Source organism: Novosphingobium mississippiense (assembly GCF_044029535.1).
Taxonomy (GTDB): Bacteria; Pseudomonadota; Alphaproteobacteria; order Sphingomonadales; family Sphingomonadaceae; genus Novosphingobium.
This window is the reverse complement of record NZ_CP147003.1, coordinates 1,392,501-1,507,843: the sequence shown is the minus strand read 5'-3', so window position 1 is coordinate 1,507,843 and position 115,343 is coordinate 1,392,501. Positions and strand designations below refer to the sequence as shown.

92 protein-coding genes (1 of these 92 only partly in view) are annotated in these 115,343 nt (G+C 64.9%); 60 read left to right on the top strand and 32 right to left on the bottom strand.

From position 1 onward, the window contains the following. Nucleotides 1–174, top strand: partial view of a sacsin N-terminal ATP-binding-like domain-containing protein gene (locus tag WBP06_RS25085; RefSeq protein ID WP_395335089.1) — the end only. The gene continues 4,089 nt to the left of window position 1, outside the view; the window shows 174 of its 4,263 coding nt (coding positions 4,090–4,263); the start codon falls outside the window, past its left edge; the stop codon is at nucleotides 172–174. A gap of 249 nt (nucleotides 175–423) precedes the next feature. On the opposite strand, the gene WBP06_RS25080 is transcribed toward WBP06_RS25085, so the two are convergent. From WBP06_RS25080 to WBP06_RS25065, 4 genes are all read right to left on the bottom strand, one after another. Then, on the bottom strand, nucleotides 424–963 hold the full coding sequence (locus tag WBP06_RS25080) for a hypothetical protein (protein WP_395335087.1): 540 nt from the start codon (nucleotides 961–963) through the stop codon (nucleotides 424–426). A 131-nt stretch (nucleotides 964–1,094) separates the two neighbouring features. Further along, nucleotides 1,095–1,364 carry a hypothetical protein gene (locus WBP06_RS25075; protein WP_395335085.1) on the bottom strand — a complete coding sequence of 90 codons (270 nt, stop codon included), beginning with the start codon at nucleotides 1,362–1,364 and terminating at the stop codon, nucleotides 1,095–1,097. A 22-nt stretch (nucleotides 1,365–1,386) separates the two neighbouring features. Then, entirely contained in the window at nucleotides 1,387–2,133 is a 747-nt protein-coding gene (locus WBP06_RS25070) for a reverse transcriptase domain-containing protein (protein WP_395335082.1), read from the bottom strand. Next, a complete protein-coding gene (locus tag WBP06_RS25065) occupies nucleotides 2,108–2,245 on the bottom strand; it encodes a hypothetical protein (protein WP_395335080.1) in 138 nt (45 codons plus the stop codon). Before WBP06_RS25065 ends, WBP06_RS25070 begins: the two co-directional genes overlap by 26 nt. 447 nt (nucleotides 2,246–2,692) lie before the next feature. Between WBP06_RS25065 and WBP06_RS25060 the strand changes: the two genes are divergently transcribed. The 15 genes from WBP06_RS25060 (at nucleotide 2,693) to WBP06_RS24990 (ending at nucleotide 18,923) form a co-directional block, all read left to right on the top strand. Continuing rightward, nucleotides 2,693–3,598, top strand: a complete 906-nt coding sequence (locus WBP06_RS25060; protein ID WP_395335078.1) for a HEPN domain-containing protein — start codon at nucleotides 2,693–2,695, stop codon at nucleotides 3,596–3,598. Between the two features lie 144 nt (nucleotides 3,599–3,742). After that, nucleotides 3,743–5,764 (top strand): conjugal transfer protein TraG, encoded by a 2,022-nt coding sequence (locus tag WBP06_RS25055; RefSeq protein WP_395335076.1) that lies wholly within the window; start codon nucleotides 3,743–3,745, stop codon nucleotides 5,762–5,764. Nucleotides 5,765–5,772: 8 nt separating this feature from the next. After that, complete coding sequence (locus WBP06_RS25050; protein WP_395335073.1) at nucleotides 5,773–6,174, top strand: CopG family transcriptional regulator; 402 nt, start codon at nucleotides 5,773–5,775, stop codon at nucleotides 6,172–6,174. Further along, nucleotides 6,171–7,196, top strand: a complete 1,026-nt coding sequence (gene trbB / locus WBP06_RS25045; protein WP_395335070.1) for a P-type conjugative transfer ATPase TrbB — start codon at nucleotides 6,171–6,173, stop codon at nucleotides 7,194–7,196. Before WBP06_RS25050 ends, trbB begins: the two co-directional genes overlap by 4 nt. Then, entirely contained in the window at nucleotides 7,184–7,513 is a 330-nt protein-coding gene (locus tag WBP06_RS25040; protein ID WP_395335067.1) for a TrbC/VirB2 family protein, read from the top strand. The genes trbB and WBP06_RS25040 overlap by 13 nt, the downstream gene beginning before the upstream one ends. Nucleotides 7,514–7,569: 56 nt before the next feature. Beyond that, nucleotides 7,570–7,770: a conjugal transfer protein gene (locus WBP06_RS25035; RefSeq protein WP_395337580.1), complete on the top strand. Its 201-nt coding sequence runs from the start codon at nucleotides 7,570–7,572 to the stop codon at nucleotides 7,768–7,770. Beyond that, nucleotides 7,764–10,208 carry a conjugal transfer protein TrbE gene (gene trbE / locus WBP06_RS25030; RefSeq protein ID WP_395335065.1) on the top strand — a complete coding sequence of 815 codons (2,445 nt, stop codon included), beginning with the start codon at nucleotides 7,764–7,766 and terminating at the stop codon, nucleotides 10,206–10,208. The genes WBP06_RS25035 and trbE overlap by 7 nt, the downstream gene beginning before the upstream one ends. 26 nt (nucleotides 10,209–10,234) lie before the next feature. Then, nucleotides 10,235–10,978: a P-type conjugative transfer protein TrbJ gene (gene trbJ / locus WBP06_RS25025; protein ID WP_395335063.1), complete on the top strand. Its 744-nt coding sequence runs from the start codon at nucleotides 10,235–10,237 to the stop codon at nucleotides 10,976–10,978. A 174-nt stretch (nucleotides 10,979–11,152) separates the two neighbouring features. Beyond that, nucleotides 11,153–12,466, top strand: a complete 1,314-nt coding sequence (gene trbL, locus WBP06_RS25020; RefSeq protein WP_395335061.1) for a P-type conjugative transfer protein TrbL — start codon at nucleotides 11,153–11,155, stop codon at nucleotides 12,464–12,466. A 3-nt stretch (nucleotides 12,467–12,469) separates the two neighbouring features. Continuing rightward, the gene (gene trbF / locus WBP06_RS25015; protein WP_395335059.1) at nucleotides 12,470–13,240 is read left to right on the top strand and encodes a conjugal transfer protein TrbF; all 771 of its coding nucleotides are present in this window, start codon (nucleotides 12,470–12,472) and stop codon (nucleotides 13,238–13,240) included. Then, complete coding sequence (trbG, locus tag WBP06_RS25010) at nucleotides 13,237–14,094, top strand: P-type conjugative transfer protein TrbG (RefSeq protein ID WP_395335057.1); 858 nt, start codon at nucleotides 13,237–13,239, stop codon at nucleotides 14,092–14,094. Before trbF ends, trbG begins: the two co-directional genes overlap by 4 nt. Further along, nucleotides 14,091–15,392 carry a TrbI/VirB10 family protein gene (locus tag WBP06_RS25005; RefSeq protein WP_395335054.1) on the top strand — a complete coding sequence of 434 codons (1,302 nt, stop codon included), beginning with the start codon at nucleotides 14,091–14,093 and terminating at the stop codon, nucleotides 15,390–15,392. The genes trbG and WBP06_RS25005 overlap by 4 nt, the downstream gene beginning before the upstream one ends. Next, nucleotides 15,389–15,598 carry a DUF2274 domain-containing protein gene (locus tag WBP06_RS25000; protein WP_395335052.1) on the top strand — a complete coding sequence of 70 codons (210 nt, stop codon included), beginning with the start codon at nucleotides 15,389–15,391 and terminating at the stop codon, nucleotides 15,596–15,598. Before WBP06_RS25005 ends, WBP06_RS25000 begins: the two co-directional genes overlap by 4 nt. A gap of 536 nt (nucleotides 15,599–16,134) precedes the next feature. Beyond that, nucleotides 16,135–17,760, top strand: coding sequence for an alpha-N-arabinofuranosidase (locus WBP06_RS24995; RefSeq protein WP_395335049.1), 1,626 nt, complete (start codon nucleotides 16,135–16,137; stop codon nucleotides 17,758–17,760). Between the two features lie 35 nt (nucleotides 17,761–17,795). Then, the gene (locus WBP06_RS24990) at nucleotides 17,796–18,923 is read left to right on the top strand and encodes a glycoside hydrolase family 43 protein (RefSeq protein ID WP_395335047.1); all 1,128 of its coding nucleotides are present in this window, start codon (nucleotides 17,796–17,798) and stop codon (nucleotides 18,921–18,923) included. A gap of 86 nt (nucleotides 18,924–19,009) precedes the next feature. Here the strand turns inward: WBP06_RS24990 and WBP06_RS24985 are convergent, their stop codons facing one another. Then, nucleotides 19,010–20,260: a tyrosine-type recombinase/integrase gene (locus WBP06_RS24985; protein ID WP_395335045.1), complete on the bottom strand. Its 1,251-nt coding sequence runs from the start codon at nucleotides 20,258–20,260 to the stop codon at nucleotides 19,010–19,012. Nucleotides 20,261–20,463: 203 nt separating this feature from the next. Beyond that, nucleotides 20,464–20,622: a hypothetical protein gene (locus WBP06_RS24980; RefSeq protein WP_395335042.1), complete on the bottom strand. Its 159-nt coding sequence runs from the start codon at nucleotides 20,620–20,622 to the stop codon at nucleotides 20,464–20,466. A gap of 89 nt (nucleotides 20,623–20,711) precedes the next feature. On the opposite strand from WBP06_RS24980, the gene WBP06_RS24975 reads away from it, so the two are divergent. Continuing rightward, on the top strand, nucleotides 20,712–21,704 hold the full coding sequence (locus tag WBP06_RS24975) for an alpha/beta hydrolase (protein WP_395335040.1): 993 nt from the start codon (nucleotides 20,712–20,714) through the stop codon (nucleotides 21,702–21,704). A 156-nt stretch (nucleotides 21,705–21,860) separates the two neighbouring features. On the opposite strand, the gene WBP06_RS24970 is transcribed toward WBP06_RS24975, so the two are convergent. Both WBP06_RS24970 and WBP06_RS24965 read right to left on the bottom strand, forming a co-directional pair. Continuing rightward, nucleotides 21,861–22,538: a DUF6250 domain-containing protein gene (locus WBP06_RS24970; RefSeq protein WP_395335038.1), complete on the bottom strand. Its 678-nt coding sequence runs from the start codon at nucleotides 22,536–22,538 to the stop codon at nucleotides 21,861–21,863. After that, nucleotides 22,535–25,333 carry a Tat pathway signal sequence domain protein gene (locus WBP06_RS24965; RefSeq protein ID WP_395335036.1) on the bottom strand — a complete coding sequence of 933 codons (2,799 nt, stop codon included), beginning with the start codon at nucleotides 25,331–25,333 and terminating at the stop codon, nucleotides 22,535–22,537. Before WBP06_RS24965 ends, WBP06_RS24970 begins: the two co-directional genes overlap by 4 nt. 245 nt (nucleotides 25,334–25,578) lie before the next feature. Between WBP06_RS24965 and WBP06_RS24960 the strand changes: the two genes are divergently transcribed. Beyond that, entirely contained in the window at nucleotides 25,579–26,757 is a 1,179-nt protein-coding gene (locus tag WBP06_RS24960) for a CynX/NimT family MFS transporter (RefSeq protein ID WP_395335034.1), read from the top strand. Between the two features lie 175 nt (nucleotides 26,758–26,932). Here WBP06_RS24960 and WBP06_RS24955 read toward each other — a convergent pair whose 3' ends face one another. Next, nucleotides 26,933–28,846, bottom strand: a complete 1,914-nt coding sequence (locus WBP06_RS24955) for a rhamnogalacturonan lyase (protein WP_395335032.1) — start codon at nucleotides 28,844–28,846, stop codon at nucleotides 26,933–26,935. A gap of 212 nt (nucleotides 28,847–29,058) precedes the next feature. Between WBP06_RS24955 and WBP06_RS24950 the strand changes: the two genes are divergently transcribed. Continuing rightward, the gene (locus WBP06_RS24950; RefSeq protein ID WP_395335030.1) at nucleotides 29,059–32,187 is read left to right on the top strand and encodes a TonB-dependent receptor; all 3,129 of its coding nucleotides are present in this window, start codon (nucleotides 29,059–29,061) and stop codon (nucleotides 32,185–32,187) included. A gap of 72 nt (nucleotides 32,188–32,259) precedes the next feature. On the opposite strand, the gene WBP06_RS24945 is transcribed toward WBP06_RS24950, so the two are convergent. From WBP06_RS24945 to WBP06_RS24925, 5 genes are all read right to left on the bottom strand, one after another. After that, nucleotides 32,260–33,840 (bottom strand): tryptophan halogenase family protein, encoded by a 1,581-nt coding sequence (locus WBP06_RS24945; RefSeq protein WP_395335028.1) that lies wholly within the window; start codon nucleotides 33,838–33,840, stop codon nucleotides 32,260–32,262. Between the two features lie 61 nt (nucleotides 33,841–33,901). Next, a complete protein-coding gene (locus WBP06_RS24940; RefSeq protein WP_395335026.1) occupies nucleotides 33,902–36,838 on the bottom strand; it encodes a TonB-dependent receptor in 2,937 nt (978 codons plus the stop codon). A 237-nt stretch (nucleotides 36,839–37,075) separates the two neighbouring features. Beyond that, nucleotides 37,076–37,870: a GDSL-type esterase/lipase family protein gene (locus WBP06_RS24935; protein WP_395335024.1), complete on the bottom strand. Its 795-nt coding sequence runs from the start codon at nucleotides 37,868–37,870 to the stop codon at nucleotides 37,076–37,078. Next, on the bottom strand, nucleotides 37,867–38,805 hold the full coding sequence (locus tag WBP06_RS24930) for an alpha/beta hydrolase (RefSeq protein WP_395337579.1): 939 nt from the start codon (nucleotides 38,803–38,805) through the stop codon (nucleotides 37,867–37,869). The genes WBP06_RS24935 and WBP06_RS24930 overlap by 4 nt, the downstream gene beginning before the upstream one ends. Before the next feature lie 127 nt (nucleotides 38,806–38,932). Further along, a complete protein-coding gene (locus WBP06_RS24925) occupies nucleotides 38,933–41,365 on the bottom strand; it encodes a glycoside hydrolase family 3 N-terminal domain-containing protein (protein WP_395335022.1) in 2,433 nt (810 codons plus the stop codon). Nucleotides 41,366–41,502: 137 nt separating this feature from the next. Here WBP06_RS24925 and WBP06_RS24920 point away from each other — a divergent pair, with 137 nt between their 5' ends. Next, complete coding sequence (locus tag WBP06_RS24920) at nucleotides 41,503–42,603, top strand: LacI family DNA-binding transcriptional regulator (protein ID WP_395335020.1); 1,101 nt, start codon at nucleotides 41,503–41,505, stop codon at nucleotides 42,601–42,603. A gap of 19 nt (nucleotides 42,604–42,622) precedes the next feature. On the opposite strand, the gene WBP06_RS24915 is transcribed toward WBP06_RS24920, so the two are convergent. The 5 genes from WBP06_RS24915 to WBP06_RS24895 are packed head-to-tail and all read right to left on the bottom strand — an operon-like array spanning nucleotide 42,623 to nucleotide 47,750. Further along, nucleotides 42,623–43,486, bottom strand: coding sequence for an aldose 1-epimerase (locus tag WBP06_RS24915; RefSeq protein WP_395335018.1), 864 nt, complete (start codon nucleotides 43,484–43,486; stop codon nucleotides 42,623–42,625). Beyond that, the gene (locus WBP06_RS24910) at nucleotides 43,483–44,886 is read right to left on the bottom strand and encodes a sugar porter family MFS transporter (protein ID WP_395335015.1); all 1,404 of its coding nucleotides are present in this window, start codon (nucleotides 44,884–44,886) and stop codon (nucleotides 43,483–43,485) included. The genes WBP06_RS24915 and WBP06_RS24910 overlap by 4 nt, the downstream gene beginning before the upstream one ends. Nucleotides 44,887–44,944: 58 nt before the next feature. Then, nucleotides 44,945–45,817, bottom strand: coding sequence for an SMP-30/gluconolactonase/LRE family protein (locus WBP06_RS24905; RefSeq protein ID WP_395335012.1), 873 nt, complete (start codon nucleotides 45,815–45,817; stop codon nucleotides 44,945–44,947). A gap of 5 nt (nucleotides 45,818–45,822) precedes the next feature. Beyond that, the gene (locus WBP06_RS24900) at nucleotides 45,823–46,608 is read right to left on the bottom strand and encodes an SDR family NAD(P)-dependent oxidoreductase (protein ID WP_395335009.1); all 786 of its coding nucleotides are present in this window, start codon (nucleotides 46,606–46,608) and stop codon (nucleotides 45,823–45,825) included. 17 nt (nucleotides 46,609–46,625) lie between these two features. Further along, nucleotides 46,626–47,750, bottom strand: coding sequence for a fumarylacetoacetate hydrolase family protein (locus WBP06_RS24895; RefSeq protein ID WP_395335007.1), 1,125 nt, complete (start codon nucleotides 47,748–47,750; stop codon nucleotides 46,626–46,628). Nucleotides 47,751–47,908: 158 nt separating this feature from the next. Here WBP06_RS24895 and WBP06_RS24890 point away from each other — a divergent pair, with 158 nt between their 5' ends. The 6 genes from WBP06_RS24890 to WBP06_RS24865 all read left to right on the top strand — a co-directional run bounded on the left by WBP06_RS24890 (nucleotide 47,909) and on the right by WBP06_RS24865 (nucleotide 58,922). Then, nucleotides 47,909–50,173: a WD40/YVTN/BNR-like repeat-containing protein gene (locus tag WBP06_RS24890; RefSeq protein WP_395335005.1), complete on the top strand. Its 2,265-nt coding sequence runs from the start codon at nucleotides 47,909–47,911 to the stop codon at nucleotides 50,171–50,173. Then, nucleotides 50,170–51,804, top strand: coding sequence for a DUF5597 domain-containing protein (locus WBP06_RS24885; protein WP_395335003.1), 1,635 nt, complete (start codon nucleotides 50,170–50,172; stop codon nucleotides 51,802–51,804). The genes WBP06_RS24890 and WBP06_RS24885 overlap by 4 nt, the downstream gene beginning before the upstream one ends. Before the next feature lie 27 nt (nucleotides 51,805–51,831). After that, nucleotides 51,832–54,729 carry a TIM-barrel domain-containing protein gene (locus WBP06_RS24880; protein WP_395335001.1) on the top strand — a complete coding sequence of 966 codons (2,898 nt, stop codon included), beginning with the start codon at nucleotides 51,832–51,834 and terminating at the stop codon, nucleotides 54,727–54,729. A 145-nt stretch (nucleotides 54,730–54,874) separates the two neighbouring features. Next, a complete protein-coding gene (locus tag WBP06_RS24875) occupies nucleotides 54,875–56,542 on the top strand; it encodes an alpha-L-fucosidase (protein ID WP_395337578.1) in 1,668 nt (555 codons plus the stop codon). Between the two features lie 42 nt (nucleotides 56,543–56,584). Continuing rightward, nucleotides 56,585–58,243 (top strand): DUF5597 domain-containing protein, encoded by a 1,659-nt coding sequence (locus WBP06_RS24870; protein ID WP_395334999.1) that lies wholly within the window; start codon nucleotides 56,585–56,587, stop codon nucleotides 58,241–58,243. A gap of 205 nt (nucleotides 58,244–58,448) precedes the next feature. Next, nucleotides 58,449–58,922: a YcxB family protein gene (locus WBP06_RS24865; RefSeq protein WP_395334997.1), complete on the top strand. Its 474-nt coding sequence runs from the start codon at nucleotides 58,449–58,451 to the stop codon at nucleotides 58,920–58,922. 259 nt (nucleotides 58,923–59,181) lie between these two features. On the opposite strand, the gene WBP06_RS24860 is transcribed toward WBP06_RS24865, so the two are convergent. After that, nucleotides 59,182–59,820 carry a GNAT family N-acetyltransferase gene (locus tag WBP06_RS24860; protein WP_395334994.1) on the bottom strand — a complete coding sequence of 213 codons (639 nt, stop codon included), beginning with the start codon at nucleotides 59,818–59,820 and terminating at the stop codon, nucleotides 59,182–59,184. 84 nt (nucleotides 59,821–59,904) lie between these two features. Between WBP06_RS24860 and WBP06_RS24855 the strand changes: the two genes are divergently transcribed. Together WBP06_RS24855 and tenA are read left to right on the top strand one after the other, a co-directional pair. Next, nucleotides 59,905–60,345 carry a hypothetical protein gene (locus WBP06_RS24855; RefSeq protein WP_395334992.1) on the top strand — a complete coding sequence of 147 codons (441 nt, stop codon included), beginning with the start codon at nucleotides 59,905–59,907 and terminating at the stop codon, nucleotides 60,343–60,345. Between the two features lie 42 nt (nucleotides 60,346–60,387). Next, nucleotides 60,388–61,050, top strand: a complete 663-nt coding sequence (gene tenA, locus WBP06_RS24850) for a thiaminase II (RefSeq protein WP_395334990.1) — start codon at nucleotides 60,388–60,390, stop codon at nucleotides 61,048–61,050. Nucleotides 61,051–61,121: 71 nt separating this feature from the next. On the opposite strand, the gene WBP06_RS24845 is transcribed toward tenA, so the two are convergent. Next, a complete protein-coding gene (locus tag WBP06_RS24845) occupies nucleotides 61,122–64,535 on the bottom strand; it encodes a glycosyltransferase (protein ID WP_395334988.1) in 3,414 nt (1,137 codons plus the stop codon). 955 nt (nucleotides 64,536–65,490) lie between these two features. On the opposite strand from WBP06_RS24845, the gene WBP06_RS24840 reads away from it, so the two are divergent. From WBP06_RS24840 to WBP06_RS24825, 4 genes are all read left to right on the top strand, one after another. Beyond that, the gene (locus WBP06_RS24840; RefSeq protein WP_395334986.1) at nucleotides 65,491–67,755 is read left to right on the top strand and encodes a DPP IV N-terminal domain-containing protein; all 2,265 of its coding nucleotides are present in this window, start codon (nucleotides 65,491–65,493) and stop codon (nucleotides 67,753–67,755) included. A gap of 153 nt (nucleotides 67,756–67,908) precedes the next feature. Continuing rightward, nucleotides 67,909–69,504, top strand: coding sequence for a toll/interleukin-1 receptor domain-containing protein (locus WBP06_RS24835; protein ID WP_395334983.1), 1,596 nt, complete (start codon nucleotides 67,909–67,911; stop codon nucleotides 69,502–69,504). A 19-nt stretch (nucleotides 69,505–69,523) separates the two neighbouring features. Beyond that, the gene (locus WBP06_RS24830; RefSeq protein ID WP_395334981.1) at nucleotides 69,524–70,009 is read left to right on the top strand and encodes a nucleotide synthetase; all 486 of its coding nucleotides are present in this window, start codon (nucleotides 69,524–69,526) and stop codon (nucleotides 70,007–70,009) included. A 30-nt stretch (nucleotides 70,010–70,039) separates the two neighbouring features. After that, complete coding sequence (locus WBP06_RS24825) at nucleotides 70,040–71,515, top strand: TRAFs-binding domain-containing protein (protein ID WP_395334979.1); 1,476 nt, start codon at nucleotides 70,040–70,042, stop codon at nucleotides 71,513–71,515. A 119-nt stretch (nucleotides 71,516–71,634) separates the two neighbouring features. On the opposite strand, the gene WBP06_RS24820 is transcribed toward WBP06_RS24825, so the two are convergent. The 3 genes from WBP06_RS24820 to WBP06_RS24810 all read right to left on the bottom strand — a co-directional run bounded on the left by WBP06_RS24820 (nucleotide 71,635) and on the right by WBP06_RS24810 (nucleotide 74,858). Beyond that, the gene (locus tag WBP06_RS24820) at nucleotides 71,635–72,288 is read right to left on the bottom strand and encodes a Crp/Fnr family transcriptional regulator (RefSeq protein WP_395334976.1); all 654 of its coding nucleotides are present in this window, start codon (nucleotides 72,286–72,288) and stop codon (nucleotides 71,635–71,637) included. 337 nt (nucleotides 72,289–72,625) lie between these two features. Beyond that, nucleotides 72,626–73,852 (bottom strand): NAD(P)/FAD-dependent oxidoreductase, encoded by a 1,227-nt coding sequence (locus WBP06_RS24815; protein WP_395334973.1) that lies wholly within the window; start codon nucleotides 73,850–73,852, stop codon nucleotides 72,626–72,628. Between the two features lie 61 nt (nucleotides 73,853–73,913). Next, nucleotides 73,914–74,858 carry a LysR family transcriptional regulator gene (locus WBP06_RS24810; protein WP_395334970.1) on the bottom strand — a complete coding sequence of 315 codons (945 nt, stop codon included), beginning with the start codon at nucleotides 74,856–74,858 and terminating at the stop codon, nucleotides 73,914–73,916. A gap of 108 nt (nucleotides 74,859–74,966) precedes the next feature. On the opposite strand from WBP06_RS24810, the gene WBP06_RS24805 reads away from it, so the two are divergent. The 13 genes from WBP06_RS24805 (at nucleotide 74,967) to WBP06_RS24745 (ending at nucleotide 89,602) form a co-directional block, all read left to right on the top strand. Next, nucleotides 74,967–76,124, top strand: coding sequence for a muconate/chloromuconate family cycloisomerase (locus WBP06_RS24805; RefSeq protein WP_395334967.1), 1,158 nt, complete (start codon nucleotides 74,967–74,969; stop codon nucleotides 76,122–76,124). A 3-nt stretch (nucleotides 76,125–76,127) separates the two neighbouring features. After that, nucleotides 76,128–76,418: a muconolactone Delta-isomerase gene (gene catC, locus WBP06_RS24800; RefSeq protein WP_395334964.1), complete on the top strand. Its 291-nt coding sequence runs from the start codon at nucleotides 76,128–76,130 to the stop codon at nucleotides 76,416–76,418. A 40-nt stretch (nucleotides 76,419–76,458) separates the two neighbouring features. After that, nucleotides 76,459–77,379 carry a dioxygenase gene (locus WBP06_RS24795; protein ID WP_395334962.1) on the top strand — a complete coding sequence of 307 codons (921 nt, stop codon included), beginning with the start codon at nucleotides 76,459–76,461 and terminating at the stop codon, nucleotides 77,377–77,379. A gap of 24 nt (nucleotides 77,380–77,403) precedes the next feature. Further along, complete coding sequence (locus WBP06_RS24790; RefSeq protein ID WP_395334959.1) at nucleotides 77,404–78,762, top strand: SRPBCC family protein; 1,359 nt, start codon at nucleotides 77,404–77,406, stop codon at nucleotides 78,760–78,762. Beyond that, nucleotides 78,759–79,283, top strand: a complete 525-nt coding sequence (gene benB / locus WBP06_RS24785; protein ID WP_395334956.1) for a benzoate 1,2-dioxygenase small subunit — start codon at nucleotides 78,759–78,761, stop codon at nucleotides 79,281–79,283. The genes WBP06_RS24790 and benB overlap by 4 nt, the downstream gene beginning before the upstream one ends. A gap of 10 nt (nucleotides 79,284–79,293) precedes the next feature. Beyond that, complete coding sequence (gene benD / locus WBP06_RS24780) at nucleotides 79,294–80,094, top strand: benzoate diol dehydrogenase BenD (protein WP_395334954.1); 801 nt, start codon at nucleotides 79,294–79,296, stop codon at nucleotides 80,092–80,094. A gap of 14 nt (nucleotides 80,095–80,108) precedes the next feature. Next, nucleotides 80,109–80,831, top strand: coding sequence for a CoA transferase subunit A (locus WBP06_RS24775; protein ID WP_395334952.1), 723 nt, complete (start codon nucleotides 80,109–80,111; stop codon nucleotides 80,829–80,831). Then, nucleotides 80,831–81,484 carry a 3-oxoacid CoA-transferase subunit B gene (locus tag WBP06_RS24770; RefSeq protein WP_395334950.1) on the top strand — a complete coding sequence of 218 codons (654 nt, stop codon included), beginning with the start codon at nucleotides 80,831–80,833 and terminating at the stop codon, nucleotides 81,482–81,484. The genes WBP06_RS24775 and WBP06_RS24770 overlap by 1 nt, the downstream gene beginning before the upstream one ends. Further along, the gene (gene pcaD, locus WBP06_RS24765; protein ID WP_395334948.1) at nucleotides 81,484–82,260 is read left to right on the top strand and encodes a 3-oxoadipate enol-lactonase; all 777 of its coding nucleotides are present in this window, start codon (nucleotides 81,484–81,486) and stop codon (nucleotides 82,258–82,260) included. The genes WBP06_RS24770 and pcaD overlap by 1 nt, the downstream gene beginning before the upstream one ends. Before the next feature lie 6 nt (nucleotides 82,261–82,266). Further along, nucleotides 82,267–83,472: a 3-oxoadipyl-CoA thiolase gene (pcaF, locus tag WBP06_RS24760; RefSeq protein WP_395334946.1), complete on the top strand. Its 1,206-nt coding sequence runs from the start codon at nucleotides 82,267–82,269 to the stop codon at nucleotides 83,470–83,472. 296 nt (nucleotides 83,473–83,768) lie between these two features. Then, the gene (locus WBP06_RS24755) at nucleotides 83,769–86,963 is read left to right on the top strand and encodes an efflux RND transporter permease subunit (protein WP_395334944.1); all 3,195 of its coding nucleotides are present in this window, start codon (nucleotides 83,769–83,771) and stop codon (nucleotides 86,961–86,963) included. Continuing rightward, complete coding sequence (locus tag WBP06_RS24750) at nucleotides 86,956–88,185, top strand: efflux RND transporter periplasmic adaptor subunit (protein ID WP_395334942.1); 1,230 nt, start codon at nucleotides 86,956–86,958, stop codon at nucleotides 88,183–88,185. Before WBP06_RS24755 ends, WBP06_RS24750 begins: the two co-directional genes overlap by 8 nt. Continuing rightward, nucleotides 88,178–89,602: an efflux transporter outer membrane subunit gene (locus WBP06_RS24745; RefSeq protein WP_395334940.1), complete on the top strand. Its 1,425-nt coding sequence runs from the start codon at nucleotides 88,178–88,180 to the stop codon at nucleotides 89,600–89,602. Before WBP06_RS24750 ends, WBP06_RS24745 begins: the two co-directional genes overlap by 8 nt. A gap of 45 nt (nucleotides 89,603–89,647) precedes the next feature. On the opposite strand, the gene WBP06_RS24740 is transcribed toward WBP06_RS24745, so the two are convergent. Beyond that, nucleotides 89,648–90,310 carry a TetR family transcriptional regulator gene (locus WBP06_RS24740; RefSeq protein ID WP_395334937.1) on the bottom strand — a complete coding sequence of 221 codons (663 nt, stop codon included), beginning with the start codon at nucleotides 90,308–90,310 and terminating at the stop codon, nucleotides 89,648–89,650. Nucleotides 90,311–90,395: 85 nt separating this feature from the next. Here WBP06_RS24740 and WBP06_RS24735 point away from each other — a divergent pair, with 85 nt between their 5' ends. Further along, nucleotides 90,396–91,058, top strand: a complete 663-nt coding sequence (locus WBP06_RS24735) for an O-methyltransferase (protein WP_395334934.1) — start codon at nucleotides 90,396–90,398, stop codon at nucleotides 91,056–91,058. 38 nt (nucleotides 91,059–91,096) lie between these two features. Here WBP06_RS24735 and fumC read toward each other — a convergent pair whose 3' ends face one another. Next, the gene (gene fumC, locus WBP06_RS24730; protein WP_395334932.1) at nucleotides 91,097–92,476 is read right to left on the bottom strand and encodes a class II fumarate hydratase; all 1,380 of its coding nucleotides are present in this window, start codon (nucleotides 92,474–92,476) and stop codon (nucleotides 91,097–91,099) included. A 152-nt stretch (nucleotides 92,477–92,628) separates the two neighbouring features. Further along, complete coding sequence (locus WBP06_RS24725; protein ID WP_395334930.1) at nucleotides 92,629–93,147, bottom strand: hypothetical protein; 519 nt, start codon at nucleotides 93,145–93,147, stop codon at nucleotides 92,629–92,631. A gap of 241 nt (nucleotides 93,148–93,388) precedes the next feature. On the opposite strand from WBP06_RS24725, the gene WBP06_RS24720 reads away from it, so the two are divergent. Both WBP06_RS24720 and WBP06_RS24715 read left to right on the top strand, forming a co-directional pair. After that, nucleotides 93,389–94,489 carry a lactonase family protein gene (locus WBP06_RS24720; protein WP_395334927.1) on the top strand — a complete coding sequence of 367 codons (1,101 nt, stop codon included), beginning with the start codon at nucleotides 93,389–93,391 and terminating at the stop codon, nucleotides 94,487–94,489. An 18-nt stretch (nucleotides 94,490–94,507) separates the two neighbouring features. Next, entirely contained in the window at nucleotides 94,508–94,873 is a 366-nt protein-coding gene (locus WBP06_RS24715; protein ID WP_395334925.1) for a glutathione S-transferase N-terminal domain-containing protein, read from the top strand. Nucleotides 94,874–95,171: 298 nt separating this feature from the next. On the opposite strand, the gene WBP06_RS24710 is transcribed toward WBP06_RS24715, so the two are convergent. From WBP06_RS24710 to WBP06_RS24695, 4 genes are all read right to left on the bottom strand, one after another. Next, on the bottom strand, nucleotides 95,172–95,849 hold the full coding sequence (locus WBP06_RS24710) for a cytochrome b/b6 domain-containing protein (protein ID WP_395334923.1): 678 nt from the start codon (nucleotides 95,847–95,849) through the stop codon (nucleotides 95,172–95,174). After that, on the bottom strand, nucleotides 95,846–96,355 hold the full coding sequence (locus tag WBP06_RS24705) for a c-type cytochrome (protein WP_395334921.1): 510 nt from the start codon (nucleotides 96,353–96,355) through the stop codon (nucleotides 95,846–95,848). Before WBP06_RS24705 ends, WBP06_RS24710 begins: the two co-directional genes overlap by 4 nt. A gap of 171 nt (nucleotides 96,356–96,526) precedes the next feature. Continuing rightward, a complete protein-coding gene (locus WBP06_RS24700) occupies nucleotides 96,527–97,600 on the bottom strand; it encodes a 4-oxalomesaconate tautomerase (RefSeq protein ID WP_395334919.1) in 1,074 nt (357 codons plus the stop codon). 244 nt (nucleotides 97,601–97,844) lie between these two features. Beyond that, a complete protein-coding gene (locus WBP06_RS24695) occupies nucleotides 97,845–98,009 on the bottom strand; it encodes a hypothetical protein (RefSeq protein ID WP_395334917.1) in 165 nt (54 codons plus the stop codon). A 59-nt stretch (nucleotides 98,010–98,068) separates the two neighbouring features. Here WBP06_RS24695 and WBP06_RS24690 point away from each other — a divergent pair, with 59 nt between their 5' ends. The 9 genes from WBP06_RS24690 to WBP06_RS24650 all read left to right on the top strand — a co-directional run bounded on the left by WBP06_RS24690 (nucleotide 98,069) and on the right by WBP06_RS24650 (nucleotide 111,084). Further along, a complete protein-coding gene (locus tag WBP06_RS24690) occupies nucleotides 98,069–100,549 on the top strand; it encodes an alkaline phosphatase PhoX (protein ID WP_395334915.1) in 2,481 nt (826 codons plus the stop codon). A 467-nt stretch (nucleotides 100,550–101,016) separates the two neighbouring features. Then, nucleotides 101,017–101,898, top strand: coding sequence for an OmpA family protein (locus WBP06_RS24685; protein ID WP_395334913.1), 882 nt, complete (start codon nucleotides 101,017–101,019; stop codon nucleotides 101,896–101,898). Nucleotides 101,899–102,098: 200 nt separating this feature from the next. Then, nucleotides 102,099–103,616 (top strand): hypothetical protein, encoded by a 1,518-nt coding sequence (locus tag WBP06_RS24680; RefSeq protein ID WP_395334910.1) that lies wholly within the window; start codon nucleotides 102,099–102,101, stop codon nucleotides 103,614–103,616. Nucleotides 103,617–103,687: 71 nt separating this feature from the next. After that, nucleotides 103,688–104,152 carry a hypothetical protein gene (locus tag WBP06_RS24675; protein ID WP_395334908.1) on the top strand — a complete coding sequence of 155 codons (465 nt, stop codon included), beginning with the start codon at nucleotides 103,688–103,690 and terminating at the stop codon, nucleotides 104,150–104,152. Between the two features lie 155 nt (nucleotides 104,153–104,307). Next, nucleotides 104,308–105,678 carry an SRPBCC family protein gene (locus WBP06_RS24670; RefSeq protein ID WP_395337577.1) on the top strand — a complete coding sequence of 457 codons (1,371 nt, stop codon included), beginning with the start codon at nucleotides 104,308–104,310 and terminating at the stop codon, nucleotides 105,676–105,678. A gap of 224 nt (nucleotides 105,679–105,902) precedes the next feature. Beyond that, entirely contained in the window at nucleotides 105,903–106,208 is a 306-nt protein-coding gene (locus WBP06_RS24665) for a hypothetical protein (RefSeq protein ID WP_395334906.1), read from the top strand. 348 nt (nucleotides 106,209–106,556) lie between these two features. Beyond that, the gene (locus tag WBP06_RS24660) at nucleotides 106,557–108,701 is read left to right on the top strand and encodes an acyltransferase family protein (protein WP_395334904.1); all 2,145 of its coding nucleotides are present in this window, start codon (nucleotides 106,557–106,559) and stop codon (nucleotides 108,699–108,701) included. Further along, the gene (locus WBP06_RS24655) at nucleotides 108,698–110,278 is read left to right on the top strand and encodes a GMC oxidoreductase (protein ID WP_395334902.1); all 1,581 of its coding nucleotides are present in this window, start codon (nucleotides 108,698–108,700) and stop codon (nucleotides 110,276–110,278) included. Before WBP06_RS24660 ends, WBP06_RS24655 begins: the two co-directional genes overlap by 4 nt. Further along, nucleotides 110,275–111,084: an SDR family NAD(P)-dependent oxidoreductase gene (locus tag WBP06_RS24650; protein WP_395334900.1), complete on the top strand. Its 810-nt coding sequence runs from the start codon at nucleotides 110,275–110,277 to the stop codon at nucleotides 111,082–111,084. Before WBP06_RS24655 ends, WBP06_RS24650 begins: the two co-directional genes overlap by 4 nt. A gap of 57 nt (nucleotides 111,085–111,141) precedes the next feature. Here the strand turns inward: WBP06_RS24650 and WBP06_RS24645 are convergent, their stop codons facing one another. Beyond that, a complete protein-coding gene (locus WBP06_RS24645; RefSeq protein ID WP_395337576.1) occupies nucleotides 111,142–113,205 on the bottom strand; it encodes a prolyl oligopeptidase family protein in 2,064 nt (687 codons plus the stop codon). 211 nt (nucleotides 113,206–113,416) lie between these two features. Between WBP06_RS24645 and WBP06_RS24640 the strand changes: the two genes are divergently transcribed. The 3 genes from WBP06_RS24640 (at nucleotide 113,417) to WBP06_RS24630 (ending at nucleotide 115,172) form a co-directional block, all read left to right on the top strand. Beyond that, nucleotides 113,417–113,734 carry a DUF1905 domain-containing protein gene (locus WBP06_RS24640; protein WP_395334898.1) on the top strand — a complete coding sequence of 106 codons (318 nt, stop codon included), beginning with the start codon at nucleotides 113,417–113,419 and terminating at the stop codon, nucleotides 113,732–113,734. A gap of 71 nt (nucleotides 113,735–113,805) precedes the next feature. Continuing rightward, the gene (gene yaaA / locus WBP06_RS24635) at nucleotides 113,806–114,558 is read left to right on the top strand and encodes a peroxide stress protein YaaA (RefSeq protein WP_395334896.1); all 753 of its coding nucleotides are present in this window, start codon (nucleotides 113,806–113,808) and stop codon (nucleotides 114,556–114,558) included. An 83-nt stretch (nucleotides 114,559–114,641) separates the two neighbouring features. Beyond that, a complete protein-coding gene (locus WBP06_RS24630; protein WP_395334894.1) occupies nucleotides 114,642–115,172 on the top strand; it encodes a nuclear transport factor 2 family protein in 531 nt (176 codons plus the stop codon). Nucleotides 115,173–115,343: the final 171 nt, after the last annotated feature.

Genomic DNA, 115,343 nt, shown 5'->3' with positions numbered 1-115,343 from the left:
GGACGCTACTTCATCTATCAGATTCAGTTCGATGCGCAGGGCCGGACCACGGCGCATCTCGACATCGTAGCCGATCCTCTCAGCCACCGGGCTGCCTTGGTCCGTCAATGCGAGGTCAGGATTGATCAGATTGCAAACCGTCGGCGTCACAAGCTCAGTGCGGTCGCTCCGTGACGAACGCTCGCTGGGCCGAACGTCGATCATGGCGAATCTCGTGAGCGAATATATCGATCCACCGCGACTGCCATGTGCGGCGTCAATCTGCTGTTTCAACATTCTGTCGATTGATGCGAGTCCGACAAGTGCTTGACCTATATGGCAGTTGAGCAATCAGATAGCGCAGAACCGATTTTCTGGGCACGAGAGACCAACCCGCCCGCTCACTCGCCGAGTGGGGCCGATCCTCTTTTGCCAAAAATGTTGTCAAGGTTTTCCATGAGAAGGAGCCGAAGTCATGGATCTTGCGGTTTGAGATTCGGGCTTGGCATCTGAGGGTTTAACCGGTGTCGCGATGGTTTTCGGCTTGGGCTTAGGTGCGGATTGAGGGGCAGAAGTTGGTTTGAGCCTTTCAGCATCCGCGTCAGTTTGCGGACGGCATTTCAGCGCTTGAAAAACATCAGGACCATTTGTCATTTTGGGGTGCGCCGACAGCATATCCATTTCAATCTTCGCGCAGCGCGCATCATTCCGTCCCGCAACTGCCATCGCTCCGATGAGCGAATAAGTTACAGACAGTGCGCCTAACACTCCAACAAAGGCAAGTAGCCTGTCGAAATTGGAAGTGCTTCCCCGAAAAATTCGACTGAGGACAATCACTCCTAGCGCGAGTGCGCCAGATGACATTAAGAACAGTCCGGGATCAATAAAATCTAAGATCGGCTGAATTGAGAATGCAATGATAGCAACAAACGCAACCAAGCGTCCGAAAAAGTCGTTATAGTATCTATCTGCATCTTCAGGCATTTCTAGTTCCACTAAAGTATTTGACTTGGTTTCGTCCGTTCGGAGCGGGTCGACGCAATCAACTGATTTTCCCTAGTTCGGCTACGTCGAGGATGGTCAGTGCGGGAGTCACGCTGCACCATTCTCGCTACTCATTGGGCTGCATGGCTTTGAATGAAGTCGTGGAGCGACACTGATTTCACTCTCGAGAAAATTGAATGCCTTGTTGCGATGAAGCGATAGGCGGAAGGCGCAGGCCCGCGATAGCTGTGGCTGATCCCGTGGTGTTGCACGGTGACGGTATGGAACTGCTGGGTGCTCGAGCAATTGCGCGCGCACTCTGCCGTTCGAGCGTTTAGCGGATTGGTGAGGGCGGTGGATGGCACTGTGTCTGCGGTCTCGATTTCTGCCTTACGGTTCATTATACTCTCATGCTCGATGAGATTAGGGTACGTTCCCATCAGCAACTCGGTCCACGTACTCTTCAAAACCGGCTACGGACAGCGCAGACCGCGGCTCAGAATAGAACTCATCCTTCCGATCCTGCCGGACCAAGGATTTGCCGCTTACCAAATCACAGTTGAAGATATCCATTGAAACTGACGGCTCACGCACTTTGCCCTCGCTTATTAGGAAATTCGCTTCAACGACCGTTTCTTTCAAAAGCGCGAAAGCATCGTCCAGGCAAGTTTTGTCATTGGATGAGATTGATATGTCATCAACATACATGGACACTGCGATTTGGCCCGCTTGGTCAAGGCTGCGGAGGTAGTTTCCCACGTTAGACTTCATCAGCACAAGCGATGAAAGGATGGGAGATTGTACAAAGCCGTAAGGCAGTGCGTAGCCGGGGTCGCCGCAAGGGTTTTTGACACAAGACCACTTCGCATAGTGCCTGGCCCGCCTGATGCCGATCTCTGTAAGGGCTCGCTGAACTCGATTGCGTCCAACTGAATAAAAGAAATTCGCCAAGTCGACGCGTGCGAAAAATTGATGCTGTCGATGTGTGTGTAGAGCGGCGACGTGACCGCCACTTTTCTTAAGATGATATACAAAATCATCAAATGAGAAGGCTGATTCGACTTGGCTTTTTATATCCTCGCCAATTTTGCGGCCTAACGCGCTTGGTGCAAAAACGGGTTTGCCTTTGCGGGAATAACAATATTCAAAATTTTTGAACTGAACGCCCATGATAGTTCACGACCTTGCTGAACAAATAAAAGAAACCAATAGCAGTCACAAGGATTGCTAAAAGAATCTCCACGCGTCCAGCAAGGTCGGTGCGGGAAGGATTCTCATCCATAAGCACCTCCATAGCTATAACACACTAGCAACCTACAACTCCGAAGCATGGAGCCGTGAACCAAGAGTCGCCCGGATTTACCCGGATTTCCCGAAGCCGTTCGAACGGGATGCACGTCAAGTCCGTCCAGTCGAATAGCCGATGTGAGTGGCAGGTTATCGCCAGTGCTTCCGCGCAAATACAATATGGTCAAGGCATAAGCAAGATATTGGATTCCGATTATAATGAGTGTCTCCAGATGTCTCTTACAGGCCGGCGGTCAGGGCGGCGGTTCGCTTCATCATGAAGCAAGAAGGGTAAAAACTTGTTGGCCGGAGGGGGCCGGACCTCTCGCTCTTACTCTTCGATGCGGCGTTGGAAGCGGATGCCAGTGTGGAAGGTCTCTCAACTGCCGCGCGCGGCAGGAGGGCTTGCAAATATCGTGCTAAGTCTTCAGAATCCACGGCAATGCGTAAGGATATCGATCACCTTCCGGCCGTCCAGCAAGCAGAGTTGGAGCGAGCAAAGCACGTATTGCTGGCGGAATTCGAGACCGCCACATCACTCGCGACCCAGCCTTGGAAGAAGAATGGCCGAGTTCTCAAAATCGTTCTGTTCGGGAGCTACGCGCGCACTGACTGGGTCGACGAGCCCCAAAACGGATACCAATCCGATTTCGATTTGCTGATCATCGTCAGCCACCCCAAGCTCACGGACAAGGCCGAGTACTGGTACGCGGCGGAAGATAAAATGGATCGCGACCCCGCCATCGGTCGACAGGTCAACATCATCGTTCATACGCTGGACGAGGTGAACCAATCGCTGAAGCGCGGCGAATATTTTTGGGTCGACATAGCTCGTGATGGAATCGCGCTGCATGAAATGCCTGGCAGCTCGCTTTCAGCTCCGCAGCCCCTAACGCCGACCGATGCATATGAAATGGCGGCGGCCTATTTCTCCACTTGGAAGGCGAAGGTGGCGAGCGCGCTGACGCTTTCGGGGCACGCCGTGGCCGAAGGGGAGCTTAACGACGCTGCATTCATGCTCCATCAGGCGACAGAGCGAGCCTATATTTGTTTTTTGCTTGTCCGGACGCTCTATTTCCCGCGCTCCCACAACATCAAGTTCCTTCGGTCGCTCGCCGAAGGGAAGGAGCCGCGCTTGATTGATGCGTGGCCTCGCGAAAGCAAAGTCGATCGCCGGCGCTTCGAATTACTCAAGCGATCTTATGTCGAAGCCCGGTACTCAGACGCCTATGAGATCAGCATTGAGGATCTCGCAGCACTCAGGACTAGAGTAGAGGCGTTGCGGGACCTCGTTGACGTCGTTTGCCAAGAACGACTCGGGAAGTTGAACGAGAAGGCCTGTCACTGAATTTGGGCTTCGATGGCGTCAAGTCGGTCGACAGATATGCGACAATATCAAATTAGCGTAAATTAGCGCGGTTTAGTTTTCTTTCGCGATCACGGATTCTTCTCCAGCCCGTTCGGCTTCGAGCCACGGGACTGGAGGAAGACCGTGACCCCTACCAAACTTCTCGTCGGCCAGATACTCGTCGTCTTCGCGATCATGCTCGCAGGGCTGTGGGCATCGACGCAGTGGGCCGCCGCCATGCTGGCGTACCAACCAGAGCTTGGAGCGGGCTGGTGGCGGCTGTTCGGTGTCCCTGTCTACCGGCCCTGGGCGTTGTTTGGATGGTGGTATCATTTCGACGCCTACGCGCCGGAAGTGTTCGACAAGGCAGGGATGCTTGCTGGAGCGAGCGGCTTCCTGGGTTGCGGCTCGGCTGTGGCAGGGTCGCTCTGGCGCGCTCGCCAGAAGGGCCGGGTTACGACTTACGGCTCGGCGCGCTGGGCCAACCGCCGGGAAATCTCGCTCGCAGGCCTTTGCGGCGACGCTGGTGTCATGCTCGGAAAGCTCGGCGGCAGCTACCTCCGCCATGATGGGCCTGAGCACGTCCTGGCCTTCGCGCCGACGCGCTCGGGGAAGGGCGTCGGCCTGGTCGTCCCGACGCTCCTGACGTGGACCGGATCTGCCGTCATCCACGACATCAAGGGCGAGAACTGGAGCCTGACTGCCGGATGGCGCGCACGCTTCTCGCATTGCTTGCTCTTCAATCCCACCGACGCGGCGTCGGCCCGCTACAATCCGCTGCTCGAAGTGCGGCGCGGCGCGAACGAAGTGCGCGACGTCCAGAACATCGCCGACATTCTTGTCGATCCCGAAGGCGCGCTCGAACGCCGCAATCACTGGGAAAAGACCAGCCATTCGCTGCTGGTCGGAGCGATCCTTCATGTCCTCTACGCCGAAGAAGAAAAGACGCTCGCCCGTGTAGCCAGCTTCCTCTCCGACCCCCAGCGCTCGTTCATCGCAACCCTGCGGGCCATGCTGACGACCAACCACCTCGGCGACGATGCAGCGCCGCGCGTGCATCCGGTCGTGGCGTCGGCGGCGCGCGAGCTCCTGAACAAGAGCGAGAACGAACGTTCCGGCGTGTTGTCGACGGCCATGTCCTTTCTCGGGCTCTATCGGGATCCGACCATCGCGGCAGTGACATCGCGGTGCGACTGGCGAATTGCCGATCTCGTCGATGCGGAGCAGCCATGCTCGCTCTATCTGGTCATTCCACCCTCGGACATCAGCCGGACCAAGCCGCTGGTCCGTCTGGTGCTCAACCAGATCGGTCGCCGCCTGACAGAGCAGCTGGATCGCCCCGGATCAAATGGTCGCAAGCACCAGCTCCTGATGATGCTCGACGAGTTCCCTGCGCTTGGCCGACTGGACTTCTTCGAAACCAGCCTCGCGTTCATGGCGGGGTACGGCATCCGGGCATTCCTCATTGCCCAGAGCCTCAACCAGATCGAGAAGGCCTACGGCGACCACAACTCGATCCTCGACAACTGCCATGTCCGCGTTGCTTTCGCGACCAACGACGAGCGGACAGCCAAGCGCATCTCCGACGCGCTCGGCACGGCCACCGAGCAGCGCGCTATGCGCAACTATGCAGGACACCGTCTCGCGCCCTGGCTGGCCCACGTCATGGTCAGCCGCCAGGAGACCCCGCGCCAGCTGCTGACGCCCGGCGAGGTCATGCAGCTTTCCGCCGACGAGGAACTGGTGCTGCTCTCGGGCATGGCGCCGATCCGCGCGCGCAAGCTGCGCTATTATCGCGATGCCAATTTCGCGGATCGGCGGCTGCCGGCACCGGTGATCGCTGGCAACTGCTATCCGGATCGTCCATCGCCGCGACCGGATGATTGGAAGGGCGTCGCAGGCCGACGCGATGATCGTCTCCTGGATCAGATCGAGGCCGAGAGCCTCGAAGATGAAAGCGGTCCGCAGCAGGCGCGCCATCCGGGGCAGGCGACCGGTCAGCCAATCGTCCGCGAAGAGCCCGATGTCGCGGAAGCTCCTGTCGCAAACGACGATGATGACCTCGCGGCCGACAAGCGAGCGATGGAGCAGGCGCAGGCATTGACGCCCGTCGCGCGCGGCTTCGCGTTCGATGAAAGCCAGCACACCCGCGATCTCGGCATGTGAGGGACCCCATGAAAATCCGCCAGAACCTCTACCTCGACCGGGACGTGACCGTGGCGCTCGACCGCCTCGCTGCCGGAACCCGCGGAAACAAGAGCCGGCTCGTCAACGATGCGCTCAAGGCCTGGATCGCCCGGAAAGGGGCCAAGGAGATCGACGATCTCCTGAAAATCCGCCTCGACCGGCTGTCACGCGAGATCGAGGCCAGTCGCCGGGATATCGATGTCGTGCTCGAGAGCCTGGCGCTTTTCATCCGCTATCAGCTTTCGGTGACGGCGCCGCTGCCCGAAGCCGATGCGGCTGCGCGCGCCGTGGGGCGCGATCGCTTCGAAGCCTTCATCGCCCAGGTCGGCCGTCAGATCGCCACCGGCAAGCGCACGCTGCCTCAGCGCGGTTCGGGAGATGCGTCATGACCGATGCTCCGAATGCCGTCTCGGCCGAGCGCCGCCGCGCCATGCTGCGGACCGCCATGGGCCCGGCCATCCGCGCCGCGCTCGAGGACCCGCGCGTGATCGAGATCATGGTGAACCCCGACGGGGCGCTGCGTGTCGATGTGCTCGGTGAGGGCAGGGTCGATACCGATATCCGCTTCGAGCCGGCCCAAGTCGAACGCATCGTCCGCCTTGTCGCCTCACACATTCGTGCGGAAGTCCATGCCGATGCGCCGATCGTTTCGGCCGAACTCCCGGCCCACGGTTCAGGCGCCGGGGAACGTTTTGAGGGGCTTTTGCCGCCCGTTGCCACGGCGCCGTGCTTCTCCATCCGCAAACCTGCCGCCCGGATACACACGCTCGGCGACTATGTGCGCGACGGGATCATGACGCTCGAGCAGGCAGGTTTCCTGTCGCGTGCGGTTGTCGAACGCGCGAACATCCTGGTCGCCGGCGGCACCAGCTCGGGCAAGACGACGCTAGCCAATGCGCTGCTCGCGGAAATGGCGAGCCTCGATGAGCGCGTGATCCTGATCGAGGATACCCGCGAACTGCAATCGCCGGCGGCCGACACCGTTGCGCTGCGAACGCGAGCGGGCAGGGTGTCGATGAGCGATCTCGTCCGCTCGACGCTCCGCCTACGTCCCGACCGGATCATCGTCGGCGAAGTCCGCGGACCCGAAGCGCTCGACATGCTGAAAGCCTGGAACACAGGGCACCCTGGCGGGATCGCAACCGTCCACGCCAACAATGCACGAGCGGCCCTCTATCGCATCGACGGCCTGGTCCAGGAGGCGGTCACGACCGTCCCGCGCCGGTTGATCGCCGAAGCCATCGACCTTGTCGTCTTCATTGCGGGGCGCGGTGCCGCGCGCCGCATCGAGACGATCGCCCGCGTCTCCGGCCTCGACGAGCGCGGCGAGTACCGCGTCATCGACGCCTTTCGAACTCCCAACACCGCCAATGACCCTCAACGTGAAGGAGAAGACCCATGCGTACCATGAAAGTTGCCAGCCGGGATCTGAACGGCCTCATCGTTTTCGGAATGTTGACCATGCTTGGCTCGCCGCTGCTCGCGAGCGGATCGGGCATGCCCTGGGAAGATCCACTCGAGAAGGTGCTGGAATCCGTCCAGGGGCCTGTCGCGAAGATCGTGGCGGTGCTGATCATCATCACCACCGGCCTCGCACTGGCCTTTGGCGAAACCGCCGGCGGCTTCCGCAAGCTGATCCAGATCTTCTTCGGCCTCTCGATCGCCTTTGCCGCCTCGTCGTTCTTCCTCTCGTTCTTCAGCTTTGGCGGAGGAGCGCTGGTCTCGTGAGCCACATCGAAGGCTTCGAAACACCGATCCACGCGAGCCTCGTCCAACCCATCCTGATGGGCGGGGCTCCGCGCGGGATCGCGATCGTCAACGGGACGCTCGCCGCAGCGCTCGGGCTCGGCCTGCAGCAATGGCCGATTGGGATCGCGCTCTGGGCCATCGGGCACAGTCTGGCCGTCTTTGCCGCCCGGCGTGATCCCGACTTCGCAAACGTCCTGATCCGCCACCTCCGGCAAAAAGGATATCTGGCATGCTGAACCTCGCCGAATATCGCACCCGCTTCGATCACCTTGCCGATCATCTACCCTGGGCCGCGCTCGTTGCGCCGGGCGTTGTCCTCAATAAGGACGGGAGCTTCCAGCGCAGCTTCGCCTTCCGGGGGCCCGACCTCGAAAGTTCGACTGAGGCGGAACTCGTCGGCACCTGCGCGCGCGCCAACAATGTTCTGCGCCGGCTCGGCTCGGGGTGGGCGATATTCTTCGAGGCCAATCGCCGCGAGATTTTCCAGTATCCGACAAGCCACTTCCCGGATCCAGCGTCGTGGCTGATCGACGAGGAGCGCCGGGCGGCGTTCGAGGCTGAAGGCGAACACTTCGAGAGCGTGTTCACCGGAACGCTGCTCTGGCTGCCCCCGGCCGACGCAAGCGATGCTGCCGGCCGCTCCCTTGTTGAACGCCCGGCAGACAGCGGGAAGGGCAGTGAGCGCGATTGGCGCTCGGCGCTTGCCGGCTTCATCGCCGAAACCGACCGGGTCCTCGATCTCTTTGCCGGCTTCATGCCCGAGGTCCGTGCGCTCACCGATGCTGGCACGCTATCCTACCTGCACGATACCGTCTCGGACCGGCGGGTGAGCATGGCAGTCCCGGAAACGCCTGCCTACCTCGATGCCATCCTGACCGACACACCGTTCATCGGCGGTCTGGAGCCCAAGCTCGGCCATCAGCACATCCGGACGCTGACCCTCCCGGGCTTTCCCAATGTCAGCCGGCCCGGGCTGCTCGATGCGCTCAACCACCAGGGCTTCGGCTACCGCTGGATGACCCGCTTCATTGCGATGGATCGGGCGGATGCCACCAAGGTTCTGACCAAGCTGCGGCGGCAGTGGTTCAACAAGCGCAAGTCGATCACGGCTCTGCTGCGCGAAGTCATGTACAACCAGCCGACCCAGCTGGTCGACAGCGATGCCGACAACAAGGTGGTCGATGCCGACACCGCGCTGCAGGCGCTGGGCGGCGAGCACGTGGCGTTCGGCTATATCACTGCAACCATCACCGTAGCCGACGAAGACCGCGCGCGGGTGGAAGAAAAGGTCCGCGCGGTCGAACGCGTGGTCAACGGCCTCGGCTTCACCTGCATCCGGGAAGGCGTGAATGCCGTGGAAGCCTGGCTCTCCTCGCTGCCTGGGCAGGTCTATGCGAATGTCCGCCAGCCCTTGGTCCATACGCTGAACCTCGCGCACCTGATGCCGCTATCGGCGGTATGGGCAGGGCAGGAGAGCAATGCACACTTGGGAGGGCCACCGCTGTTCCATGCGCGCACGCAGGGTTCGACGCCGTTCCGCTTCTCGACCCATGTCGGCGACGTCGGCCACATGCTGGTCGTTGGCCCAACCGGCGCCGGCAAGTCAGTACTTCTCTCGTTGATCGCCTGCCAGTTCCGCCGCTACGAGGGCGCGCGGGTGATCATCTTCGACATGGGACTGTCGGCGCGGGCCGCAGTTCTCGCCATGGGCGGCAATCACAATGCGCTAGGCCACGGTAGCGATGCCCTGAACGGCCTGAGCTTCCAGCCGCTCAAGGACATCGACGATCCAGTCGAGCGGGGCTGGGCGGCGGACTGGATCCTCGATCTCCTGTCCCACCTGCTGATCCTGCCCACGCCGGAAATGCGCGAACATGTCTGGTCGGCGCTGACCAATCTGGCAGGCGCGCCAGAAAGCGAGCGGACGCTGACGGGGCTTTCGCTGCTCCTGCAGTCGAACGAACTGCGCACCGCGCTGGCGCCCTATACGCTCGAAGGGACATTCGGCGGCCTGCTCGATGCCGCCGAGGAGCGGCTGGCGGACGCCGACGTCCAGTGTTTCGAGACCGAGGCGCTGATGGGACGGTCGGGGCTGGTTGCGCCGGTGCTCACCTATCTCTTCCACCGCCTGGAGCAACGCTTCGACGGGCGTCCGACCTTGCTGGTGCTCGACGAGGCCTGGAGCCTGCTGGACGATCCGATCTTTGCCGCGCGCATCCGCGAATGGCTGAAAACGCTGCGGAAGAAGAACGTTTCGGTCCTGTTCGCGACGCAGAGTCTGGCCGATGTAGCGCAGAGCTCCATTGCACCAGCAATCATCGAGAGCTGCCCGCAGCGGATATTCCTCCCCAACGACCGCGCGATCGAGCCGCAGTCACGCGCTGCCTACGAGAGCTTCGGCCTCAACGACCGGCAGATCGAGATCATCGCGCGGGCCACGCCCAAGCACCACTATTACCTGCAATCGTCCCGCGGAAACCGCCTGTTTGAGCTCGGGCTCGGACCGGTCTCCCTGGCGCTTTGCGGAGCATCCGGGCCCGACGCGCAGAAGCGGATCGACCGGCTCCTTGCCGAGACTGGCGATCTTCAATTCCTGCACCGGTTCCTCGCCGGATCGACGGTCCCATGGGCCGCAGATCTCGCGGACTCGTTCTGGACGCGCAGCCCCTTCTGACCCCGCTTCATCAAAGGAGAAGACCCATGTTCGTGAAATCGCGTTCCCGCTCCTCGCTCATGATCGCCGGATGCCTGGTGCTGGCCGGCGGCACGGCTGCGGCAGTCATCTATCCACCCGCGCCCGCACACGCCCTCATCGTCTACGATCCGACCAACTACAGCCAGAACCTGCTGACGGCGGCGCGCACGCTTCAGCAGGTCAACAACCAGATCAAGTCATTGCAGAACGAAGCGCAGAGCCTGCTCAATCAGGGCAAGAACCTCTCGACCATCAGCTTTCCGGAACTTCAGGCGCTCACGCAAACGCTCCAGCAGATCGACGTGCTAATGGGGCAGGCGCAAGGTATCCAGTTTCAAGTCTCGACGCTCAGTCAGCAGTTCAGCAAACTCTATCCCGCCAGCAACGGGTCGCTCTCGCTGAGCAGTCAGGTCTCGGCGGCAAAGACCCGTCTCGATACCGAGATGACCGCGTACCAGCACACGATGACCGTGCAGGCGCAGGTCGTCGAGAATATCCAGAGCGATGCCTCCGCGCTCTCGGCGATGGTCGAGCGGAGCCAGAGCGCCGAAGGTGCGCTGCAGGCGAGCCAGGCCACCAACCAATTGCTCGCGCTCACGGCGAAGCAGCAATTCCAGATCCAGCAGCTGCTCGCCGCGCAGTACCGCGCCGACGCGCTCGAGCGCGCCAATCGTACGCAGGCGACGAGCGACGCGCAGGCGGTCACGACCAAATTCCTCGGTAGCGGCACCGCCTACACGCCGAACTAGCCGCGCACCGGGGTGCCGGGCCGCGCGGCTCCGGCTCCAGACCCAACATCGTTTGCGGCGACGGTCCTACCTCTCCTGTCGCCGCGTCGCGGGACGCGGTTTTCCGCGCCCCTGGCCGCGTCCCGCGACACCACCTGATCGGTGATCCTGGCTCAAAACGGAAAGTGCAGCGCCATGAATGACCTCAACGTGATCGATCGCTTCTTGACGAGCTTTATCGCCTACATCGACAGCGGCTTCGGTCTGCTTGGCGGCGATGTGCATTTCTTGACCGCGACGCTGATCGGCATCGACATGACGCTGGCGGGCCTGTTCTGGACGATGGGCGGCGAGGACAACATCCTCGGGCGCTTCATCCGCAAGATCCTCTACATCGGCGCCTTCGCCTTCATCATCGGCAATTTTTCGGCGCTCGGCGACATCGTGTTCCGTTCGTTCGCGCAAGCTGGCCTTACCGCCGGTGGCGGAGCGTTGACGGCTGCCGACCTGCTGAAGCCCGGGCGCTTGGCTGGGATCGGCTTTTCCGCCGCGTGGCCGCTGCTCGATCAGGTGAAGCAGCTGCTCGGGTTCACGACGTTTTTCGACAATTTCCTGACGATCGTGATCCTGCTGCTCGCCTGGCTGCTGGTGATCCTCGCCTTCTTCATCCTCGCCGTGCAGATGTTCGTCACGATCCTTGAGTTCAAGCTGACCAGTCTTGCCGGCTTCATTCTCGTGCCGTTTGCACTGTGGAACCGAACCGCCTTTCTCGCGGAGCGCGTGCTCGGCAATGTCGTCAGCTCAGGGATCAAGGTCATGGTGTTGGCGGTGATCGTGGGCATCGGCTCCAGCTATTTCGACGAGTTCACCTCAGCGCTGCAGGGGCAGGAGCCCGACATTGGCCAAACCCTGAGTCTGGTCCTGGCGAGCCTTGCTCTGTTTGGTCTTGGCATCTTCGGCCCATCCATCGCCTCGGGACTTGTCGCCGGTGCACCGCAGCTCGGTGCAGGTGCGGCGCTCGGCACCGGCGTCGGAGCGGCTGGCATCATCGCCATGGGCGCGGGCGGTGCAGTCGGCGCCGCCAAGGTAGCCGGTGCCACAGCGCTTGGCGCGGTTCGTGCTGGCACCAGCATGGGTGCTGCCGCCTCGACGTCATGGAGCATGGGGCAGTCCGCTGCGGGGGCGCAGAGCATGCGTGCCGGGCTGGGCGGCATGGCAAAGGCCGCAGGCGGCGCGGCGCGCCAGAAAGCGAGCCAGGCATTCGGCATCGGCGAAGCCGCAGAGCGCGGCCGGTCGGCAGCTCGCGCCGCCTTCGAAGGCGCGGAAGGCGTCGCCGAAGCAAACGCGGCTTCAGGCCCGACTCCAACCAGTTCCGCTCCGGGCTGGGCGCGCGATTTGCGGCGCCAGCAGGACGCCCGTCATCACCGCCAGATTGCGCTTTCCACCATCAAGGAAGGCGATCGCGGCGGTGCATCCGCCACGCCTGACATCAAGGAAAAGGAGGACTGAACGATGATCTTCAAACGCGCCGTCCAGCGATATGGGCAAACTCCGCAGCCCGAGACCCCGTACCAGCGGGCCGGGCAAGTCTGGGATGACCGCATCGGCTCCGCGCGGGTCCAGGCACGTAACTGGCGCCTCATGGCCTTCGGTACGCTCGGCATGGCCGGCGTCATGGGTACCGCGCTTGTCTGGCAGTCGCTCCAGAGCCGAGTCGTCCCCTACGTCGTCGAAGTCGACCGGCTCGGCGAGTCGAGGGCGGTGAGCGAGGCGGACGTCGCCGCTACACCCAGCGATCCTCAGATCGCCTGGCACTTGGCCCGTTTCATCGAGTGCGTGCGCGGCGTCTCGCTCGATCCGGTGCTGATGCGCCGCGACTGGCTCTCGGCCTACGATTTCGCGAGCCAGCGCGGTGCCCGGTTCCTCGATGGCTATGCTCGCGAGGCCGATCCATTCGCGAACCTCGGGCAGCGCAGCGTTTCGGTCGAAGTCACCAGCGTCGTGCGCGCTTCCGACCAGTCGTTCCAGGTCAAATGGATCGAGACGGTCTACGAGCGCGGCACCAAGGCCGGTTCGTCGCACTGGACGGCGATTCTCACCGTCCTGACCCGCCCGCCACGCAGTGCGGACATTCTGCGGAGGAACCCGCTCGGGATCTATGTCGAGGCGATCGATTGGAGCCGTGAGCTCGAACCCGCGAGCCCCGCCAGTTCCGCCGCGACAATCCCTCAGCCCGCGCCGACAGAAACTGCAAACCCGTCAGTCTCGGAGATCGTACCATGAGAAAGCAATCGTACAGGCTCGTCGTATTGGTGGGCGTCGTCATTGTTCCAGCTGCAAGCCATCCGGCACTCGCGACGCCCGCTGCCATCGTGCATGCCGCTGTCGTCGAGCGGGCTAACCGGGCGGCGACGATCGAGCCGCAGGCCAGCCGGTTTGTGCAGGCAGTGCAGCTCCAGGCCTTTTCTGAAGGGGCGATCTATCATGTGATGACCGCGCCTGACCGGGTTACCGACATTGGACTTCAGGCTGGCGAGGCACTTGTCGCCGTAGCAAGCGGTGACACCGCGCGCTGGGTGATCGGCGATACGACAAGCGGGCAAGGCGATACCAAGCGTACCCATGTACTGGTCAAACCCTATTCGCCAGGCCTCTCCACCAATCTCGTTATCACCACCGATCGCCGGACCTACCACCTCATGCTGTCGAGCAGTGGCGGCGTCGCCATGTCGGCGCTTTCCTGGACGTACCCTGCCGACGAACTGGTTGCCATCAAGCGGGCCGCAGCGGCGGCCGAGGCGGCGCGGCCAATTGCGGACGGCCTCTCGCCGGAGAGCCTCCATTTCAATTACGAGATATCCGGCGACAAGCCGACCTGGCGGCCGCTTCGAGCCTTCGACGATGGCCGGCAGACCTTTATCCAGCTGCCGGAAACCATTGGTGTCGACGAAGCGCCGCCGCTGTTCCTGGTCGACGAGAGGGGCGCTGCCCAACTGGTCAACTACCGGATGGCGGGCCGGTTCTACATCGTCGACCGCATCTTCACAGCCGCCGAACTGCGGCTCGGGACGAAGAACCAGCAGGTCGTCCGCATCCAGCGTGTCGCTGAAGGTGCAGTTCAGGGGAGGGCACGATGAGCGACGACCCCGTCCACGATCGTATTCCCGATCGTTCTGCCCCGCAGGCCGGCACAGGGGAGGCCAGCCCAGAAGGTGGTGGCCGCGCTGCAACCACGCCTCCGCCGAAAGTCGATCCGGAATCGCTGGCGCTGCGATCGAGGCCGCCACGGGCAATCCGCTTCAAACGCAAGGCTGTGATCGGTATGGCGGCGACCTTCGCGCTGATCGTCGCTGGAACATCGTGGTATGCGCTTGGCCCGATCAAGCTTCGCCTTGGGCAGAGCGGTGACGGTGCGGCGGCCCCGGCCAAGGCGCCGACCGACGCACTCAATGGGCTGCCAGCAAGCTATGATCAGGTGCCCAAGCTCGGGCCGCCGCTTCCAGGAGATCTGGGGCGGGCCATCGTCGAGAAGCAGCGTACTTCGACCACGCCTGGTTCGATGATTATGCCTTCAACGGAACCGGTAAAGTCGCAGCCTCCGGTCGATCACACCGCAGACGATCGACGGTCGGCGCGTCAGTCTGGCCTCTTCTTCGAGAGCGCCAAGTCCGGGGCGACCCTGCCTGCGGCGTCGGTTTCCGCGTCACCTGCCCAGCAAGCTGGACCGCAGGCAAACGGTGCGGATACGAAACTCGCGATCGACTTTACGGCCGACCCCAATGCCCAGCAGCGAAAAGCTGACTTCGTCGCCGGCAAGGACACGGCGGGTGATATCGAGCCGCACGCTCTGACCCCGCCGGCCTCAGCGGACATGCTGTCGGCAGGCAGCGTCATTTCCGGGAGCCTGATCACCGGTCTTCGCTCGGACCTGCCGGGGCTGGTGATCGCCCAAGTGACACAGCGGGTCTACGACAGCGCGACCGGCCGGACTTTGCTCATTCCGCAAGGCGCTCGGCTGATCGGCAGCTACGATAGCCTCGTGGCCTTTGGGCAGAAGCGTGCGCTGATCGTGTGGCAGCGGATCGTCCTGCCCGATGGAAGTTCGGTCCGTCTCGATAACGTGCCGGCCACCGACATGTCCGGATATGCGGGCCTTGAGGATCAGGTCGACGCCCACACCTGGCAGGTCATCAAGGGGGCGGCGATCTCGACGCTGCTTGGGGTCGGCAGCGAACTCACCTTCACGGGTGAGAGCGATCTCGTGCAGGCGATCCGGCAGTCCACGCAGCAGAGCGTGTCGCGCGCCGGGGATCAGCTGGTTTCGCGCAGTTTGCAGATACAGCCCACGATCACAATCCGGCCTGGAGCGCCCGTGCGCCTCGTCGTGCACCGTGATCTTGTCCTCCCACCCTGGAATGGGGAGCCACGCCGATGACGAACGTCAGGTTGTCGAAGTTGCCCGATCGCACACCCGTTAAGGTGTCGATCCATTTGATGCCAGATCTGTTGCGGCGGCTGGAGGCCTATGCGGCGGCTTACGAGCAGAGCTATGGGCAAAAGGCCACGGTGGCTGAACTGGCGCCAGCAATGCTTGAAGCATACCTGGAAAGTGATCGCTTGTTCGCGCGGCGTGGAAAATGAAAAGGCTTTTTCCGTCGCCGTCGGGCATTGGGGACCAGCCAGCGCCTGATCAGGATAGACTGCTGACGGTTGTCGAATTCGCGCAGATTGCCCGTCTCTCCAGGAGACAAATCGATCGCCTCAGAGCCCGACGACCCAAAGGCTTTCCTCGAGAGTATGAATTAGGAAACGGGCGAAGCAAGCATCGCCGATGCCCACGTTTTCGGCTGAATGAGGTAATGCGATGGATCGAAAGTCGCGCGCTCTGGTGAGAGTTCTCTCTACTTGTCAGAACCCTTGGAGAAGCCGGCCAATGTTGCGCAACCAGAACGGTTCACTGGCCAAGAAGTGCGCGGCTGGGCCCGGACGAAAACCCCCATATTGAGAGAGTCGACCGGTCCAGTCTGTTGGCAGCGGCTTGAATGCCGGGGTTCGGCGACCGACTGAGCCATAACAAACTTCGAGGCCGGCCCTTTATGTGACCGCGTGTCCCAAAATGTGGTTGACGCGTGCAAGTTCAGGCATCATCACTACTCCGACAATTGAGGGGAGCTGAGATGGCGCATTCATGCGGGAGGCTGGCCAGCGGCCTCGCCTTGGTCCTGATCGCGGTAAGCGTGACGGGGCCGGCTAAGGCCGATGCCGGCATCGACGACACCCCGCTCCACTCGGATGCGACTGTTTCCGCGAGTGCTGACGGCCCAACTATCGATCCCAACATTTACGGCCAGTTCGTCGAACATCTCGGGCGAGGGGTATACGAGGGTATCTGGGTAGGCCCGGATTCCGCCATCCCGAATGTGAGGGGCATCCGCTCCGACGTGGTTGCCGCGCTGCGCCGTATCAAGGTTCCGGTCATTCGCTGGCCTGGCGGATGCTTCGCAGATGGCTACCATTGGCGTGACGGCATTGGCTCCTCCGAGGGGAGGCCCCGCGGGCTTAATGCTGCCTGGAGCAAGTCTCCTGAAACCAATGCCTTCGGCACGCATGAATTCATGGACTTCCTGGATCAGATCGGTGCCAAGCCGTTTGTTTCCGTGAACGTAGGCAGCGGCAGCGTGCGAGAGGCCGACGACTGGCTTCGTTACATGACCGCGCCTCAAGACAGTGCGCCGGGTGAGGAGAGGGCGGCCAACGGTCGCGCTCAGCCCTGGGAAGTGCCGTTCATCGGTGTTGGCAACGAAAGCTGGGGCTGCGGTGGAAACATGACCGCGGATACTTATGCTGCGGCCTTCCGGCACTATGCGGCTTTCTTGCGGACTTATTCGGGCGAGCGTGCCAGGCTGATCGCGGTGGGCGCCGATACGGACGACTACGCGTGGACGGACCGCGTGATGGCGCTGGCGATGAACTGGCGGCAGCAGCCTACGCCGCTGGCGCTAACCAGCGATCGGCCGTTGATGTGGGGCCTGTCGCTGCACTTCTACACTTTCGCGGGCAACGATTGGCACGCAAAGGGCCGGAACGTCGATTTCGACGAGAATGGGTGGGCGGCCGCCCTGGCGCGGGCCGATCTGACCGACGAACTCATTCGTCGCCATTCGGAGATCATGGATAGGTACGATCCCGAAAAGCGCGTCGCGCTCGCAGTCGACGAATGGGGCGGCTGGTTCCAGAGCGAGAAGGATGCGCCTTCGCAGCTCTACTTGGAAAGTACTCTGCGCGACGCGCTGATTGCGGCAAAGAGCCTGAATATCTTCAACCGTCATGCCGACCGGGTGCGAATGGCGAACCTGGCGCAGATGGTGAACGTCATCCAGTCGCTGGTGCTGACGCGGGGCGCCGCAATGGTTGTGACGCCCACATACCATGTCTTCGATATGTACAAGCCTCATCAAGGTGCCAAGGCCTTGCCCGTCAGGGTTGAGACGCCGGACTACGTTCGTGGGAATGTTCGCTTGCCGAGCATCGACCTGTCGGCCTCCCGCGATGCGAGTGGCAAGGTGCATGTCACCATCGCCAATCTCGATCCGGCCCGGCCCAACCGGTTAAGCATACATCTGAATGGCGGCCACTGGCGCCGTGCAACCGCGCAGACGCTCACGGCCGATCGTATCGATACCCGCATCACCTTCGACAAAGCAGACCCCTTCGTGCCGCGTCCATTGCCGGTGCGCCTGGCGGGCAGCGATGTGGAAATCGTCGTGCCTTCCAAGTCCGTGACAGTGCTCGAAGTCGAATGAAATGCCTTAAACTGCCTACCAAGCGGAGAGATAAAATGAAGGCGAAGGGTGTAGGCCTGGTTGTTGCCGGGCTTGCCGCATTCTGTGTTTCGGCCACGCCGGGCATCGCGCTGTCCGGTGAGGCGGGCTTGGAAAAGCAGCTTGAAATCGTGCCGAGCCTTGCGGGCCAGAAGGCGTTGCCGGTTCCAGCCGATCGCGCACTCACGGCCTATCTGCTGGTCTACTTTCGGGACGAGACCCACTCGCTTCATATCGCCGTTTCCCGGGATGGTTACACGTTCAGGGACGTGAATGGCGGCAAGCCGGTCCTGAAGGGGAGGGACATTGCCGAGCAAAAAGGTATCCGCGACCCTCATATCGTGCGTGGTCCCGATGGCGCTTTCTACCTCAGCATGACTGACCTTCACATCTACGCGCAGCGCGAAGGCTTGCGGGATACGGAGTGGGAGCGGCCAAAGGAGGGTTATGGCTGGGGAAACAATCGCTCCCTGATCTTCATGAAGTCGCGCGATCTCATTCACTGGACGCACGCCATTGTGCATGTCGACCAGCTTTTTCCCGAGACCCGCAATCTGAGCGCAGCCTGGGCGCCGGAGACGATCTACGATCCGAAAGCGCGCAAGATGATGGTGTACTACACGACACGCGATGGCACCGGGACAGAACACATGGTCTATTCCTATGCCGATGATGCTTTCACGACCGTTACCCAGTCGCCGCTTCCGCTGTTCAAGTACCCGAAGGCTAACGTGGGCTCGATCGACGGCGATATCACGCGGATCGGAGACAAGTTCCACTTGTTCTACGTTGCCCACGAGCGGCCGGGCCATCTTCGGCAGGCTGTCTCGAACAGGATAAACGGCGAATATGTGTTCAATCCCACGCCCGTAGATCCCGAGACGGCGGGGACCGAAGCACCTAATCTTTGGCGGCGGGCCGGAACGAAGACCTATGTGCTTATGTATGACGTATTCGGCGCCAAGCCCAATAATATGGGCTTTTCAGAGACGACGGATTTCAAGCACTTTCACAATCTGGGCCGATTTAACGACCCAGGATCTCCGATGAAGGCGACGAACTTCTCAGGGGCGAAGCACGGCGCGGTGATGCCGATTACTTCGGGTGAGGCTGATCGATTGGAGAAGTATTTTGCTAACTCTTGAAATGAAAAACACTCGTTCCAGCGATAACGAGTTTCAAGCTGCTGGGAGGGGGCAAATCCGCGATTTGAAGATCTGCCCCCACGAATTCATTCAGTTTGCGCGTGAGGGCCCTCAGGCACACCGAGTTGCCTCGCCACCCCGGCTAGATGGGCAATTCTGATAATTTCGTTTTCCCATTTGAGGAACCAAGCGGCTTTTTCAGCTTCCAGATCGTAGTTGTCGTACACGCGCTCCATTCCGGATTTGAGGTGATTGAGCATGGCTTCGGCAGTTTCAAAGTCGACTTTGAGGCGCTTCGTGTTGCTGCGTACAGTTCGACGAAGATCATGAGGAGTGAAATGTTCAATTTCTCTTCCTGCGTATTGAGACATGCGGCCCAACACGCGATCGCGTGCGGAATACCATCCATGTCTCCACGGGCCATCGAATATTGGGCTTGGAATAACCCAAACGGATTCAGACTTGATCAAGCTTAGACCCCAAGGACCGAGCTTTATGGCATGAGCATGATCGTTTTTGGCTCGATGCGCGGGGATCGTCCACACGCCGTTCTTCACTTCTTCTGATCTCGCGCCAAGGACCTCCCTGTAGCGCGTGGCCGTGAGCAACCACAGAAGCATGCAACGGCGTCGGTTGAGCGAGTCTTCTTCTGCAACACCCCGCAAATACCAGCCGATTTCATCCAAATCTAATGTTCGCTTCCGGGGTGATTGAGGAAATTTCAAATCCTTCAGGCGTCGAGCCGGATCGGTTTCTAATCCGACCTCCAGTCCACGCAGGCCAGCACACCATTTAAAAAAGCACATTATTTCAGAAGCCAGGCGATTGGCCATCATTTTTCCGACCAAGGCTTTCTTTGAAACAATTTTTATTAAGTCACTTTCGGTGACTTCATGAATGGATATGTTTCCTATGGATGGGGAGACCATGCGGTGCAGTTTGATTTTGTCTATGATCGTTTGTTCCCGAACCACGCTCTTCGGAGATCCGGCACGCCCATGCCGAACAGCCGCGATGTAGAGCTGGTGCGCCCGATCAACGGTCATCGACGTCCGGTCTATTTCGACTTGCATCGCGACACGAGGATCGATCCCCTGTTCGGACATCTCATTCAACGTCGATGCTTGTGTCCTGGCTTCCGCGATACTCAGCGCGGGATAGGCGCCCAGGCGCAGCCTTACCAGCGTAGCGCGACCCGAAACTCGGCGGACATACCGCCAAGTCTTTTTGCCGCTCGGAAGAACCTCGATGCTCAACCCCGGTGTGGAAGGGTCCTTGATTGTCCCCGATTTGATTGCATCGAGTGATGTTGGCGTAAATGATGGATTCCGTGTCATTGCCGACTCCGTTGCCGGCCCCTGCGCTCCAAAAAAACATGATACAAATCGTGATACAACTGCCGTCCAGCAGAGACAAACCCGGTCCATCCAAGTCCAACCGTTCGGCGACATTCCATCACAAAATTTATAATATTTCCGTGGTGTTAGGGGCAGTTCCTGTGTTTTTTCAGGAGGTTGCCCCTCACCCATCCACGCCGCCTTCAGATGTAGAACATCACCCATTCGCGCGTCGTCGGATCGTAAACCGTGGTGGGATCGGCGGCACCGTCATGCACCGGATCGCGGAACAGCGGTTTGGGGGCAACATCGGCGGCCGGCGCCGTCGCCGCGGCGAGCAGCAGCAAGGAGGCGGCGATCATGCCAAGCCCTCCGTCCATGAGTGCGGCAAAGTCCGGATGGATTTCAACATGTTCCGATGCATAGAATAACCTTTCGGGGAGAGTGCAATATGTCGAGTGATCGCCGTCAATTCCTGGGTTCGTTGAGCGCGCTGGCGGCTGTGCCGTTGCTGTCCGGCCGCGCGCTGGCGCAAGGCGGTGAGGGTGTGGGCGCGGTAGAGCGTTTCCCGATCTGGCCGGGATCGCCGCCGGGGCTGCCCAAGGGTGGCGTGAAGGAGGAGCGCGTGCTGCGTTCCAACAAGAACAACCCGGACGATTTCGCCTGGCCGCATGTGGCGACGCCGATGCTGACTGTGTGCCCGGCCGCCAAGCCGACCGGCGCGGCGGTGCTGATGTTCCCCGGCGGCGGCTATGCGCGCGTGGCCATGGGCACCAGGCCGTCCGCCATCTCGCGCTGGTTTGCCGGGCAGGGCGTCACCGCCTTCGAACTGCTTTACCGCCTGCCGCATGACGGCTGGACCGGCGGGCCGGACACGCCCCTGCAGGATGCGCAGCGCGCCATGCGCGTGATCCGCGCCCATGCCGCGAAGTGGAGCGTCGATCCCGCCAATGTGGCGACCATCGGCTTTTCGGCGGGTGGGCACTTGTGCGGCAGCATCGCCACGCGCTTTGCGGCCAAGGTCTACGACCCGGTCGACGCCGCCGACGCGCAGGACGCGCGGCCGATCGTGGCGGGCATGTTCTTCCCGGTGGTCAGCATGGTGCCGCCGCTGGCCCACGCCCAGTCGCGCAGCGAACTGCTGGGCGCGAACCCGGACGAGGCGCTGTCGCGCCGCTATTCGGTGAATATCGACGTTCCCGCCACCGCGCCGCCGATCCTGCTGGGCCATGCGGCGGACGATACCGTGGTCGATTGCAGCAACAGCCTGGCGATGTTCGAGGGGTGCCGGGCGGCGAAGATCCCCAGCGAGCTTTACGTGATCGAGAAGGGCGGCCACGGCGCGCCGCTGTTCGAGCCGGACGGCCGCGCGGGCCTGTGGCTGACGCGCTTCGCCCGCTTCGCCGCACGGCATGGGTTGCGGATTCCGTCTGACGGGGCGTGAGCGACGCGGAACGTTTGCAAAATGCCTCGTCGTCCCCGCGACGGCGGGGACCCCGCTACCTTTTTGCTTTGCGGCAAGAAAAGCGGGGCCCCCGCCTGCACGGGAGCGACGAAAGAGTTGATGTGAGGGAGTGTGAAAAGGAGCCATTGTGGCTCCTCAGCGCCCCGTCGCGAGCCGAACGATCCGAAAATTGCGAATGCGCAAATGGCTCTTGGTCGTGCGCAGGGCGAACCAGCCCCGGCGGTATGGCGCGGAATCTTCCAACGTGAACAGCCGCTTGCCGTCGTAATCCACGGTGATCCGGCCATCCTCGGCAGCCAGTCGCATCGGCACCCAGCGGTTCGCCACCAGCAGCGCCGCCGCGTCCGAACGGTCGTGCTCGGGCAGCAGCGGGCGGTTGCCCGGTTCGCCCACATAGCGGCGCATCCGCGTGGTGGTGTTGCGGTTGCCGCCGATGCCCACGTAGTAGGTCTTCAGCGTGTCATACCGCGCGAAGGCGCCGCTGCGCGGATGGGTCAGGGGCGATCCGTCCGGCGCCGCGGGGTCAGTGGCCATCCAGAAGGCATTGACGTCGCTCACCGCGTCGTTCGGGCCGCCTTCCGAAACGGCCATGACCTCGTACTCGATGGCGACGGGGCCGGTGAGTTCCTCTCCCCACCAGACCGAAATGCCCTTGGGCGCGTCGATATCCATCACGCCATCGTTCGCGGTGACGCGGGACGGCGCTTCCGCCTCCACGCGCCAATGCGAAAGGCCGTGGCGAAAGTCGTCCGTTCGCGGGTTCGCCGCCGCCGTGAGCAGCACCAGCATCAGGGAGGCGGCGAGGCGTTTCATTCCAAGGCATCCCCGATCAGCGTCAGGTTCACGGTGGCGGCGATGCCCCACTGTGCGGCATCGTTGGTGGAAACTTCGCTGATCTCGTCCACCGGCTTCAGCACGGCGGCGCCGGTCACCTTGTGCGCGCCGCGCGTCTGGTCGCGGCCCTCGCGGTCACCCGCGCCGAAGAATTCGCCCCAGGCGCGCTTGACGAGGTCCGGCTTGCCCAGTTGCACCCCGGCATAAGCCGTATAGCGCGAATGGGCCTGCGTCAGCGCGCGGCCCTTGCCCGATGCGCCGGTGCGCGCGCGGAATTCCGCCTCCGGCGCGTTGTAGAGTTCGCAGTATTCCAGCCAGGTCTTGCGGAATGCCGGTTCGTCCAGCAGTTCCAGCAGTTCTGCTGTGATCTCGAACACGCCGAACACCCCGTTGAGGTGGCTCATGTTCACTTCGTTGCCGCCGCTGACGAAGCGCCCGCTGGCCAGATCGAAGGCGCCGCCGCCGGCCAGCCAGCCCTTGGGCATGGCCGCGATGGAGCGCATTCCGGCCACGATCCGGTCGCGCCAGCGGGTGTCGCGTGTGCGTTCCCACTCGGTCAGCCAGGCGCCCAGCATCGATCCCCAGACGGTGCCGAACTGCATGAACACCTGACCTTCGGCCAGCGGCTGGTCGGCCACCACCGCGCCGGTGCCGGCAGGCGGTTTGCTGGCATCCGCGCGGTGCATGACCTTGCGGCCGATATCCACCGTCTTCAGCGCGTGATCGCTGTCCACCAGCGCGCGCATCAGGTCTCCGCAGCGCTCGTCGGTGGAGAGGTAGTAGTAGAAGCGGCGATAAGCGGCGTTGGAAATGCGCTGCTGCTTCGAACTGTCCGCCCAGTGCTGCACGCCGTGGCGGGTGCCCAGGCCCTTGAACCGGCCGGAGTGATAGACGTCCACCTCGCCGGTGTGGCGCGTCATCGCTTCGGCCAGGCGGAACACATCGGCGCGGCCGCTGCGCAGGAAACCGTACCACAGCCACATGTCGGTGGAGAGTTCGCTGTTGTCCCAGGCAAAGCCGCCGATGTCGTAGCGCCAGACGTGCCGGTCGTTGTCATAGCTGTGCATGACATCGCCGTAGTTCCAGAATCCGTACCAGCGGCGCTGGTCGACCTGCCCGATGTAGAAATCGAGTTCCTGCTTGGCGCGCGCCTCGATCTTGCCGCGCAGCGGGCCGCCTGCGGCGATCGGGCTCCACGGGCCGAACAGTCCCGCCGAATGGACGCGGGCGACATTGGCGACCATGCGCGGCGGCGTGGCGAGGCCCGCCCCCATCGCCGCCAGCCGTTCGCGCGGCGGCGTGGCGGGCAGGGCCCAGAGGCGGAACTCGGTGGTGCGGGCAATGCCCGAAGCGTCACCCCAGCCCGGTTCGTAGTCCTCGTACGTCACGTCGAGGCCCAGGTTCTGCGCCTCGTAGCTGACCATGCCCATGACGTCGTGATAGAAACGCATGTCCATCGCCGGGGCATCGGGCGCGTGATACCAGACGGTGAAGCGCGCGGTGTCGCTGGCCGCATCGGCCACGTCCAGGCCGACCGGGCAGCGCTGCCAGAAGTCATGCATCCCGAAGGCGACGCCGCCGGACGGGCCACCGATATAGCCAAGGCCCGGCGCGCGGCCCGCCGTGTCCACGTCGATCCATCCGAAGCCTGGCTTGGTGCGCTTGATGATCGAGAAGCCGTCCGCATTGGGCTGGCGCAGGCGGAAGTCTCCCCAGGCGGGGATATATTCCAGGTTCTGGCGCACCGCCGCGCCCATCTGGTCCATCGGCGGCGTCGCCTGTCCCGCCACTTGCGCATCGCGGAAGGCCTTGCCGGGATCGCGGCGCAGGCCGGTCAGCGGGCGCACGGCTTCGCCCCAGAGGCCCCCACTCTCGCCCGCGAAGCGGACATGGCGGTCATGCAACCTGTCGCGCATCGGCACCGCGCCTTCGAGGCCGAGGCCGCGGATGAAGCGCTTGGCGGGATCGCCGTCGAAGATCATCGAATGGACCAGCCGCACGCTGTCCGACCCGGCGTGGAAGTAGAGGCGGACGGAGAAGGGCATCCAGTCGCCCACCCCGTTGCCTCCTGCGCCGCGATGGCGGCCGTCCAGCTTGATGACGGCGCGGATCGGGCCGCTCTGTTCGACGGTGGCGCTTTCGATCGTGCCGGTCCAGCGGGCGAGGGTGGGGCTGCCCTCCTCATCGTCCGCCCGGTCCTGCGCGCTGGCCAGCAGGCGCACCGATTGCAGCACTTCGGCATTGCCCACGCGGGCGGAGCGGATCAGCGCCTCTCCGGTTTTGCCCACGGTCCAGACGGTCTGGCCGACGGTGACGGTGATGGCATCGCCCGCCTCGCGCACGAACAGCGTTTGCGCAGGCTTGGCGCTGCCGGGAACGACGCGCATACCACCAGTGGGGCCGCCAGCGCGGCCACCGTTTGCAGCCGTCGCATGGCCGGTCCACTTGATCGAGCCATCCGGCCACCAGGCCATCGGCCAGGTCTGCACCGCCTCCCGCGCGCCGCCGGCGCCTTCAAGGACGTAGCCGCGCTTGTCGAGCCGGGTGCCGCGCGGCCAGGGCTGGCCCCACGACTGGCCTTCGTGCGTGGTGGGAGCGCCGCCGTCGAGCCAGACCACATCGTCGCCCGGCGCGATGCCGGAGCCCAGCGGCTCCTTCGCGGCGACGGGGGCCGCATTGGCCCGCCCCGCGGTGAGCGCCATGGAACCGACAACGGCGGATGTTGCCAGGCTTTGGGCCAACATCTCACGGCGGCTCCAGACCAGCTTGCTCATGCTCTCTCCCTTCCCGAACGGGTATCTTATGTGGGATGGTATTTCATCATGTGGATTTAATCGTCAACCAGTCCGACAAGAAAAAGTGTGTCGCGGCCTTGCGACAGGATGGGTGCGCATCGCTTTCGAGGATTGCCAAGCGGACCCGGCGCGGCCATCCCGGCGGGATGCCTCTTTCGCGAATGCAGAAGCCCGGTCCGGGGGCGGCGCGGCCGGTGTCGCCGTTGCGCGGGTTACCCCATTGGTTGCCCCGCTGGTTTCCGTTGTTTGCCCTGATCGTTCTGGGCTGCAATCTGCGCAGCCCGTTGACCGCGATCCAGCCGGTACTGGGGCAGATCCGCGCCAGTCTGGGCCTCGGCAACGTGGGGGCGGGGTTGCTGACCAGCATTCCGGTGCTGTGCTTCGGCCTGCTGCCACCCCTGCTGTCGCCGCTGATCGCGCGCATGGGGATCGACCGTTCGATCCGCGTCGTCCTGATCGGGGTGGCGCTGGCCACCGTCGTCCGGCCCTATACCGGATTGGTCGGCATGTTCGCCGGGACGCTGGTGATCGGCATGAGCATCGCCATGGGCAACATCGTCTCGCTGATGCTGATCGCGCGCGATTTCCAGCGCAATGTCAACGCGGTGACGGGGCTCTACACGGTCTCGCTCAATCTGGGGGCGATGCTGACGCTGGGCTTCACCGCGCCGATCGCGGCCTGGGGCGGCTGGCGGATCGCGCTGGCCGGGTGGGTCTGGCTGGCGCTGCTGGCCCTGGCATCGCGCTGGCTGCTCGACCGGCAGCGGCATTCTGTAAGCGACGATGCGCCTGCCGCAGCGGAGGCGCGGGCGGCGGTGCCGGCGACGGCAACGATGCCGCCCGCGCTTGTCGGGCTGATGGTTGCTGCCTTCGCGATCCACATCTTCGCCTATTACGGCCTGACCGCCTGGCTGCCGACCTTCCTGACCAGGGCGGGCGGAATGAGCGGGACGCAGGCTGGCATCGTCGCTTCGGCCTTCCAGATCCTTTCGCTCACCGGATCGCTGGGGATCCCGGTGCTGGCCCGGCGGCGGTCGCTGGGCTGGCTGCTGGTGCTGATGGGCGTGGTCTGGACGGTGACGCCGCTCTGGATCGTGGCCGCGCCGGCGCAGTGGATGCTGTGGGCGCCGATCGGCAGCATCGCCCACGGTGGCACCTTCGTGCTGATCTTCATGATGATCATGAAGTTCGCCCGCAGCGTGGACGAGAACCGCCGGATTTCGACGAAAGTGCAAAGTGCGGGCTATTGCTTCGCCGCGCTGGGGCCGGTGCTGATCGGCTGGCTGCAAGGCGGGGCGCAGGGTTGGTGGCTGGCGTTCGGCCTGCTGGCGGCGCTGACGCTGGGGCTGATCCCGGTGGGGCTGGCGATCGACCGGTACGAGCGGCGGCAGGCCGGCTCCTGAAGCAGTTGATCCGATTGCATCGGAACTGCTCCAGGATTCCAGTTTGCCGCGTTTTCCGAGTCATCGGGTGATTCCACCTGACTGGAAAACGCTTTGGCCGAATTGCCCTCAAACATGCCGTCATCCCCGCGAAGGCGGGGATCCCGCTTGTTCATCCTGATTGCGCGCGCCTCCCTCACTTCCCCTTCGGCGGCGGCGCGCCCAGGTAGAAGCCGGTGTGCGGCGGCTGGTTGTAGGCGGTGTTCTGCCATGCCACGCCCGCCCGATAGACCGGATCCTGCATCAGCGTGACGAAGCGATGCGTGGTGGGATAGGGCGTTGTGTAGATGCGCAACTCGCGATTGTCGGCCCGGCGCCAGATCACTTCCTCGCGCCAGTCGCCGATCAGGTCGGCCTGCAGCGCGGGCGTCGCCTTGGTGCCGTTGTTGGAGGCCAGCCCTTCCGGTGAAAGCAGCGGTTCGGCGACGCCGCGCTGCCAGTCCCACTTGGAGATCGTGGTGCCGTCCAGCAGTTCGCGCAGCAGGTCGCCGTCCCACCAGATCGCGAAGTTGGTCTGGCGCGGACGCGGGCCGATCGGCTGGCCCTTGACGTCGAACAGGCGATCCGAATTGGCGGCCCAGAACTCTTCGCCGTAATGGCGCGGGTCGATATCGGCGGACAGGCCGCGCCCGGTGTCTTCCGTGGCGGGTTTCGACCAGAGGACTGCGCCGGTGCGGGCATCCAGCAAGGCGGAGCCAAGGCCGCCGTTCTGGCGGATATCCTCGAACACGCCGAACTTTTCCAGCCCCGGGCGCGCCGGGTCGAGGTCGCCCACATGCATCGTGTCGCCGTGGAACAGCGGGCGGGTCCACAGGCCCTTGCCGTTGTCGTCCACCGCCATCGATCCGTAGATCACCTCGTCCCGGCCGTCGCCATCGACATCGGCGATGGAAAGCTGGTGGTTGCCGCGCCCGGCATAGTCGCCATTGCCGGGGGCGGAGCTGTCGAACAGCCATCGCTCAGTCAGCTTGCCATCGCGCCAGTCCCAGGCGGCGATGGCGGTGCGGGCGTAGTAGCCGCGGCCGAAGACCATGCTGGGCAGGTGCCCGTCGAGATAGGCGACGCCAGCCAGGAAGCGGTCCGAACGGTTGGCATAACCGTCACCCCATGTCGCGGCGAGTTGTTCGGGCGTCGGGTTGCCGCCCGGGTAGCGGGGCGGGTCGTAAGGCGCGGTGGCCAAGGCCTTTCCGGTCAGCCCCTCGAACACGGTGAGGTATTCCGGGCCCTTGACGATGCGGCCCTGCATCGGTGCCACCTTGGTGCCATCGGCCAGCACCTTGGCGCCGGTGCGGTCCTGCTGCGGCACTTCGCCGCCGGTGCTGCGCCAGTCTGCGTTCGGATCGCCGATGACCTTGCCGGCACCGTCAACGGTGCCGTCGCCGGTCTTCATCGCCACTTCGGCGCGGCCATCGCCGTCGAAATCGAACACCAGGAACTGCGTGTAGTGCGCCCCGGCGCGGATGTTGCGGCCAAGGTCGATGCGCCAGAGGCGGGTGCCGTCCAGCCGATAGGCATCGAGGAAGACGTTGCCGGTATAGCCGGTATGGGCATTGTCGTGGCTGTTGGTGGGATCCCACTTGAGCACGATCTCATACTGCCCGTCGCCATCCAGATCGCCCACGCTGGCATCGTTGGCGGTGTAGGAATAGGCCTCGCCCGCAGGCGTCACGCCGTCGGCCGGTGGGGTCAGCGGGATCGAGAGGTAGCCCTTGTCCCACATCATGGCACGCTGCGGGCCGGCACGATCGCCGATGCGTTCCACCATGTAGGCGCTTTGCGCGGTACCCTGGGCATCCACGAAGGCGGTGGCCTCACCCGTCTTTGTCAGGTGGATGGGCTTGCCATCGCGCAGCACGCGGAAGCGGGCGTTCTTGGGATCGCTGGCCAGAAACCGCCAGTTTACCAGCATTCCACCATCCTTCGCGGGCACCACCACCGCACCCCGATCGAGCCGTTCCGCGGCGCTGCGGACGGACGCAGGCGCCGCAATTGCCGCTGTTGAGGAAAACAGCCCCAAGATCAGGGCAAGAGCGCGGATTTGTGCCGCCATTTGGAACATCCTCCTGATTTTGAACCATCGTGGTCCAAATTATAGCATTGCATCCCACATATCGGTTCAATAAGTGTCCGTCTAGAAACTGATTCGATCCGTCACCGGAAAACCGGAATTGCGAGGTCGTCAGGGGATTGAGGGGAAAGGCTATGCAGGCGCTTAACGCTGAAGTTGCGTACAATTTTCACACGAATCGGTTCGAGTCGCGCATGTTGCGCAGCGCTTCGGTGCTGGCATTCGCCGCCGCGCTTACGGTTTCGATGCCGGCCATTGCTCAGACAAATAGCAGCGACAGCGCATCGGCCGCCGATCCCCAGTCCTCGGTTTCCGCCACCGATCAGGCGCCCGACCAGAAGACGGTCGAACGGGCAATCACCACTGCCAACGACATCGTCGTCGTCGGCACCCGCGCCTCGCTGCAATCCGCGATCAACCGCAAGCGTGATGCCAAGACGGTGGTCGATTCCATCGTTGCCGACGACATTGCCAGCTTCCCGGACAAGAACATCGGCGATTCGCTGGCGCGTATCACCGGCGTGCAGCTCAGCCGCGACTTTGGTGAAGGCGTGAAGGTCTCGATCCGCGGCGTGGAGCCGGATCTCAACCGCGTGGAGATCAACGGCGTCAGCCAGGTCAGCGCGCTGGGCGATCGTTCGGGCGACTTCCGCGAACTGGCGACCGAACTGGTCAAGTCGATCGACGTCTACAAGGGCTATGCGGTGGACCTGACCGAAGGCGGCATCGGCGGCACCGTGCGCGTGGAAACGCGCAAGCCGCTGGACCTGCAGAAGGCGATCCTGTCCGCCACCGTCTCCGGCCAGCATCTGGACACCACGGAAACCTGGCGGCCGCGCGTGTCGTTCTTCGCCGGCACGCCACGGTTCCTGATCGACGGTCTGGGCGTGCTGTTCAACGGCACCTATAGCGACGTGAACACGCGGCAGGACTACATCAGCAACACCAACTGGGCCCGCATCGCCGACTTCGACCATTCGACCGAGAAGACCGTCGCCGATCCGCTCTATGCCAATTACGACACGTACGAAAGCTGCGCCGGCGTCGGCGGTGCCTCCACCGCGAAGGCCACCGCCAACCGCCTGGCCTGCGAAACCCAGTTCTTCGACTGGGCGCCCAAGGTGCCGCGCTATCGCAACCTCGTCCGCAACGACAAGCGCATCTCCGGCGACCTGACGCTGCAGTACCAGGTCGCGCCCAATTTCCGCGCTTATGCCAATGTGCAGATCAACAAGCGCAACCAGACGCTGCAGGACACCAACTATTCGGTCGACCTGGGCACCATCCAGCGCTTCAACCTCGATCCGCAGCTGGCGGCGGGCGCCGGCGGCGGCACGTCGCGCCAGCAGGTGGCGCTGGGCACCTCGACGGTGAATGCCAACCACGTCGTCACCGGCCTGACCACCGCGCTCAATGCCGTGAACCTGGGCACCGCCGCCGTACCCAACTGGGGCGGCGCAGCCAACATCATCGGCGTGCAGCGTCGTGACTTCAGCTACGATCAGGAGTCCAAGTATTTCTCCGGCGGGTTCCGCTGGGATCTCAATCGCCTGCATATCGATTTCATGGGATCGCACGCCAAGGCACATACCGATTCCCAGACCAACCTGATCTCGCTGGGCACCAGCGTTGCCGGTATCACCATCGATCGCAACAACGCGCAGGGCATTCCGGTCTTCCAGTTCCCGTCGGACTTCGACCCCGCCGATCCCAACGTCTATGCCGATGCCACCCGCACCGGCGCCAATGGGCAGGTGTTGCCGATCTACGGACCCTCGATCCAGTATCGCCCGGCCGAATACAACAATACCGAAGACCAGCTGAAGTTCGATGCGGACTGGGAAATCGACCACCCCATCGTCAGCAAGATCGAGTTCGGCGCGCAGGCGCGCAAGCAGAAGTTCCTGAACTATCTGGGCGGCGGCTCGATGCTGATCGATCCGGCGACATTGACCTACCAGTCCAGCGCGAATGTTTCCTACACCACGCAGATCCAGAACAATCCCGCGGTCGCCCGCAACGGCAACACCTATTACATCACGCCCGCGCAATATGCCTCGCTGATCTCGTCGCTGGGCGGGGTGACCGGCGGCGCGCCGCTCTATACCGGGCTGAAGAATGCGCCTTCCGGCATCCCCAGCCGACTGGCCTATCCCAACTTCAATTCCGATATCCTGTCGCAGATCTACGACCTGTCGGGCTTCGATCACGACCTTGTGCGCTCTGCCGACGGCTATCCGCAGATCCCGAACGCCAAGATCGACGAGACGGTGCTGGCCGGCTACGCGATGCTGGACATCGACACCCAGATCTTCGGCATGAACCTGACCGGCAACGCCGGCCTTCGCTGGACGCACACCAAGGATACCGGCCTTGGCACCAATACCAGCCGGGTCACGCGGTTCAACGCCACGGGCGGCACCGAAACGGTGGTGCTGGCGGCACAGCAGGCGCAGATTTCCAACAGCTACACGGACTTCCTGCCGGCCTTCAACGCCAACCTGGAACTGCAGCGCAATCTCTATCTGCGCGCCAACTATGCCAAGAACCTGGCCCGGCCGAAGCCGACCGACCTGGTGCCGAACATCAACTGCGTGGATGATCAGACGATCTCCAGCGCCGACGATGTCTGCACCGCCGGCAATCCGGACCTGAAGCCCTACCGCGCGGACCAGTGGGAAGTGAACCTGGCCTGGTATCCCAATCCGGACACGATGCTGAGCCTGGGCTACTACAAGAAGTACGAATCCAGCTTCGTCATCGGCAATGTCGTGCGCAGCGGCGTGGACCTGTTCCACGACGGTATCACCTACACCGTCCGCCAGCCAGTGAACGGCCAGGGTGCCCTGCTCGACGGCGTGGAAGCCAGCGCGCAGACCGCGTTCACCTTCCTGCCCAAGCCGCTGGACGGTTTCGGCGCATCGGCCAACTTCACCTATGCCCGCGCCCTCCGCACCAATCTGACCAACGGCGCGACGAACCAGGAGTTGAAGGAATATCCCGGCCTTTCAACCTACACCTGGAACGCCAGCGTCTTCTACGACAAGGGCTTCCTGAACGCGCGCCTCAGCTACAACTACCGTTCGAAGTGGCTGGATGTGGTCAGCGACGCCACCAACGGCAACAATCCGATCTACCGCAAGGGCGAGGGCTATCTCGACGGCAAGATCACCCTGCGCTTCCCCGAGTATCACTTCGACGTCTTCTTCGAGATGCTGAACATCAACAAGGAATACTCGAAGACCTACATCAACAAGGACATGCCGGTGGAACTCTACTACCCCGGCCAGCGCATCTTCGTGGGCATTCAGGCGAAGCTCTGAGCCAGGCAAAAGGAGGGCGGTCGAACGAGGTTCGACCGCCCTTTTCGTTTCGATAATCGAAGTGGCGTGGTTTTACGCCTTCACGCCGGCAAAGGCGCGGATGGTCGATCCCTGGCTGCCGCCCAGCATCTGGTGCAGAAGTGTGCGGTTGTCCGGCAGATTTTCCACCGCATATGTGCTCTGTCGCCGCACTTGCTCAAACGCCTGGCGCGCCTCGGGGCGAAGCCGCATGATGCCGGCCTTGGCCGAAATGTCCGTCTTCCAGCCCATGCCGTACAGCACGCACTGCCAGCTGGTGGCCGGGAAGATGTCGATATTGGGGTTGAAGTCCTTCTCGTTCGGCGGGCGATGGCGCCACCGATCCAGCAGTTCCAGCAGGCTGTCGGGGATCGTCTCCGCCCGTACGTTGTCGATCCAGAAATCGGTGTCCGTCCGTTTGGTCAGGCTGTAGTGCATCTTCAGGAAGTCGCGCGCCCGTTCGTACCGCTCCAGCATCACCGCGTTGAATTGGCGGGCAGAGGTTTCGTAATCTCCCGCCCACGGAAACAGGTTGGCGATGGCGCCGGCGGCGATTTCGGAAAAGACGATGCCGGTTGCTTCCAGCGGCTCGAAAAATCCGCTGGAAAGGCCCACGGCCACGCAGTTCTTGTACCAGTTCACTTCGCGGTAGCCGGCATTGAACTGCAACCGGCGCGTCGTCGCCGTTTCGCCCTGCGCGCCCAGATAGCGACGCAAGGTGCGCTCCGCCTCTTCGGCATCGCAATGGGCGGATGAATAGACGTAACCCGTCCCGCGGCGGGTCTGCAGACCGATATCCCAGATCCAGCCCGCGTCGCGCGCGGTGGAGAGGGTGCAGGACTGGATCGGCGTTTCCGGTGCATCGTACGGAACCTGCGCGGCAATGGCGCTGTCGCAGAACAGCACGTCCGTGCAGCTCTTCCATTTCTGCCCCAGTGCCTTGCCGATCAGCTCGGCACGAAAACCGGTACAGTCGATGTAGAGATCCGCGTCCAATACGCCGTTGTTCTGCGTACGGACGCCGGCAATCGCGCCGTCTTCGGTGCAGAGAACCTCCTGCACCGTATCGGCTATGTGCATGACGCCGTTGGCGACGCTCTGATCGCGAAGCAATTCCGCAAGTGCGCCGGCATCAAAATGGAAGGCGTAGTTCATGACGCCGGCATATTCGGGATGCGTCGCCAGCTTCGGTCCGCGCAGGGCATCGACGATACGCTTTTGCGGGGTGCTGGCTTCATCCCAGGGCAGGTCGCCTGCTTCGCCCAGCAGCCAGTACGGCAGGTATTCCGGCCCGCCGCTGCGGTCGTCCGCCTCCTGGAAGCCGTGCAGGTAATTGTCGGGACCGCCATGCCCGGCCGGGTGCAGCCAGTCGACGAATTTCACACCCTGCTTGAACGTCGCCTCGCACCGGCGGAGCAGCTCCTTTTCGGGAACGCCGATCCGTTCCAGCGTCCGGCGGATCGTGGGGAAGGTCCCTTCGCCGACGCCGATAATGCCGATTTCGGGAGATTCGACCAGGGTCACGCTGGCCCCGCCGGGCAGGTCGGCGCCCAGCATCTTGGCAAGATAGCCTGCCGTCAGCCAGCCGGCCGTGCCGCCGCCCACCACGAGAACCCGCTTCGCCTTGGCATCCATCGTGCCGCCCTCTTCCCAATGTAGATCGGGCGGACCATTTGGCCCGCCCGATGTGTGTTTATCAGAATGTGACGTTGAGGCCCATTCGGTAACGACGATCGCTCTGGAACCAGCTGCGCCCGTAGAGGGTGCCGCCGGGGTTGCCGCCCATCAGCGTCTTCTGCGTCGCGTTCAGGATGTTCTGCGCCTGAAGCTGGACGTTGAGATGCTCGTTGACACGCAAGGTCAGACCCGCGTCCAGGGTGCCGTAGCTGGCGCCATAGACCGGCAGGTTGGTGGCAATGCTGGTGCCGACACCGTTCGCGTCATAGTAGGTGTAGGTATTGTTCGTGCCGCTGGCCGTGGTCGACTGCAGGTACTTCGAACGCCAGCTATAGGCGATGCGCAGCGAGAACGGATCCTTTTCGTAAAGGAACGCGGCGTTCAGGTTGTGCTTCGAAAGACCCTTCAGCGGCACGTCGTTACGCTTCACGCCGTCGATGTCGAAGTACAGGTCGCCCGGGTTCTTGCTGTCGATGAAGGTGTAGTTCGCCTCCACGCCGATCCCGGCCAACCAGCCCGGAAGCTGATCGAAGAACGTACGGCCGCCGAGTTCGACACCCTTGACCGTCGCAGTCTGGTCCGACGTGTGCGCATCGTTGGTGGTCGCCAGGCCCTGTTCCGAGGTGCCATCCGCGAACTGGACGGTAATCTCGCGCTGCGCGGCACCGAAGACGACGAGGTCCTTGATCCGCTTGTAGAAGCCGGCGACGTGCAGGGTCGTGCCGGGCTTGGGATACCACTCGACCGAAAGGTCGAAGTTGTTCGACATCGTCGGCTTGAGCGTCGGATCGCCACTGGTGGTGGTGTAGTTGGCGAACGTATCGGGCGCGCCGTTTCCGCCAGAGCCGGAAAGGGTGTTCACGCCCAGCGTACCCGATGCACGAAGGTCGTAGAACGACGCGTTGTCCATCGTGATGTTATAGGCGGCACGGACCTGCAACGTATTGATCGGCGAATACGTCAGGTTAACGGCTGGCAGGACGCGCGTATATTCTGCGCCGTCGTCACGGATTTCGGCGGTGTTGGCCAAAGTGTAGACCTGACCATCGCGCGTGAACTGGGTTGACGTCTGCTGGAAATAGCCGGTGCTGGCGTTCTTGATGTTCACGACGCGCACGCCGGCGTTACCGGTCAGCGAGGATTCGCCCCAGTTCGTGCCGAAGTTGACCATGGCGTAACCGGCCAGGTTCTTGGTGGTGTAATCGGTCTGGTCGCCCGGCAGGATGTAGCCCGGCGTACGGCCCGGCGAACCGCCGTAGAGATCGAAGAAGCCCTGAACGCTCGTGTTCTGGATGAAGTCCTGCGCCGGGAAGTATTGGGTTCCCGGAAGCTGGACATCGCCGCGGAAGAAGTTCTTGAAGACGTGCTTCTCGTAATCGCCCGGACGACCATCGGCGAAGGAAACGACCGGAGAACCGTTCCAGCCCTGGCCCAGCGCGGACCATGCATAGCCGTTGTCCAGATCGCGTTCGGTGCGCTTCGACCAGCGACCGCCGACCTTCAGCGACTTGAAGAAGCCTTCGCCGACATCCCAGGTCAGGTCGCCCTGGGCGGAATCCATCTTGCCGGAATTGTCGTTGTTATGCGGCATCACCGCCTGCCAGGCGTAGTTGGCAGGGTCGAGCAGGGCGGCCTGGGTGCCGGCCGGCACCGAAATCTGGGGCAGGCTGCCGCTCAGATCGAGACCGTAGCTGGTCGGGAAGTTGACGGTGCGGAATACCGAGATGCGATCGACCGAGGCGGTCGACTTGGTGTGCTGGTAGGAGGCATTGAACGTGATCGGCAGGTTCGTGGGCTTCCAGCTCAACGATCCCGAGATATCCTCGGTCTTGTTCTTGCCTTCCCAGAACGCCGAGGTGCCGCCGCTCGAAATCGGTGCTTCGCTGGCCAGGCCGGTCGCGGGATCGCGCTGGAACACCGCCGGCGACGAGATCAGGCCACCGTTGTCGTCGAACACGCTCTGCGAGGGGTCGACGGCAAGGTTCTGCGACGTGACGAACGAGCCATATTCGGTATCGGTGTTGCTGTACTTCGACTGGAAGTAGATACCGGTCAGCGTCAGTTCGGGCGTGGGCGCCCACTGAACGGCGCCGTAGATGCCGTCGCGCTTACGCTGGTAGTTTTCTTCGCCGTAGGTGTAGCCGCCCGGGATGAAATAGTCATTGCCCTGGATGTTCGTGCGGTAGAACTCTTCCATGCGCACGAACTGCGACTTGGTCGACAACTGGCTGTGCGCGTAGTCGAAGACGAAGCCGAGGTCGCCGATACCGGTGTTGAACTTGCCGGCAACCAGTCCCGAAGCGGAATAGTCGGTCTTCTGCGAAAGATCGCCCATGCTGAGGTCAGCACTGCCGGCGAAGTGCAGGCCGTAGCCATAGTCGAACGGCAGCTTGGTGCGCAGATCGACCGAGCCGCCGGTGCCGCCTTCGATCTGGTCTGCGGTGGACGACTTGTAGACGTCGACAGCCTGCATCAGTTCGGGGGTGACATCGCTGAACTGCAGCGAACGGCCGCCGTTGGCGCTGAAGATGTCGCGACCGTTGAGGCGCGAGGCCACGCCGGACAGGCCGCGCAGCTGGATGCCCGAACCCTCGGCCGAGAAGTGGTCAGGGTCGTTCAGCGACTGGAAGCGGACGATGGTAACGCCCGGAACGCGCTGGAGAACTTCGGTGATCGAGTTGTCGGGCAGCTTGCCCGCATCGTCGGCCACGACGGAATCGACGATGGAGATCGCATTCTTCTTGCGATCATCGGCCGATTGCATGGCGGCGCGGCGGCCGGTGACGACGATGGCATCCGATTCGGCAGCAGTCGGTGCCTGTGCGGCCTCATCCTGCGCCCATGCTGCGCCCGGTACTGCGCAGGCGATCAGCGCAGTTGCGGAAACGCCCAGGCCCAAGGCGCTGCGGCTGTCGAGGGTCGCGATGCCGCGACGAATCTGTGTGAAAAACGCCATTCTGTGTCCCCTCCGGTCCCACGTGATATTGCGCTGCAACAATATGATAGCGCTATCACTTCACATTACACTCAGGCTGCGGCGATTCTTTATGGCAGTAGCCGTGCCTGTATCCCTGCCACCTATCATCGGAGTAATAGTGGCGCAACATGCTATTTGTTGACCGCTAACATCTCGCGATAAACTGTGACGATTTTGCGTCACTATGTCCGTCGAAGCTGCAGCAATGGCCGCAAATCAGCGGTTTTTGACGCCCAATGCCCGTTGGATTGCGGCTGCCGCAATCGGGGCCATGCGCGCGTATCCGGCGGCTAGCGGATGAACGCCGTCCTGCGTCAATGACGGGTCCATCAACCCGTCCGCGCCGGCCAGCGCGGGATAGTAATTCGCGAAAGCATAGCCGTGCGCCTTGGCGAGGGCTTCCAGCCGGACGTTGATTCGCCGCAGTTCGTCGGGCTTGCGTTCCTTGACCACGTACTCGGCGCTGGGCGTGTTCGTCACCGGCAGGATCGAACAGAGCACCACGCGGATGCCGTGGCGTTCGGCGATATCGGCCATCGCCTCGATATTCGAAACGATGCCGTCTTCGTTTTCCATTTGCAGGAAGCCGGAAACGTCGTTGACACCGCCCAGGATCACCACGGCGCGCGGTTTCAGGGCGACGACGTCCTGTTGGAAACGCACCAGCATCTGCGCCGTCACCTGGCTGCCGATGCCGCGATTCACATAAGGTTTGCCCGGGAAGTAGTGCGACAGGTCCCACAGATCGGTGATCGAATCGCCCAGGAAGACGACGCGCTGCTCGTTCCGCGCGGGAACGGGCAACGCGGCGTTGGCGGGCGCATAGAGATAACGCTCACCGAAATCCTGCATCATCGAGGGGACCAGCTTCTCGCGAAATGGCCCCGCCCACGGCCCCCAATCGCGCGTGTCCTGTACCGTGCGGCGTTCGGGACTGGACTGGAAGTGCTGTGGCTCACCCGCGCCGATCAGCAGGGCGGCGGCGGGCAGCAGCAGGGCCCAATTCTTCACGCCGAAAACACTCCGTGGCGCTTGCCGTAGGCGTGGAACAGGTCGGGCCAGGCATGGGCAGGAACACTGTCCGGCAGGCGCGCGCCGAAGCCGTGGCCGCCCTTGTCGAAGCCGTGGAATTCCACCGGCCGTTCCTTCGCCAGCATCGCGGTATACATGGCGATGCTGTTGCCGATCGGCACAAGGCCGTCGTCGCTGGAGGCGGTGAGGAACACGGGCGGCGTGTCGGCGGTGACGCGGTTCTCTACCGAACCTGCCTGCCGCAGCGCGTCGCCGGCGCCTTCGCCCAGCAGGTTGTCGCGCGATCCGCCGTGGGTGAAGGGCTGCGACAGGCTGACCACCGGATAGATCAGGCCGGCAAGGTCGGGCCGGGCCGAGACGGCGTCGGCCTTGTCGACGGGTTTGTAGACCTTCTCGTCAAACCGTGTGGCGATCGATCCGGCAAGATGGCCGCCCGCCGAAAAGCCCAGCACGGCGATCCGCTTGGGATCGATCCCGAACTCGGCCGCGCGCGAACGGACGAGGCGCACGGCGCGCTGCGCGTCCTGCAGCGGCACCGTCTCGCGATTGGCCCAGCCTTCGCCCGGCAGGCGATAGGAAAGGATGAAGCAGGTGACGCCGCGCGCTGTCAGCCAGCGGGCCTGTTCCTCGCCCTCGTTATCCCATGCCAGGAAGCCATAGCCGCCGCCCGGCAGCAGGATGACGGCCGATCCGTCGCGATAGGCGGGCTGGCGCATTTCCAGGCTGGGCGCGGCGATGCCGGTGACCCAGCGATCGTCGAAGGCGGCGTCCTTGCTCTGCTGCTGCATCTTGCCGACCGGCAGCTTCGCGGGCGCGCCCGGCGCCTTGCCGGGCCAGAGCGGGATCGAGGGGCCGGAATAGGTGATTGCCGTCGGCCCGGCCATGGCCTTGCCCGAAGAAATCGCGGCAGCCATTCCGGCAGCGGCGATGCCGCCCAGCAGGGCGCGACGCGAAGTGGAGGTATTGTCGCTCACAGCGGCTGTTCCTTGTTACTCAGGCCAATTACTGAGGCCAATTACTGGGGCCAATGACTCGGGCCAATTATTCAGGACACACCGTGCCGGCCGGATCGGTGGCTAGGCGCATGTCGGAAATGGTGATGGTGAACGGCGCGTCGGCGGCCAGCGTGAAGGGCTGGCTGATGCCGCCAAGGTAGGTGCCGTGGTCGGCAAAGCACTTCAGCGGAATGCGCAGCGACGCCCACTTGCCGGGCTGCGCCACTGCCTTGTCGATCCGCACCGCGCCCGAACCGAGCGCCAGCGTCACCGGGCCGGTGGCGGCCTTGTCCACGCGGTAGACCACTTCCACGTTCATGTCGGCATTCGCCTCCCGCTCCAGCGTCAGGTTGGGGCCGAGGATCGAGGCCTTGCCGGTGCCGGAGAACGCCAGCTGGATCGCGCCTTCCTGACGGCTGGCGCTGTCCACCAGCTTCTGCGCGACCGCGGGGCCGGCTTCCAGACGGAACGGCTCGGCGACGATGCCCGCCGCCACGAACACGCTGGAGTTGAAGGCGCTGGCGTCGATGCCCGCTTCCTCGCTCTGCGTGCCGAGGTGGCCGCCCTTGGCATACGTCAGGCCATAGCCCAGCGGGAACAGCGGGTCGTAGCCGGGCTGGCCCTTGTTCAGCGTGAACTGCGCGGCGGTCTTCGGCCAGGAGAAGGAGAGGGTGCCGTGGAAGTCGGTCTTGCCGCCGACCAGCACGTCGGCCACGCCATTGCCTTCCGAACCCGGGAACCACGCGGCGACGAAGGCGTCGGAGGCGTTGAGTTCCGGATTGACCCAGAGCGGACGGCCGGAAAGGAAGACAGCGACGGTGGGAATGCCCGCCGCCTTCAGCTTCTTCAGCAGCGCGAGGGATTTCTTGTTGCTCGGCTGGAATTCCAGCGTGCGGATATCGCCGCGCAGCTCCGCGTAAGGCTCTTCCCCGAAGACGACGATGGCGACGTCCGGCTTGGTGGCGAAGCTGCCATCGGGCGAGAGCACGGCCTTGCCGCCGCCCGCCTTCAGCGCATCGGCAATGCCCGCGTAGATGGACGTGGCGCCGGGGAAATCGGCATTGGTGTTGCCGTCACCCTGCCATGACAGCGTCCAGCCGCCGGACTGGCGGCCGATATCGTCCGCCGCATCACCGGCCACCAGCACCGTGGCGCTGGTCTTGATCGGCAGCACGCCTTCGTTCTTCAGCAGGACAAGGCTTTCGCGCACGGCCTGGCGGGCCACGGCGCGATGCGCGGCAGAGCCCATTTCCTGCGGCTTGCCCTCGAACGGGCGAGCTGGATCGAACAGGCCCAGCTTCATCTTCACGCGCAGGATGCGGCGCACGGCATCGTCGATGCGGCTCATCGGGATGGTGCCGGCCTTGGCGGCGGCCAGCGTCGAATCGAACAGGCCCTTCCAGCTGTCGGGCGCCATCGCCATGTCGAGGCCGGCGTTGAACGTCGCCGGGCAATTGGTGTTGGTGCAGCTCGGGATCTGGCCGTGGCCGTTCCAGTCCCCCACCACGAACCCGTCGAAGCCCATGCGGCCCTTCAGCACATCGGTCAGCAGCGCCTTGTTGCCGTGCATCTTGGTGCCGTTCCAGCTGGAGAACGAGGCCATGACCGTCATCGTCCCGGCATTGACCGCGGGCGGGTAGCCGGCATCGTGGATGCGGATCAGCGTATCCTCGTCCACGCGGGTGTCGCCCTGGTCGATGCCGTCATGCGTGCCGCCGTCGCCCAGGAAGTGCTTGACGCTTGCAGCGACGCGGCCGGCCTGCACCGTGGTCTGTGTGCCGGGCGCGCCCTGCAGGCCTTCGACCATCGGGCCGGCATAGGCAGCCACCACAGCCGGATCTTCCGAATAGCCTTCGTAAGCGCGGCCCCAGCGATCGTCCTGCGGCACGGCGAGAGTCGGGCCGAACGCCCAGTCGATGCCGGATGCGGCGGTTTCGGCGGCGGTGGCCTTGCCGATCTCGCGCATCAGCGCCGGATCGTGCATCGCGCCCAGCGCGCTGTTGTGCGGGAACAGCGTGGCGCCGACGACATTGCTGTTGCCGTGCACGGCATCGATGCCGAACATGATCGGGATCGGCTCATGCCCGGGGCGCTTTTCCAGCGCGACGGCGTTGAACGCGCGCGAGGTGGCCACCCAGGCCGAGGCGGGCGAACGATCCGGCGCCCCGATCGGCGGCGAATTGCCGCCGGCGAGGATCGAGCCGAGCGGGTATTCCTTCAGGTCATCCGGCTTTATCGAGGCAGTATCGGCCTGGATCATCTGGCCCACCTTTTCGCGCAGGCTCATCCGCGCGAGGATCGCGGTGATCTTCGCTTCGGTCCTGGCGTCGACAAGGCCCGGGCTTTTTGCAGCGGGCCAGCGTTCGGGATGGACGGGGGTAGGGGCGGGGATGGTGTGCGGCGCCTCCGCCTGTGCAAGGGCCACCGTGGCGCAGGAAGCCAGGGCAACGGTCTGCAATACGCGGTGAATACGCCTCATTTCATCCTCGTCATTTTCCCAATCGCCGGTGTCTAGGCGATCGAAAATGATTGCGCTACCACAAAGCGATCACGGAGATGGGGGACTGTGCACAACCATGCGCTTTCCACCGGCTGCAGAAATGCTAGAGAAACACCATGTCCGACAGTGAGCGCAAACGCCGCAGCGCGAAATCCCGCCAGACCGGGGCCCCGACGATCGCCGATGTGGCCGCGCTTGCGGGGGTATCGATGATGACCGTATCGCGCGTCATCAATTCCGAGCCGAAAGTGCGGCAGGCCACCCGCGATGCAGTGAATGCCGCCATCGTGCAGCTGAACTATGCGCCGAACCGCGCCGCGCGCAGCTTGGCCGGGGCGTCGCAACTGCGGCTGGGGTTGCTCTATTCGAACCCATCCGAAGCCTTCCTCAGCGCCTTCATCGTCGGCAGTCTGGAGGAAGCCGGGCGCTCGGACGTCCAACTGATCGTCCAGAAACTGGAAGACGGGGAAGATCTTGCCCTTGCCGCCGAACGCATGGTGGCTGGCGGCATTCACGGCGTGATCCTGCCGCCGCCGCTGAACGAGGCGGTGGAAGTGCTGTCGGTGCTGCGTCAGGCGCAGATGCCGACGGTCGCGGTGACGACCGCCAAGCCGCATGAGGGCATCGCCACGATCATGATCGACGATCGCAGCGCCGCGCGCGAGATGACGGCGCACCTGATCGACCTGGGGCATCGCCGCATCGGCTTCATCGTCGGCCATCCCGATCTTTCGGCCAGCGGCGCGCGGCTGGAAGGCTATCGAGAGGCGCTGGACGAAGCCGGCATTGGTTTCGATGACGCGTTGGTGGCGCAGGGCTATTTCACCTATCGCTCCGGCCTGGATGCGGCGGAGGAACTGCTGTCGCTGGAAGACCAACCCTCGGCGATCTTTGCCAGCAACGACGACATGGCCGCCGCCACCGTCGCCATCGCCCACCGGCGCGGGCTGGACGTTCCGGGTGACTTGACCGTCTGCGGGTTCGACGATGTGGCGTTGGCGACCACGATCTGGCCGGAACTGACGACCATTCAGCAGCCCATCGTCGAGATGAGCCGCCGCGCTGTCGAGCTGTTGGTCACGATGCTGCGCAACAAGCGGCAGAACGAGATCGGCGATCAGCGGATCGAAATTGATTACAAGCTGGTGCGCCGCCAGTCCGACGCTGCGCCCCGGCGCCGCCCGGTGGGGCGCCCGCCGGTTCCGAACGGCAACTGAGGGCGGAGCCGCGCGCCGATCAGGCGCTGCGGATGCGCATCGTCACGGTCAGCGTTTCACCCGGCGCCAGTGGGGCCGGTGCCTCGCGATTGACCGCATCGGGCATCGTGCTCTGCGGTTCAGCGCAGAAGAAATCCTGCCCCGACGGCACATAGAAGTGCAGGAACGGCGTGTCGTCCCCTTCGACCAGCACGTCGCCATCTTCGCGCTGGATGCGCAGCTGTCCGTTCCAGCCGGCATAGCAGTGGTCGACAAGGTCGGGGCGTTCCAGCCCGGCGCCCTGGCTCCAGTCGCCCAGGGTGTCGGCGGTGGCACGCACGGTCGGCAACATATCGCTATCGGCCAGCCATACGGCCTTGGCGGCAAAGGCCACGCCGGTCACGCCGTCGCGCGTGAACCAGGGGTGGAAGCCAAGGCCTGCGGGCATTGCCGCGCTGTCGGTGTTGGTCAGTTCCAGCCGTGCTTCAAGGCCATCGGCGGTGAGCCGGAAATGCTGGCGCAGCGTGAAGGCCCAGTTCCAGTCCGGCCCGGCCGCATGGTGGTGGATCAGCGTGGCGGAGTTCGCCTCCTGCGTTTCCACCGACCATTCGCCTAGCCATGCGGTGCCGTGCAGCGGATGCTTCTGGCCGGGGGCATTGGGCGCCAGCGCGTGGGATGTGCCGTCCCACGTGAAGCGCCCATGGGCGATGCGGTTGGCATAGGGGGCAAGCGGGAAGCAGGCGCTGTCGAAAGGCGCATCGGCGCCTTCCGGCATCCGCCGCAGGATGTCCGCGCCGCGCCGGGTCAGCGTGCGGATCATGCCGCCGCGCTGCGGATCGAGGCCAAGGCGCCAGTCGCCGGCGGCAAGGATCATCCCGCTGTTGCTTCCCGTCGCGTCGCTCATCCCTGCATGTCTTCCAGTTCGCGGCCGCGCGTTTCGGTCACGGTGGCGCGGACGAAGAAGAACGAGACCGCGGCGGCCACGGCATAGAGCACGTAAGTCACCGCAAGGCCGGGACGTTCGGACATGCTGGGGAAGCTGACCGAGATCGCGGCATTGGCGATCCACTGCGCGAACCCGGCGACGGCCAGTGCGGAACCGCGGATCTGGTTGGGGAACATCTCACCCAGCATGACCCACATGACCGGACCCCAGCTCATGTTGAAGAACACGACATAGGCATTGGCCGAAATCAGCGCGATCAGGCCCGAATGACCGGGCAGCGTCAGCGCGCCGTCCGCACCGGCGACGGCGGTGGAGAAGGCCCAGGCGACCAGCCCCAGCGTCACCGCCATGCCCGCCGAACCGATCAGCAGCAGTGGCTTGCGGCCGATCCTGTCGATCAGGGCGATGGCGGCAAGGCAGGCGCCGATCGACAGCGCACCCGACAGGATGTTGATCTGCAGCGCATTGTCTTCGGTGAAGCCAACCGCCTGCCACAGCGTGGCGCCGTAGTAGAACACCACGTTGATGCCGACGAGCTGCTGGAACACGGCGATGCCGATGCCCACCCACAGGATCGGGCGGATCTTGCCGGTGGTCTTGTCGACCAGGTCGGACAGGCGCGGGCGGTGATGGTCGGCGGCGAGCGACGCGTTGATTTCCGCCACCTTGCGGGTGGCTTCGGCACTGCCGAACAGGCGGGTGAGCACGGCGTGCGCCTCATCCTTGCGGCCGCGCGCGACGAGGTAGCGCGGGCTTTCCGGGATCGAGAGCAGGGCGATCAGGTAGATCGCGGCGGGAATGGCCTGCAGCCAGAACATCCAGCGCCATGCCGGGAAGCCCAGCCAGAGGTTCGCGGTGGAACCGCCGGCCCAGCGCGCCAGCACGAAGTTGGCGACAAAGGCACCGGTCAGGCCGGTGATGATCATCACCTGTTGCACGCTGGAAAGCCGCCCGCGCAAGTTCGCCGGGGTCATTTCCGAGATGTAGACGGGCGAGGTGACGCTGGCCGCGCCCACGCCAAGGCCGCCGATGATGCGCGCGAAAATGAAGATTTCCGACGATCCGGCAGCGCCCGCCAGCAGGGCGGAGATCAGGAACAGGACTGCGGCCAGCATCATCGTGCCACGGCGGCCGATCAGGTCAGACAGGCGGCCGGCGATGAAGGCACCGATCGACGAGCCGACGAGAATTGCGCCCACATTGACGCCGATGCCCAGGCGGCCCAGCGCGAAGGCGGCCTCAAGCCCCTTCTGCGTGCCGTTGATGACGCCGGAGTCATAGCCGAACATGAAGCCGCCGATGGTCGCCACGGCAACGACCAGCGCGATGAGGCGCTTGTTGATATCGATCCTGTCCATCAGGATATCCTTTCCCGGCGGGCCGGCCGATCTTTCTGTCTGGCCGGGCCCGGTTGTCTTAGATGTTTGCGTTGCGTGGCGGTGCGGCAGGAATCGCCGTGCGGAAGGTGAACAGATCGCCCGCAAGTGGCTGGCTGGCAAGCTGTTCTTCCGAAAGCCCCTGACGCGCGGTGGTGGCGAAGGCGGTGCAACCGTCCGGGCCGCCCAGCGCGATCTTGGTGATGTTGGAAACCGGGAAGCGCACTTCGTCGGTCAGGCTGCCGTCGGGCGCGAAACGCCGTGCCGCGCCGCCGGCATAGAAGCCCAGCCAGACGCCGCCTTCGGCATCGCAGATGGCCCCGTCCGGATAGCCCCAGTCGGCACGATCGTCGCCGGTGAAGTCCAGGAACGGCGTGCCTGCATCGGGCGTGCCGTCCTGCGCGATCTCATGGCGGATCACGGTGCGGGCCAGCGTATCGACGTGATAGACCAGCGATCCGCAGGGCGAGATTGCCGGGCCGTTGGTGATCGTCACCGGATCGAGCCCCGCCTCGCGCACCGCGCCCTTGTCGAGCACGAAGACGCGGCCGGTGGCGCTTTCCTCCAGATTGTCCATGGTGCCGAACCAGATGCGGCCTTCGGCATCGATGGCCGCATCGTTCAGGCGGTTGTCGGGCAGGTCGGCCTGGATATGGGCGATCCGCTCGAACGCGCCGGTTCCGGGCAGGAAGCGGTGAGGCCCGCTCTTCAGGCCGGCGATCAGGCCGTCTTCGGAAGAGGGCAGCACCCAGCCGACATGTTCCGGTGCGGGCCAGCTGGCCAGATCGCGCGTTTCCGGATCGAAGCGGAACACGGTGTTGCGCTTGATGTCGACGAACCACAGTGCGTCACCGATCCATACCGGGCCTTCACCCAGTTCGGCGCCGACCGAGAGGAGATGTTCGGCCTGCATCGCGATCAACGCCACCCGGCGTCGACGAAATAGTCGTGGCCCGTGCACATGCGCGCTCCATCGGAGCTGAGGAACAGCACCAGCGCCGCCACGTCCTGCGGCACGATCCGGCCCGGCAGGCACTGCGCGGCCATGATCTCTGCCTCGCCCTCGGGCGTGTACCACTTTTCCTGGCGCGGGGTCTTCACATTGCCGGGAACGATGGTGTTCACGCGGATGTTGTCGCCGCCCAGATCGCGGGCAAGGCTGCGGGTCAGGCCGGAAATCGCCGCTTTGGTGGTCTGGTAGAGCACCAGATCGGGCAGGGCGAGATGCCAGGAGATCGAACCGAAGTTCACGATCACGCCGCCGCCCGCCTCGCGCATCGTCGGCGCCACGGCCTGCGCGGCGAAGAACAGGTGGCGCAGGTTCACGTTCATGCGCTCTTCCCAGAACGCGGGCGTGACATCGGCGATCTGGTGGCGATCGTCATTGGCGGCGTTGTTGACCAGCACGTCGATGCCGCCCATTTCGGCAACGATGGCGCGGATCGTCTGGCTGACGCTGTCGATGTCGACAAGGTCGAGATGGCGATAGACCGGCGCGTGGCGCGCGCCGTCGGCCAGGCGGGCGGCCAGCGCCTCACCCTCGGCATCCTGGATGTCGACGAAGACGACTTGCGCGCCTTGCGCAACGAAGCCTTCGACAAGGCCGGCGCCAATGCCGGTGGCGCCGCCGGTGATGATGACTCGGCGATCCTGAAGTTCGGGGTAGACGGCCGTCAGGCCGCCCGAAGAAGTCTGTGTGAGCATGGTTTTGTTGTTGTCCGTCATGCTGCCAGCAGGCCGCGGCGCGCCAGATTGGAAAAGAGTTCGCCGATCCCGAAGGTCCACGGGGCCGCCTGGGCGGACGTGGTGACCGGGTTCACCAGCGTGCCCAGTCGGGCACTGGAAATGGTGACGGTATCGCCCACCTTGTGGGTGAAGCCACGGCCGGGTTCATCGCGATCCTGGGTGGGGGCGAACAAGGTGCCGCAGAACAGCGCGAAGCCGTCCGGATACTGGTGTTCGCTCATGGATTGGCGCAGCAGGTCCTCGGGATCGCGGCTGATCTCGCGCATGGTGCTGTGGCCTTCGAGGACATAGCCGTCCTCTCCCGCGATGGTCATGGCGACGTCCGCCGTGCGCACGTCTTCCATCGTGAAGCCGTCGTCGAACAGGCGGATGAACGGGCCGAGCGAGCAGGAGGCGTTGTTGTCCTTCGCCTTGCCCAGCAGCAGGGCCGAGCGGCCCTCGAAATCGCGCAGGTTCACGTCGTTGCCCAGCGTGGCGCCCACGGCCTTGCCGTCCGGGCCGGCAATCACCACCACTTCGGGTTCGGGGTTGTTCCAGCCCGAATCCGACCGCACGCCCACCGGCGCATCCTGGCCGACCGAGGCGAGCACGGGGCACTTGGTGAAGACTTCGGCATCGGGGCCGATGGCCACCTCAAGATACTGGGACCACATGCCTTCGTCGATCAGCGTCTGCTTGAGGGCGTCGGCCTCGGCCGATCCCGGCACGGTGGAGCGGACCGAACCGCCCAGCACCGCTTCGATCCGGCTGCGGATTTCGGCGGCCACCGTGTGATCGCCGCGCGCGCGTTCCTCGATCACGCGTTCCAGCGCGGATACGGCGAAGGTCACGCCGCAGGCCTTCACGCACTGGAGGTCGACCGGGCTGAGCAGCTGCGCGGTTTCCAGCACCTCGATGCCGCCCAGCAGTTCGCCGCCGCTGCGCACGTTTGCGGCGATCAGCGCCGAGGTGGTGGGGGCGACGCGGGCCATGTCGAAGACCTGGCCGTTACGAATCAGGATGGGAGTGGGACCTTCGGCGGTCTCGATGCGCCCCAGGAAAATACCCGCACGCCAGTCGTGGGGCAGGCCGCGATCTGCGACCGAACTATTTTTTGTCACCGCTATTCCTCTCCAGGTGTGTTAGCGTTATCTACGACCGGCAGCGCAACGTCAAGACGGGTCACGGAACCCGTCGTCCGCTGGTTTGGAAACGAGAGGAAAGAGGGGAGGCCGTGGGCATCAGCGGGGCAATCGGAGCGCCATTAGTTGCGCTCACAATGCTGTCTGCGGCAGGTGTCGCCGCAGTGGCAGGTGTGCCCGCGTTTGCCGAACAGGCGGCAGTCGAACAGGCGGCGGTTTCGCCTTCCTCGATCCCCTATGACTGGCGCAGCGTGCGCGTGGGCGGTGGCGGCTTTACGCCCGGCGTGGTGTTCAGCCCGGTAGAGCGCGGCCTTGCTTGGCTGCGCAGCGACATGGGCGGCGCCTATCGCTGGGATGCGGCGGCCAAGCAGTGGGTCCCGTTGCAGGACCGCGTTTCCGAAGGCAGCTTCATGGGGATCGAGAGCATCGCCGCCGATCCCGTCGACGGGGGGACGGTCTATCTTGCCGCCGGCATGAACTGGTCCGCGCCGGCAGCGATCTTCCGTTCGGCTGACTATGGCAAGACCTGGCGCGAGACACGCGTGCCTTTCGCGATGGGCGGCAATGAAAACGGACGCGGGCTGGGCGAGCGTCTGGCGATCGATCCCTTCGCGCATGATCGCCTGCTGTTTGGATCGCGCCATCAGGGCCTCTGGGCCAGCGACGACGCCGGGGCGAACTGGCGCAAGCTGGATACCTTCCCGCTCGCCGGGCTCGGCCTGCCGACCAATCGGCGCGAGACGCATGGCGGGCTTTCGTTCGTGGTGTTCGATGCCAAACTGCGCGGCCGCGTGTTCGTGGGCAGCGCCGATCCGGGCGCGCAGCATCTGTTCCGCTCCGACGACGGCGGCAAGACATGGCGCGCGGTTGCGGGCGGCCCGGCGAGCGACCTGCTGCCGGTGAAGGCCGTCATCGGCGGCGACGGCGTGCTGACCATCACCTATTGCGACGGCATCGGCCCCAACGGCATCACGCGCGGCGCGGTCTGGCGCTTCGATCCGGCACGCGGGACGTGGGGCGACGTTACGCCGATCAAGGGCGCGGACGCACCCGTCGGCGGCTACATGGGCGTTGCCGTGGCCGCGTCTGATCCGCAGACCATCGCCGTCAGCACGGTGGACCGGGGCAAGCCCGTCGACACCGTGTGGCTCAGCCATGATGGCGGCGCGCATTGGGACGAATTGTGGAAGCGCTCGGTCCGCGACGTTTCGGCAACGCCCTTCCTCGATTTCGGCGCCAAGGCCAATTTCGGGCACTGGATCGCAGGCCTTGCCATCGATCCGTTCGATGCGAACCACGCCGCCTATGTGACGGGCGCCACGGTCTATGCGACCGACCGACTCCAGCAGCCGGGCACCATGCAATGGGCACCGTGGACGCAGGGGATCGAGCAGACCGCAATCATCACGCTGGTCAGCCCCACCGGCGGCGCGCATCTGGTTTCGGGCTTCGGCGATATCGGCGGCTTCCGCCATGACGACTTTACCGTCTCGCCCGCCAATCAGCATGTGAACCCGTTCCTGTCGAACACCAACACGCTCGATTATGGTGGCCGTGCGCCGCTGGTGATGGTGCGCAGCGGGAATACCCATGCCCGCGTGGTGCCGGATACCTCGCTGGCGTGGTCGGCCGATGGCGGCACGACGTGGCAGCCGCTGCATGTGCCCAAGGGAACGCCGCACGCCGACGGCAGCCCGCTACCCGAAGAGACGGGCAATGCCGCTATCACGGTTTCGGCCGATGGCCAGACCTTCCTTGTCGAGACCGACCAACCCCGGATCACCCGCGATCGCGGCGCCACGTGGCAGGCTGTGAGCGGCTTGCCCAGCCGCACCCGCGTGACGGCCGACAAGCAGGACGCCAAGCGCTTCTACGCCATCGACTTCGCGGCCAACCGCGTGGCGCGCAGCGACGATGGCGGCGCGCAGTTTCACCCCGTCGCGGGCAGGGGTCTGCCGATGGACCTTGCCGCCGCGCGCAATGACAACCGCGAGGCACCGCCGCCGATCCTGGCCGATGCCAACCGCGCGGGTGCGCTCTGGCTCAATCTGGGCGGTGCGCTCTATCGCTCGACCGACTTCGGCGAGACATGGGCGCGCGCCGGACAGGCGATCAGCATCGAACGCTACGGGCTTGGCAAAGCCGCACCGGGCCGCAAGGACGCCGCGCTCTATGCGCTGGGCACGTTGGGCGGGCTGCGCGCGGTCTGGCGCTCCGTCGATGGCGGCGCGACATGGCAGCGGATCAATGACGCGGACCACCAGTGGGGCCTGCGCATCCGCGTGATTTCCGGCGACCCGCGCCAGTTCGGGCGCATCTACATCGGCACCGATGGCCGCGGCATCGTCTATGGCGATCCCCAGGCACGGCCCATCCAGAAGCCCGGGAAGGGGACAGAATGAAAAGACAGAACTTGATCGCATCGCTCATGATCGCCGCCGCCATTGGCGCGGCCGCGCCGGTTCATGCCCAGGATGCGGCAACCCAGATCCCCCGCCTGGAAAGCCGCGATGGCCACCATGCGCTGATCGTCGACGGCAAGCCGTTCCTGATGCTGGGCGCGCAGGCGAACAATTCCAGCAACTATCCCGCCATGCTGGATTCGGTCTGGCCGGTGCTGGACGCGATCCATGCGAACACGCTGGAAATCCCGGTATCCTGGGAACAGGTGGAGCCGGTCGAGGGCAAGTTCGATTTCACCTACCTGCAGTCCCTGCTCGATGCCGCGCGCGCGCACGACAAGCGGGTCGTGCTGCTGTGGTTCGGCACCTGGAAGAACACCAGCCCCAGCTATACGCCTTCGTGGGTGAAGCTGGACAACAAGCGCTTTCCCAGGATGAAGGCGCCGGACGGTTCGGATCACTACGTGCTGACGCCGCTGTCGCAGAACACCATGGCGGCGGACCGGCGCGCCTTCGTGAAGGTGATGGAATACCTGCGCGATCATGACCGCCAGAACACCGTGATCATGGTCCAGCCGGAGAACGAGACTGGATCCTACCGCGTGCCGCGCGATTTCTCGGCAGAGGCGAATGCGCTGTTCGCCAAGCCGATTCCGGCGGCGCTGGCGAAGAAGACGGGCAAGTCCGGCACCTGGGAAGCAGCCTTCGGCAAGCAGGCGCCGCGCGCGTTCAACACCTGGTACGTTGCCCAGTTCGTGAACGCGCTGGCAGAGGCGGGCAAGGCGGTGAAGCCGCTGCCGATGTACGTCAACGCTTCGCTCGCCGGGCCGTCCAACGTGCCCGATCCCACCGGCGTCGCCAGCGGCGGCCCGCAGTGGGACGTGCTGGACATCTGGAAGGCGGGCGCCCCGGCGATCGACTTCGCCGCGCCCGATATCTACGATCGCAACAGCGGCAACGTGATCCAGTACCTGGACAAGTATACCCGTCCCGACAATGCGCTGATGGTGCCGGAAATCGGCAACGCGAAGGAATTCGCGCGCTTCTTCTGGGCCACCATCGGGCGTGGCGGCATCGGTTTCGCGCCGTTCGGCATGGATGACACCGGCTACTTCAACTATCCGCTGGGCGCCACCGCGCTGGACAAGGAGACGCTGGCCGCCTTCGCGCTGCCCTATGGCACGCTGGCGCCGATCGCCGGCGACTGGGCGAAGATCGCCGCTTCGCGCCCCACCTGGGGCACCGCCAAGCCGGACGACGGTTCGGCGCGCGAAACGGTGATGGGCAAGTGGAAGATCTCGGCCGACTGGGGCCAGTGGCAGTTCGGCCAGAAGGACTGGACCTGGATCCCCACCAAGCCCGCGCCCTGGGCCGATCAGCCGGTGGGCGGCGTGGCCGTGGCCCAGCTTTCGGATACCGAATACCTGATCATGGGCGATCACGTGCGCGTCAATTTCTCGCCCGCCAAGGGGGAGACGAACGGCGTGATCGTCGCGATCGAGGAAGGCACGTTCAAGGACGGCAAGTGGGTGACCACGCGCGTCTGGAACGGCGACCAGACCGATTACGGCATCAACCTTATCGACCGGCCGCAGGTGATCAAGGTCACCACCGGTTTCTATTCCAAGTAACCGCTGAAGGCGGCAGAGGATCACGACATGAAGCAATTCACGATGGCAGCGCTGCTGGCAGGCTCCGCCCTTTCGCTGGTGCCGGCAGTCGCGCTGGCCGCCGATGGCGGGGTGGAGAACGTGCCCGGCGGCGTGGCGGTCACGCCGCAGAGCGGCCCTTCCGATCGCGTTGAAGTGACGCTGCACGGCGACGGCATCTTCCACGTCGTTGCCCATCCGCGCGGCCTGCAGGCCCCGGCGGCCAGCGCCAGCCTGATGGCGCCCAATCCGCCGGCGGCGGGCCAGTACACGGTCAGCCAGAACGCCGGCCACGTGCAGGTCAAGGCGGCGAAGGCGACCGCGGATATCGACCTGGCCAGCGGGCAGGTGCGTTTCCTGGATGCGGCGGGCAAGGAACTGCTGGGCGAAGCGGCTTCCACCGTCTTCACCCAGACCAAGGCGGACGGCACCCCCTACGTCACCGTTTCGCAGCAGTTCAACCGCGGCACCAGCGAAGGGCTCTACGGCCTTGGCCAGCACCAGCAGGCGGTGATGGACTACAATGGCGAGGACGTGCAGCTCGCCCAGCACAACATGGACATCGGCGTGCCTTTCCTCGTTTCCAGCAAGGGCTACGGCCTGCTCTGGGATAACGAGAGCATCACCCGCTTCGGCAACCCGGCGCCCTACACGCTGGTCGGCGACAAGACGGGCATGAAGGTGACGAGCGGCGGCAAGCCGGGCTTCACCGCACGCTATTACCTGGACGACAAGCTGGCGGTAGAGCGCCAGGAAACCACGATCGACTACCAGTATCTGGACGATCAGGCGAAGTGGCCGGAAGCGGCGAAGGCCAAGACCGTCGCTTCGGAGCAGGGCCAGAACACCGCCGGCAACGCCGTGCAGACGCAGAAGGTGGTGTGGGAGGGCGATCTCCAACCCGACAAGACCGGCACGCACAAGTTCGAACTCTACGGTTCCAGCTATTACAAGGTCTATGTCGACGGCCAGCTGAAGCTGGATCGCTGGCGCCAGAACTGGAACCCCTGGTACGCCAATTTCGAAGTGCCGATGACGGCGGGCAAGCCCGCGCACATCCGCATCGAATGGGATCCCAACGCCGGCTACATGGCGCTGCTGCACAACGATCCGCTGCCGGAGGCAGACCGCCACTCGGTCTGGTTCACCAGCGAAGTCGCGCGGGACAAGGATTATTGGTTCATCGCGGGTGGCGACATGGACGGCGCCGTGGCCGGCTATCGCCAGCTGACCGGCAAGTCGGAAATGATGCCCAAGTGGGTCTACGGCTTCTGGCAGTCGCGCCAGCGCTATGACACCGCGAAGGAACTGACCGGCGTCGTGCAGGAATACCGCAAGCGGCAGTACCCGCTGGACAATATCGTGCTCGACTGGCGCTACTGGACCGACGATTCCTGGGGCAGCCACAAGTTCGATCCCAGCCGCTTCCCCGATCCCGCCGCGATGGTGAGCACCGTTCACGGCGATCATGCCAACATCATGATCTCGGTCTGGCCGAAGTTCTACCCGACCACGGATACCTTCAAGGAACTGGATGCGGCCGGCGCGGTCTATCACGGCAATCTGCGCCAGGGGAACAAGGACTGGGTCGGCCCGGGCTTCGCCAACACCTTCTATGACCCCTATTCGGCCAAGGGCCGCCAGATCTTCTGGCGCCAGGTGGAAGATCGCATCGCCAAGTTCGGCTTCGACGCCTGGTGGGCGGACGCCAGCGAGCCCGACATGCATTCGAACCTCTCGATCGAAAAGCGCATCGACACGATGGGCCCGAATGCGATGGGCCCGGCGACGGAGTTCTTCAACTCCTACCCGCTGATGAACGCGCGCTCGTTCTTCGACGGCTGGCGCGCCTTCAAGCCGGACGTGCGCCCGTTCCTGCTGACCCGTTCGGGCTTCGGCGGCCTCCAGCGCTATGGCGCGGCGGTGTGGTCGGGCGACGTGGCAACGCGCTGGTACGATCTGCATGCGCAGATCTCCGCCGGCGTGAACACCGCGATGTCGGGCCTGCCCAACTGGACGCATGACATCGGCGGTTTCTCGGTGGAACCGCGCTTCGCGGCGGAAAAGCCCAAGGCGGCGGACCTCGACGAGTGGCGCGAACTGAACCTGCGCTGGTTCCAGTTCGGCGCGTTCAGCCCGCTGTTCCGCAGCCATGGCGAGCAGCCCTGGCGCGAGATCTATGAAATCTCGCCCGAGGGTTCGCCTATGCGCGCCTCGATGGTGTGGTATGACGAGCTTCGCTACCGCCTGATGCCCTACATCTACACCTTGGGCGCGGACACGTACCAGAAGGACGGGTCGATCATGCGCGGCCTCGTCATGGACTTCCCGAACGATGCGAAGGCCCGCAAGGCCAACGACCAGTTCCTGTTCGGCAAGGCCTTCCTGGTCGCCCCGGTCACCACCTATCAGGCGCGTGAGCGTGAGGTGTACTTCCCCGGCGACGCGGGCCTGACGTGGTATGACTTCGGCACCGGCAAGGCTTATCAGGGCGGTACCAGCGCCACCGTTGCGGCCCCGGCCGAGCGCATGCCGCTGTTCGTCCGTGCTGGCTCCATCGTGCCGATGGGCCCGGTGATGCAGTACACCGACGAGAAGCCCGACGCACCGATCACGCTGGTGGTCTACACCGGCGCTGACGGTTCCTTCTCGGTCTACAACGACGATGGCCGCTCGGAACAGTACCGCAACGGCGCGTGGGAGCGCATGCCGGTGCGCTATGACGATGCCACCGGTACCGTCTCCATCGGCGCGCGCGAGGGCAAGGGCTATGCCGGCATGCCGCAGAACCGCACGGTTCGCGTCAAGTGGATCGTCCCCGGCACTGCCGTTACCGACCAGAACGGCTTCGACGCCGAAGTGCGCTGGACCGGCAAGGCATTGCAGGTGAAGCGCCCCAAGCGCTGAGCAGGAACGGAGCGGCCCCGCCTGCGATCGGCAGAGCCGCTCCGGCACTTTATCCGCCCGCTGCACAAGGCGCGGGCGGCATCCGGAAGAGGATTATCGAGATGACCGGCGCACACTCCCTTCACTGGTGCCACGCGTGAAGGGGCTGCAGCCCGATCGCCGCCGGTTTCTGGCAGGCGCGTTGACCGCTGGCGTTTCGGCCGGGGTTTCGGCGGGCGCCTCAGGCCGCGCGCTGGCTGCCGCCGCGCCTTCCGCGGGCGGCATCGCCAGCGGGCCGGTGCAGCCGGAATGGTCCTCGCTGGTCGAACACTATCGCTATCCCGACTGGTTCCGCGATGCCAAGTTCGGCATCTGGTCGCACTGGGGCCCGCAGGCGGTGCCGGAGCAGGGCGATTGGTACGGACGCTTCCTCTACATGCAGGGGCATCCGATGTACGATCATCACCTGAAGACCTACGGCCATCCCGCCGATACCGGCATGATGGAAATCCAGAACCGCTGGAAGGCAGAGGCTTGGGATCCCGAAGGGCTGATGCAGCGCTATGTGAAGGCAGGCGCGAAGTACTTCGTTTCGCTCGCCTGCCATCACGACAATCTCGACTGTTTCGACAGTTCGCACCACGCCTGGAACGCGATGCGCGTGGGGCCGGGTCGCGACGTGGTTGGCACCTGGGAAAAGGCCGCGCGCGCGGCGGGGCTGAAGTTCGGCGTGTCCAACCACATCTCGCACGCCTGGCACTGGTATCAGCCGGCCTATGCCTACGACCCCGAAGGGCCGCGCAAGGGCGAGCGGTACGACGCCTACAAGCTGACCAAGGCCGATGGCGCGGGCAAGTGGTGGGACGGGCTGGACCCGCAGGATCTCTATACCGGCCCGCACATGGTCGCGCCCGACGGGATCGACAGCATCGAGGCGATGAACGTCTGGCACGACAAGCACGACGGCCAATGGATCGAAACCGCCCCGCCGGGAGACGAGACGTTCGCGCGCCAGTGGTTGCTGCGCCAGATGGACCTCGTGGCCAAGTACCGGCCGGACTTCTGCTATTTCGACAATTACGAACTGCCCTTCGGCCAATACGGCCTGGCGGCGGCGGCGGACTACTACAACCGCTCCATCGAATGGCACGGCAAGATCGACGTGGTGCTCACCGCCAAGCAGTTGAAATCCTACGCCCGCTTCGGGCTAGTGCAGGACGTGGAGCGCGGCTTTACCGACCATCTCTGGGATGAACCCTGGCAGACCGATACCTGCATCGGCGACTGGTTCTACAACCGGAACCGCTTCACGCAGAAAAGCTATGTCGGCGCGCAGGGCGTGCTGCAGCGCTTGGCCGATGTCGTCTCCAAGAACGGCAACCTGCTGCTCTCCATCCCCCAACGCGGCGACGGCACCATCGATGCGGAGGAGGAGAAGATCCTCGACGATCTCGCCGGCTGGATGGCGGTGAACGGAGAGGCGGTGTTCGGATCGCGGCCCTGGCACATCTATGGCGAGGGGCCGACCGTGCTCTCCGTCGGGATGCAGAACGAGGGCGGCTTCAAGGGCTTCGTCGAAGGCGACGTGCGCTTCACCGTGAAGGACGGCGCGCTCTATCTCTATTCGCTGGTGGCGCCGGGCAAGCCGCTTTCCGTCAAGGCGCTGGGCCGCCGTGCGATGGCGCAGGCGGGCAAGGGGCAGGTCGCGAAAGTCACGCTGCTGGGCGGCGGGCCCGTGCGGTTCCGTCAGCGTGAGGACGCGATGGAGATCGATCTGCCGCGCGGCCTTGGCGTGGTCCCGGTCCTGAAAATCGAAGGGCGCGGCGTGGCCTGAGTGGCCCGACGTAAAGCCTACCTGAAAGGAACCTAGACTGACATGAGCAGCACCTGGAAGACCGCCACGACCTTTGGCGCGGCCCTCTGCGCGGCTCTGACCGTCTGCCCGACTACGGCATCGGCGGCGTCCGACGAGGTGCCCCATATCGTCACCCAAAACGGTCGCCATGCGCTAATCGTTGATAGCGCTCCCTTCCTGATGCTGGGGGCGCAGATCAACAACTCCAGCGCATGGCCCGCCACGCTACCCAAAGTCTGGCCGACGATGGCGGCGATGCACGTCAACACCGTGGAGGTGCCGATCGGGTGGGAGCAGATCGAGCCCGAGGAAGGCCGCTTCGATTTCAGCATGGTGGACCAGCTGCTCGAACAGGCGCGCGCGCAGAACGTGCGGCTGGTGCTGCTGTGGTTCGGCACCTGGAAGAACACCAATCCGCAATATACCCCGCGCTGGGTGAAGCTGGACAATGCCCGCTTCCCGCGCATGCGTCGCGCGGACGGCACCCTGCATTACGCTCTCTCCCCGTTCGGCAAGGCGACACTTGCGGCGGACAGCAAGGCCTTTGCCGCGCTGATGACGCATCTGGCACAGGTCGACCGGCAGAACACCGTCATCATGATGCAGGTGGAGAACGAGGCCGGTTCCTACGGCCTGGCCCGCGATCACTCTCCCGAAGCGAACGCCGCCTTCGCCGCGCCCGTGCCCGAAGCGCTGCGCAAGCGCCTCGGCAAGCCGGCGGGTAACTGGAGCACGTTGTTCGGCCGCGATGCGGAGCTTTATTTCCACGCCTGGCAGGTCGCCAGCTATATCGACAAGGTGGCGGCGGCGGGCAAGGCGGTGAAGCCGCTGCCGATGTACGTCAACGCCGCGCTGCCCGGCGATCCCTTCACCTGGCAGGACCCGAATACTTACGCCAGCGGCGGCCCGGCCAATACGGTGATCGACGTCTACAAGGCCGCCGCCCCGCACCTCGATCTGGTGGCGCCGGACATCTACAACCCGAAGCACAAGGCCTATCTCGGCTTCCTCGACGCCTATCGCCGCGCGGATAATCCGCTGTTCGTGCCGGAAACCGGCCACGCCCCCGAATATGCCCGCCACTTCTTCGCCGCCCTTGGCCGGGGCGCGATCGGCTGGTCTCCCTTCGGCATCGACCCGCTGCGCTATCGGCCCAGCCTGCCGTTGGCATCGAAGCTGGATGACGCGGCGATCGCGCCTTTCGCGGCGAACTACGCGCTGTTCGCACCGATGGCGCGCGTCTGGGCGAAGCTGGCCTTCGAAGGCAAAGTCTGGGGCGCGTCCGAGCCCGAAGACCCCGCGGACGGCCATCGCCAGGTGATCGCGCTGGGCAAGTACGTTGCCACCGCCAATTTCGGCAACGGAGACTTCGGCCCCACCGACCCCAAGGGCAATGCGGACGCCAAGGGCAATGCCCAGCCCACCGGCGGCGTCGCCATTGCCGAGATCGGCCCGGACGAATACCTCGTCACCGGCTACTTCGCCCGCGTGGAATTCGCGCTGGCGGCCCCGAAGGCCGCCAACCTCATCCTCGACCGCGTGGAGGAGGGCACGTACGATGCGCAGGGCAAGTGGCAGTTCCAGCGGGTATGGAACGGCGATCAGGTGGACTGGGGCCTCAACTTCACCGCCGCCCCTCAAGTGCTGCATGTGAAGCTGGCGACGTATCCGATCCGCTAGAGCGTTTTCTAATCAGGTGGAATCACCTGATGACTCGAAAAACGCGTCCAACCAACAATTTAGAGCAGCTGAGCCGACGCAGTCGGATCGGAAGCTGCTCTAGCGCGGGGTTGTTTCAGAGACGGGGGAGGCGAAAGCGGCGCGGCGGCAGATATCCGCGTTGCGGACATTGTGATTGCTTCCGGTTTCGTGCAACGACGGAAACATGGGCAAAACAGTCAAGTATGTCTCGCGTCGCAGTGAAGTGATGGGCTGGTATTGGCGCATGTGGCGCAGGCAGCTATGGAAAACTCACCTATTCGTGTTCATGGCAGTGGTGATTTCCGCATCATTTTCGATTTTTGACAGAGCGCCCAGCACATTATTGGAGTTGCTTTGGGTTGCGGGAATCGGACTGGTGCCAATTGCAGGATTTGCGCTGTTTCCGCTCGTGAAATTCAAACCCCAAGAGCGAACACTCGTTGTCGACGAGGCGGGCCTCAAAACTTCCATCGGGAAGATCAGTAAGAATGTTTCTTGGGAGGAAATTGCATCCGCCGATATGGCGGGTGACAATTTGATCATCGAGAACCGTAATCTCAATGCCCTAATTGTTCCGAAGCGAGCTTTTGAGACCCCTGAAGCGCAAAAGGATTTTGCCGATTTCGTATTGGCTCGCGTGCAGACTATCGACAGCTAGGCCTGAAAGCCCGTCATCCCGCGAAGGCGGGGATCCCGCTTTCTTCCTGCGGCCTCGCTAAGAACAGCGGGGCCCCCGCCTTCGCGGGGGCGACGAGGGCGTATTTTTGCGTTCTGGCAGCTCACCCGCAATGCCCGTGGTCCAACCCGTTCCGAGCTAGAGCAGTTTTCGATCCGATTGCATCGAATCAACTGCACTAAGATTTTGGTTTATCGCGTTTTCCGAGTCATCAGGTGATTCCACCTGATTAGAAAACGCTCTAGCCGGGTATCGCTGCCGTCGAAAATGGGGATAGCACCTTCCAGCCCAGCGTTTCGTAAAGTGCGCGGCCCTCTTCCGTCGCAACGAGAAGCTGGGGCAGGGCGGTGTCCGTCCGCCGGGCCTTCAGCGCGTTCATGACCACGTTGCCCAATCCCTTTCGCTGGTGTTCGGGGGCGGTTTCGATCCGGTCGTAGATGAATACGCCGGCGGCTTCGGCGCCGTGCCCGTTCGCTGCCGGGCTGCCGTCCGGGGCCAGCACGCGCACCGCGATGATCGCGCCGTCGCGCTCGGTTTCGAGGTGGTAGCCGATGGGCAGGGCCCTGCGGGGCTGTACCTCGTTGCGCCAGATCATGAAATGGCCTTGGGGTTGCAGCTGCCAGCCCGCCGGCAGCGCGGCCATCAGTTCGTCGGCCGGTCCGCTCAGCTTGATCGGGTGGCGCGGCAGCGTCACTTCGCGGCCGATTTCGCGCAGCCCGTCGCCCGGGCTGGTGAAGACCCAACGCCGCGCCTCGGCGGGAAGGGCGGTGTCCACCCGCAATCCCCCCCGATCGGCGACGGGCAGTGGCAGTCCCCGGCAGACGGATCGTGCCGAAAGCCAGGCGGCGACCAGCGACGGCAGGCGGGAATTGTTCGACATTCTCTCAGACTATCAGAGGTCTGCATCCAGTCCATCGCGATGACGGGGATTGCGTGCGCTGTCCCGTCACGACATCCTGGGGACATGAAGCTGCAGTCCGCCTTCGCCAATCGCCTTGCTTTTCACGATGGTACGCGTTCCGATCCGCTGGCGATTCAACTGAATTACGACGATGGCAGCCGCCTGCTCTTGCGATGCGGGGGGGACGGCGCCGGACTGATCGTCGATGACCGGGCATTGGATGCCTCGGCAGATTTGGGGGAATATGGGCGGCTGGTGGAGGAGGACGTCACGCAGGCCATCTGTTCCGATATGGTGGGGCGGGACATAGCTACCGTTGCCACTCTGAAAATGGGCGCGGTTCGGGTCGGCGTGCAACTGACGGCCCCCACTGGCGAAGTCCTTTGCATATGGAACTATGGGGACGCATTGCACTGGGGCGATGCCGTCGCGCTGGCCCGTTGCGATTGGGCTGCACCGTTGCGCCTGTCCTGCGCGATTGACGGCTTTTCATCGGCTTCCTAAGCGCGGCGGGTTCGTCATTTGCTGCCGAAGGAAGTCCGCGCCATGAGTTTTTGCGACACGATCTGGGAAGAACTCACGCCGCTGCGTCGGGCGATTATGGACCATCCGTTCCTGACCGAACTGGCCGACGGCACGCTGCAGGCGGAAAGCTTTCGGCACTACATCGTGCAGGACAGTCTCTATCTGGCCGAATATGCGCGCGTGCTGGCGCTGGCGGCGGCGCGGGCGCCCTCGGCGGCGGGGCGGCTGGAATTTTCCGACGGCGCGAAAGTGGCGGTGCAGGTGGAGGAGGCGCTGCACCAGGCCTTCTTCGCGCAGTTCGGCGTCACCCCCGAAATGGCGCATGACAGCGCGCCGTCGCCCGAATGCCTGGCCTATACCAGCTATCTTTCCGCGCTGGCGGCGACGCGCAGTTATGAGGAACTGATCGCCGGGATCCTGCCGTGCTTCTGGATCTACTGGGAAGTCGGCTGCCATGTGAAGCCACGCGCCGCATCGCCCAACCCCTATGCCGCATGGATCGAGACTTATGCCGCGCCCTCTTTCGGAGAGGCGACGGACCGCGTGCGCGCGTTGGTGGATGCGGCGGCGGAGGCGGCGACCCCGGCCACCCGCGCGGCGATGGCAACGGCCTTCCGCTATGCCTCCCGCTACGAATGGATGTTCTGGGATTCGGCCTATCGCCGCGCCGGCTGGCCGATCTGAACGCCGGATAAGAAAAGGGGCCCTCCGCTTCGGCGAAGGGCCCCTTTTCGTTGGGAGGTGGGGGCGGAGGATCAGCCCGCCGTTTCCAGTTCTGGGCGGTTGTCCTTGGCGGCCAGCGGAACCGCGGGGCTGGTGGCCGGGGCGGCGCCGGCCGGCATGGCGTTGACGCGGCCGGTGCGTTCCAGCTTGCCCCAGCCGATGCCCTTGCCGGCAAAGGCGGCGCCCACGGCCCGGATCACCACGCTGTACATCAGCTGGCGATAGATGAAGCGCTGGGCCAGCAGCAGGAACGGACGGAACCGTTCCTTGCGCGGATCCAGGCGATAGGCGACCCAGCCGCAGGCAAGGTCCACCAGGGTGAAGCCCAGCCAGTAGGCGCCCATGCGCAGCACGTCGGTCTGCGTCTGCGCCCAGCCGTGTTGCGAGATGCGCAGCGCGGTGCCGCCGATCGAGATCAGCAGGGCCAGGTCGATCGCGGGGGAGATCACCGCGAAGACGATCTGGAACAGCCAGGCCTGCGGCATGCCGATGAAGGCCAGACCGGACGGGCGCCCAGCCTTGTTTCCAGAGGGGCGCAGCGTGCCGCGATGCTTCCACAGGCACTGGAGGGTGCCGAACGACCAGCGGAAGCGCTGCTTGGACAAGGCGTGGAAGCTTTCCGGCGCCTCGGTCCAGGCCACGGCTTCCTCGTCATAGGCGACCTTCCAGCCCTTGCGCTGGATGGCGATGGTCAGGTCCTGATCCTCGGCCAGTGTGTCTTCGGGATAGCCGCCCACTTCGTCCAGCGCCTCCCGCCGCCAGGCGCCGACCGCGCCGGGGACGACCATGATTGCGTCGAGCTTGGTCAGCGCGCGGCGTTCGAGGTTCTGCGCGGTGACGTATTCCACACCCTGCCAGCGGGTGACCAGGTTCACGCGGTTGCCCACCTTGGCATTGCCGGCGACCGCGCCGATGGCGGGATCGGCGAACCAGCGGACGAGGCGCGAGATCGTCTCCACCTCGAACTGGGTATCGGCGTCCAGCGCGACCACGATCTCGCCACGGGCCTGCTTCAGTGCGCGGTTGAGCGCGGCGGCCTTGCCCCCGTTCACCAGCGTCAGCAGTTCGACGCGGGGATTTTCGGCGAAGGCATCGGCGATGATCGCGCTGGTGCGGTCCTTCGATCCATCGTCGGCCACGATCACCTGCAAGTGGCGATAATCGCTTTCCAGCACCCGGCGCACCGAAGCCTCGATCACGCGCTCTTCATTGTAGGCGGGCACGATCACGGTGACGAGCGGATCGCAGGTATCGGCCGGGGCAGCCATCGGCTGCGGGCGGCGCAGCGTGGTGGCCAGCGTGGCCAGCCCGATCGAGCGCAGCACGCCCAGCGAGATCGCGAAGAAGAACGTCCAGTTCACCGCCGCCAGGATGCCGGCCAGCACGGCGAACAGGGCGACGTCGGCGCGCACGGCGGCAAGGTCCACGCCGTCCACCTTGGGCATGACCTGATCGTGGGTGAGGCCGGCCAGCTTGGAGGTGGGCACGAAGGTATAGCCGTCCTGGCGCAGGCGCTGGATGATCACCGGCAGCGCTTCCACGGTCTGCGAACGGTCGCCGCCGCCGTCGTGCAGCAGGATCACGTTCTCGGAACGGTCCGGGCTGGCCGATTCCACCTGTTCGATGGTGCTGTCGATGATGTGCTGGACGCCGGGGCGCTTCCAGTCGTCCGGATCGACGTGCAGGCCGACCACGGTATAGCCATGCTCCTGCGCGACGACGGCGGGGACCAGTTCGTCGGCCGTCGTCGGCTCGGCGTCTCCGAAGTAGGGCGCGCGGAACAGGCGGATCGAATGGCCGGTGGTCGCCTCGATCAGGCGCTGGGTGGCGTTCAGCTCCAGCCCGATGCCGGTGGCGGCTTCTTCCGCCATGTTGGGGTGGGTGTAGCTGTGGTTGCCGATCTCGTCGCCGTCGTCGGCGATGCGCTTGACGAGGTCGCGGTTGGTCAGCGCGTTCTCACCCACCATGAAGAAGGTGCCGGGCACGTGGTTCTGTTCCAGGATCGCCAGGATCTTCGGCGTCCAGGTCGGGTCCGGGCCATCGTCGAAGGTCAGCGAAACCTGCTTGTTGAGGGCGCCGGTGCGCTTCACGACATAGGGCGTGGGCAGGACCTGATAGTTTTCGGCGGAAACCATGCCGGTGCCCCGGTCGAAGGTGACGGCGCGGGTGCCGTCGCGCGGGGTGGCGGTGACGCGCAGGATTTCGCCCTGGCCTTCGACGTCGACGTTGGCGGCCTGCACCAGCGGCTTCAGGTTGGGCAGCTGGCCGTTGCTGTGCCAGGCCTTCACCGCGTTCCAGAAACCGGGGTCTTCGGAGCCAAGGCGCCAGAGGGCGATGTCGCCCACGCCCAGGCGGGAGAGGATCTTCATCTGGTTCCAGGTGGCGGCGGCGTCCAGCATCCACACGTCGTGACGGCTGCCGTCGACGAAGGAGTAACCGGCGTTGCCGCTCATCGGATCGTACTGCGGCGTGGTGCCGCTGTCGTGCGCGGAGAGCCAGGCTTCCTCGACGGTCATGTTGTCCGCCTTGCCGTCGTGCCAGTCGTAGGCGTATTCGCCCAGCGCCACGATCGCCTTGCCGCGCGGCAGGCCTGCAAGGGCGCCCTGCAGCTTCTGCACGAACCACGGGTTCGACGCGATCGGGCCGGGGGTGCCGCCCTGCCAGTGCTCGTCATAGGCCATCAGCACCAGACGGTCCGCCACTTGCGCGAAGGCGCGGGTGGACCAGTCCGGATTGTCGATCGGCATCGTCACCGAGACCAGGCGATGCTTGGGGGCCAGCTGCGTGCGCAGTTCGCCCAGGAAGGTGCGCAGCGCCGGCAGAGTGGCGGCGGGCATCGTTTCGAAGTCGACCATCACGCCGGCGGCGTTGGTCTTGTCGAGATAGGCGATGGTCTGCGCTTCCAACGCGCGGCGGCGGGCCGGATTGGCCAGCAGTGCGCCGGTCTGCGGGCCCTGCCATTCGCCGTCCAGCGTGTTCTGCAGCACCGGCACCACCAGCGGGCGGTGCAGGGCGGTGGCCATGATGCGGTCGAAGCGGGCATCCGCCTCCACCTTCAGCGCGCCCTTGTCGTCCACCGAGAGGTTGGCCGGGGCAACCCAGTCCAGCCGGTCGATATGGCGTTCCAGCGAAGTGGCACTGTCATCGTTCCACGGCGTGTAGAAGCCGACGGTGATCGGGTTGGCATCGGGGGTGGGGGCCGGCGCGGTGGTGCGGCCGAACAGGAACTTGCGGGCGCGGCGGGTCAGGTGCCCGATCTCTGCGCGGAAGGGCAGCGGCTGCGCATGTTCGTACGCGATCGGCAGCGGCGGCGGGGCGGGCACGGTGGCGACGGTGGTCGCGAACACGGCCGAGGCGGCCAGCGCCACCAGCAGCATGAGCAATCCGAACCGCCGGACGCGGACGCGCCGGTTGCCGGTGGGATCGAAGAAGATGGGTGCTGCCACGGCCTGTCTCGCTGATGTCCCTGAAAAGGGGCCGGGCGGCCAAGGGGGACCGCCCGGTAAACAGAGGTTTTTTCGGGGGTGCGATCCGGAAACCAGGGGCAATGACGAGGGTGCGACTGTCAGACTGTGGTTCCCGGATCGCATGGCCCTTTTGCCCGCCGGGGGATGGAGCGGCGGTGGAGGCGAGGTTACAAAAGATTCATGTGCGGTGAATTTACGCGCGCCTGCGTGGATATCCGGGCGGTTAGGCACCGCCGTTTGCGGTGTGGGTTGATCGCGGTCTTTTCGCCAACGCAGTTCGCGTCACCCCTGTGAAGTCTGGGATTCCGCTTGTTTTGTTTGGCACGCAGAGATGCGGAGACGCGGAGACGCAGAGAAGGAGGCCGCGCGGGCGGTGCCTGTCTGGGCCGACCGCTCTGCGTCTCCGCGTCTCTGCGTGGACTTCCAAAAGCGGGGCCCCCGCCTTCGCGGGGGCGACGGGGTGTGGCGTGCGTGCGTGGCTGCTGGCGAGCAGCGCCAGCGCCGGCAGCTGTGGCAGTGCCCGGTACCGCCTGCCGCGTGCACGAAGCGTTGATCCGTACAGCTCGAACGCCCCCTAACCCGTCATCCCCGCGAAGGCGGGGATCCCGCTTCTTTTTTTTTGGCACGCGGAGACGCGGAGACGCGGAGACGCAGAGAGGGAGGCCGCGCGGGCGGTGTCGGTCTGGCCCTACCGCTCTGCGTCTCTGCGTGAACTCCCAAAAGCGGGGCCTCCGCCTTCGCGGGGGCGACGGGGTGTGGTGTACGCGCTTGGCTGATGACATGCCGTGCTCACACCCGTGCATCGAAGGGTGCAATTCCGTTTCAGGCCCGCTATCGAAACCGCATTATCCCTTCGGGCCTTTCGCGTCCGGGGGTTCTAGCGTCGCGCCGCCGGATCTCGGTTGGTCAGGACGAAACCACGGAGAGATACCAAGTGACCACGCGTTTGACGTTCCGGGCGGGGCTTGCCGGCCTGCTGCTGGCGACGACCGCTTTCGCCCCTTCCGTCGCGAACGCGGCCGGTACCCAGAAGAGTGCGCCCGCGATGCAGAACAGCCTGACATTCGAACGCGTTTTCGCCAGCCCCTCGCTCGACGGGCCGGCCCCGCGCGAAGTGAAGATCTCGCCCGACGGCCGCTGGCTGACCCTGCTGCGCAATCGCGCCGAGGATCGCGAGCGCTACGACCTGTGGGGGTATGACCGCCAGACCGGCGAATGGCGGATGTTGGTCGATTCGCTGAAGCTGGGCTCTGGCCGCGAGCTGAGCGAGGCGGAGAAGATGCAGCGTGAGCGCAAGCGCGTGGGCAGCCTGAAGGGCATCGTCAGCTACAGCTGGACCAAGGATGGCAAGGCGATCCTGGTGCCGCTTGACGGGGACCTGTGGCTGGCGACGCTCGACGGGTCGATCCGCCGCCTGACCGACTCGCCCGAGGATGAGCTGAACGCCGCGCTCAGCCCGCGTGGCCGCTATCTTTCGTTCGTGCGCGACCAGCGCCTGTGGGTGGGCACGCTCTCCGGCGACAAGCCGAAGGCCGTGACGCCTGAGGAGACCGCCAAGACCGTCCACTGGGGCGAGGCGGAATTCGTCGCGCAGGAAGAAATGGACCGCTTTGCCGGCTATTGGTGGAGCCCGGAAGAAAGCCGCATCGCGGTGGAGCGCTTCGACGAGGCGCCGGTGGGCGTCGTCACCCGTGCCGCCATCGGCGCGGACGGCACCAAGACGTTCGAACAGCGCTATCCCGCCGCCGGCACGCCCAACGCGCTCGTCTCGCTGCACCTGATGAACCCGGACGGTTCGGGGCTGGTGAAGGTGGACCTGGGCAGCGATCCCGACATCTATCTGGCCCGCGTGGACTGGGCGCCCGATGGCCGCACGCTCTACGTCCAGCGCGAGGATCGCGCGCAGAGCAGGATCGACATGCTCGCGGTCGATCCCACGACCGGCAAGAGCCGCGTGCTGTTCACCGAAAATGCGCCGAAGGGCAGCTGGGTCAACTTGTCCAGCAATTACCGTTTCCTGAAGGACGGCAGCCTGATCTGGTGGTCCGAACGCGATGGCTTCGGGCACCTTTACCGCTTCAAGGATGGGAAGTTCAGCCAGCTCACCTCGGGCCGCTGGGTCGTCACCGGCCTGGTCGGCGTGGATGAGGCGAAGGGCCGCATCACCTTCATGGGCACGAAGGACGATGTACTTACCCCGCAGCTCTACGCCATCGATCTCGCCAAGCCGGGCACGCCGCAGCGTCTGACGGAGACGGGCTTCTCGAACGCCGCCGTTGCCAGTGCCGATGCGACGACGTTCTACATCACCCGATCCTCGCCCACGCAGCCGCCGCAAAGCTATGTCGCCGACGCGGCGGGCAAGCGCCTTGCCTGGCTGGAGGAGAACCGCGTGGAGGGCACGCATCCCTATGCGCCCTACATGGCCGCGCATCGCGAAACCACGTTCGGCACGATCAAGGCCGATGACGGTTCGGACCTGCACTGGCTGATGATCACGCCGAAGATGGAGCCGGGCAAGCGTTACCCGGTGTTCTTCGAACACTACGGCGGCCCGCACTCGCAGACCGTGTCGAAGAACTGGCTGGGCGCCTTGCCGCAGGCGATCGTCGCCAAGGGCTACATCTACTTCCGCATCGACAACCGGGGCAGCGCCAATCGCGGCGTCGCCTTCGAAAGCCAGATCCGCAACGCCATGGGCACCGTGGAAGTGGCCGACCAGCGCGCGGGTGCGAAGTACCTGAAATCGCTGCCGTTCGTCGATCCGGCCAAAGTGGCGACCTATGGCTGGTCCTACGGCGGCTACATGACGCTGAAGATGCTGGAGACCGATCCCGGCCTTTACGCTGCGGGCATTTCCGGCGCGCCGGTGACGAAGTGGGAACTCTACGACACCAGCTATACCGAGCGTTACCTGGGCGATCCGCGCAAGCAGCCCGAGGTCTATCGCGCGGCCGACGCGGTGGAGAATGCGCCGAAGATCGCCGATCCGCTGCTGCTGATCCATGGCATGGCGGACGACAACGTGGTGTTCGAAAACAGCACCGCGCTGATCGCGAAGATGCAGACGTCCTCCACCCAGTTCGAGATGATGCTCTATCCGGGGCAGACGCACTCGGCCGTGAAGGGCGCCACCGCGCGCCATGTGTGGGAGACGATCTTCGCCTTCCTCGGCCGCCATGGCGTGAAGCCGGACTGATGACCTTCGGATCCGCATGGGCTGGCAGGCCCATGCGGACCGCTACCTTGCGGACACGCAACGGTTATTTGCGTAGACGAATGCATCTGATAGGGGATTGGCGACTCCGGATGGGCCCGGAGGGGCAATCTGCAGGGGCGCAGGCGCAAGGCGATGGTTAACGGGCCAATGGTTAAGGATGGCATCGTTACGGCGGCGGATGCGCGCAGTTATCGGGCCTTCCTGAGCTATAGCCACGCGAATGAGCGCTTCGCCGGCAAGCTGCATCGCTGGCTGGAAGCCTATCGCATCCCCAATCGCCTTGTCGGCAAGGCATCCCCGCGTGGCACGGTGCCCAAGCGGCTGACGCCGATCTTCCGCGATCGCGCCGAATTGGCGGCGGCCAGCAGCCTGGATCACGAAGTGCGCACCGCGCTTTCGCAGTCCGAAGCCTTGCTGGTGCTCTGTTCACCGGCGGCGCGCGCCTCGCGCTGGGTCGATGCCGAAGTCGCGCTGTTCCGCAGCCTCTATCCCGATCGGCCGGTGATCGCCGCGCTGGTGGAGGGCGAACCGGCGGACAGCTTCCCGCAGGCGCTGCTCCAGCCCGATGCCAACGGCGTGGTGCACGAACCGATCGCCGCCGATTTCCGGGCATCGGCGGATGGGCCGAAACTGGCGCGGTTGAAGATCGTCGCCGGGCTGACCGGCGTGGCGCTGGACCAGATCATCCAGCGCGATGCGCAGCGCCAGTTGCGCCGCGTGATTGCCATCACGCTCCTGACCGTGCTGCTGACGCTATCGATGGCGCTGATGCTGATCTTCGCGGTGCGCGCGCAGATGGAAGCGCAACGCCAGAGGCAGCAGGCAGAAGGACTGATCGAATTCATGCTGACGGACCTGCGGCAAAAGCTCGAAGGCGTCGGCCGACTCGATGTGCTTCAGACCGTGAACCAGCGGGCGCTGGCCTATTATGCCGACCAACCGAACCTGAAGGATCTGCCCGCCGATTCGCTCGATCGGCGCGCGCGTATCCTCCACGCCATGGGCGAGGACGATCAGAAGCGCGGCGACGTGGCCGGGGCGCTGGCCAAGTTCCGCGAGGCGCATCGCGTGACCGGCGCATTGATGGACGCCGAACCCACCGATCCTTCGCGCGTCTACGCCCATGCGCAAAGCGAATACTGGCTCGGCTACGTGGATTTCATCGAGTATCGCTACGATGCCGCACTGACGCATTTCGCGGCCTATCGCGACCTTGCCCGGCGGCTGGTGAAACTGCGGCCCAATGACCGGACCTACTTGCGCGAACTCGGTTATGCGCAGGGCAACATCTGCTCGGTCGCGGTGACGCGCAAGCGCGCGCAGGACAGCGTCTCAGAATGCGGCAAGGCATTGGCGACGATGGAACAGGTGGGCCGCATGGCGCCCGGCGATGCCGGCGTTCAGCAGGACATCGCCAATCGTCACGGTTGGCTGGCGGATGCGCTGCGCGTCGCCGGACATGACCGCCAGGCGTTGGACCAACGCACGCAACAGGCGGACATCGTGCAGGGCCTGCTGCGTAACGATCCGAAGAACGCCAGCTTCCTGGAGGACTGGATGCTGGTCCGCTATTCCACCTCGCAACTGCTTCACGCGCTGGGCGAAGAGCAGAAAGCGGAAGCGATGAGCGAAGAGGCGCGGGACGATGTGGACAAGCTGATCGCGTCGGACCCGGAAAACAACGATTGGCGTATTTGGCGGCGTAAATTCGATAATCCGTTCAACTAGACTGCTTAGGGGAAGCATTATGTCGACAGTGAATTATACCGAATACGGCCTCGCGCCCTGGATCGATTTCGAAGGCGTGGGCAGCACCTGGCAGGCCAAGGACGAGATCGCCTTCACCGTCAAGTTCAAGGGCCATCACTGCGGCATCGTCCTTGAATACGAGCAGAAATCGGGCAAGGACTATATCGCGATCGAGAACGATACGAACGTCTGCATCACGCTGGACGGCGACCAGATCTGGTTCTCGAAAGAGTTCGAGGGGATCACCACGAAGGAGTCGCTCTCCTCGTTCTACGGCAGCCTCGAATACCTCGATTACGACGAGAAGGTCGAACGCTACAAGACGGTGCGGTTCAAGGCGCGCTACAACAAGGGTGGCAAGTACGACACCTGCCACCGCTTCAACATTAACATTGACCTGCGTCAGAAGGCGGACGATGGTACCGAACGGTGGATCGGCCTGACCATCGATCCCGATATCAAGAACCCGCCGCCGCATGCCTGATCGCGAATAACCACTGCAAGGCTGCGTCCCGTGACCCTTCCCCTTCTTGCCCGGATTCGCCAGATCGCCAGATCGGGCGACGTATTGCGCGCATGGCGTCTGTTCGAAGGCGCCGGCCTGCTGGAATCGCGGGATAGTGAGGCGTTGAGCCTCAAGGGAAGGCTGCTGAAGGATCGCGGCTTGCGCAGTCTTGGGCCTGATCGCAGCGAATTGCTCGATCAGGCGCAGGATGCCTACATGCGCGCCGCCGGCGGGCGGCGCGCAACCTACCCGCTGATCAATGCGGCAACCATCGCCCTGCTGAACGGCAAGCCGGACGAGGCGCAGGCGCTGGCCCGGCAAGTGCTGGACCTGCTGGAAAGCGGCGATTACGAGCCGGAAACGCGCTACTGGCTGGGCGCCACGGCGGCCGAGGCCGAGCTACTGCTGGGCGATGCCCGCGCCGCCCGACTGGCGCTGGAAGAGGCGGTGAAGGCCGCGCCGGACGCCTGGGAGGATCAGGCCGCGACTCTGCGCCAGTTCCAGCAGATCCTGGAATGGACGGGGGCGCCGTTTGGCGTGTTCGATCACTTGCGCCCGCCCGCCAGCCTCTATTTCAGCGGCATCATCGGCTTGCCGGAGGATGCGGACCGCGTGCGGCAGGAAGTGGCCTCCATGCTCGATCGCGTGCGCCCGGGCGTGGTGTTCGGCGCGCTGGCCGCGGGATCGGACATTCTCATCGCCGAAATGGCGATTGCCGCGGGCGCGCAACTTCATGTCGTGCTGCCGACCCATGTGGAGGCGTTCCGCGAGATTTCGGTGGCGCATTTCGGCGAAGACTGGGGCGACCGGTTCGACCGCCTGCTGGACGCCGCCGACGTGATCGATATTTTAGAAGGTCCGGGCCGGCTTTCCGGCGCTGCGGTGCATCTGGCCGCGCAAGTGGCGATGGGCCTGGCGATCCGCCGCGCCCGCGTGCTGGCGACCGAGGCGCTGGCCTTCCACGTGGGCCGCGCGTTCGACGAGCTTTCCCCGCCCGAAGTCGAATGGCGGCGGCAGGGGCGGATGCTGCACGAACTGGTGCTGGACGAATCGCTGCCCGCCCGCGGCGCCGATTTCGATCCGGCGGTGAACCGCGCGGTGCTGGCGATCGCCGGCACGGTGCCCCCGGTCTGCGATCTGACCTTCGTGACCCGGCAGACCGTGTTCGAGGGATTTTCGCTGCTGCAGTTCGACGATCCGGTCGCCGCGATGGATCAGGCTGCAGCGCTCCTGCGCGTGGCGCCGGAAAGCCGGCTGGGCCTCGACTACCGCCCGGTCTGCCCGGAGAAGGGCCTTGTGGAGATTGCCGAGCCGGCGATCGTGCTGGCCCGCTCCGCCAACGAGGGCAGCGTCTGCGCCCACTGGCCGCAGATCGCGGTGCTGGAACTGCTGGCCCCGCGCTATCGGTTCGAAACGGCAGGAGAGGTCGTCACGCCTTTGGGCGATTTTCCGATTGGCCTGTTCTGTCAGGATACGCAGGGCTGAGGGCCGGTCGCCTGTTGGGGCCCCCACCCCGCTGCGACCAGCTTCACTTCGTTCAGCAAGTCTCGCTACCCCACCCGCCTGCGGGAGGGGCAAATAGCGCAGCGCTTTCGCTCGTCAGTTCAGCAAACCAGTTCCATCAGCATCCGCGGCGAATGGATCACCAGTTCGCGGTCGTCGCGGGTGATGATGCCGCGGCGGATCAGCGCCGCGATCGCGCGGGAGGCGGTTTCGCGCGTGGTATTGGCGGAAAGCGCCAGCATAGTCACTTTGGGTGGCGGGGCGATGCGATCGGCGGTGCCGGCCAGCGACAGCAGTTCGGCATAGACGCGGCCTGCCGCCGAATAGGTGGTGCGCGCCATCATCCGGTCCAGCGCGCGGTCTAGCTGGCGAGCCAGCAGGCGGGCCATGCCGGCGCCGACTTGCGGATCTTCCGCCACCAGTTCGGCCACCCGCGTCGCTTCCGCACGCAGCAGGGTGGTATCCATCAGGCAGGCGATTTCCGCCCGGTGGGTGGAGGGCTGGGGGTAGGCGCCGAAAAATTCGCCGGGGCCGTACTGCGCCAGCTGCTGACGTTGGCCTTCCAGCCCGAAGGCTTCGATCCGCATTCCGCCTTCGATCACCAGCCAGCAGTGGTGCGATTCCTCGCCCTGGCGGGCCAGGATTTCCTTGGCGGCCACTTTCTGCGGGGCAAGCAGGCGCGCGAGCTTCTCGGCCGCAGGGCGGTCGCACCGGAAGATCGTGCCGATAATCTCGATTTTCTCGTCGGAATCCAAAAAAGCTGCCCCTGTCGTGCGGCCTTTCGGCCGAACCCATTCCATCGCGCTTAACCGATTTTGCCCGGAAGGCGGAAGCCGTGATTCCCTTCGCGGCGTGATTTCGGTCACGCGGTTTGGATTTTGCCTCGGCTAGTAAGACTTCGCGACCCGAAGGCGGCTCTGAAAGGAGCAGCCACATTACTTGGCCCGGAAGACCCGTTCTTCCGGGCCTTTTTTCTTGGATTTCGGGGCGTTGCCCGGTGTCGAGTGGGGGAGGGGGCCGCGAATCGGCTGCCTGCCGCCCCCCGATGCGAAAACGGCGGGACCACCTGGGCCCCGCCGCTGTTGCATCCGGTCAGATCAGTTCCTTCAGCGGCTTGCCCGCATCGGCCAGCGCTTCCGGATCGGGCGAGGCGCCCGCTTCCACCAGCTTGCGGCCCTGGACGTAGTCCTTGACCATGTTCACGCAGTCCAGCGCGACCACCTTGCCCTGTTTCAGATAGACCACCGAGAACGACCGCGCGGAGGTATCGCCACGGATCACCGTCTGGTCGAAGCCCATGTTGATGCCGGCGGTCTGCAGGCGCAGGTCGTACTGGTTGGACCAGAACCACGGGAACGCCTTGTAGGGCTTTTCATCGCCGCAGATCGCCTTGGCCACGCACGTCGCCATGTCGTTGGCGTTCTGCACCGATTCCACGCGCATCACGTTGCCGCCGGCGAAATCGCAGGCGAACGACGCGCAGTCGCCGATGGCATAGATGTCGGGCAGCGAGGTGCGGCAGTATTCGTCCACGTCCACGCCGTTGGCGCCCGCCGCACCCGCCAGGATCAGCGGGCCGACGGCGGGGACGATGCCGATGCCGACGATCACGGCTTCGGCCGGGACCACTTCGCCGTCCGCCAGCTTCACGCCGGTGACGCGGTGCCCGTCGCCTTCAAGGCATTCCACCGCGACGCCGGTGCGCAGGTCCACGCCGTGTTCGCGATGCTCTTTCTGGTAGAATTCGGACAGTTCCTCACCCGCCACACGGGCCAGCACACGCGGCAGCGCTTCCAGCAGCGTGACGTTCAGCTTCATCTTCGACAGCACTGCCGCCGCTTCCAGCCCGATATAGCCGCCGCCGATCACGACGATGTTCTTGGTGCCGGCATCCACTTCGGCCATCAGTGTGTCGCAATCCTCGCGGGTGCGCACGGCATGGACGCCGGCCAGTTCGGCGCCGGAGCAGTTGAGGCGGCGGGGATCGCCGCCGGTCGCCCAGACCAGCTTGCCATAGCCATAGGTCTCGCCGGTGGAGAGCGTCAGTTCATGCGCCTGCGGGTCCACGGCGGTGACTTCGGTGCTCAGCTTGAAGGTCACGTCCTTCTCCGCCCAGAACGTGGGCGGGCGGATGTAGAGGCGATCGAACGTCTTTTCGCGCGCGAAATACTCCTTGGAGAGCGGCGGCCGCTCGTAAGGGTGTTCCGGCTCGCGGCCGATCACGGTGATGGTTCCGGTGAAACCGTTCTGGCGCAGGGCGATGGCGCATTGCGCACCGCCGTGGCCGGCTCCTACGATGACGACGTCTGCCTTGCTCATGAGCCGATCCGTTCGGGCAATTTCATCTCTCCGTCAATGTCTGGGGTGGAATAATCTTGCTTCATTCGGCAGTCGCGTCGCCCGGAAGGCTTGATGTGAGGCCGGGCGGCACACCGTAGCCCCATTCGCGGTATTTGCGCGCGATCACCGCCATCATCTGCATGAGTTCCGCCGAGTGATCGCCGGCGCGGTGGCTCATGATGATGGGAGACGTAACCGGCTCCACCAGTTCGCGATAGGCCACATCATGGCTGCGCGCGCGGTGGACCGATTCGGGAACGATGGCCACGCCTTCCTCGGCGGCGACAAGGCCGATGGCGATCTGCAATTCGCGCGCCTCGTGAATCACGCGCGGCTCGATCGAATGGTCGCGCAGCAGCGACAGCACCTGATCGGCATAGCTGGGGCGGGGCGAGCGGGGGTAGATAATCAGTGGCTCATCCGCGATCTCGTGCAGCGACACCGGCCCGTCGCCTTGCGCCAGCCGATGCGTGAAGGGGAAGGCGGCCACCAGCTTCTCATGCCGCAGGACCGTGCGGCGGACCGAGGGATCGTCGAAGCGGATGCGGCCGAAGCCGACGTCGATGCGGCCTTCCTTCAGTGCGGCGATCTGGTCCAGGGTGGTGCTTTCCACCAGCACCAGCTCCACGTCCTGTGCCTCCTTGCGGAATTCGCGGATCAGTTCGGGCAGGCGGGCGTAGATCGTGGAGGAGACGAAGCCGACCACGAAGCGTCGCCGCTCGCTGCCGACGGCGGCCTTCACCATCGATTCCATGTCCTCCATCCGCGCCAGCATCTGCAGCGCCTGATCATGGACCAACTGGCCGACCGGGGTGAGTTTCAGTGGGCGCTGGGTGCGATCCAGCAGGGGCGCGCCGATCTGCCCCTCAAGCTGCTGGATGGCGCGGCTCAAGGGCGGCTGGGCGATGTGGAGCCGCTCGGCGGCCCGGTTGAAGTTCCCTTCGTCGGCCACGGCGACGAAGTACCTTAGAAGACGCAGATCCATTTCATATACCTGATGGGTATCGAGTGATGACCGCAACGGTCTTTGATGCGACTCAGCCTCATCCCTAATTTGCTCCCGAAACCCTAAGCATACCGGAGAGGTTCTGCAATGGCTGCGCTCGATCGCGCTGATACCTTAATCGTCGATGTGCCGACGATCCGCCCGCATGTGCTGGCCATGGCCACGATGCATTCGCAGGCGATGGTGATCGTGCGCTTGACCGACAGGGATGGGGTCGAAGGCATCGGCGAGGGCACCACGATCGGCGGCCTCAGCTATGGCGAGGAAAGCCCGGAAAGCATCAAGTCCGCCATCGACACCTATATCGTCCCGGTCCTGAAGACCTGCGATATCAGCCGCGTCGGCGCGACGATGGCCAAAGTGGCCAAGTGCGTGCGCGGCAATCACTTCGCCAAGTGCGCCGTGGAAACCGCGCTGCTGGACATGGCGGGCAAGCGCCTGGGCGTGCCGGTCTCTGACCTGATCGGCGGGGGCCGCGTGCGCGACGACATGCCGGTGGCTTGGACCCTCGCCAGCGGCGACACCGCGCGCGACATCGCAGAGGGTGAGGAAATGCTCTCGCTCCGCCGCCACCGCATCTTCAAGCTGAAGATCGGCAAGCGCAGCGTAGCGCAGGACATTGCCCATGTCGGCGCGATCTGCAAGGCGCTGGGTGATCGGGCGAGTGTCCGCGTGGACGTGAACCAGAACTGGAGCGAGGCGCAGGCCAAGCTGGGCATGGCGATGCTGCAGGATGTGGGCTGCGATCTGGTCGAACAGCCCATCGCCGGGGACGATATCGCGGCGATGACCCGCCTTGCCACCACGCAGGCGGTGCCGCTGATGGCGGACGAGGCGCTGCACGGCCCGCGCACGGCACTGCGCATTGCCGCTGCCGGGGCGGCGGGCGTCTTCGCGCTGAAGATCGCGCAGTCGGGCGGCCTTTTCGCCACGGCGGAAGTGGCTGCGATCGGCACGGCGGCGGGTATCGGCCTCTATGGCGGCACGATGCTGGAAGGCGGCGTGGGCACGGCGGCGTCGGCCCATGTCTTCGCCACCGTTCCCGATCTGGTCTGGGGCACCGAGCTGTTCGGCCCGCTGCTGCAGACCGAGGAAGTGCTGACCGAACCGCTCGGCTACGGGGACTTTTCGCTGAAGGTGCCGACCGGCCCTGGCCTGGGCATCGCGCTCGATCCCGACAAGATCGCCTTTTTCCGGCGTGACCGCACCGCACCCATCCTTCACGCCGTAAATGCAGGAGCCTGAGCCATGCTGTTCATGGTCGAAATGGACGTCAACATTCCGCTGGACTTCGATGCTGAAGAGGCCGCGAAGATCAAGGCCGCCGAGAAGGCCTATTTCCAGAAGCTCCAGACTGCCGGCGTGTGGCGCCATATCTGGCGCAAGGTCGGGCTCTATTCCAACGTCTCGATCTTCGATGTCGAGAGCAATGCAGCGCTGCACGACACGCTGATGGCGCTGCCGCTCTACCCTTTCATGACCATGAAAATCACGCCGCTCTGCCGGCACCCATCCTCCATCCATGACGACGATCGCTGATCGCCGGAGCCACTGAATACAGTCCTTGGGAGAGAACAAAATGGACGTCAGCTTCGTAAAGACCCCGGAAATCCAGCAGCTGCTCGACCGCGCCGCCGGCGTGAACGAGAGCGGCGGCAGCCCCCGCCTCAAGGCGATCATGCGCGACCTTACCGAGTTGGTGATGGAGCTGATCGTCCGCCACGACATCTCCGAAAGCGAGTTCTGGCTCGCCATGAAGTATCTGTCGGACAGCGCGGGCGAGATCGGCCTGATCGTGCCGGGCACCGGCCTTGAGCATTTCCTGGACCTATACATGGACGCCAAGGATGCCGAGGCCGGCCTCTCCGGCGGCACCCCGCGTACCATCGAAGGCCCGCTCTATGTCGCCGGTGCGCCGCTGGTGGAAGGCAACGTGAACCTCTCCGTCGACGAGGACGAGGGCACCACGGTTCTGCACATGACCGGCCATGTCACCGGCCCGGACGGCGAGGCGGTGGAGAATGCCGTGGTCCACGTCTGGCATGCCAATTCGAAGGGCTGGTATTCGCACTTCGACCCGACCGGCGAGCAGACCCCGTTCAACAACCGCCGCCGCATCAAGCTGGGCAAGGACGGGCGCTATGCGTTCCATTCCAAGCAGCCGAGCGGTTACTCGGTGCCGCCGGGCGGATCGACCGACCAGCTGATGCAGGCGCTGGGCCGCCACGGCAATCGCCCCGCCCACGTCCATTTCTTCATAGAGGCGCCGGGCTATCGCACGCTGACGACGCAGATCAACTTCGGCGACGATCCCTTCGCGGCCGACGACTTCGCCTTCGGCACCCGTGAGGGCCTGCTGCCGGTGCCCAGCCGCCAGGGCGACAGCGCCTACATCCAGTTCGACTTCCAGATGCAGCGCGCCGCCGATGCGGACGACGAGCACTTCTCGTCCCGCGCCCGTGCCGAGGTCGAACCGCAGCCGGAAACAGAAACGGCCTAACGCACCATAACGGGAGACAGGATCATGTACGAACGCCTCATGCACCGGGTCTCGACCGCCGTGGTCGATGACGTCGAAACCGGAGAGTTCCGCTGCCGCCGGGACGTCTTCACCGATCCGGCGCTGTTCGAACTGGAAATGAAGTACATCTTCGAAAGCAACTGGGTCTATCTGGCCCACGAAAGCCAGCTTCCGAACAAGAACGATTACTTCACGACCTGGATCGGGCGCACGCCCGTGATCCTGACCCGGGCCAAGGACGGCGCGATCAACGGCGTGGTCAATGCCTGCGCGCATCGCGGCGCCAAGCTGTGCCGCCGCAAGCGGGGCAACCAGCCGCTGTTCGTCTGCCCATTCCACGGCTGGAGCTTCAAGACCGACGGCAAGCTGCTGCGCGCCAAGGATGCCAGCACCGGCGCCTATCCGGATAGCTTCGACCATGAGGGATCGCACGACCTGACCAAGGTGCGCGTCGAGAGCTATCGCGGCTTCGTGTTCGGATCGCTGAACCATGACGTGCTGCCGCTGGAAGACCATCTGGGTGAGGCCAAGGTGATCATCGACCAGATGGTCGATCAGGCGCCCGAGGGGCTGGAAGTGCTGACCGGCAATTCCACCTACACCTTCGACGGCAACTGGAAGATGCAGATGGAGAACGGCTGCGACGGCTATCACGTCAGCTCCGTTCACGAAAACTACCAGTCCACCATGGGCCGTCGGGCCGAGGGCGGCACCAAGGCAGTGGATGCCAACGGCTGGTCCAAGGCGCCCGCCAGCGGCGTCTACGGCTTCGAGCATGGGCACATCCTGCTCTGGACGCAGGTGATCAATCCCGAAGTGCGGCCGATCTGGAACCACAAGCCGGAACTCGACGCCCGGCTGGGTGAGGACAAGGCGAAGTTCATCATCGAACAGACGCGCAATCTGGCGCTCTATCCCAACGTGTTCCTGATGGACCAGTTCTCGACCCAGATCCGCGTCGTCCGCCCGATCGACGTGCACACCACCGAAGTGACGATCTATTGCTACGCCCCCAAGGGCGAGAGCGCCGAGGACCGCGCCCACCGCATCCGCCAGTACGAGGATTTCTTCAACGTCACCGGCATGGGCACGCCCGACGATCTGGAGGAATTCCGGTCCTGCCAGAAGGCCTACGAAGGCGCGGGCGAGCTGTGGAACGACCTCAGCCGCGGCGCCACCCGCTGGATCCACGGCGCGGACGCCAATGCGACCGCGATGGGCATGAACCCGCTGCTCTCCAGCGAGCGCAGCGAGGACGAGGGGCTGTTCGTGCGCCAGCACGAGTTCTGGGCCCGGATCATGCTGGACGGTCTGGCGAAGGACGCGGCCAATCAGCCGCCGATGATGGAGGCGGCGGAATGAGCACGCTCGACATGACCCGTGAAGCGATTTCCTATCGCGAAATCTGCGCCTTCCTCTACCGCGAGGCGCGACTGCTGGACGATCGCCGGTTCGACGAGTGGCTGGAATGCTATTCGCCCGACGTGGAATACTGGATGCCGGCGTGGACCGACGACGATGCGCTCTGCACCGATCCGCAGACTGAAATCTCGCTGATCTACTATGCCAATCGGCAGGGGCTGGAAGACCGCGTCTACCGCCTGAACACCGAGCGCTCCTCCGCCTCCACGCCCGAGCCGCGCTCTGCCCACTTCATCGGCAATGTCGAAGTTCTGGCGAGCCGGGAAGGGCAGGTGGACTTGCGCTACAACTGGCACACGCTCAGCCACCGCTACCAGCAGACGCAGCAGTTCTTCGGGACCACGTTCCTGACGCTGGATACCGCCGGAGTTTCTGGTGGCGAGACGCCGTTGATCCTGAAGAAGAAGATCGTCCTGAAGGACGACTACATTCATCAGGTCATCGACATCTACCACGTCTGAGGAGGGTGCCGTGATCTTCAAGGCACGTTTCGCGGGTAAAGTCATGGTCGTGACCGGCGCGGCGCAGGGCATCGGGGCCGGTGTCGCAGCCCGCGCCGCTGCCGAGGGCGCGAGCGTGGTTCTGGTCGACCGCGCCGAATTCGTGACCGAGGTGGAACAGGCCATCGTGGCGGCGGGCGGAAAAGCCGTTTCCGTCTGCTGCGACCTTGAGACCTACGAAGGCGCGGCAGTGGCGATGGCGAAGGCCGTTGAAGCTTTCGGCCGGATCGACATCCTGATCAACAATGTCGGCGGCGCGATCCGGATGCGGCCCTATGCCGAGTTCGAGCCCGCGCAGATCGATGCGGAAATCCGCCGCTCGCTGATGCCGACGCTCTATTGCTGCCATGCCGTTCTGCCGACGATGCTGGGGCAGGGCCAAAACGGTCAGGGATCTGGGACCATCGTGAACCTTTCCTCCAACGCCACGCGCGGCATTCGCCGGGTGCCCTATTCGGCGGCGAAGGGCGGGATCAACGGCCTGACCCAGAGCCTGGCCATGGAATACGCCGAAGCGGGCATTCGTGTCGTCGCGACGGCACCGGGCGGCACGAGCGCTCCCCCCCGCCGTGTCGCGCGCAACGCTGAAGGCGACAACCCGGCAGAACAGGCATGGATGGCCGAGGCAGTGGCGCAAGTCACCGATTCCGCCTTCCTCAAGCGCTACGGAACCCTTGAGGAGCAGATCGCCCCGATCCTGTTCCTCGCCTCTGACGAGGCCAGCTACGTGACCGGCACCGTGCTGCCCGTCGCAGGCGGCGATCTCGGTTAAGACGGAGACATCAGATGTCCAAGATTTACGATAGCCCCGCCGCAGCCCTCGAAGGTCTGCTGTTCGACGGCATGACGATCATGTCCGGCGGGTTCGGGCTCTCGGGCAATCCCGAAAGCTTGATCCCCGAAGTGCGCGCGGCGGGTGTCTCGGACCTGACGGTCATTTCCAACAATGCGGGCGCCGACGGCTTCGGCCTGTGGATGCTGCTGGAGAGCCGGCAGGTGAAGAAGATGATCTCCTCCTACGTGGGCGAGAACAAGCTGTTCGAAAGCCAGTACCTCTCTGGCGAACTTGAACTCGAACTCAACCCGCAGGGCACGCTGGCCGAGCGCATCCGCGCCGGCGGCGCGGGCATCCCGGCGTTCTACACCAAGACGGGCGTCGGCACCGTGGTCGCCGAAGGCAAGCCGGTCGAAGTGTTCGAGGGGGAGGAATATGTGCGCGAAACCTGGCTGCGCGCCGACCTTGCGATCATCAAGGCCTGGCGCGCGGACGAGGAGGGCAACCTGATGTTCCGCAAGACCGCGCGCAACTTCAACCCGAACATGGCGACGGCCGGGAAGGTCACCGTGGCCGAGGTGGAGGAGATCGTCCCCGCCGGCACGTTCGATCCCGACTGCGTCCACACCCCCGGCATCTACGTCGACCGCGTGGTGCTTTCGACCATCAACGAGAAGCGCATCGAGAAGCGTACCGTTCGCGCCAAAGATACCGAAAAGCAGGAAACTGTCTGATGAGCTGGACCCGTGATGAAATGGCCGCCCGCGCCGCCAAGGAACTGCGCGACGGGTACTATGTGAACCTGGGCATCGGCATCCCCACGCTGGTGGCGAACCATGTGCCGACCGGCATCAAGGTGACGCTGCAGAGCGAGAACGGCATGCTCGGCATCGGCCCGTTCCCTTATGACGACGAAGTCGATCCCGACCTGATCAACGCCGGCAAGCAGACGATCACCGCGCTGCCCACCAGCAGCTTCTTCTCCAGCGCGGACAGCTTCGCGATGATCCGCGGTGGCCATATCGACATGGCCGTGCTGGGCGCGATGGAAGTCTCGGCCGAGGGCGACCTCGCCAACTGGACGATCCCGGGCAAGATGGTGAAGGGCATGGGCGGGGCGATGGATCTGGTCGCCGGGGTGAAGAAGGTGATCGTGGTGATGGATCACGTCTCCAAGCACGGCGATCCCAAGATCCTGCCTGCCTGCACCCTGCCGCTGACCGGCAAGCGCGTGGTGGACATGATCGTCAGCGATCTGGCCGTCTTTGCCGTCGACAGAAAGATGGGCGGCCTCACGCTCGTAGAACTCGCGCCCGGCGTCAGCCTTGAGGAAGTGACCGCCAAGACCGGCGCGCCTTTCGTTTCCGCGCTGGAAGAGGCCCTCTGATGTTCACCAGCGTTCCCGGCGCACGGCTCTACTGGAAACTGGAAGGGCGGGCGGAGGCTCGCCCGTTGGTGCTGCTCAACTCGATCGGTACCGACATGGACTTGTGGGATCCGGTGCTGCCGCTGCTGCGCCCGCGCTTCCGGCTGCTGCGGATCGACACGCGCGGCCATGGCGCCTCCACGGCCGAACCGGGCGACTTCTCGATGCAACTGCTGGCGCGCGATGTCATGGCGGTGGCGCATGATGCGGGGATCGAGCGGTTCGCGCTGGCGGGCGTATCGCTGGGCGGCATGATCGGCATGGAACTGGCGCTGGCGCGTCCCGCGCAAGTGGAGAAGCTGGCGCTGGTCTGCACCTCCGCAACGATGGATGCGGCTTCGTGGAACGACCGCATCGCCAAGGTCCGCAGCCTCGGCATGGCCGCAATCGCCGATCTGGCGATGGGCCGCTTTCTTTCGGACGAACTGCGCGCCGAAAACCCCGCGCTCTACGAGACGGTGCGCCGCCAATTGGTGACGATGGACCCGCAGGGCTATGCCGGCTGCGGTGCGGCGATCCGCGACATGGATCTGGCCGAGCGCATTGCCGGCATTGCCGCGCCCACCCTGGTCGTCACCGGCACGCGCGACACCTCCACCCCGCTGGAAGGGCACGGCGATCACTTGCTGGCGCGCATTCCCGGTTCCGCCCACGCCGCACTCTCCGCCGCGCACCTCGCGCCGCTGGAAGCGCCCGAGGCGCTGGCCGCCGCGCTCATTTCCTTCCTCGAAGGCTGATCCCCCATGACCGAAGCATTCGTCTGCGACGCCATCCGCACCCCCATCGGCAAGCTGAACGGCTCGCTTTCCGGCGTCCGCGCCGACGATCTCGCCGCGATCCCCTTGCGCGCGCTGGTCGAACGGAATCCGGGCGTGGATTGGGCCTCGGTGGACGACGTGATCCTCGGCTGCGCCAATCAGGCGGGGGAGGACAACCGCAACGTGGCGCGCATGGCGGTGCTGCTGGCCGGGCTGCCGGAAACGGTGCCGGGGGTGACGGTCAACCGCCTGTGCAGTTCCGGCCTCAACGCGCTGGGCATGGCGGCGCAGGCGATCCGCAGCGGCGATGCCGATCTGATGATAGCCGGCGGTGTCGAATCGATGACTCGCGCGCCCTATGTCATGGGCAAGGCAGGCAGCGCCTTCGGTCGCGATCAGAAGATCGAGGATACGACACTCGGCTGGCGGTTCATAAATCCGGCGATGAAGGCCGCCTATGGCGTCGATACGATGCCGCAGACGGGTGAGAATGTTGCCGATCAATGGCAGGTCAGCCGTGAGGATCAGGATCGCTTTGCGCTCGCCAGCCAGGAAAAGGCCGCGATCGCGCAAGCGAACGGCCGTCTCGCGGCGGAGATCGTGCCCGTCACCATCCCGCAAAGAAAGGGTGAGGCGCTGGTCTTCGACCGCGACGAACATCCGCGCGCCACCAGCCTTGAAGCCCTGGCCAGACTGAAGCCGGTGGTGCGGGCGGACGGCACGGTGACGGCGGGCAATGCCTCCGGCCTGAACGACGGCGCGGCGGCGATGCTGGTCGCCAGCGAGGACGCTGCGAAGCGCCATGGTCTGACCCCGCGCGCGCGGGTGATCGGCATGGCCGCGTCGGGCATCGCGCCCCGCGTGATGGGCGCAGGGCCGATCGAGGCAGCCCGCAAGGTGCTGCGCAGATCCGGGCTTTCGATGGACCGGATCGACGTGATCGAACTGAACGAAGCCTTCGCCAGCCAGGCCATCGCCACGCTGCGCGATCTGGGCGTCGATCCCTTCACCGAATCGCGCGTCAATCCGAACGGCGGGGCCATCGCCTTGGGCCATCCACTGGGCATGTCGGGCGCCAGAATCGCGATGAGTGCGGTCGAACAGCTCAGCCGAACGGATGGTCGTTACGCCCTTGCCTTCCTGTGCATCGGCGTGGGACAAGGCTTGGCGGTCCTGCTGGAGCGCGTGTAATCCGCAGTATACTGCGGATTTTCCGTCACAAACGGGCTTCGGCCACAGTTTGTGACGCGCCAGTCATGAACCAGCTTCATGACAGCAATCAAAACTAAGTATCTATTTCCCCGCGTCCCAAGCTGATAGTCGCCTGATTCTCGAAAAAACGAGATGGGTCGAAGCGGGTTTCCGGCCGCGCCGATGGCGTGGCCCTTCCGGCGTTCGCCCCTTCATAAAAACCATCACACGGGGTGAGGCGATCTGGCCGGTGAGCCGTGCATGCCTGCGCGGACCTCCGGCGACTGGAGTTATCGATGCTGGGAATCGTCAAGACCGCGCTGCATCGCCCTCTGACGTTTATCGTCATGGCCATTCTTATCGCGATTGGGGGCTTGATTGCCGCCTTCCGCACACCGGTCGATATCTTCCCGGACATCAAGATCCCCGTCATCGCGGTCGCCTGGACCTATACCGGCCTGTCCCCGCAGGATATGTCGGACCGCATGGTGACGCCTTACGAGCGCATCCTGACCACCACGGTCAACGATATCGAACATATCGAAAGCCAGTCCTTCCAGGGCATGGGCGTGGTGAAGATCTACTTCCAGCCGGGCGTGGACATCCGCACCGCCACCGCGCAGGTCACCTCGGTCTCGCAGACGGTGCTGAAGCAGATGCCGCCGGGTGTGAACCCGCCGCTGATCCTGAACTATTCCGCATCGACCGTGCCGATCCTGCAGCTGGCACTGTCCGGCAAGGGCCTGTCCGAACAGCAGCTGTTCGACATCGGCCAGAACCAGGTGCGCACCGGCCTTGTCACCATTCCCGGCCTGGCCATGCCCTATCCTTCGGGCGGCAAGCAGCGCCAGGTGCAGGTGGACCTTGATCCCGATGCGCTTCAGGCGCGTGGCCTTTCGGCGCAGGACGTCGGCAACGCCATCGCCGCGCAGAACCAGATCAACCCGGCCGGCTTCGTCAAGATCGGCCCGGCGCAGTACACTGTTCGCCTGAACAACACGCCCGGTTCGATCGAGGCGCTGAACGACCTGCCGGTGAAGGTGGTCAACGGCGCGACGATCTACATGCGCGACGTGGCCTTCGTGCGCGACGGCAGCGCCCAGCAGCAGAACGTCGTCCACGTGCAGGGCAGCCGTTCGGTGCTGCTGACCGTGCTGAAGAATGGCGCCGCCTCCACGCTGGCGGTGGTGGACGGGGTGAAGGGCGCGCTGCCCAAGATCACCTCCACCCTGCCGGATACGCTGAAGGTGCTGCCGGTGGGCGATCAGTCGCTGTTCGTGAAGGCCGCCGTTTCCGGCGTGCTTCATGAAGGCGCCATGGCCGCCGCGCTCACCTCGCTGATGATCCTGCTGTTCCTCGGCTCCTGGCGTTCCACCGTCATCATCGCCGTCTCCATCCCGCTGGCGGTGCTGGCCGCCGTTGCCGCGCTGGCCGTGTTCGGGCAGACGATGAACGTGATGACGCTGGGCGGCCTTGCCCTTGCCGTCGGCATCCTGGTCGACGACGCGACGGTGACGATCGAGAACATCAATTGGCACCTCGAACAGGGCAAGGGCGTGATGGAGGCGATCCTGGACGGCGCCGCCCAGATCGTGACGCCGGCCTTCGTCTCGCTGCTGTGCATCTGCATCGTCTTCGTGCCGATGTTCTTCCTGCCGGGCGTTGCGGGCTACCTGTTCGTGCCGATGGCGCTGTCGGTGGTCTTCGCGATGATCGCCTCGTTCATCCTGTCGCGCACCCTGGTGCCGACCATGGCGATGTACCTGCTGAAGCCGCATGCCCCGCATGGCGAGAATTCGCACAATGCCGGCACGCCGGAATCGAAGAACCCCCTCGTGCGCTTCCAGCGCGGGTTCGAAGCGAAGTTCGAGAAGATCCGTGACGGTTATCTGGGCATGCTGGCCCGCGCCCTGCGGTCCAAGAAGCCGTTCATGATCGGCTTCCTGGCGGTGGTCGTGCTGTCGTTCGGGCTGATGCCGCTGCTGGGTAGCAACTTCTTCCCGGCGGTGGATTCCGGCCAGATCGCCATGCACGTGCGCGTGCCGGTGGGCACCCGCATCGACGAGGCGGCCCGCAATTTCGAACAGATCACCGCCGAAGTGCGCAAGATCATTCCCGGCACGGAACTGAAGTCGGTTACCGACAACATCGGTCTGCCGGTCAGCTCGATCAACACCGTCTACAACAACAGCGGCACCATCGGTCCGCAGGACGGCGACATGCTGATCACGCTGGAGGAGGGCCACAAGCCCACCGAAGGCTACGTCAACCAGCTGCGTCGCGAACTTCCGCGCCGCTTTCCCGGCATGCAGTTCGCGTTCCTGCCGGCGGACATCACCAGCCAGATCCTGAACTTCGGTTCGCCTTCGCCGATCGACGTGCAGATCACCGGCAAGGATCCGGAAGCGGCCCGTGCCTATGCGCACAAGCTGATGGCGAAGCTGGCGCGCGTGCCCGGCCTGGCGGACCTGCGCCTACAGCAGCCGGCCAACTCGCCGCAGATCGACGTGGACGTGGACCGTGCCCGCGTGGGCCAGTACGGCCTTACCGAAAGGGACGTGACCACCAGCCTTGGCAACTCGCTGGCCGGCACGTCGCAGACGGCACCCGTCTACTTCGTGAACCCGGACAACGGCGTGCAGTATCCGGTGGTGGCGCAGGCCCCCGACTATGCCGTCGATTCGATGAGCAAGCTGGCCAACCTGCCGGTCTCCGGTTCCAGCGCCACCCGTCCGCAACCGCTGGGCGCGCTGGCCACGCTCACCCGGTCGAGCACGGCGCCGATCGTCTCGCACTACAACATCGCGCCCGTCATCGACGTCTACGCCACCACCCAGGGCCGCGACCTTGGCGCCGTGGCGGGTGACGTGCAGCACGCGATCAACTCGCTGAAGGGCGAAGTGCCCAAGGGCGCCAGCGTCACCATCCGTGGCCAGTACCAGACGATGAACACCGCCTTCTCCGGCCTTGGCTGGGGCCTGCTGGCCGCCGTGGTGCTGATCTACCTGCTGATCGTGGTGAACTTCCAGTCCTGGCTGGACCCGTTCATCATCATCACGGCGCTGCCCGCCGCCCTTGCCGGCATCGTCTGGATGCTGTTCGCCACGGGGACGACGCTGTCCGTCCCGGCCCTGACCGGCGCGATCATGTGCATGGGCGTCGCCACCGCCAACTCGATCCTGGTCGTCAGCTTCGCCCGCGAAAAGCTGGCAGAGCTGGGCGATCCGGTGAAGGCGGCGATGGAGGCCGGCCTGGTCCGCTTCCGCCCGGTTCTCATGACCGCGCTGGCGATGATCATCGGCATGGCGCCGATGGCGCTGGGCCTTGGCGAAGGTGGCGAGCAGAACGCCCCGCTGGGCCGCGCCGTGATCGGCGGCCTGATCTGCGCCACGATCGCAACGCTGTTCTTCGTTCCCACCGTGTTCGCTTTCTTCCACAGCCGTCGCAAGCATCACGAAGCCGCCGCAGAAATGGAGGCCGCCCATGCTTGATCCCCAGATGCACCACACTCCCGAGGCCCCCATGGACAACGACATCCCCACCGGTCCCAGCAGCCGCACCCTGAAGCGTGTCGGCATCGGCGCGGCCATCGTGGCGCTGGCCGTGGTCGGCGTGGGCACCGCCACCCGCATCCAGGCGACGCGCGACCTGAAGACCGTGAGCGAAGACGCCGCGCTGCCCACCGTCGCGGTGGTCATTCCCCAGACGGCGGCGGGTGAGGGCGGGCTGACCCTGCCGGGCACCGCGCAGGCGTGGAACAGCGCCGCGATCAACGCACGCACCAACGGCTATGTCAGCAAGTGGCTGGCGGACATCGGCGATCACGTGAAGGCGGGCCAGCCGCTCGCCATCCTGGATGCGCCGGAAATCGACCAGCAGCTGGCGCAGGCCAAGGCGGATTACCAGACCGCGGTTGCCAACCAGCGCCTTGCCGCCACTACGGCCAAGCGCTGGAGCGCGATGCTGGCGAAGGATGCCGTCTCGCAGCAGGAAGTGGACGAGAAGGCGGGCGACCTTGCCGCCAAGACCGCGCTGGCCAATGCCGCGCTGGCGCAAGTGCGTGAGCTTCAGGCCCAGCATGGCTTCACCCAGCTTGCCGCGCCTTTCGCGGGCGTGGTCACCAGCCGCTCCGCGCAGATCGGTGCGCTGGTGGTGGCCGGCAACGCCGCCGCGCAGCCGCTGTTCACCGTGTCCGACGTGCACAAGATGCGTGTCTACGTCCGCGTGCCGCAGATCTATTCGGCGCAGGTCAATCCGGGCGTGACCGTGCAGCTGAGCCTGCCGGAATTCCCGGGCCGCACCTTCCCCGGCACTGTCAGCCGCAGCGCCGGCGCCGTCGATGCCCAGTCGGGCGCGGTGCTGGTGGAAGTGCAGGCGGACAACAACGACGGCGCGCTGAAGCCGGGCGCCTTCGTGCAGGCCCACTTCGACGTGGACGCCACGCTGAAGGGCGTGACGCTGCCGGGCAGCGCCGTGCTCTATACCGACAAGGGCCCCAGCGTGGCCGTGGTCGGCGCGGACAACCGCGTGACCGTGCGCCCGATCACCATCGCCCGCGATCAGGGCAAGGCGGTGATCGTCTCGGTCGGCGTGAACCTGGGCGACCACGTGGTGGATTCGCCGCCGGATTCGATCCGCACGGGTGACCGCGTGCAGCCGCAGGCGGCCGATGCCGCACCGGCCGCGCCTGCAAAGGCCGCAACGCATGGCTAAGCGGGCGCTCCTCGCGCTGTCCCTCCTTGCAGGGACGGCGCTGGCGGGCTGCTCGATGGCGCCCACCTACACGCCGCCGCAGTCCAGCCTGCCCGCCGCGCCCGAACAGTTCGCGGAGATGAAGGGCTGGGCCCCCGCCGCTCCGCGTGACGCGGAACTGCGTGGCGACTGGTGGACCGTGTTCGGCGATCCGGTGCTGGACGATCTGGAAAGCCGCGCCGCGGCCGCCAGCCCGACGCTGGCCGCCGCGCTGGCCCGCTATGACCAGGCGCGTGGTGCCGCCGGGGTGGCTGCCGCCGATCTCTATCCGCAGATCGGCGTGTCCGGCGATGCCTCGCGCAACCGCGTTTCGGCCGGGCGTCCGCTGTCGTCGGGATCGTCCGCCACCTACAACAACTACATCGTCGGTGGCAGCGCCTCCTACGAACTGGACCTCTGGGGCCGGGTGCGCAACAGCGTGAAGGCCGGCAATGCCGAAGCCGCCGCTTCGCAGAGCGACCTCGCCTCGGCGCGGCTCAGTCTGCAGGCCTCGGTGGCGGATGCCTACTTGCGCCTGCGCGGCCTCGATGCGCAGGCGGCCCTGCTCGACCGCTCGGTGGACGCCTTCCAGCGCGCCGCCCAGCTGACCGAGACGCGCCACGAAGGCGGCATCTCCTCGGGCATCGACGTCAATCGCGCCCGCACCGTGTTGGGCAACGCGCAGGCGCAAGTCGCCTCGATCGCCAACCAGCGCGCGCAGACCGAGCATGAGCTTGCCGCGCTGACCGGCGCGCTGGCATCCAGCTTCCACGTCGCCCCGCAGGAAGCCGCGTTTGCCACCCCGGCGATCGCCGTCGGCACCCCGTCCGAACTGCTCCAGCGCCGCCCGGACATTGCCGCGGCAGAGCGTCGCGTGTTCGCTGCCAATGCCCGCATCGGCGTCGCCCGCGCGGCCTGGTTCCCGACCATCGGTCTGGGTGCCTCGGGCGGTTGGCAGACCACCGGCGGCAACCTGCTGAGCGCACCGAACGCGATGTGGGCGTTGGGCCCGCTGACCGCGCTGCTGAACGTCTTCGACGGCGGTGCACGCCGCTCGCAAGTGAAGATCTCACGTGCCGAATACGACGAAGCCGCTGCCGACTATCGCGGCACCGTGCTGGACGCCTTCCGCGAAGTGGAGGACTCCATTGCGGCGATGCGCCAGCTTGAGGCACAGGGCAAAGCGCAGCAGCAAGCTGCCGATGCCGCCCAGCGCACCAGCGAGATCGCGATGTCGCGCTATCGTGACGGCGCGGCGGGCTACCTCGACGTGGTGACCGCCCAGACCGACGCGCTGGATGCCCAGCGCTCGGCCATCGCGGTGGACACCGAACGGATGCGCGCAGCCGTTTCCTACGTGCGCGCCATCGGTGGGCCGTCGGAACAGGCCGGCGGTTAAGTGTTTGGACTGAAAATCCGCCGACCGCGGATTTTCAAATAGTCCTTATCCCCTTCGGCGCTCGCGGATCCCCCCGTCGCGAGCGCCGAGACTTTCCAGATAAGCGCAGAGCATGTCCGCCATCGCGTCGGACCATTGGGCGATCTCTTCCTCGCCGCGCGGGGTTTCCGAAAAGCTCTTGGCCACTTCGCGTAGCGTCGTCTTGATCATCCGCGCGGCCAGATCGCGCGTCTGGTCGGATGCGTGGGGCAGGGCTTCGGCAAAGAACCGGCGCATCACTCCCTGACTGCTGGCCCGTGCCGCCTGCGCCTCGGGCGCATCGCGGTAGAGCGGCGCCGCGTCGCTCAGCGCCTGCCGCAAGTCGGCCTCCGCACATTCGGACCGCACGAAGGCATGGACCAGCCGCCGCACCCGCTCGGCCGGGGGCTGGCTGGTGTCGGACAGGATCGTGCCCAGCAGGTCGCGCGTCTCGGTCCATTCCTCGCTCTGCAGGCGGAACAGGATCGCCGCCTTGTTCGGGAAATACTGGTAGAGCGAACCGATGCTGACGCCCGCGCGCTCGGCCACCCGCGCGGTGGTGAAGCGGGTGGCGCCCTCGCTCGCCAGAACCTGAGCGGCAGCTTGCAGAATCGCCTTCACGGTCTCTTCGGAGCGGCTCTGCCGGGGGCGCTTTCGCGTGGAAATCTGCGGGGTTTCAGCGGTGGCCATTGGCCCTCTCGGGAATGCGATTAGAAAACGTGATCAATTGTTCATATTTTTCTCCCCGACGCAACGACGCGTCCTGGAGAACAAGATGAACACCTTGACCCAAAGCCCCGTCGCCCCGCTGCTGGCGCGACTTTTCGAAGAATCCGATCGCCTGCGCGCCGAAATGTTTCGCGCGTTCGAAGGCATGTCGGAACAGGAAACCACGCGGCTGATGCAGGACAAGACCGCCTGGCGGGAGATGTACGGCACGCTGCGCGAGGTGCCGCTGCCCGTCTCGCCCGAAGCGGGCCGGCTGCTCTATATGCTGGCCCGCAGCGGCAATGCCCGCACGGTGGTGGAGTTCGGCACCTCCTTCGGCATTTCCACCATCCATCTTGCCGCGGCGCTGCGCGACAATGGCGGCGGCCTGGTGATCACCACCGAGTTCGAGCCGGGCAAGGTCAAAAAGGCCCGCGCGCACCTCGCCGAGGCCGGACTGGCCGACCTCGTCGAGATCCGCGTGGGGGATGCGCTGGAAACGCTGGCGGAGGGGCTGCCGGACAGTATCGACCTTGTCCTGCTGGACGGCGCCAAATCGCTCTATCCCGATGTGCTGGACCGTCTGGAAAGTCGCCTGCGGCCCGGCGCCTTCGTGCTGGCGGACAATGCCGACTACTGCCCCGAATACCTCGCCCGCGTGCGCGAGGCCGATGGCGGCTACCTGTCGGTGCCGTTCGCGGATGATGTCGAACTGTCGATGAAGCTGTGATGCGAGAGGGCGGCCCGCTGGCAGGGCCGCCCTTTCCGTCAGACCATCGTTTCCGGGCGCACCACGCGGTCGAACGTCGCTTCGTCCACCAGCCCGAGATCGAGCGCCGCCTCACGCAAGGTCAGCCCGTCCGCATGGGCGTGCTTGGCGATCTTGGCGGCGTTGTCATAGCCGATTTCCGGCGCCAGCGCGGTCACCAGCATCAGCGAGCGCTCCACCAGTTCGGCGATGCGCCTGCGGTTGGGCTCGATCCCGTCCACGCAGCGCTCGGCAAAGCTGACCATGCCGATGGCGAGCAGGCTGATTGAGCGGATCACCGCCGATCCGATCAGCGGCTTGAACACATTGAGTTCGAACGCGCCCTGCAGGCCGCCGATGGTGGCCGCCTGATGGTTGCCGATCACTTGCGCGGCCACCATCGTCAGCATTTCGCACTGGGTGGGGTTGACCTTGCCGGGCATGATCGAGCTGCCCGGCTCGTTCGCGGGCAAGTCCAGCTCCCCCAGGCCGGAACGGGGGCCGGAGCCGAGCAGGCGAATGTCGTTGGCGATCTTGGTCAGCGCCACCGCCAGCGTGGAAAGCGTGCCGGAAAGCTGCACCAGCGCATCGTTGCTGGCCAGCGCCTCGAACGTGTTCGGCGCGGGCACGAAGGCCAGCCCGGTCTGGGTGGCAAGATCCGCCGCCACGTCCGCCGCGAAGCCTTGGGGCGCGTTGAGCCCGGTGCCCACTGCCGTGCCGCCCTGCGCCAGCCGCAGCACGCCCTGTTCGGCATGGACCAGCCGTTCCCGCGCGTCGCGAAGCTGCTGGACGTAGCCGGAAAACTCCTGCCCCAGTGTCAGCGGCGTCGCATCCTGCAAGTGGGTGCGGCCGATCTTGACCACATCGGTCCAGGCCTTGGCCTTGGCGTCCAGTGACTGGGTAAGCCGTTCCAGCGCCGGCAGGAGTGCCCGTTCGACTTCCACGGCCGCCGCGACGTGGAGTGCGGTGGGGAAGCTGTCGTTGGACGATTGCCCGCGATTGACGTGATCGTTGGGGTGCACCGGATCCTTGCCGCCGCGCTTGCCCGAAAGCAGCTCGTTGGCGCGGCCGGCGATCACCTCGTTCACGTTCATGTTGCTCTGCGTCCCCGATCCGGTCTGCCAGATGACCAGCGGGAACTGATCGTCCAGCGTGCCGGAGATCACTTCGGCCGCCGCTGCCTCGATCGCGCGCGCCAGGCCGGTGTCCAGCCCGTGCTTCTCGTTCACGCGAGCCGCGGCCAGCTTCACGCGGGCGAGGGCATGGACGATGGCGATCGGCATCCGCTCGGTCGGGCCGAACGGGAAATTGTGCAGGCTGCGCTCGGTCTGCGCGCCCCAATAGGCGGCGGCGGGGACGTCGATCTCGCCGATGGAGTCGGATTCGCGACGGAATTCCATGAGCAAAGGCTCCTTTATCGCCGCGCCCGCGCGAGGTGGGAGAGAGGGGCGCGGGGTTAACCTAAGTATCGGAACGGGCAGGCGCAACGGCCGTTGCATGCAGCCTGTGTGTCTGCGTCACGCAGATTTGCACACGCCGGCGATCGACAGGGTCACTGCGTGAGCAGCAGCATCTCGCGAAGGGCGGGGTCGAGCAGCAGATGCACGGCGCCATGCCCCGCCAGCGCGGCCAGGAAGCCGTGCCGCCAATACAGCAGGCCCCAGACGCAGCCGACCAGCCAGTACCGCAAGGTGCCGTAGACGGGGTAATGCGAAACCGGAATCCACGCGTTGAACAACTGCACGCCACCGATGATCAGCACCATGGCCAAGGGCGACAGCGGCCTGCGGGCGATGGCGCTTGCCAGCACGACCAGCGCCGTGGTCAGCAACAGGCGGTACTGGATTTCCTCTAGCATCGATCCCGTGGCGGAGAACAGCATGCGTGGCAGCAGGGGCGTGGTGAAAAGCGCCTCGTAGCCTTCGGGCAGCGCCCGGCGGAACAGCAGCCCGTCAAGCAGCAGGACGAAAAGCGTTACGCTCACCACGCTGGACACTGTCGCCACCAGGGCGGCCGTCCGGTCCTTCGGGAACAGCCGAAGGCCGCTTGGGTCCAGGATGGTCTTGATCATCGCCCTGCGGTTTGCGCGCAAAGTCTTGAAATAACGTGATGCTCCCGACCCTAATTTCGGCGCCGTCCCCGATAGATTGCGTGCAGTGCGGTGGCCCGGCCTGCAAGGCTCGGCTAGCCTGCCGGGAATGACCGGGAAAGGAAGCGAAATGAAAGCGAAGCTCTGGCGGGCAGTTCGGTGCTGGGCCCGGTGCGGGGCCCTTTGCGGAATCGCGGGCTGGGCTCTGGCCGGGTGTGCCACCGTGCCCGCTGCGGAAACGCCGGGGCAGGCGCTGGCCTATGTCGGCACGCAGGGCAGCGGGCCGGGGCAGGGCGTGGTCGGGGTGCGGCTCGATTCCCGGACCGGCGCGCTCACGTCGCTGGGCGTGGTGGGCGAAATGGAGCGGCCCACCTGGGTTCTGGCCGATCCCGTCCACCATCGCCTTTTCGCGGTGAGCGAAACCGGCAACGACGGCGTCACCCACGGCACCGTCACCGGCTTCGCGTACGATCCCGCCACCGGCGCGCTGACGGCGAAGGGGCGTGCGGATTCGGGCGGGGGCGGGCCGACCCACCTGGCCCTGTCGGCTGACGGGCGCACGCTGTTCGTGGCCAATTACGGCACCGGGCAGGTCTCCGCCATCCCGGTCGCCGCGCTGCTGGCGGCAGGTGACGGCAAGCCGGCGGCCCAGCCGGCCAGCGTCGATACCCATCAGGGATCCGGCCCGCACAAGCGACAGAAAGGCCCGCACGCGCACGGCGTGACGCTCGATCCTTCGGGCCGCTGGGTGCTCTCGCCCGATCTCGGCGCGGACAAGGTCTTCATCTACCGCTTCGATGCTGCCAAGGGCACGCTCTCGCCGGCGCCGGTGCCGTTCGTGGCGCTGCCGCCCGCCTCCGGCCCGCGCCACATCGTCTTTGCCCCGGATGGTCGCCACGCCTTCCTGATCACCGAGATGGGCGGCTCGATCGTCAGCTTCGCGTGGGACGCCCGGCAGGGCAGGCTGGCCCCGCTGGCGACCACCCAGCTCGATCCGGCGGACTTCCCCGGTACGCGCAGCGGATCGGAAATCGCCATCGCGCGCGACGGGCGCTTCCTTTACGCGGGCAACCGCGCGGCCAATCGCGTTCAGGTCTATGCCGTGCAGCAGGATGGCGGCCTGACCCCGGTCTATGCGGTCGATTGCGGCGGGCAAGTGCCGTGGGGCTTCTCGCTCTCCCGCGATGGCAAGTGGCTGGTGGTGGCCAATCAGGGATCGGGTCATCTCGCCGTCTTCGCGGTGGACCGTGCCAGCGGAAGGCTGACCGCCACCGGCAGCGGGCTTGACGTTGCCAAGCCGACCTCCATCTCGTTCACCGAATGACGATTGCGAGGAAAATCCATGGCCGACAATGACTTTCGCCCGGTTCTCTATCTGAAGGCAACTTGCCCGCATTGCCTGAAGCTGCGGATATTCCTGCTGGAAGCCGACCTGCTCGACCGTTTCGAGCAGCGCATGTTCGCACAGGGAGATGAGAACGAAGCCGCCATCCGCGCCGAACTCGCCCCGCATTTCGAGAAGGTGACCTTCCCCACCGTGCAATACGCGCCGGGCAAGTACATGAACGATTCCGATGCGATCATCGCCCACTATGCCGACGCCGAAACGATCGACCACGCGGACCTGCCGATCTTCGGCACTTATGCGAACAGCGTGCTGCCGAACTATATGGCGGCGCGGAAGGAGCTGCGGGCGTTGAAGGGGTAGCGGCGGTTCAGCAATCCGCTTTGGCCTCGGGAAAGCGCATCATCCCAAACTCTCGTCATCCTCGCGAAGGAGGGGATAACGCTCCTTCTTAAAGGCCGCCGTTGGCGCAGAGGCGAGGCGCGCGCGGGGCTTCAGTCTCTCTGCGTCTCCGCGCCTCTGCGTGAACCAAAAAAAGCGGGGCCCCCGCCTTCGCGGGGGCGGCATGGTGATGGACATGGGCTTTCGGATACTCAGGTCTTGGCGACCCAACAGAACGGCATGATCCGCCTCACTGTTCAAGGCGCTTGAAGCCGGTCCCTCAAACCTTCACCCCGCTCCAGATCGCCCAGCCGACCAGCCATGCCACCACCACGCAGGCGATGAAGCGCCAGGCCGGGGCGCGTACCAGTGCCGGAGTGCCGGCGGGAAGCACGCGCTTGCCGGTCACCATCGGTGCGATCAGGTTGTCGCGCCGAGCCAGGCGATACCAGAGCACGGCGGCGATGTGCAGCACGATCAGCGCCAGTATCAGGTAGAACACGATGCCGTGGAGATCGGTCGCCCGGTCGGCGGTGGTGAACGGGACGAGATGGTTGAGCGGCCCGGTCACGCCGTCGTCCTCGTCGCCCGAGAATAGCCCCAGCGTGACCTGCAGGCTCATCAGGCCCAGCAGCGCGATCACGCTCCACCCGCCGGCCGGGTTGTGGCCGGGGGAGGGGGCGTCGCTGCCCTTGCCGCGAAAATAGGCCAGCACCGCGCCGGGGCCGCGCACGAAGGCGGTGAAGCGGGCGGTCGATCCGCCCACGAAGCCCCAGAGGATACGGATTACCAGCAGTTGCAGCAGCACCGTGCCGATCTGCATGTGCAGCGCCATCTTGCCGTTTTCCGCCGTCCACCACAGGGCCGGGATCAGCACCACGAAAGCCCAGTGGATGAAGCGGACGGGAAGATCCCAAAGGGGCGTGCGAACGCCGGGCTTATCCGGCGTCGCGATCACTTGTCCTTCTTCCGGAACTGTTCGTGGCAGCCCTTGCAAGCGCCGCCGATGTCACCCATCGCCTTGGTGGTGGCGGCAAGGTCCTTGGCGTCGGCAGCGGTCTTCAACTCGTCAGCCGCGCTGGCCAGCTTGTCGGCCGCGGCCTTGAATTCGCCGTTCTTCTGCCAGATCACCGGCAATGCTTCGGTCTTGGAACTGGCATCCGGGCCAGTGCCGTCGGGGAAGAAGCCGACGATCTTGCCTGCATCTTCCTTGATGGAGGCGGCCGCGGAAGAGGCGGTGGCGAAATCGGGCGGCGTGCTTTCCAGCGCGGCCTTGGCCACCTTGTTCGACTTGCCGATGTCCTTGAAGTTCGCCTTGCGCTCCTTGACGATCGTGCCGACGTCCACCGGGGAATCCGATGCGCTGGTGGAACTGTCGGGCGCGGTCTGGGGGCCCTTGCAGCCGGCGACGGCAAATAGCGCGGCGGCGGCAATGGTCGTGGTCAGGGCGAGTGTCTTGGCCATGGTCGCAAACTCCTGTCAGGACGGGACGTTTTTTGAATCCCTTGAAGCCCTGATAACGCGGAATGTTGCGTTGCGGCGAATAGATTCTGAAATCGTTGGGAAAATAGCGGACCGTGGCCCCAAGGCTGCATTGTTGCGCCGTTTTCAGTCCGTCCTGCGGCCCATTGCCCGTCAGTCGGCGAAAACCACCCCGTCCATCAGCTTGCGTGCGGTGCGAAGGAGGGCGGCGCTGATCACGGCGCCGCCCTCGTCCACTTCGAGGACACAGGACATCTCGCCGGTCGGATGTTCGACCGACAGCGTCTTGCGGCGACCCTCGGGGCTTATGGCCACTTCGGCGGCTGGCGAGCCTTCGATCAGGCAGGCCGTCGCCACGGAGACCGCGCCCAGCACGCCGATCGTGGCGTGCGCGCGGTGGGGAATGAAACTGCGCACGGTCACCGCGCCGCCATGCTTCGGCGGGGCGACCAACATCATCTTGGGAACCGACTTGTCCTTGACATCGCCCAGGTTCATCCGCTCGCCCACGGCAAGGCGGATGGCCTCGATCCTGGCCTTCAACTCGGTGTTGGCGTCCAGGCTCGCGCGGTCTTCATAGCCGGTGATGCCGACGTCTTCGGCCTTCATCACCACGCAGGGCATGCCGTTGTCGATCAACGTCACCCGCACGCCGTTCACTTCGTCCACGGCATTGCCGGTGGGCAGCAGCGCGCCGCAGGAGGAGCCGGCGGTATCGCGGAATTCCAGCGGCACCGGGGCATGGCTGCCGGGCACGCCGTCGATCGTGGCATCGCCCTTGTAGGTGACGGCTCCGCCCGGCGTCTGCACGGTGGCGACGGCGACCTGGCCGGTGTTTTCCATGAAGATGGTGACGTTCGTCTCGTCACCCCTGGCTGCGATCAGCCCGCGCTCGATGGCGAAGGGGCCGATGCCGGCAAGGATGTTGCCGCAGTTCTGCTGATCGCTGACGAGCGCCTGATCGACGAAGACCTGCAGGAACAGGTAATCGACATCGATCCCTTCGCGCGTGGACTTGGCTACGACCGCGACCTTGCTGGTCAGCGGGTCGGCGCCGCCCATGCCATCGATCTGGCGCGGATCGGGGGAGCCCATGATCGACAGCAGGAAGGCATCGCGCGCGGCGGGATCGGCGGGCAGGTCCTGCTTGAGGAAGTAGCCGCCTTTCGAAGTGCCGCCGCGCATCCACATGCAGGCCACACCCTCGATGACGCGTTCTTCACTCATGGCGAACTCCCGGCAAGATCGATTCGAAGTGGGCCACATGCCCTTTGGGACGCGCGAAGGGGAAGCCGGTTGCAATGCGCGGCGATTGGTTCTGGCTAAACGTGTGCGCGGGGCGGGGCGATATCTGGAACCGCAAATTTATGCAAATCTACGCAAAATCCAACATGGGCAGAAGTTTGGCCGTGGCTGTGTCGCTGCGCTGCACGGCATCCAGGGCAGGGGTATGGGGTTGGGTGAAGTAATTTCAGGCCGCGCGTGGCGTAATTGCATCCGATATGGAGAAGATAATCTCCGAAACTGCGTGCCGTTCCCAATCGATAAAATCGGGACGAAGTGTTTCCGCGATGACCTGTCGCAATCGTCGTAAAAACGTCTCCGAAATGCCATCGAACTTGCGCCAGATTGCCATCTTGGCCCCCTAGCAATCGCCCCGCGACTGAAAGACCTGCAACAATAGGGGGCATATCCATGACACATGACCTGCCCGCCACCGGGTATACCGATGGCGACGTCGACACCAATTCTAGCGAGGTGACATCGCTGGAGACGCTGGCCGACCAGCGCTTCTCGCGCCGTCAGGCCCTGTTTCGCGGCGCCGGCGCCACCACGATGGCCTTCATGGGCACCGCGCTGCTGGCCGCCTGTTCGGACGGCGATGACGACAATGCCAGCTCGGTGACGATCTCGGCCGGCGCGAATGCCGCCACCAGCTCGGGCCGCCTGGTTACGCTGACGGGGTCGCCGGCCAGCGGCACCAGCGGCATCGCTTCGACGGCGTGGGGGCAGACTTCGGGTACCACCGTCACGCTGACGGGCACGGGATCGACGGTCAGCTTCATCGCGCCCGCCGTCAGCACCGCCACCGATCTGGTGTTCACTTTCGCCGTGGTCGAAACCGGCGGCCATTCGCAAACCGCACAGACCACGGTGCGCGTTTCACCCAGCGCGCTGGGCTTCACCGCCGTGCCGCACGGCCTGGCGGATGTGGTGGCAGTGCCCTCGGGCTATACCGTCACCGTCATGACCCGCCTGGGCGATCCGCTTTCGGCCGGCACCGCCGCCTATGCCAACAACGGTTCGGACACCGACTTTGCCCATCGCATCGGCGATCATGGGGACGCGCTGCACTTCTTCGGCCTTTCCACCGCCGGCGCGCGTGACGACGCCAGCTCCACGCGCGGTCTGATGGTGCAGAACCATGAGAACCTGAACGTGCAGTACCTGCACCCGAACGGCCCCACCAACGTTTCCACCGGGCCGCGTCCGGCGGATGAGGCGCTGAAGGAAATCGAGGCGCACGGCGTTTCGGTGGCCGAATACAAGGACGTCGGCAGCCGCAAGTGGGCCTACGTCCAGAACAGCACCTTCAACCGCCGCATCACCCCGAACACGCCGATGGCGTTCAACGGCCCCGCCGCCGGTTCCGCCATGCTGTTCACCGCCTATTCGCCCACGGGCAAGACTGGGCGCGGCACCATCAACAACTGCGCCAACGGCATCACCCCCTGGGCGACGAACCTGACGTGCGAGGAAAACTGGGCCGGCTACTTCCGCCGTGACGCGGCGGACGATGCCAAGCGCACCGTGCGCGAGATGACTGCTATCAGCCGCTACGGCGTTACCAGCCGCACCGGCAACTTCGCGTGGTCCACCGCGAATTCCACCGACTCGATCTACACCAAGTGGAACGCGACGATCACCGGCGCCACGGCGGCGGACGACTATCGCAACGAGTTCAACCAGTATGGCTGGGTAGTGGAAATCGACCCCTACGACCCGGCATCGACCCCGCGCAAGCGCACCGCGCTGGGCCGCATGGGCCATGAAGGCGCCTTCGTGCGCGCCGTCGCCGGCCAGAAGCTGGGCGTCTACATGGGCGACGATTCGCGCCGCGAATACCTCTACAAGTTCGTGTCCAGCACCACTTACGCGGCGGCGGACGCCGCCAGCACCAGTCGCCTGGCCATGGGCGACAAGTATCTGGACGCCGGTACGCTCTATGTCGCCAAGTTCAATGCCGACGGCAGCGGCCAGTGGCTACCGCTGGTCTTCGGACAAGTGCCGAACCGTGCTGCCAGCGGCTCCACGCCTGCCTATGTCTTCGCCGATCAGGCCGATATCCTGGTCAACACCCGCCTTGCCGCCGATGCGGTGGGTGCCACGCCGATGGACCGCCCGGAATGGACGGCCGGCAACCCGGTGACCGGCGAAATCTACCTGACGCTGACCAACAACAACGCCGCCGGCCGCCCGCTGAACGGCACCGATGCGGCCAACCCGCGTCACTACAACGACCCCAAGGGCGCGGCGAACACCGCGCAGTACGGCAACCCGAACGGCCACATCATCCGCCTGCGCGAAGATGGCGACACTACGGCGGCCACGACGTTCAAGTGGGACATCTACCTGTTCGGCGCCGATGCCACCGATGCCGACCCGACCAACGTCAACATCTCGGGTCTGACGGTCGACAACGACTTCTCCAGCCCGGACGGTTGCTACTTCTCGCGAGACACGAACCCGGCGGGGCAGATCAACCCGGTACTGTGGATCGAGACCGACGACGGCGCGATGACCGATCGCACCAACTGCATGCTGCTGGCCGCGCTGCCGGGCAAAGTGGGTGACGGCGGCGCCAAGACCATCACCAACAAGGACTCGACCGGCGCCACCGCCACGCAGGCGACCATCGCCGGCAAGGCGGCCTCGGCAGCCACGCTGCGCCGCTTCCTGGTCGGCCCGGTCCAGTGCGAGATCACCGGCATCGACATGACGCCGGACGGTCGCACGCTGTTCGTGGGCATCCAGCATCCGGGTGAGGACGGCAGCGTGACGGCCCCGTCCAGCCACTGGCCGGACAGCCAGACCGGCACCGCCGCCGCAACGGTGCGTCCGCGCTCTGCCATCGTGGCGATCACCAAGGATGATGGTGGCGTGATCGCCCTGTAACCGATCGGCTTATGCAATGATGGGGGGAGGGGGCCGCAAGGCTCCCTCCTTTTTTCATGTCACGTTTTGCAGATCCACGGCGCGTGAGAACGGTGCCGGGAAGCCATGCGGGAATCGTTTCGGGGCTGTCGCGAAGCATACCGTTGACGGTTCGGCAGAGCCTATTTTGAGGGTTCATTGCGGCAGTGTGACGACTTGTGAACGCCGTTCGCGCAGCATGCTTCGCTTCGGTTCGTCGCACGGCTTGCCCGCATAGACGGTGCGAACAGGGGTGCTGCGGGCACCGTTCATCAACCCGCAAGCTTGCGCTGAACACGCAGGAAATCGGTCCGGATGCAGCATTCAGTTTCCGCACTTCCGGACACCGAAATTGGAGGGGGTTCCGATCGCACACACGCCACCGTCGGCGTGCCGGTCGGACGAGAAGCCGCGATCGGCGCGGGCCCACCTGTGTGAAGGAGCAGCCAATGAAAAACATCTCGAAAAGCCCCAAAGCCCTTCTGCTGCTTGCCGCGCTGGCCGGCTCCGCTTCTGCCAGCGTTTCCGCGCAGCAGCAGGACGGCCTGGAAGGTAGCGTTACGGCAGACGCCTCCAGCCAGCAGCCGGTCGACACGGCCGGCATGACCAAGGGGCCCAAGGTCGAAGGCATCATCTCCGCGCGCAGCGGCGACCGGGTCCAGGTTACCAGCGCCAACGGCAACAAGACCATCGTCACCGTTACCAACGCCACCAAGATCAAGTCCAGCGGCGGCTTCCTCGGCATGAACAGCAACAAGCTGGCGTCAAACCAGCTTCTCAACGGTCTGCCGGTTTCGATCGACACCTTGCAGGGCGGCGGCGCGCTGGTGGCCAGCTCGATCGACCTGAAGAACAAGGACATGAAGGTCGCCTCCATGATCCACAACGGCACGGATCAGCGCTTCGCGTCGAACGAGGCGGCGACCGAGGCACTGCGCGGCCGCATGGCCGACATCGACAAGTACAACATCAAGGGCACGACCAACGTGAACTTCGACACAGGCAAGTCCGATCTTTCGCCAGAAGCGAAGCAGAACCTCTGCTCGGCGGCGACTTCGGCCGATGGCATGGATAATGCCCTTCTGCTGGTGGTCGGCTACACCGACTCCGTCGGCAGCGACGATTACAACCAGACGCTCAGCGAAAAGCGCGCCACCCGCGTGGTGAACTACCTCCAGCAGGTTTGCCACTGGAAGCCCTATCGCATGTTGACCCCCACCGGCATGGCCAAGGCCGACCCGCTGGCGGACAACACCACCGAAGAAGGCAAGGCGCAGAACCGCCGCGTTGCCGTGAACATCATGGTCAGCAAGGCCGTGGACGGCTTCTGATCGGCGTACTCCGACAGAAAATGGGCGGGCTCCGAGCAATTCGGGGCCCGCTTTTTTGTATTCGGCAAAGGGACATCGAAGGCCAGGCGCACAGTGCCGGCGAGATGGCGGCACTTGCACGCTGCCGCTCTGCGGCTAAACATCGGCTTGAACATCCGGGGGGATGGGGGACGCCGCGTGCGCTGCCTCGGGGGAATCGAATGTACGCCAGGCTGCAATCGCGTTCGGTGCTCGCAGGACTACTGCCGCTTGGCGCGCTGGCGGCCACTTTCGCGCTGACACTGGCCTTGCGGCTGCGGCAGGAACCAGCCCCGCTGGGTTTCGACGAATATGCCTCGCTCTATTTCTCCGGCCGGTCCTTCACGGAACTGTGGGGGCCGTGGATGCTGCGGGAGACGAACCCGCCGCTGTTCTACACCCTGCTCAAGCTGTGGCGCATGGCGGTGCCGGACAGCCAGCCGGCGCTGCGCCTGTTGCCGCTGCTGCTGTCGCTGGCGCAGATCGGGCTGATCACGCGCCTTGCCGGGCGGCGCTGGGGCTGGGCCGCGGCGGCGATGGCGGTACTGCTCTTCGCGCTCTCGCCCTCCGACATCTACCAGTCCGAATATCTGCGCGGCTATGTGCTGGCCAAGCTGGCGGTCACCGTATCGTTCCTTGGGCTGCTGGCCGCATTGGAAGAGGGGCGGCCCAATCCGCCGAGGGGCTGGGGGTTGTATGTCGGTGGCGCGGTGGTGGCGGTCTACAGCCACACGACGATGCTGCTCTGGCCCGCGATCGCCACGCTGGCGGTGCTGGCCGAGGCAAGCTTGCGGCGGGGTGTCGGGCGGACGGCGCTGCTGCGGTTGCTGGCGGCCAACCTTGCCGTCGCGCTGCTGTCCGGCTGGGCCTTGTGGATCGCGGCGGCGCAAGTCCGCGCCGCCTCCGCCAATATAGCCTGGATCGAGCCGCTTTCCTTCGCGGACTGGCTGTCCAGCGTGAACCTTCAACTGCTGCTGGATGGAGAGGTCGGATCGGCGCTGATGGCGGCGCTGATGGCGATCGGCGCCATCCGCACCTTCCGCGATCGCGCCACGCGGCTGGCGCTGTTCATCGTCATCGCCGCGCTGCTGGCGTTCAAGGTGGCGGACCATGTCCACCCGATCATCTCCGATTACACGCTGCACTGGTGCGCCAGCTTCACCGTGCTGCTCGCCGCCGCGGCGCTGGCGCGCGGCGATGGCATCGTGGTGCGCGGCGGCGCGCTGGCGCTGGTGGCGGCAGTCGGCCTCTACGAACTGGTCACGCTCGTCTGGATACCGGAGCCGCAGGACTGGCGGCGCACGGTCCAGACCGTTGCCCATAGCCCGAATTCGGCCCTGCTGGTCTCGCACGAGGCGGTGGGGCTGGTGGTGCAGCAGGCCTGCATGCTGGAATATCACGGCCCCGGCTGCCCGTTCCCGCTGGTGGTCATGGCCAGCCGCGCGCCCACCGACGCCTGGGCCTTCGGCGGCTATCGGGGCCGCATCACCCCCGTGCCGCAAGTCCGCGCCGCCCTGGTGCCGGCGCGCCGCGTCTATGCGTTCAGCCGCTATGTCTACACCCCGCTGCCCCCGCTGGGCCTGGACGAGAACCGCTATCGCCGCGTCGAGTGGGACGATGGCGAACTGATCGGCCCGATCCCGGCGGCGGACTTCCGGGGGCACGATTTCAGACGCCGCAACGGCCGGAAACTGCTCTAGACGGCACGCTGGCCTTGGCGACCGGGAAGAGGCATTATCCGCGCACAGCATTCCTTGTCGCGGGGGCCACGATGACCGCATCCACGCTTGATGACTGGACCGCGCTCTGGCGGTCCTGGACCGATTTCGGACTGAAGCTGTCGCTGGCGCCGCAAGACCTGATGCAGTCGATCAATTCCGGCTGGTCGTTCGGCAATGTGATCGTCAATCAACAGAACTCCAGCGCGCCCGGCACCGAGCAGGCGATCCTGGCCCAGCAAAGCTATGGGCGGCAGATCGGCAAGATGCTCGACGCCCTGTGCCTGCTGGTGGAGCGGCAGCCCGATGCCGGGCGGAACACGGCGCTCAAGGACGTCGTCACGCTCCATCGGCAGATCGATACGATCAAGAAGGACGCGGCCCTGCGCAGCGTGAAGCAAGTGGGCAGCGATCTTGAAACGCTGCGGGCTTCGGACCGCGCGGAGGACAAGGAGGCCTTGCAGGCCGCCCTCATGCAATTGCGCACGCTGGTGGCGGAATTGGAAAAGCGCGGCTGACTCCCGGCCGCCCGTTGCATCCATCCCGGCAGCGATCAGGGTAAAATCCCTCTGGCCCCCGCGCGGGCGATGGCTTAATGAACAACGCTGTTGATAACAGGAGAGGCCACGTGAAAGAGACGGGCACCAATCAGGCCACATTGACCGCGCAGGACATGGACGAGGAACGCCTCGCCACTTATCCTACCACCGCGTTCCTTTCGAAGGACTACCTTGCAGCGGAAAAGAAGCTGCTCTGGCCCAAGGTCTGGCAGATGGTGGAGCGTGAGACGGACCTGCCGAACCCCGGCGACTGGATGACCTACAACGTTGCCGACGAATCGATCATCGTCCTGCGCAAGGACGATGGCTCGCTGCGCGCCTTCCACAACGTGTGCCCGCATCGCGGCCGCCAGCTCGTCTCGGTGCCGGACATGCTGCCGAGCAAGATCCACGACGTGCGCGGCAGCAACCGCAAGAGCTTCGTCTGCGGTTTCCACGGCTGGACCTTCGACCTCGACGGCAAGAACACCTACATCCTCGACCCGCAGGACTGGGACAACAAGCTGACGCCGGAGATGACCTGCCTGTCGGACGTGCAGGTCGATACCTGGGGTGGCTACATCTACATCAGCATGGACCCCGATGCCGTACCGTTGGCCGAATGGATGGGCCGCGCGGGTGAGATTCTGGACCACTTCGACCTTGCCGGCATGCACTACAAATGGCGGCAGTGGGCGATCTACGACTGCAACTGGAAGACCGCGATCGAAGCGTTCCTGGAACCCTATCACGTCGCCGGCACCCACACGCAGCTACTGGCCTATGGCGATTACTACGCGCTGTCGAAGCAGTACGGCCTCCACTCCGTCTCCAGCTACGATACCCGCGACGCCAAGTTCCAGATGAGCGAAAGCGCCGGCACCACCCGCGCCGGCAAGGGCGACGACGCGCGCGTCTCCACCTACGAACTGATCCGCGAGAACTACGAGACGGTGAACTACTCCGCCTCCACCGAAACGCTGGTGAACGCTGCCAGCCGCCTGGTGGATGAGCTTCCGGATACCGCCACCCCGGGCGAGATCATCGCCCACTGGCTGAAAAGCGCCAAGGCAGACGACGCCGCGCGCGGCGTGGTCTGGCCCGAAGTCCCGCCGGAGATCAAGAAGGAGGGCGGCCTCGCCTGGGGGCTGTTCCCCAACCAGAACATCCTCCACGGCGAGACGTTCGCGCTCTGCTACCGCGTACGCCCCTACGGCGATGATCCGGACAAGTGCGTGTTCGAAAGCTACGCCCTGGAACGCTTCCCCGAGGGCGAGGAGCCGGAGACCGAATGGGTCTATGCCGATCCGATCGGCGAGAACTGGGGATCGGTTCTGGCGCAGGACTTCTCCAACATGCAGTTCGTGCAGAAGGGCATGAAGTCCTCCGGCTTCCGCGGCCCGCTGCCCAACCCGCATCAGGAGCAGAAGGTGATCAACCTCCACCGCAACCTTGCCAACTTCATGGACGGCATGGGCGCGCCCAGGCTGCTGGATATCGACTGACCCGGTGGCGGCGCGGTCTGGAATCGCGGCCGTCGTGAAAGCCCACCTCCACCCCCTCCCGCTTGCGGGAGGGGCGTGAGACTTGCGAAGCGCAGCGAAGTTGGTCGCGGCGGGGAGATCAGCGGAGGGCATGGAAAGGGCAAAAGGGTTATTCCGCCCTTCCGGTACCGATCTCTGAATTCCCAGCGCATTGCCGCCGTTCCCGGCTCTGATAAACTGCGCCGATGAAATCCAAATTTGTAGTCGGGATCGCGGTGACCTGCCTTGTCGTGGGTATTGCGATCGGATTTGAGATCCCGCGCCCAAATCAAGTTGCTGCGCTCAATCCCGCAGCATCCGACCGACTGCGTTATGCCAACTCCCAGCCGCTCGGACGGAACATGTGGTCGGCAGATATCCGGCACGATGATTACTTTCTTCGAGAGCAACTCAGGATCGTGGAGATGCTTGAACAGCAATGTCAGACAACCAGGAAGGACTGCAAGCTGGCGCAAACGGCTCGGCAGACGTTGAATAAAAACCTGAAGTAGAGTGACGGCGGCAAATAGCCCGCAACATCGGCCATTCAGCCATCCCGAAAATCTGCCGAAGCCGGACAATCACCTCTGATCTGTTCAAGCCCCCCGCGGCATCATCGCCAAGGCCCGGCAGGCGCGCGGCAAGCCGGGCTGGATCAGGCACAAGAGCGGGTTGGCCATCGACGGCGCGCGATGGCGCTTCATCGATTGACGCCGTTCGCTGGCGCCAATCAAAGGGCTATTCGGTATATCCGGAAAAACGACACGGCAGTTTTAGAAATGACGTTGGCGATCCGCCTGTCGGTATAGTTCGCGGGAGCCAGTGGCTCGTACCCGCCGCGAACGTGAGACAAGCCGCCTATGGGCCAAGCCGTCAGCCCCAAGATTTTCAGCACCGGTTCAGCACCCGTCTGGCGTGGGATGCGTCCGGGCCGGGAGGGCGCGGCCACAAGCGGGCGGCATCTCGCCTATCGCCGGGAAATCGACGGGTTGCGGGCGATTGCCGTGCTGGCCGTGGTGCTGTTCCACTTTTCCGTGCCGGGCCTTCAGGGCGGCTTCGTCGGCGTCGACGTGTTCTTCGTCATCTCGGGCTATCTGATCGGCGGCCTGCTTGTGGACGAGCTGGCGCATAGCGGGAAAATCGACCTTGTCGCCTTCTACATGCGGCGCATCCGTCGGCTGGCGCCGGCATTCTTCGCGATGGCCCTCTGTAGCTGGATCGTCGGCTGGTTCGTGCTGCTGCCTTTCGAATACCGCAATTTCGGCAAGGAACTCATCGCGTCGAGCGTCTGGGCCTCCAACGTGCTGTTCTATCGCGAGGCGGGATATTTCGACATTGGTGCGGAAAATCGCGTCCTGCTGCACACGTGGTCGCTCTCCGTCGAAGAGCAGTTCTATGTATTCCTGCCGCTTTGCCTGATGCTGGTGGCGTCGCTGCGCAGAAATGGCGGCGCGATCGCCATATGCGTCGGCCTGCTGTGGGCCGTGTCGCTGGCCGCATGCGTGGTGCTGACGCCGACCCATCCCACCGCCACGTTCTATCTCTTTCCCTACCGGGCATGGGAACTGCTGTCCGGCGTGCTGGTGGCCTTGGCGTTGCGACATCCGGCGCTGAAAGCCCGTCTGACCCCACATCTGGCTCAGGCGCTGTCATGGGCCGGGCTGGCACTGGTCCTGGTTTCGATCGCCGTGGTCCGGAGCGCCGATTTTCCGGGATGGCAGGCCCTGCTTCCGGTCGTGGGGACATGCGCGCTGATCGCCGGAACGGGCGTGGCGGGCGAGAGGCGGGGGCAGGTAACGAGGGTGCTGGCCCACCCGGCGCTGGCGTTCATCGGGGTGATTTCCTACTCGCTCTACCTCTGGCACTGGCCGGTGCTGATCCTGTCCCGCTACTGGCGCGACGGTTATCGATCGCCCGGTGAAAGCGCGGCGTGGCTGGCGCTGGTCTTTGCTCTTTCGATGCTCAGTTGGCGCTTCGTCGAGCAACCGTTCCGGCGCGGGCCGCATCCCCACCCGGTCAAGCTGCTGGGCGGCATGACGCTGGCCGGGACGATGGCGGTGGCGCTGGGCTTCATGATCTGGAGCGGAAACGGTCTGTCAGACCGGTTCTCGCCCGATACGCGCGTGCATATCACGGCGTCGAGCGGGTTTCTCCAGGATACCAGCCGCTGCAGCCAGGCGGCCGAGGGGCCGCTTGCGGGCATAACCACTTGCGCCATCGGGCCGGAGGGGCCGCCCCAAGTGCTGATCTGGGGAGACAGCCACTTGCGCGCGCAGATGGACGGGCTGGCGCTGGCCGCGCGCGAGGCGAAAAGCCCCGGCGTGATCATCTGGCATGCGGGATGCCCGCCGCTGTTCGGCATCGCCAAACAGGAAAGCGCCGCAACGCCCGACGAAGACCGTGCCTGCCTGACTGACAATCTGCGCATTCGTGATGCCCTGCGGCACTTCCCCTCGGTCCGGCGGCTGCTGCTGGTGGGCCGCTGGAGCTACTATGCCGACGGGATAGGCGTGGGCCGCGATGCCAACAACGTGATCCGGCTTTCGGCGATCGACGGTTCCGGCCTGCCCCGGGGCGAGGCGCAGAGCGCGCTGTTTGGGGCGGCGCTGCGCATGACCATCGGCGAACTGGCGCACGACGGCTATCAGGTTTTCCTGCTGCGGCAGGTTCCCGAACTGCCGTTCTACAATAGCCCCATCGTCGCGCGGGAGATGGCGCATGGGCGGCTGACTGCCGATCAGGCGCGCCGGCTGGCCACCGTGTCGATACCCGATGCCCTGGCGCGCCAGCGCCTGGCCGAAGATGCGATCGATCCGCTGGTGGCGGCAGGCAACGTGCGATTGATCGATCCCTGGCCGCGCCTCTGCGCCGCGCAGTGCAGCGGAATGCAGCGCGGCGTCTCGTTCTACTTCGACAACAACCACATGACTTACGCCGGTGCGGTGGCGTTGCGGGACTTGTTCCTGCCGTTCCTCTCGGGCGATCAGGCAGGGAAGCGCACATGATCGACGATCTTGTCCGGCGGCATTGGGACGTGATCGTCATCGGCACTGGCATGGGTGGCGGCACGGTGGGCAGGCGGCTGGCCGAGCGCGGGCTGTCGGTCCTGTTTCTGGAAAAGGGACGCGCGGGCCATCGGCGCGAGGAGAACGGGCTGGCCGGGGCGGAGCTTCCCGATCCGGTGGCCCGCATGGCGCGCGGCGCATGGCCCGATCCGATCCGCGTGCGTATCGGCGGCGAGCCGGGAGACCCGGAACACGCCTTCCATGCGCCAATCGGCGCTGGCGTGGGCGGATCTTCGGTGTTCTACGCCGCGACGCTGGAACGGCCTGAGGCGCATGACCTGGACCATAGTGCGGAGCGGCCGCACCCGACGCAGGGCTGGCCGATCAGCTTTGCGGAGATGCTGCCCTGGTACGATCAGGCGCAGGACCTTTTCGCGGTTGCGGGCGAGCCCGATCCGCTGGCCACCCACCCCTCGCCCGCCTTGCGGCCCGGACCCGTCATTGCCGACGGTGACGCCCGGATCATGGCGCGGATGCGCCATGCGGGACTGCACCCCTACCAGTTGCACAGCGCGGTGCGACGGGTCGAGAATTGCGGCAACTGCCTGGGCCGCAAATGCCCGCGCGCCTGCAAGATGGATGGGCGTTCGGCCGGGGTCGAGCCCGCTCTGGCAACCGGGCGCGCCGCGCTGATCGATCGTTGCGACGTGACCGCGCTGCAGGGGGAAGGCAATGCGGTGCAGGTGGTGGAGGCGCGGCGAGAGGGGGAGGCCTTGCGGTTTTCCGCCGACCGCGTGGTGCTGGCGGCCGGCGCGCTTTCCTCTCCCCGGTTGCTGCTCAATTCGCGGGCGGCGCAGTGGCAGGACGGCCTGGGCAATGGCACGGGGCAGGTCGGGCGGAACCTGATGTTTCATCTCAACGAGATTTTTGCGCTCTGGCCCCGGCGCGCGGAGCAATATGCGGATGCGGCCAAGTCGGTCGGCTATCGCGACCTCTATTTCGTCGGGGGAGAGCGGCTTGGCATGGTCCAGGCGATGGGCCTGAACGCGGGGGAGGGGGAGATCCTGCATTTCCTGCGCACGCGCATCGCCCGTTCGCCCTTGCGGCGGGTGCCCGCCGCGGATCAGCTGGCCCGCATTCCCGCAGCCATCACCGCGCGGGCGCTGGGCCAGGCCAAGGTGTTCGTCGGGCTGATGGAAGACATGCCCTATGCGGAGAACCGCGTGCGCGGCGATCCCGAACGCCCCGGCGACATCGTCGTCGACTATCGCTTCACGCCGGAACTGCATCGGCGCCGGCAGCAATTCCGCCGTCTGATCCGGAACAGCCACAAGGGGCAGCGCATGGTATTTCTATCCTACGAGCCCGAACTCAATTTCGGGCATCCCTGCGGCACCCTGCGCATGGGGCGCGATCCGGCGACCAGCGTGGTGGATCGAGACTGCCGCGTCCACGGGATGCGCAACCTGTGGGTGGCGGATGCCTCGTTCATGCCGACCTCGATGGGGGTGAACCCCAGCCTCACCATCGCCGCCAACGCCCTGCGCGTGGCCGACGGCATGGCGGGCGCGGCATGAACGCGGTTTCCGAACTCGCCCGGGAACTGTCGTCGAAGGCGGCACCGGCACTGGCCGTGGTTACCGGTGCAGGACGCGGCCTTGGCCGCGCGCTCGTACTGGGACTGGTGGCGGGCGGCCACGATGTCGTCGGCCTTGGCCCGGGCGAGGAAAGCCTGGCCGAAACGGGCGCTCTTGCCACCGGGCCGGGGCGCTACCATCCGATGGCCTGCGATGTTTCCGACATCGACGCGCTGCGGCGGACGTTCGGAAGGATCCGCGATCTGGGCGCGATCGCCATTCTCATCAACAATGCCGCCGTCTATCCCCGCCGCGATTTCCTGGACGAAAGTATCGAAAGCTTCCAGCACACCCTGGCAGTCAATCTGGGCGGCATGGCGGCCTGCTGCCGGCTGGCGCTGGACGACATGGTGGAGCGCGGCAGCGGCAGGATCATCAACGTCACGTCCTTCGCCGACATTGCGCCGATACCGGCCAGCAGCGCCTATTCGGTATCCAAAGGCGCGTCGCGTCTGCTGACACGCGCGCTGGTTGCCGACCTGGCTGATCGCTTTCCCGGCATCGTCATCAGCGACTGGGCCCCGGGCGCGCTGCAGACGCGGATGGGCATCGTCGACGGGCTCGCGCCCGAAGTGGCGGCGCAGTGGGGCGTGGAACTGGCGCTGGCGCGCGATCCCTCGTTCAACGGCACGCTGTGGGAGCGCGACATGGAACTGCTGCCGCACCTGTCCCTCAAGCGCCGGCTGTTCAACCGCCTGACCCTCAGGCCGCCCGTACGGCCGAGACGCCTTGCCAGTGCCGCCTAGAACGCTTTCCGCGTCACGCGCCGGGCAGCGACTTGCGCAGCCCGGCGCGCGGTGCGTTCAGTCTTCCAGCTTGCGGGCCAGATAGGTCATCCACAAGGCACTGGTCTTGGCCGACTGCTTGATGTCCGCGCCGGACCCATGGCCGCCTTCCGTGTTCTCATAGTAATAGAACGGCAGGCCGAGCTGCTCCATCCGGGCGGCGAACTTGCGGGCGTGCTGCGGACCGGTGCGATCGTCGCGGGTGGTGGTGAAGATGTAGGGTTCGGGGTATTTCAGGCCCTTCTTCAAGGCATGATACGGCGAATTCTTCAGCCAGAATGCACGGGCGTCCGCATCGGCGTAGACATCGCCGTACTCGCCCTGCCAGCTGGCGCCGGCAGCGATCTTGCTGATACGGATCATGTCGAGCAGCGGCACCTGGATGACCACGGCGTTGTACAGTTCGGGGAACTGGGTCATTTCCACGCCCATCAGCAGTCCGCCATTCGATCCGCCGATGATGCCGAGCTTTTGCGGCGAGGTGACCTTGCGGCCGATCAGGTCGCGCGCGACGCTGGCGAAATCGTCATAGGCGACCTGGCGCTTGGTCTTCAGCGCGGCTTCATGCCATGCCGGGCCGAATTCGCCGCCACCGCGAATGTTCGCCACGGCAAAGGCGCCGCCGCGTTCCAGCCAGAGCTTGCCGATGGTGCCCGAATAGGACGGGGTGGAACTGACCTGGAAGCCGCCGTAGGCATCGAGCAGGACCGGGGTCGACCCATTGAGCGGGGCATCCTTGCGGTGAACCAGGAAATACGGGATCGCCGTGCCGTCGGTCGATTTCGCCTCGAACTGATCCACCACCAGGCCGGAAGCGTCGAAGCGCGCGGGCAGGCTCTTCACCGGTTCGGCGCTGCCGGCGGCGGCATCGACCAGATAGAGGCTGCTGGGCGTCGTGAAGCCTTCGGCCGACGCGAACACCATGTTGCTGCGCGTGTCGGCTGAACCGAAGCCCAGCGCCAGCTTGTCCGGCAACGGGAGCTTCGTGGTGCTCCACGATCCATTCCCGGCCGGCGCGAGCGAAAGCAGGCTGCCATTCACGTTGTCCAGGATCGAGAGCAGCAAGCGGTCGCGGCTGGTCGAAACCCCATCGAGCGCCTGGCGCGGGCCGGGCTGCCACGCAAGCCGGGCCTTGAAGGCTGCGGGATCGGCCAGCACATCGTCCAGCGCAGCCGTTGCCACGGCGCCGGACGGCAGATCCCCCCAGGCTTCATCAAGCTTGAACACGATCTGGCCTGCCACCAGCCCCGCCACGGAAACCTTCTGCGGAATCTTCAGTTCATGCGGCTTTCCGTCCTTGCCGATAACGAAGCTACGCGAATGGAAGAAGTCCAGTGCCTGTTCGACCATCGCGAGCGAGCGTCCCTGGCCATCATGCAGGACCGCCGGAAACACGCCGACGTTGGTCTTGTCTCCGCGGAATATCTCCACCGCTTCGGACAGCGGCCGCCCCCGCGTGACGCGCTTCACCACGTAGGGATAACGCGATTGCGTCACTTCGCCGGGCGTCCATTCAGTGGCGACCATCAGGTGATCGGAATCGATCCAGCTCATGCCCTGCTTCGCGCGGGGAAGGTGGAAGCCGCCCTGCACGAACGTGCCGGTGGCAAGATCGAATTCGCGCACCTCGACGGCATCCTCGCCGCCATCGGAAAGCGAAATCAGGCACAGACGCTCTTCGGGCTGGAGGCAATCCGCGCCCTTGAAGACCCAGCTCTTGCCCTCTGCCTTACCCAGCGCATCGATATCGAGCACCGTCTGCCAGCTCGGCTGGGCATTGCGGTAATCGGCCAGCGTGGTGCGACGCCAGATGCCGCGCAGGTGCTGTTCATCCTGCCAGAAATTGTAGATTTGCCCGTTCAGGAAGCGCGGTGCCGGAATGCGGTCTTGCGCGCCCATGATGGTGAGCGCCTGGTTATAGAAGGTCTGGTAGCGCGGGTCGGCTTCAAGCCGCTTCTCGGTCACCGCATTGTGCGCCTTGACCCATTCCATGGATCGCGCGCCGTCCAGATCCTCAAGCCAGATCCAGGGATCCGCAGGGTCGCGCGGGTCGACGGGGGCGGGCGTGGCGGCAATGGACATGGAGGTGGAACTCAGCAGGGCAAGAGCGAGGGCGACGCGCAGGCGCGATGTGGCTTTCAAGATCGGTCCTTATATCTAGAATATCCGAAGCTTAACGCTGAAACCGCCCGAGGCAAGGCGTGCCCGAAAGACGGCTATTCGCTTCGAGGGCGAGCAGATCACGCCATTGGCGCGGCTGTCGCGCGGATCGGACTTGCGATAGGGTGCCGCCATGCAGTCCGGCGATTCACCGCTCGCTCATTTCGCCTTCGCTGGTACCGTCATCGAATGGCGCGGCCCGGCGCCCTTCTTTTTCGTCGCCGTGCCGGCCAATCATGTGGGTGAGACACGCTATGCAGCCCGCATGGCGAGCTATGGTTGGGGGGTGGTGCCGGTTCGGGCCGTGGTGAACGGCACCGCCTTTACAACCTCCCTGTTTCCCAGGGATGACGGCTATCTGCTGCCGCTCAAGCTCGCGGTCAGAAAGGCCGGCGCCATCGGGCTGGGCGACCGGGTGAGTGTTGAAATCCAGGTTTTCGGGAAGGGATAGCGGAAGAATGGCGGCCAAGGTTTGACGCCCGAGGTTTGACGCCCAGGCCGGGTCTGGCTACCGCCGCAGCCATGATCGTTCTGCTTTCACCCGCCAAGACCCTCGACTTCGAACGCACGCTGCCGGAACTTGCCGCGACGACGCCGCATTTCACCGATGAAGCGCGCGATCTCGCCCGATCGGCCGCCAACCTTTCGCAAAAGCGTTTGGCGGAGCTGATGCGGATTTCGCCCCGCCTCGCCAAGCTTAATGCCGACCGGTTCCGCGATTTCCCCGACTTGCCAGAGCGACAGGCGCTCTATGCCTTCGCAGGTGATGTCTACACGGGCTTCGAGGTGGACACGCTGGACGAGCCGGGCGTCGCTTTCGCGCAGGACCATGTGCGAATTCTGTCCGGCCTTTACGGTCTGCTCCGCCCGATGGATGCGATCCGGCCCTATCGCCTGGAAATGGGAACACGCTGGGCGCCCCGCCACAAGAAGCTGACCGACTGGTGGGGAGATCGCATCGCGGCGCTGTTGCGCCAGCAAGTCGCGGATGAGGGATCGGGCGTGGTGCTTAATCTGGCCAGCCAGGAATACTTTGCCGCGGTCGAGAACCGGCTGAAGGGCTTGCGCGTCATCCAGGTCGACTTCCGGGAGCCGGGTCCCAACGGCCCGCGCTTTGTCAGCTTCAACGCGAAAAGGGCGCGGGGCATGATGGCGCGGTGGATGTGTGAGCATCACATCGTCGATGTGGAGGCCATGCGCGGTTTCGACAGTGACGGATATCGGTTCGATGCGGACGAGAGCGACGGCGACAACTGGCGCTTCATGCGGTCATGAGCGCATGAGCGAGGCGCGGTGGGGGCAGTCAGGGGCGCGATCGCCGTGACGACGACCTGAAGGCTTTTTGCGGAGGAATTGCGATGACCACCAAGACGAGCCAGATCCTTGCCGAACTTGCCGATCGCGAAGCCATCCGGGAATGCCTCTACCGCTATGCGCGAGGTGTCGACCGGCTTGATGCCGACATGGTGCGAAGCGCCTATTGGCCCGATGTCGTCGACAAGCATCTGGAGTTCGAGGGCAATGCAGAGGAGTTCATCGCCTGGGCCTTTCCGGCCATGCAGGCTATGGACCAGACCATGCACCTGATCGGCAATGTCCTGATTGCGCTGCATGGCGATCAGGCCGACGTCGAATCCTACTTCTACGGCTATCATCGCATCACCGTGGATGGTCGCAAAATGGATGTGATCGGCGCGGGGCGATATCTCGACCGCTTTGAAAAGCGGGAAGATGAATGGCGGATCAGGGAGCGGTTGGTGATGACCGACTGGTTTCGCGAATATTCCGATTCCGCCGATTGGAGCATGGGCCTGTTGGGGCAGCGACTGGATATCGGTGGGCGGTTTCCCGATGATCCCAGCTACACCAGGCTCCGCTTCGATTTCTGAAGGTTATCTGACTTCGGGCCAGCAAAGCGGTGCGCCTTGCGGCGACCGCGTTGGGCAGGGGGTGTGGAAAACTTTTGAAAATTAGTGTTTGACCGAATCATGGGTGGGTTTTAGAGGGCCTCTCACCGCAGCGGACCACACGGTTTGCTAAGGTCGCCAACATAGACGGGC

Coding starts and splice junctions, on each gene's coding strand:
- WBP06_RS24670 (WP_395337577.1), top strand. CDS start 104,308: ATGGACGAGGAACGCCTCGCCACTTATCCTACCACCGCGTTCCTTTCG.
- WBP06_RS24750 (WP_395334942.1), top strand. CDS start 86,956: ATGCTTGATCCCCAGATGCACCACACTCCCGAGGCCCCCATGGACAAC.
- WBP06_RS24645 (WP_395337576.1), bottom strand. CDS start 113,205: ATGTCCATTGCCGCCACGCCCGCCCCCGTCGACCCGCGCGACCCTGCG.
- WBP06_RS25065 (WP_395335080.1), bottom strand. CDS start 2,245: ATGGATGAGAATCCTTCCCGCACCGACCTTGCTGGACGCGTGGAGATT.
- WBP06_RS24855 (WP_395334992.1), top strand. CDS start 59,905: ATGAAGCTGCAGTCCGCCTTCGCCAATCGCCTTGCTTTTCACGATGGT.
- WBP06_RS24975 (WP_395335040.1), top strand. CDS start 20,712: ATGTCGAGTGATCGCCGTCAATTCCTGGGTTCGTTGAGCGCGCTGGCG.
- WBP06_RS25050 (WP_395335073.1), top strand. CDS start 5,773: ATGAAAATCCGCCAGAACCTCTACCTCGACCGGGACGTGACCGTGGCG.
- WBP06_RS24805 (WP_395334967.1), top strand. CDS start 74,967: ATGGCTGCGCTCGATCGCGCTGATACCTTAATCGTCGATGTGCCGACG.
- WBP06_RS24815 (WP_395334973.1), bottom strand. CDS start 73,852: ATGAGCAAGGCAGACGTCGTCATCGTAGGAGCCGGCCACGGCGGTGCG.
- WBP06_RS25000 (WP_395335052.1), top strand. CDS start 15,389: ATGACGAACGTCAGGTTGTCGAAGTTGCCCGATCGCACACCCGTTAAG.
- WBP06_RS24860 (WP_395334994.1), bottom strand. CDS start 59,820: ATGTCGAACAATTCCCGCCTGCCGTCGCTGGTCGCCGCCTGGCTTTCG.
- WBP06_RS24810 (WP_395334970.1), bottom strand. CDS start 74,858: ATGGATCTGCGTCTTCTAAGGTACTTCGTCGCCGTGGCCGACGAAGGG.
- WBP06_RS24920 (WP_395335020.1), top strand. CDS start 41,503: ATGTCCGACAGTGAGCGCAAACGCCGCAGCGCGAAATCCCGCCAGACC.
- WBP06_RS24775 (WP_395334952.1), top strand. CDS start 80,109: ATGTCCAAGATTTACGATAGCCCCGCCGCAGCCCTCGAAGGTCTGCTG.
- tenA (WP_395334990.1), top strand. CDS start 60,388: ATGAGTTTTTGCGACACGATCTGGGAAGAACTCACGCCGCTGCGTCGG.
- WBP06_RS24995 (WP_395335049.1), top strand. CDS start 16,135: ATGGCGCATTCATGCGGGAGGCTGGCCAGCGGCCTCGCCTTGGTCCTG.
- WBP06_RS24695 (WP_395334917.1), bottom strand. CDS start 98,009: ATGGCAATCTGGCGCAAGTTCGATGGCATTTCGGAGACGTTTTTACGA.
- WBP06_RS24950 (WP_395335030.1), top strand. CDS start 29,059: ATGTTGCGCAGCGCTTCGGTGCTGGCATTCGCCGCCGCGCTTACGGTT.
- WBP06_RS24965 (WP_395335036.1), bottom strand. CDS start 25,333: ATGAGCAAGCTGGTCTGGAGCCGCCGTGAGATGTTGGCCCAAAGCCTG.
- yaaA (WP_395334896.1), top strand. CDS start 113,806: ATGATCGTTCTGCTTTCACCCGCCAAGACCCTCGACTTCGAACGCACG.
- WBP06_RS24985 (WP_395335045.1), bottom strand. CDS start 20,260: ATGACACGGAATCCATCATTTACGCCAACATCACTCGATGCAATCAAA.
- WBP06_RS24865 (WP_395334997.1), top strand. CDS start 58,449: ATGGGCAAAACAGTCAAGTATGTCTCGCGTCGCAGTGAAGTGATGGGC.
- WBP06_RS24735 (WP_395334934.1), top strand. CDS start 90,396: ATGAACACCTTGACCCAAAGCCCCGTCGCCCCGCTGCTGGCGCGACTT.
- WBP06_RS24870 (WP_395334999.1), top strand. CDS start 56,585: ATGAGCAGCACCTGGAAGACCGCCACGACCTTTGGCGCGGCCCTCTGC.
- WBP06_RS24990 (WP_395335047.1), top strand. CDS start 17,796: ATGAAGGCGAAGGGTGTAGGCCTGGTTGTTGCCGGGCTTGCCGCATTC.
- trbL (WP_395335061.1), top strand. CDS start 11,153: ATGAATGACCTCAACGTGATCGATCGCTTCTTGACGAGCTTTATCGCC.
- trbG (WP_395335057.1), top strand. CDS start 13,237: ATGAGAAAGCAATCGTACAGGCTCGTCGTATTGGTGGGCGTCGTCATT.
- WBP06_RS24665 (WP_395334906.1), top strand. CDS start 105,903: ATGAAATCCAAATTTGTAGTCGGGATCGCGGTGACCTGCCTTGTCGTG.
- WBP06_RS24675 (WP_395334908.1), top strand. CDS start 103,688: ATGACCGCATCCACGCTTGATGACTGGACCGCGCTCTGGCGGTCCTGG.
- WBP06_RS24905 (WP_395335012.1), bottom strand. CDS start 45,817: ATGCAGGCCGAACATCTCCTCTCGGTCGGCGCCGAACTGGGTGAAGGC.
- WBP06_RS24745 (WP_395334940.1), top strand. CDS start 88,178: ATGGCTAAGCGGGCGCTCCTCGCGCTGTCCCTCCTTGCAGGGACGGCG.
- WBP06_RS24640 (WP_395334898.1), top strand. CDS start 113,417: ATGCAGTCCGGCGATTCACCGCTCGCTCATTTCGCCTTCGCTGGTACC.
- WBP06_RS24830 (WP_395334981.1), top strand. CDS start 69,524: ATGTCGACAGTGAATTATACCGAATACGGCCTCGCGCCCTGGATCGAT.
- WBP06_RS24795 (WP_395334962.1), top strand. CDS start 76,459: ATGGACGTCAGCTTCGTAAAGACCCCGGAAATCCAGCAGCTGCTCGAC.
- WBP06_RS25035 (WP_395337580.1), top strand. CDS start 7,570: ATGGGCGGGGCTCCGCGCGGGATCGCGATCGTCAACGGGACGCTCGCC.
- WBP06_RS24740 (WP_395334937.1), bottom strand. CDS start 90,310: ATGGCCACCGCTGAAACCCCGCAGATTTCCACGCGAAAGCGCCCCCGG.
- WBP06_RS24890 (WP_395335005.1), top strand. CDS start 47,909: ATGCTGTCTGCGGCAGGTGTCGCCGCAGTGGCAGGTGTGCCCGCGTTT.
- WBP06_RS24970 (WP_395335038.1), bottom strand. CDS start 22,538: ATGAAACGCCTCGCCGCCTCCCTGATGCTGGTGCTGCTCACGGCGGCG.
- WBP06_RS25080 (WP_395335087.1), bottom strand. CDS start 963: ATGCCTGAAGATGCAGATAGATACTATAACGACTTTTTCGGACGCTTG.
- WBP06_RS24900 (WP_395335009.1), bottom strand. CDS start 46,608: ATGCTCACACAGACTTCTTCGGGCGGCCTGACGGCCGTCTACCCCGAA.
- WBP06_RS24955 (WP_395335032.1), bottom strand. CDS start 28,846: ATGGCGGCACAAATCCGCGCTCTTGCCCTGATCTTGGGGCTGTTTTCC.
- WBP06_RS24700 (WP_395334919.1), bottom strand. CDS start 97,600: ATGAGTGAAGAACGCGTCATCGAGGGTGTGGCCTGCATGTGGATGCGC.
- trbF (WP_395335059.1), top strand. CDS start 12,470: ATGATCTTCAAACGCGCCGTCCAGCGATATGGGCAAACTCCGCAGCCC.
- WBP06_RS24660 (WP_395334904.1), top strand. CDS start 106,557: ATGGGCCAAGCCGTCAGCCCCAAGATTTTCAGCACCGGTTCAGCACCC.
- WBP06_RS24790 (WP_395334959.1), top strand. CDS start 77,404: ATGTACGAACGCCTCATGCACCGGGTCTCGACCGCCGTGGTCGATGAC.
- benB (WP_395334956.1), top strand. CDS start 78,759: ATGAGCACGCTCGACATGACCCGTGAAGCGATTTCCTATCGCGAAATC.
- WBP06_RS24885 (WP_395335003.1), top strand. CDS start 50,170: ATGAAAAGACAGAACTTGATCGCATCGCTCATGATCGCCGCCGCCATT.
- fumC (WP_395334932.1), bottom strand. CDS start 92,476: ATGGAATTCCGTCGCGAATCCGACTCCATCGGCGAGATCGACGTCCCC.
- WBP06_RS24685 (WP_395334913.1), top strand. CDS start 101,017: ATGAAAAACATCTCGAAAAGCCCCAAAGCCCTTCTGCTGCTTGCCGCG.
- WBP06_RS24940 (WP_395335026.1), bottom strand. CDS start 36,838: ATGGCGTTTTTCACACAGATTCGTCGCGGCATCGCGACCCTCGACAGC.
- WBP06_RS25005 (WP_395335054.1), top strand. CDS start 14,091: ATGAGCGACGACCCCGTCCACGATCGTATTCCCGATCGTTCTGCCCCG.
- WBP06_RS24655 (WP_395334902.1), top strand. CDS start 108,698: ATGATCGACGATCTTGTCCGGCGGCATTGGGACGTGATCGTCATCGGC.
- WBP06_RS25070 (WP_395335082.1), bottom strand. CDS start 2,133: ATGGGCGTTCAGTTCAAAAATTTTGAATATTGTTATTCCCGCAAAGGC.
- WBP06_RS24915 (WP_395335018.1), bottom strand. CDS start 43,486: ATGAGCGACGCGACGGGAAGCAACAGCGGGATGATCCTTGCCGCCGGC.
- WBP06_RS24715 (WP_395334925.1), top strand. CDS start 94,508: ATGGCCGACAATGACTTTCGCCCGGTTCTCTATCTGAAGGCAACTTGC.
- WBP06_RS24910 (WP_395335015.1), bottom strand. CDS start 44,886: ATGGACAGGATCGATATCAACAAGCGCCTCATCGCGCTGGTCGTTGCC.
- trbB (WP_395335070.1), top strand. CDS start 6,171: ATGACCGATGCTCCGAATGCCGTCTCGGCCGAGCGCCGCCGCGCCATG.
- WBP06_RS25060 (WP_395335078.1), top strand. CDS start 2,693: ATGCGTAAGGATATCGATCACCTTCCGGCCGTCCAGCAAGCAGAGTTG.
- WBP06_RS24705 (WP_395334921.1), bottom strand. CDS start 96,355: ATGGCCAAGACACTCGCCCTGACCACGACCATTGCCGCCGCCGCGCTA.
- WBP06_RS24630 (WP_395334894.1), top strand. CDS start 114,642: ATGACCACCAAGACGAGCCAGATCCTTGCCGAACTTGCCGATCGCGAA.
- WBP06_RS25075 (WP_395335085.1), bottom strand. CDS start 1,364: ATGAACCGTAAGGCAGAAATCGAGACCGCAGACACAGTGCCATCCACC.
- WBP06_RS24835 (WP_395334983.1), top strand. CDS start 67,909: ATGGTTAACGGGCCAATGGTTAAGGATGGCATCGTTACGGCGGCGGAT.
- WBP06_RS24880 (WP_395335001.1), top strand. CDS start 51,832: ATGAAGCAATTCACGATGGCAGCGCTGCTGGCAGGCTCCGCCCTTTCG.
- pcaF (WP_395334946.1), top strand. CDS start 82,267: ATGACCGAAGCATTCGTCTGCGACGCCATCCGCACCCCCATCGGCAAG.
- WBP06_RS24945 (WP_395335028.1), bottom strand. CDS start 33,840: ATGGATGCCAAGGCGAAGCGGGTTCTCGTGGTGGGCGGCGGCACGGCC.
- catC (WP_395334964.1), top strand. CDS start 76,128: ATGCTGTTCATGGTCGAAATGGACGTCAACATTCCGCTGGACTTCGAT.
- WBP06_RS24725 (WP_395334930.1), bottom strand. CDS start 93,147: ATGATCAAGACCATCCTGGACCCAAGCGGCCTTCGGCTGTTCCCGAAG.
- trbJ (WP_395335063.1), top strand. CDS start 10,235: ATGTTCGTGAAATCGCGTTCCCGCTCCTCGCTCATGATCGCCGGATGC.
- WBP06_RS24930 (WP_395337579.1), bottom strand. CDS start 38,805: ATGGCTGCCGCGATTTCTTCGGGCAAGGCCATGGCCGGGCCGACGGCA.
- WBP06_RS24925 (WP_395335022.1), bottom strand. CDS start 41,365: ATGAGGCGTATTCACCGCGTATTGCAGACCGTTGCCCTGGCTTCCTGC.
- WBP06_RS24680 (WP_395334910.1), top strand. CDS start 102,099: ATGTACGCCAGGCTGCAATCGCGTTCGGTGCTCGCAGGACTACTGCCG.
- WBP06_RS24650 (WP_395334900.1), top strand. CDS start 110,275: ATGAACGCGGTTTCCGAACTCGCCCGGGAACTGTCGTCGAAGGCGGCA.
- WBP06_RS24770 (WP_395334950.1), top strand. CDS start 80,831: ATGAGCTGGACCCGTGATGAAATGGCCGCCCGCGCCGCCAAGGAACTG.
- WBP06_RS24755 (WP_395334944.1), top strand. CDS start 83,769: ATGCTGGGAATCGTCAAGACCGCGCTGCATCGCCCTCTGACGTTTATC.
- pcaD (WP_395334948.1), top strand. CDS start 81,484: ATGTTCACCAGCGTTCCCGGCGCACGGCTCTACTGGAAACTGGAAGGG.
- trbE (WP_395335065.1), top strand. CDS start 7,764: ATGCTGAACCTCGCCGAATATCGCACCCGCTTCGATCACCTTGCCGAT.
- WBP06_RS24980 (WP_395335042.1), bottom strand. CDS start 20,622: ATGATCGCCGCCTCCTTGCTGCTGCTCGCCGCGGCGACGGCGCCGGCC.
- WBP06_RS24690 (WP_395334915.1), top strand. CDS start 98,069: ATGACACATGACCTGCCCGCCACCGGGTATACCGATGGCGACGTCGAC.
- WBP06_RS25040 (WP_395335067.1), top strand. CDS start 7,184: ATGCGTACCATGAAAGTTGCCAGCCGGGATCTGAACGGCCTCATCGTT.